Annotated in this window: 125 protein-coding genes and 1 tRNA gene (2 of these 126 running past the window's edge); 49 read left to right on the top strand and 77 right to left on the bottom strand. The window is 63.4% G+C overall.

Annotation, left to right across the window (positions count from 1 at the left end; genetic code table 11):
• The 3 genes in view from C442_RS17365 to C442_RS17355 are tightly spaced (at most 21 nt apart) and all read right to left on the bottom strand, a layout consistent with a single transcriptional unit that may run on beyond the window.
• A protein-coding gene (locus C442_RS17365) for a segregation and condensation protein A (protein WP_008312755.1) crosses the window boundary here: on the bottom strand, positions 1-224 show its beginning. Its footprint begins 781 nt before the window's first position; the window shows 224 of its 1,005 coding nt (coding positions 1-224); the start codon lies at positions 222-224; the stop codon falls past the left edge of the window.
• Positions 217-3,810, bottom strand: a complete 3,594-nt coding sequence (smc, locus tag C442_RS17360; RefSeq protein WP_008312753.1) for a chromosome segregation protein SMC — start codon at positions 3,808-3,810, stop codon at positions 217-219. The genes C442_RS17365 and smc overlap by 8 nt, the downstream gene beginning before the upstream one ends.
• A gap of 21 nt (positions 3,811-3,831) precedes the next feature.
• Positions 3,832-4,134 carry a DUF7518 family protein gene (locus C442_RS17355; protein WP_008312751.1) on the bottom strand — a complete coding sequence of 101 codons (303 nt, stop codon included), beginning with the start codon at positions 4,132-4,134 and terminating at the stop codon, positions 3,832-3,834.
• Between the two features lie 144 nt (positions 4,135-4,278).
• Here C442_RS17355 and gatB point away from each other — a divergent pair, with 144 nt between their 5' ends.
• Complete coding sequence (gene gatB, locus C442_RS17350; RefSeq protein WP_008312749.1) at positions 4,279-5,796, top strand: Asp-tRNA(Asn)/Glu-tRNA(Gln) amidotransferase subunit GatB; 1,518 nt, start codon at positions 4,279-4,281, stop codon at positions 5,794-5,796.
• A gap of 47 nt (positions 5,797-5,843) precedes the next feature.
• Here the strand turns inward: gatB and C442_RS17345 are convergent, their stop codons facing one another.
• Positions 5,844-6,140, bottom strand: coding sequence for a hypothetical protein (locus C442_RS17345; protein ID WP_008312747.1), 297 nt, complete (start codon positions 6,138-6,140; stop codon positions 5,844-5,846).
• A gap of 170 nt (positions 6,141-6,310) precedes the next feature.
• Positions 6,311-6,856: a hypothetical protein gene (locus C442_RS17340; protein ID WP_008312745.1), complete on the bottom strand. Its 546-nt coding sequence runs from the start codon at positions 6,854-6,856 to the stop codon at positions 6,311-6,313.
• 258 nt (positions 6,857-7,114) lie between these two features.
• Between C442_RS17340 and C442_RS17335 the strand changes: the two genes are divergently transcribed.
• On the top strand, positions 7,115-9,631 hold the full coding sequence (locus tag C442_RS17335) for a DNA topoisomerase I (RefSeq protein WP_008312743.1): 2,517 nt from the start codon (positions 7,115-7,117) through the stop codon (positions 9,629-9,631).
• A 12-nt stretch (positions 9,632-9,643) separates the two neighbouring features.
• On the opposite strand, the gene C442_RS17330 is transcribed toward C442_RS17335, so the two are convergent.
• The 3 genes from C442_RS17330 to C442_RS17320 form a co-directional block, all read right to left on the bottom strand.
• The gene (locus C442_RS17330) at positions 9,644-9,835 is read right to left on the bottom strand and encodes a hypothetical protein (RefSeq protein ID WP_008312741.1); all 192 of its coding nucleotides are present in this window, start codon (positions 9,833-9,835) and stop codon (positions 9,644-9,646) included.
• Complete coding sequence (locus tag C442_RS17325; protein ID WP_008312739.1) at positions 9,832-10,233, bottom strand: Rieske (2Fe-2S) protein; 402 nt, start codon at positions 10,231-10,233, stop codon at positions 9,832-9,834. The genes C442_RS17330 and C442_RS17325 overlap by 4 nt, the downstream gene beginning before the upstream one ends.
• A gap of 62 nt (positions 10,234-10,295) precedes the next feature.
• Positions 10,296-10,772, bottom strand: coding sequence for a hypothetical protein (locus C442_RS17320; protein ID WP_008312738.1), 477 nt, complete (start codon positions 10,770-10,772; stop codon positions 10,296-10,298).
• A 186-nt stretch (positions 10,773-10,958) separates the two neighbouring features.
• Between C442_RS17320 and C442_RS17315 the strand changes: the two genes are divergently transcribed.
• A complete protein-coding gene (locus tag C442_RS17315; RefSeq protein ID WP_008312737.1) occupies positions 10,959-11,672 on the top strand; it encodes a phosphoglycerol geranylgeranyltransferase in 714 nt (237 codons plus the stop codon).
• Here C442_RS17315 and C442_RS17310 read toward each other — a convergent pair whose 3' ends face one another.
• The 6 genes from C442_RS17310 to C442_RS17285 form a co-directional block, all read right to left on the bottom strand.
• Complete coding sequence (locus tag C442_RS17310) at positions 11,673-13,877, bottom strand: APC family permease (protein ID WP_008312736.1); 2,205 nt, start codon at positions 13,875-13,877, stop codon at positions 11,673-11,675. It lies immediately after the preceding gene.
• Between the two features lie 2 nt (positions 13,878-13,879).
• On the bottom strand, positions 13,880-14,344 hold the full coding sequence (locus tag C442_RS17305) for an NAD-binding protein (RefSeq protein ID WP_049943084.1): 465 nt from the start codon (positions 14,342-14,344) through the stop codon (positions 13,880-13,882).
• A gap of 126 nt (positions 14,345-14,470) precedes the next feature.
• Complete coding sequence (locus tag C442_RS17300; protein WP_008312734.1) at positions 14,471-14,962, bottom strand: Lrp/AsnC family transcriptional regulator; 492 nt, start codon at positions 14,960-14,962, stop codon at positions 14,471-14,473.
• Between the two features lie 148 nt (positions 14,963-15,110).
• Positions 15,111-15,683: a hypothetical protein gene (locus C442_RS17295; RefSeq protein ID WP_008312732.1), complete on the bottom strand. Its 573-nt coding sequence runs from the start codon at positions 15,681-15,683 to the stop codon at positions 15,111-15,113.
• The gene (locus C442_RS17290; protein WP_008312730.1) at positions 15,680-16,429 is read right to left on the bottom strand and encodes an ABC transporter ATP-binding protein; all 750 of its coding nucleotides are present in this window, start codon (positions 16,427-16,429) and stop codon (positions 15,680-15,682) included. Before C442_RS17290 ends, C442_RS17295 begins: the two co-directional genes overlap by 4 nt.
• Complete coding sequence (locus C442_RS17285; RefSeq protein ID WP_008312728.1) at positions 16,426-17,325, bottom strand: ABC transporter permease; 900 nt, start codon at positions 17,323-17,325, stop codon at positions 16,426-16,428. The genes C442_RS17290 and C442_RS17285 overlap by 4 nt, the downstream gene beginning before the upstream one ends.
• 192 nt (positions 17,326-17,517) lie before the next feature.
• On the opposite strand from C442_RS17285, the gene aspS reads away from it, so the two are divergent.
• Positions 17,518-18,822, top strand: coding sequence for an aspartate--tRNA(Asn) ligase (aspS, locus tag C442_RS17280; RefSeq protein WP_008312727.1), 1,305 nt, complete (start codon positions 17,518-17,520; stop codon positions 18,820-18,822).
• 329 nt (positions 18,823-19,151) lie between these two features.
• Here aspS and C442_RS17275 read toward each other — a convergent pair whose 3' ends face one another.
• The 7 genes from C442_RS17275 to C442_RS17245 form a co-directional block, all read right to left on the bottom strand.
• Complete coding sequence (locus C442_RS17275) at positions 19,152-19,334, bottom strand: hypothetical protein (protein WP_008312725.1); 183 nt, start codon at positions 19,332-19,334, stop codon at positions 19,152-19,154.
• A gap of 211 nt (positions 19,335-19,545) precedes the next feature.
• Positions 19,546-20,376: a halorhodopsin gene (gene hop, locus C442_RS17270; RefSeq protein WP_008312723.1), complete on the bottom strand. Its 831-nt coding sequence runs from the start codon at positions 20,374-20,376 to the stop codon at positions 19,546-19,548.
• A gap of 143 nt (positions 20,377-20,519) precedes the next feature.
• On the bottom strand, positions 20,520-21,281 hold the full coding sequence (locus C442_RS17265) for an aldo/keto reductase (protein WP_008312720.1): 762 nt from the start codon (positions 21,279-21,281) through the stop codon (positions 20,520-20,522).
• Between the two features lie 80 nt (positions 21,282-21,361).
• On the bottom strand, positions 21,362-21,721 hold the full coding sequence (locus tag C442_RS17260) for a DUF7344 domain-containing protein (RefSeq protein ID WP_008312718.1): 360 nt from the start codon (positions 21,719-21,721) through the stop codon (positions 21,362-21,364).
• 156 nt (positions 21,722-21,877) lie between these two features.
• A complete protein-coding gene (locus C442_RS17255) occupies positions 21,878-24,646 on the bottom strand; it encodes a PAS domain S-box protein (protein ID WP_008312717.1) in 2,769 nt (922 codons plus the stop codon).
• 235 nt (positions 24,647-24,881) lie between these two features.
• Positions 24,882-25,487 (bottom strand): hypothetical protein, encoded by a 606-nt coding sequence (locus C442_RS17250; RefSeq protein ID WP_008312715.1) that lies wholly within the window; start codon positions 25,485-25,487, stop codon positions 24,882-24,884.
• A 17-nt stretch (positions 25,488-25,504) separates the two neighbouring features.
• Positions 25,505-26,146 (bottom strand): hypothetical protein, encoded by a 642-nt coding sequence (locus tag C442_RS17245; protein ID WP_008312713.1) that lies wholly within the window; start codon positions 26,144-26,146, stop codon positions 25,505-25,507.
• Positions 26,147-26,221: 75 nt separating this feature from the next.
• On the opposite strand from C442_RS17245, the gene C442_RS17240 reads away from it, so the two are divergent.
• Positions 26,222-26,824, top strand: a complete 603-nt coding sequence (locus C442_RS17240; protein WP_008312711.1) for a metal-dependent hydrolase — start codon at positions 26,222-26,224, stop codon at positions 26,822-26,824.
• A 22-nt stretch (positions 26,825-26,846) separates the two neighbouring features.
• Here the strand turns inward: C442_RS17240 and C442_RS17235 are convergent, their stop codons facing one another.
• The 3 genes from C442_RS17235 to C442_RS17225 form a co-directional block, all read right to left on the bottom strand.
• Entirely contained in the window at positions 26,847-27,098 is a 252-nt protein-coding gene (locus C442_RS17235) for a KEOPS complex subunit Pcc1 (protein ID WP_008312710.1), read from the bottom strand.
• A gap of 107 nt (positions 27,099-27,205) precedes the next feature.
• Complete coding sequence (locus C442_RS17230) at positions 27,206-27,340, bottom strand: DNA-directed RNA polymerase subunit P (RefSeq protein WP_004517024.1); 135 nt, start codon at positions 27,338-27,340, stop codon at positions 27,206-27,208.
• A gap of 26 nt (positions 27,341-27,366) precedes the next feature.
• Positions 27,367-27,675, bottom strand: coding sequence for a 50S ribosomal protein L37ae (locus tag C442_RS17225; RefSeq protein WP_004591489.1), 309 nt, complete (start codon positions 27,673-27,675; stop codon positions 27,367-27,369).
• Positions 27,676-27,750: 75 nt separating this feature from the next.
• Between C442_RS17225 and C442_RS17220 the strand changes: the two genes are divergently transcribed.
• Positions 27,751-27,975, top strand: a complete 225-nt coding sequence (locus C442_RS17220) for a hypothetical protein (protein WP_008312705.1) — start codon at positions 27,751-27,753, stop codon at positions 27,973-27,975.
• Positions 27,976-28,010: 35 nt separating this feature from the next.
• The gene (locus tag C442_RS17215; protein ID WP_008312703.1) at positions 28,011-28,655 is read left to right on the top strand and encodes a hypothetical protein; all 645 of its coding nucleotides are present in this window, start codon (positions 28,011-28,013) and stop codon (positions 28,653-28,655) included.
• 17 nt (positions 28,656-28,672) lie between these two features.
• On the opposite strand, the gene C442_RS17210 is transcribed toward C442_RS17215, so the two are convergent.
• Both C442_RS17210 and C442_RS17205 read right to left on the bottom strand, forming a co-directional pair.
• Positions 28,673-29,401, bottom strand: coding sequence for a DUF2103 domain-containing protein (locus C442_RS17210; RefSeq protein ID WP_008312700.1), 729 nt, complete (start codon positions 29,399-29,401; stop codon positions 28,673-28,675).
• 60 nt (positions 29,402-29,461) lie between these two features.
• Entirely contained in the window at positions 29,462-30,298 is an 837-nt protein-coding gene (locus C442_RS17205) for a pantoate kinase (protein ID WP_008312698.1), read from the bottom strand.
• 158 nt (positions 30,299-30,456) lie between these two features.
• On the opposite strand from C442_RS17205, the gene C442_RS17200 reads away from it, so the two are divergent.
• From C442_RS17200 to C442_RS17185, 4 genes are all read left to right on the top strand, one after another.
• Entirely contained in the window at positions 30,457-30,759 is a 303-nt protein-coding gene (locus C442_RS17200) for a UPF0175 family protein (RefSeq protein ID WP_004517029.1), read from the top strand.
• Entirely contained in the window at positions 30,756-31,265 is a 510-nt protein-coding gene (locus C442_RS17195; protein ID WP_008312695.1) for a hypothetical protein, read from the top strand. Before C442_RS17200 ends, C442_RS17195 begins: the two co-directional genes overlap by 4 nt.
• A 137-nt stretch (positions 31,266-31,402) precedes the next feature.
• Positions 31,403-31,792, top strand: a complete 390-nt coding sequence (locus C442_RS17190; RefSeq protein ID WP_004591484.1) for a prefoldin subunit beta — start codon at positions 31,403-31,405, stop codon at positions 31,790-31,792.
• Positions 31,793-31,796: 4 nt separating this feature from the next.
• Positions 31,797-32,033, top strand: coding sequence for a hypothetical protein (locus tag C442_RS17185; RefSeq protein WP_005537965.1), 237 nt, complete (start codon positions 31,797-31,799; stop codon positions 32,031-32,033).
• Positions 32,034-32,067: 34 nt separating this feature from the next.
• On the opposite strand, the gene C442_RS17180 is transcribed toward C442_RS17185, so the two are convergent.
• Positions 32,068-32,403, bottom strand: a complete 336-nt coding sequence (locus C442_RS17180) for a hypothetical protein (protein WP_008312693.1) — start codon at positions 32,401-32,403, stop codon at positions 32,068-32,070.
• 79 nt (positions 32,404-32,482) lie between these two features.
• Positions 32,483-33,028 carry a hypothetical protein gene (locus tag C442_RS17175; RefSeq protein WP_008312692.1) on the bottom strand — a complete coding sequence of 182 codons (546 nt, stop codon included), beginning with the start codon at positions 33,026-33,028 and terminating at the stop codon, positions 32,483-32,485.
• A 317-nt stretch (positions 33,029-33,345) separates the two neighbouring features.
• On the opposite strand from C442_RS17175, the gene C442_RS17170 reads away from it, so the two are divergent.
• From C442_RS17170 to C442_RS17150, 5 genes are all read left to right on the top strand, one after another.
• Entirely contained in the window at positions 33,346-33,807 is a 462-nt protein-coding gene (locus tag C442_RS17170) for a bifunctional nuclease family protein (protein ID WP_008312691.1), read from the top strand.
• A gap of 42 nt (positions 33,808-33,849) precedes the next feature.
• Positions 33,850-34,524, top strand: a complete 675-nt coding sequence (locus C442_RS17165; RefSeq protein ID WP_008312690.1) for an HAD family hydrolase — start codon at positions 33,850-33,852, stop codon at positions 34,522-34,524.
• 90 nt (positions 34,525-34,614) lie between these two features.
• A complete protein-coding gene (locus C442_RS17160; RefSeq protein WP_008312689.1) occupies positions 34,615-37,068 on the top strand; it encodes a bacterio-opsin activator domain-containing protein in 2,454 nt (817 codons plus the stop codon).
• A 99-nt stretch (positions 37,069-37,167) separates the two neighbouring features.
• Positions 37,168-37,467: a HalOD1 output domain-containing protein gene (locus C442_RS17155; RefSeq protein ID WP_008312688.1), complete on the top strand. Its 300-nt coding sequence runs from the start codon at positions 37,168-37,170 to the stop codon at positions 37,465-37,467.
• 429 nt (positions 37,468-37,896) lie between these two features.
• Entirely contained in the window at positions 37,897-38,865 is a 969-nt protein-coding gene (locus C442_RS17150; protein WP_008312687.1) for a terpene synthase family protein, read from the top strand.
• Positions 38,866-38,939: 74 nt separating this feature from the next.
• Here the strand turns inward: C442_RS17150 and C442_RS17145 are convergent, their stop codons facing one another.
• Together C442_RS17145 and C442_RS17140 are read right to left on the bottom strand one after the other, a co-directional pair.
• Entirely contained in the window at positions 38,940-40,448 is a 1,509-nt protein-coding gene (locus C442_RS17145; RefSeq protein WP_008312686.1) for a (R)-citramalate synthase, read from the bottom strand.
• 196 nt (positions 40,449-40,644) lie between these two features.
• Complete coding sequence (locus C442_RS17140; protein WP_049943072.1) at positions 40,645-40,989, bottom strand: DUF192 domain-containing protein; 345 nt, start codon at positions 40,987-40,989, stop codon at positions 40,645-40,647.
• Between the two features lie 82 nt (positions 40,990-41,071).
• Here C442_RS17140 and C442_RS17135 point away from each other — a divergent pair, with 82 nt between their 5' ends.
• The 5 genes from C442_RS17135 to C442_RS21845 all read left to right on the top strand — a co-directional run bounded on the left by C442_RS17135 (position 41,072) and on the right by C442_RS21845 (position 45,585).
• Positions 41,072-41,620: a DUF7097 family protein gene (locus C442_RS17135; protein WP_008312684.1), complete on the top strand. Its 549-nt coding sequence runs from the start codon at positions 41,072-41,074 to the stop codon at positions 41,618-41,620.
• A 71-nt stretch (positions 41,621-41,691) separates the two neighbouring features.
• Positions 41,692-42,789 (top strand): ATP-binding protein, encoded by a 1,098-nt coding sequence (locus C442_RS17130; protein ID WP_008312682.1) that lies wholly within the window; start codon positions 41,692-41,694, stop codon positions 42,787-42,789.
• Positions 42,790-42,857: 68 nt separating this feature from the next.
• On the top strand, positions 42,858-43,427 hold the full coding sequence (locus C442_RS17125) for a GMP synthase subunit A (protein ID WP_004517046.1): 570 nt from the start codon (positions 42,858-42,860) through the stop codon (positions 43,425-43,427).
• 55 nt (positions 43,428-43,482) lie between these two features.
• Positions 43,483-45,339, top strand: coding sequence for a DUF2070 family protein (locus tag C442_RS17120; protein WP_008312679.1), 1,857 nt, complete (start codon positions 43,483-43,485; stop codon positions 45,337-45,339).
• 90 nt (positions 45,340-45,429) lie between these two features.
• Entirely contained in the window at positions 45,430-45,585 is a 156-nt protein-coding gene (locus C442_RS21845) for a hypothetical protein (protein ID WP_161606631.1), read from the top strand.
• On the opposite strand, the gene C442_RS17115 is transcribed toward C442_RS21845, so the two are convergent.
• A tRNA-Ser gene (locus C442_RS17115) sits at positions 45,567-45,651 on the bottom strand. The genes C442_RS21845 and C442_RS17115 overlap by 19 nt on opposite strands.
• 85 nt (positions 45,652-45,736) lie before the next feature.
• Here C442_RS17115 and C442_RS17110 point away from each other — a divergent pair.
• Positions 45,737-46,684: an AAA family ATPase gene (locus tag C442_RS17110; RefSeq protein WP_008312676.1), complete on the top strand. Its 948-nt coding sequence runs from the start codon at positions 45,737-45,739 to the stop codon at positions 46,682-46,684.
• On the opposite strand, the gene C442_RS17105 is transcribed toward C442_RS17110, so the two are convergent.
• Complete coding sequence (locus tag C442_RS17105) at positions 46,681-47,091, bottom strand: GtrA family protein (protein ID WP_008312675.1); 411 nt, start codon at positions 47,089-47,091, stop codon at positions 46,681-46,683. The two genes, C442_RS17110 and C442_RS17105, sit on opposite strands and share 4 nt — an antisense overlap.
• A gap of 6 nt (positions 47,092-47,097) precedes the next feature.
• Positions 47,098-48,513 (bottom strand): sulfatase-like hydrolase/transferase, encoded by a 1,416-nt coding sequence (locus C442_RS17100; protein ID WP_008312674.1) that lies wholly within the window; start codon positions 48,511-48,513, stop codon positions 47,098-47,100.
• Positions 48,514-48,731: 218 nt separating this feature from the next.
• Between C442_RS17100 and C442_RS17095 the strand changes: the two genes are divergently transcribed.
• On the top strand, positions 48,732-49,259 hold the full coding sequence (locus tag C442_RS17095) for a GNAT family N-acetyltransferase (protein WP_008312672.1): 528 nt from the start codon (positions 48,732-48,734) through the stop codon (positions 49,257-49,259).
• Positions 49,260-49,279: 20 nt separating this feature from the next.
• On the opposite strand, the gene C442_RS17090 is transcribed toward C442_RS17095, so the two are convergent.
• From C442_RS17090 to C442_RS17080, 3 genes are read right to left on the bottom strand one after another with little or no spacing between them, the layout of a single operon-like run.
• Complete coding sequence (locus tag C442_RS17090; protein WP_008312670.1) at positions 49,280-50,998, bottom strand: ABC1 kinase family protein; 1,719 nt, start codon at positions 50,996-50,998, stop codon at positions 49,280-49,282.
• A gap of 18 nt (positions 50,999-51,016) precedes the next feature.
• Positions 51,017-51,373, bottom strand: a complete 357-nt coding sequence (locus C442_RS17085) for an Hsp20/alpha crystallin family protein (RefSeq protein WP_008312668.1) — start codon at positions 51,371-51,373, stop codon at positions 51,017-51,019.
• A 49-nt stretch (positions 51,374-51,422) separates the two neighbouring features.
• On the bottom strand, positions 51,423-52,199 hold the full coding sequence (locus C442_RS17080) for a GIDE domain-containing protein (protein ID WP_008312667.1): 777 nt from the start codon (positions 52,197-52,199) through the stop codon (positions 51,423-51,425).
• Between the two features lie 111 nt (positions 52,200-52,310).
• Here C442_RS17080 and C442_RS17075 point away from each other — a divergent pair, with 111 nt between their 5' ends.
• Positions 52,311-53,237, top strand: a complete 927-nt coding sequence (locus tag C442_RS17075; protein WP_008312664.1) for a molybdopterin-binding protein — start codon at positions 52,311-52,313, stop codon at positions 53,235-53,237.
• Here the strand turns inward: C442_RS17075 and C442_RS17070 are convergent.
• From C442_RS17070 to ahbB, 6 genes are all read right to left on the bottom strand, one after another.
• On the bottom strand, positions 53,225-53,872 hold the full coding sequence (locus tag C442_RS17070) for an HAD family hydrolase (RefSeq protein WP_008312662.1): 648 nt from the start codon (positions 53,870-53,872) through the stop codon (positions 53,225-53,227). The genes C442_RS17075 and C442_RS17070 overlap by 13 nt on opposite strands.
• 108 nt (positions 53,873-53,980) lie before the next feature.
• On the bottom strand, positions 53,981-54,400 hold the full coding sequence (lwrS, locus tag C442_RS17065; protein WP_049943083.1) for an LWR-salt protein: 420 nt from the start codon (positions 54,398-54,400) through the stop codon (positions 53,981-53,983).
• Positions 54,401-54,410: 10 nt separating this feature from the next.
• The gene (locus C442_RS17060; protein ID WP_008312658.1) at positions 54,411-54,689 is read right to left on the bottom strand and encodes a 4a-hydroxytetrahydrobiopterin dehydratase; all 279 of its coding nucleotides are present in this window, start codon (positions 54,687-54,689) and stop codon (positions 54,411-54,413) included.
• Between the two features lie 41 nt (positions 54,690-54,730).
• Entirely contained in the window at positions 54,731-56,077 is a 1,347-nt protein-coding gene (hemA, locus tag C442_RS17055) for a glutamyl-tRNA reductase (RefSeq protein ID WP_008312656.1), read from the bottom strand.
• On the bottom strand, positions 56,074-56,721 hold the full coding sequence (locus C442_RS17050) for a precorrin-2 dehydrogenase/sirohydrochlorin ferrochelatase family protein (RefSeq protein WP_008312655.1): 648 nt from the start codon (positions 56,719-56,721) through the stop codon (positions 56,074-56,076). The genes hemA and C442_RS17050 overlap by 4 nt, the downstream gene beginning before the upstream one ends.
• A gap of 46 nt (positions 56,722-56,767) precedes the next feature.
• Positions 56,768-57,823, bottom strand: coding sequence for a siroheme decarboxylase subunit beta (gene ahbB, locus C442_RS17045; protein ID WP_008312653.1), 1,056 nt, complete (start codon positions 57,821-57,823; stop codon positions 56,768-56,770).
• A 100-nt stretch (positions 57,824-57,923) separates the two neighbouring features.
• Between ahbB and C442_RS17040 the strand changes: the two genes are divergently transcribed.
• Positions 57,924-58,214 (top strand): DUF7577 domain-containing protein, encoded by a 291-nt coding sequence (locus C442_RS17040; RefSeq protein WP_008312651.1) that lies wholly within the window; start codon positions 57,924-57,926, stop codon positions 58,212-58,214.
• 5 nt (positions 58,215-58,219) lie between these two features.
• Here C442_RS17040 and C442_RS17035 read toward each other — a convergent pair whose 3' ends face one another.
• From C442_RS17035 to C442_RS17025, 3 genes are all read right to left on the bottom strand, one after another.
• Positions 58,220-58,630: a DUF5778 family protein gene (locus tag C442_RS17035; RefSeq protein ID WP_008312649.1), complete on the bottom strand. Its 411-nt coding sequence runs from the start codon at positions 58,628-58,630 to the stop codon at positions 58,220-58,222.
• 175 nt (positions 58,631-58,805) lie between these two features.
• Positions 58,806-59,000, bottom strand: a complete 195-nt coding sequence (locus C442_RS17030; protein ID WP_004591449.1) for a cold-shock protein — start codon at positions 58,998-59,000, stop codon at positions 58,806-58,808.
• Between the two features lie 2 nt (positions 59,001-59,002).
• Positions 59,003-59,197, bottom strand: coding sequence for a cold-shock protein (locus C442_RS17025; RefSeq protein WP_008312646.1), 195 nt, complete (start codon positions 59,195-59,197; stop codon positions 59,003-59,005).
• A 115-nt stretch (positions 59,198-59,312) separates the two neighbouring features.
• Here C442_RS17025 and uppS point away from each other — a divergent pair, with 115 nt between their 5' ends.
• A complete protein-coding gene (uppS, locus tag C442_RS17020) occupies positions 59,313-60,239 on the top strand; it encodes a polyprenyl diphosphate synthase (protein WP_008312645.1) in 927 nt (308 codons plus the stop codon).
• Between the two features lie 4 nt (positions 60,240-60,243).
• Here uppS and C442_RS17015 read toward each other — a convergent pair whose 3' ends face one another.
• The gene (locus tag C442_RS17015) at positions 60,244-60,852 is read right to left on the bottom strand and encodes an undecaprenyl diphosphate synthase family protein (RefSeq protein ID WP_049943071.1); all 609 of its coding nucleotides are present in this window, start codon (positions 60,850-60,852) and stop codon (positions 60,244-60,246) included.
• Between the two features lie 95 nt (positions 60,853-60,947).
• Here C442_RS17015 and C442_RS17010 point away from each other — a divergent pair, with 95 nt between their 5' ends.
• Positions 60,948-62,306, top strand: a complete 1,359-nt coding sequence (locus C442_RS17010; protein ID WP_008312641.1) for a DUF92 domain-containing protein — start codon at positions 60,948-60,950, stop codon at positions 62,304-62,306.
• A complete protein-coding gene (locus C442_RS17005) occupies positions 62,303-62,719 on the top strand; it encodes a GNAT family N-acetyltransferase (RefSeq protein WP_008312639.1) in 417 nt (138 codons plus the stop codon). Before C442_RS17010 ends, C442_RS17005 begins: the two co-directional genes overlap by 4 nt.
• On the opposite strand, the gene dnaG is transcribed toward C442_RS17005, so the two are convergent.
• Together dnaG and C442_RS16995 are read right to left on the bottom strand one after the other, a co-directional pair.
• Complete coding sequence (gene dnaG, locus C442_RS17000; protein WP_008312637.1) at positions 62,716-64,053, bottom strand: DNA primase DnaG; 1,338 nt, start codon at positions 64,051-64,053, stop codon at positions 62,716-62,718. The two genes, C442_RS17005 and dnaG, sit on opposite strands and share 4 nt — an antisense overlap.
• A 208-nt stretch (positions 64,054-64,261) precedes the next feature.
• Positions 64,262-64,972, bottom strand: a complete 711-nt coding sequence (locus C442_RS16995; protein WP_008312636.1) for a sugar phosphate isomerase/epimerase family protein — start codon at positions 64,970-64,972, stop codon at positions 64,262-64,264.
• A gap of 51 nt (positions 64,973-65,023) precedes the next feature.
• Between C442_RS16995 and C442_RS16990 the strand changes: the two genes are divergently transcribed.
• The 9 genes from C442_RS16990 (at position 65,024) to C442_RS22300 (ending at position 72,711) form a co-directional block, all read left to right on the top strand.
• On the top strand, positions 65,024-65,368 hold the full coding sequence (locus C442_RS16990; RefSeq protein ID WP_008312635.1) for a tRNA-binding protein: 345 nt from the start codon (positions 65,024-65,026) through the stop codon (positions 65,366-65,368).
• A 104-nt stretch (positions 65,369-65,472) separates the two neighbouring features.
• The gene (locus C442_RS16985; protein WP_008312634.1) at positions 65,473-65,682 is read left to right on the top strand and encodes a DUF3311 domain-containing protein; all 210 of its coding nucleotides are present in this window, start codon (positions 65,473-65,475) and stop codon (positions 65,680-65,682) included.
• Position 65,683: 1 nt separating this feature from the next.
• Positions 65,684-67,210, top strand: coding sequence for a sodium:solute symporter family protein (locus C442_RS16980; RefSeq protein WP_008312633.1), 1,527 nt, complete (start codon positions 65,684-65,686; stop codon positions 67,208-67,210).
• Between the two features lie 102 nt (positions 67,211-67,312).
• Positions 67,313-67,738 carry a YgaP family membrane protein gene (locus tag C442_RS16975; protein ID WP_008312632.1) on the top strand — a complete coding sequence of 142 codons (426 nt, stop codon included), beginning with the start codon at positions 67,313-67,315 and terminating at the stop codon, positions 67,736-67,738.
• Between the two features lie 72 nt (positions 67,739-67,810).
• The gene (locus tag C442_RS16970; protein ID WP_008312631.1) at positions 67,811-68,728 is read left to right on the top strand and encodes an HFX_2341 family transcriptional regulator; all 918 of its coding nucleotides are present in this window, start codon (positions 67,811-67,813) and stop codon (positions 68,726-68,728) included.
• Between the two features lie 53 nt (positions 68,729-68,781).
• Positions 68,782-69,060 (top strand): toxin-antitoxin system TumE family protein, encoded by a 279-nt coding sequence (locus tag C442_RS16965; RefSeq protein ID WP_008312630.1) that lies wholly within the window; start codon positions 68,782-68,784, stop codon positions 69,058-69,060.
• A 6-nt stretch (positions 69,061-69,066) separates the two neighbouring features.
• Positions 69,067-69,486 carry an HVO_A0114 family putative DNA-binding protein gene (locus C442_RS16960; protein WP_008312629.1) on the top strand — a complete coding sequence of 140 codons (420 nt, stop codon included), beginning with the start codon at positions 69,067-69,069 and terminating at the stop codon, positions 69,484-69,486.
• 273 nt (positions 69,487-69,759) lie between these two features.
• Positions 69,760-72,438 carry a valine--tRNA ligase gene (locus C442_RS16955; protein WP_008312628.1) on the top strand — a complete coding sequence of 893 codons (2,679 nt, stop codon included), beginning with the start codon at positions 69,760-69,762 and terminating at the stop codon, positions 72,436-72,438.
• Positions 72,439-72,534: 96 nt separating this feature from the next.
• Positions 72,535-72,711, top strand: coding sequence for a hypothetical protein (locus C442_RS22300; RefSeq protein WP_008312626.1), 177 nt, complete (start codon positions 72,535-72,537; stop codon positions 72,709-72,711).
• Positions 72,712-72,747: 36 nt separating this feature from the next.
• Here C442_RS22300 and C442_RS16950 read toward each other — a convergent pair whose 3' ends face one another.
• Positions 72,748-73,518 (bottom strand): DUF1405 domain-containing protein, encoded by a 771-nt coding sequence (locus C442_RS16950; RefSeq protein WP_008312624.1) that lies wholly within the window; start codon positions 73,516-73,518, stop codon positions 72,748-72,750.
• Positions 73,519-73,684: 166 nt separating this feature from the next.
• On the opposite strand from C442_RS16950, the gene pdxS reads away from it, so the two are divergent.
• Both pdxS and C442_RS16940 read left to right on the top strand, forming a co-directional pair.
• On the top strand, positions 73,685-74,593 hold the full coding sequence (gene pdxS / locus C442_RS16945; protein WP_008312622.1) for a pyridoxal 5'-phosphate synthase lyase subunit PdxS: 909 nt from the start codon (positions 73,685-73,687) through the stop codon (positions 74,591-74,593).
• A gap of 89 nt (positions 74,594-74,682) precedes the next feature.
• Positions 74,683-75,906 (top strand): mechanosensitive ion channel family protein, encoded by a 1,224-nt coding sequence (locus tag C442_RS16940; RefSeq protein WP_008312620.1) that lies wholly within the window; start codon positions 74,683-74,685, stop codon positions 75,904-75,906.
• Position 75,907: 1 nt separating this feature from the next.
• Here the strand turns inward: C442_RS16940 and C442_RS16935 are convergent, their stop codons facing one another.
• Positions 75,908-76,216: a hypothetical protein gene (locus C442_RS16935; RefSeq protein ID WP_008312618.1), complete on the bottom strand. Its 309-nt coding sequence runs from the start codon at positions 76,214-76,216 to the stop codon at positions 75,908-75,910.
• Between the two features lie 213 nt (positions 76,217-76,429).
• Here C442_RS16935 and C442_RS16930 point away from each other — a divergent pair, with 213 nt between their 5' ends.
• Positions 76,430-77,011, top strand: a complete 582-nt coding sequence (locus tag C442_RS16930) for a DUF2150 family protein (protein WP_008312616.1) — start codon at positions 76,430-76,432, stop codon at positions 77,009-77,011.
• A gap of 46 nt (positions 77,012-77,057) precedes the next feature.
• The gene (locus C442_RS16925; protein ID WP_008312614.1) at positions 77,058-79,073 is read left to right on the top strand and encodes an Ig-like domain-containing protein; all 2,016 of its coding nucleotides are present in this window, start codon (positions 77,058-77,060) and stop codon (positions 79,071-79,073) included.
• 19 nt (positions 79,074-79,092) lie between these two features.
• On the opposite strand, the gene C442_RS16920 is transcribed toward C442_RS16925, so the two are convergent.
• Complete coding sequence (locus C442_RS16920) at positions 79,093-79,842, bottom strand: spore germination YkwD domain-containing protein (protein WP_008312612.1); 750 nt, start codon at positions 79,840-79,842, stop codon at positions 79,093-79,095.
• A gap of 181 nt (positions 79,843-80,023) precedes the next feature.
• Between C442_RS16920 and C442_RS16915 the strand changes: the two genes are divergently transcribed.
• A complete protein-coding gene (locus tag C442_RS16915) occupies positions 80,024-80,710 on the top strand; it encodes a hypothetical protein (RefSeq protein ID WP_008312610.1) in 687 nt (228 codons plus the stop codon).
• A gap of 98 nt (positions 80,711-80,808) precedes the next feature.
• Complete coding sequence (hmgB, locus tag C442_RS16910) at positions 80,809-82,146, top strand: hydroxymethylglutaryl-CoA synthase (RefSeq protein ID WP_008312608.1); 1,338 nt, start codon at positions 80,809-80,811, stop codon at positions 82,144-82,146.
• Positions 82,147-82,761: 615 nt separating this feature from the next.
• On the opposite strand, the gene C442_RS16905 is transcribed toward hmgB, so the two are convergent.
• From C442_RS16905 to C442_RS22295, 3 genes are all read right to left on the bottom strand, one after another.
• Positions 82,762-83,469, bottom strand: coding sequence for a helix-turn-helix domain-containing protein (locus C442_RS16905; protein WP_008312606.1), 708 nt, complete (start codon positions 83,467-83,469; stop codon positions 82,762-82,764).
• A 52-nt stretch (positions 83,470-83,521) separates the two neighbouring features.
• Positions 83,522-84,070, bottom strand: coding sequence for a type IV pilin (locus C442_RS16900; RefSeq protein WP_008312604.1), 549 nt, complete (start codon positions 84,068-84,070; stop codon positions 83,522-83,524).
• A 203-nt stretch (positions 84,071-84,273) separates the two neighbouring features.
• Positions 84,274-84,432 carry a hypothetical protein gene (locus C442_RS22295; protein ID WP_167320680.1) on the bottom strand — a complete coding sequence of 53 codons (159 nt, stop codon included), beginning with the start codon at positions 84,430-84,432 and terminating at the stop codon, positions 84,274-84,276.
• 105 nt (positions 84,433-84,537) lie between these two features.
• Between C442_RS22295 and C442_RS16895 the strand changes: the two genes are divergently transcribed.
• Positions 84,538-84,753 carry a hypothetical protein gene (locus tag C442_RS16895; protein ID WP_008312602.1) on the top strand — a complete coding sequence of 72 codons (216 nt, stop codon included), beginning with the start codon at positions 84,538-84,540 and terminating at the stop codon, positions 84,751-84,753.
• A 574-nt stretch (positions 84,754-85,327) separates the two neighbouring features.
• On the opposite strand, the gene C442_RS16890 is transcribed toward C442_RS16895, so the two are convergent.
• Positions 85,328-86,728 (bottom strand): hypothetical protein, encoded by a 1,401-nt coding sequence (locus C442_RS16890; protein ID WP_152418477.1) that lies wholly within the window; start codon positions 86,726-86,728, stop codon positions 85,328-85,330.
• A gap of 4 nt (positions 86,729-86,732) precedes the next feature.
• Entirely contained in the window at positions 86,733-87,110 is a 378-nt protein-coding gene (locus C442_RS16885) for a hypothetical protein (RefSeq protein ID WP_008312599.1), read from the bottom strand.
• A 161-nt stretch (positions 87,111-87,271) separates the two neighbouring features.
• On the opposite strand from C442_RS16885, the gene dcm reads away from it, so the two are divergent.
• Entirely contained in the window at positions 87,272-88,450 is a 1,179-nt protein-coding gene (dcm, locus tag C442_RS16880; protein ID WP_008312598.1) for a DNA (cytosine-5-)-methyltransferase, read from the top strand.
• A gap of 109 nt (positions 88,451-88,559) precedes the next feature.
• Here dcm and C442_RS16875 read toward each other — a convergent pair whose 3' ends face one another.
• From C442_RS16875 to C442_RS16830, 11 genes are all read right to left on the bottom strand, one after another.
• Positions 88,560-88,904, bottom strand: coding sequence for a DUF6176 family protein (locus C442_RS16875; protein WP_008312596.1), 345 nt, complete (start codon positions 88,902-88,904; stop codon positions 88,560-88,562).
• A 115-nt stretch (positions 88,905-89,019) separates the two neighbouring features.
• The gene (locus tag C442_RS16870) at positions 89,020-89,445 is read right to left on the bottom strand and encodes a hypothetical protein (RefSeq protein ID WP_008312594.1); all 426 of its coding nucleotides are present in this window, start codon (positions 89,443-89,445) and stop codon (positions 89,020-89,022) included.
• Between the two features lie 133 nt (positions 89,446-89,578).
• A complete protein-coding gene (locus C442_RS16865) occupies positions 89,579-89,926 on the bottom strand; it encodes a hypothetical protein (protein WP_008312592.1) in 348 nt (115 codons plus the stop codon).
• Positions 89,923-90,180, bottom strand: a complete 258-nt coding sequence (locus C442_RS16860) for a hypothetical protein (protein ID WP_008312590.1) — start codon at positions 90,178-90,180, stop codon at positions 89,923-89,925. The genes C442_RS16865 and C442_RS16860 overlap by 4 nt, the downstream gene beginning before the upstream one ends.
• Positions 90,177-90,434 carry a hypothetical protein gene (locus C442_RS16855; protein ID WP_008312588.1) on the bottom strand — a complete coding sequence of 86 codons (258 nt, stop codon included), beginning with the start codon at positions 90,432-90,434 and terminating at the stop codon, positions 90,177-90,179. The genes C442_RS16860 and C442_RS16855 overlap by 4 nt, the downstream gene beginning before the upstream one ends.
• A 2-nt stretch (positions 90,435-90,436) precedes the next feature.
• Positions 90,437-90,802 (bottom strand): hypothetical protein, encoded by a 366-nt coding sequence (locus C442_RS16850; RefSeq protein ID WP_008312587.1) that lies wholly within the window; start codon positions 90,800-90,802, stop codon positions 90,437-90,439.
• Positions 90,802-90,966, bottom strand: a complete 165-nt coding sequence (locus C442_RS21840) for a hypothetical protein (protein ID WP_161606630.1) — start codon at positions 90,964-90,966, stop codon at positions 90,802-90,804. The genes C442_RS16850 and C442_RS21840 overlap by 1 nt, the downstream gene beginning before the upstream one ends.
• A 203-nt stretch (positions 90,967-91,169) precedes the next feature.
• Positions 91,170-92,666 (bottom strand): carboxypeptidase M32, encoded by a 1,497-nt coding sequence (locus C442_RS16845; protein WP_008312586.1) that lies wholly within the window; start codon positions 92,664-92,666, stop codon positions 91,170-91,172.
• Between the two features lie 170 nt (positions 92,667-92,836).
• Positions 92,837-93,316, bottom strand: a complete 480-nt coding sequence (locus tag C442_RS21835; RefSeq protein ID WP_008312585.1) for a hypothetical protein — start codon at positions 93,314-93,316, stop codon at positions 92,837-92,839.
• Between the two features lie 388 nt (positions 93,317-93,704).
• Entirely contained in the window at positions 93,705-94,739 is a 1,035-nt protein-coding gene (locus C442_RS16835) for a tyrosine-type recombinase/integrase (protein WP_008312583.1), read from the bottom strand.
• On the bottom strand, positions 94,732-95,100 hold the full coding sequence (locus C442_RS16830) for a hypothetical protein (protein WP_008312581.1): 369 nt from the start codon (positions 95,098-95,100) through the stop codon (positions 94,732-94,734). Before C442_RS16830 ends, C442_RS16835 begins: the two co-directional genes overlap by 8 nt.
• 62 nt (positions 95,101-95,162) lie before the next feature.
• Here C442_RS16830 and C442_RS16825 point away from each other — a divergent pair, with 62 nt between their 5' ends.
• Positions 95,163-96,689, top strand: coding sequence for a replication factor C large subunit (locus C442_RS16825; RefSeq protein ID WP_008312580.1), 1,527 nt, complete (start codon positions 95,163-95,165; stop codon positions 96,687-96,689).
• Here C442_RS16825 and C442_RS16820 read toward each other — a convergent pair whose 3' ends face one another.
• The 5 genes from C442_RS16820 to C442_RS16800 form a co-directional block, all read right to left on the bottom strand.
• Positions 96,690-97,670 carry an amino acid ABC transporter permease gene (locus tag C442_RS16820; protein WP_008312578.1) on the bottom strand — a complete coding sequence of 327 codons (981 nt, stop codon included), beginning with the start codon at positions 97,668-97,670 and terminating at the stop codon, positions 96,690-96,692. It abuts the gene before it with no gap.
• A 3-nt stretch (positions 97,671-97,673) separates the two neighbouring features.
• Complete coding sequence (locus C442_RS16815; protein ID WP_008312576.1) at positions 97,674-98,426, bottom strand: amino acid ABC transporter ATP-binding protein; 753 nt, start codon at positions 98,424-98,426, stop codon at positions 97,674-97,676.
• Positions 98,423-99,103: an amino acid ABC transporter permease gene (locus C442_RS16810; protein ID WP_014040983.1), complete on the bottom strand. Its 681-nt coding sequence runs from the start codon at positions 99,101-99,103 to the stop codon at positions 98,423-98,425. The genes C442_RS16815 and C442_RS16810 overlap by 4 nt, the downstream gene beginning before the upstream one ends.
• 3 nt (positions 99,104-99,106) lie before the next feature.
• Positions 99,107-99,904 carry a basic amino acid ABC transporter substrate-binding protein gene (locus C442_RS16805; RefSeq protein ID WP_008312571.1) on the bottom strand — a complete coding sequence of 266 codons (798 nt, stop codon included), beginning with the start codon at positions 99,902-99,904 and terminating at the stop codon, positions 99,107-99,109.
• 64 nt (positions 99,905-99,968) lie between these two features.
• Positions 99,969-100,457 (bottom strand): COX15/CtaA family protein, encoded by a 489-nt coding sequence (locus C442_RS16800; protein WP_008312570.1) that lies wholly within the window; start codon positions 100,455-100,457, stop codon positions 99,969-99,971.
• A 128-nt stretch (positions 100,458-100,585) separates the two neighbouring features.
• Here C442_RS16800 and C442_RS16795 point away from each other — a divergent pair, with 128 nt between their 5' ends.
• Positions 100,586-102,499 (top strand): methyl-accepting chemotaxis protein, encoded by a 1,914-nt coding sequence (locus C442_RS16795; RefSeq protein WP_008312568.1) that lies wholly within the window; start codon positions 100,586-100,588, stop codon positions 102,497-102,499.
• A 171-nt stretch (positions 102,500-102,670) separates the two neighbouring features.
• Positions 102,671-104,923, top strand: a complete 2,253-nt coding sequence (locus tag C442_RS16790) for an NADP-dependent malic enzyme (RefSeq protein ID WP_008312566.1) — start codon at positions 102,671-102,673, stop codon at positions 104,921-104,923.
• Positions 104,924-105,206: 283 nt separating this feature from the next.
• On the opposite strand, the gene C442_RS16785 is transcribed toward C442_RS16790, so the two are convergent.
• From C442_RS16785 to truD, 4 genes are all read right to left on the bottom strand, one after another.
• Positions 105,207-105,467 carry a hypothetical protein gene (locus C442_RS16785; RefSeq protein WP_008312564.1) on the bottom strand — a complete coding sequence of 87 codons (261 nt, stop codon included), beginning with the start codon at positions 105,465-105,467 and terminating at the stop codon, positions 105,207-105,209.
• A gap of 333 nt (positions 105,468-105,800) precedes the next feature.
• Positions 105,801-106,463: a ribonuclease H family protein gene (locus tag C442_RS16780; protein ID WP_008312563.1), complete on the bottom strand. Its 663-nt coding sequence runs from the start codon at positions 106,461-106,463 to the stop codon at positions 105,801-105,803.
• 393 nt (positions 106,464-106,856) lie between these two features.
• Entirely contained in the window at positions 106,857-107,552 is a 696-nt protein-coding gene (locus C442_RS16775; protein ID WP_008312558.1) for a phosphoribosyltransferase, read from the bottom strand.
• Between the two features lie 71 nt (positions 107,553-107,623).
• Positions 107,624-109,006: a tRNA pseudouridine(13) synthase TruD gene (gene truD, locus C442_RS16770; RefSeq protein ID WP_008312555.1), complete on the bottom strand. Its 1,383-nt coding sequence runs from the start codon at positions 109,004-109,006 to the stop codon at positions 107,624-107,626.
• Between the two features lie 146 nt (positions 109,007-109,152).
• On the opposite strand from truD, the gene C442_RS22950 reads away from it, so the two are divergent.
• Complete coding sequence (locus C442_RS22950; protein ID WP_255410195.1) at positions 109,153-109,281, top strand: hypothetical protein; 129 nt, start codon at positions 109,153-109,155, stop codon at positions 109,279-109,281.
• 14 nt (positions 109,282-109,295) lie between these two features.
• On the opposite strand, the gene C442_RS16765 is transcribed toward C442_RS22950, so the two are convergent.
• Positions 109,296-110,068, bottom strand: partial view of an MFS transporter gene (locus C442_RS16765; protein WP_008312553.1) — the 3' portion only. Its footprint extends 577 nt past the window's final position; only the last 773 of its 1,350 coding nucleotides appear in the window; the start codon falls outside the window, past its right edge; it ends in the stop codon at positions 109,296-109,298.

Genomic DNA, 110,068 nt, shown 5'->3' with positions numbered 1-110,068 from the left:
TCGTCGTCGGCAGTCTGCTCGTCTGAATTTGCCTGCTCAGGTGTGTCAGCCGCAGTGTCAGTGGAATTGCCCAACAGCGCCGCCGCATCGCCTGAGTCTCCGGGCGGCTCGCGGTCCTCGTGGCCGGTGATATCGAGCGGAATATCCTCGTCATCGTCTTCTGGCTCACGGGTCGCTTCGCTCCCCGTTCGAGATTCCGAGCCGCGTGGCGGCTCGCTAGTCATCGGCTGGTACCTCCTCGTCACCGTCATCTGTGCCCTCACCGGAGAGGTCAATCCCAGTCACGGCGCTCACGTTGTCGCCCTGCATCATCACCCCGATAGCGCGCTCGGACCGCTCGAGCATGGCCGAGCGGTGTGAAACGACGACGAACTGGGCGTCGCCGGCGAGTTCGTCCACCAGCTCGCCGACGAGGTCGGCGTTGGCCGCGTCGAGGAAGGCGTCGACCTCGTCAAGCGCGTAGAACGGCGCGGGGTTGTGCCGCTGGATGGCGAAGATGAACGCCAGCGCCGTCAGCGACTTCTCGCCGCCGGACATCGCGTTCAGGCGCTGAATCGGCTTGTCGCCCGGCTGGGCCTTCATCGTCAGCCCGCCCTCGAAGGGGTCGTCCTCGTCTTCGAGGTGGAGGTGGCCGGTGCCGTTCGAGAGCCGCTCGAAGATGTTCTGGAACTGGTCGTTGATCTCCGTGAACGACTCCATGAACGTCTCCTTCTTGCGCGCCTCGTAGGTGTCGATGCGCTCGCGGATGCCGTCGGCCTCCTCGACCAGCGTCGCCTTCTTGTCTTCGAGTTCCTGCAGGTCGTCGTTCACCCGGTCGTACTCCTCGATGGCGCGCATGTTGACCGGCTCCAGCTTCTCCATCTCCGTCTCCAGCCGGTCGATCTCCTGCTCGACCGTGTCGTGGTCAGGCACGTCCTCGGGGTCGTAGTCGCCGACCTGCGCTTCGAGTTCGTCGATTTCCCACTCCAGGCGCTCCTGGGTTTCCTGCTCGGATTCGAGGTCCCGCTCGATTTCGGAGACTGCGGCCTGTTGCTCGTCGCGGGCCTCTTTGGCCTCCTGCAGGTCGTCTTTCAGCTCCTCGCGTTCGGCCTTGAGTTCGGCCAGCTCCTCCTCCAAATCGGCGACAGCCTGCTCCTTCTCTGTTTTCAGCTCCTGTTTCTCGGCGACCTTCGCTTCGAGGTCCTCGATGCGCTCCTCGTGTTCCGCCTTGCGGTTCTGGGCCGCCTCGATGTCGTCGTGGAGGTCCTCGATGGCATCCTCGGCGTACTGCTTTTCGAGTTCGTATTCGTTGAGTTCCGCGTCGAGTTCGCTCTGCCGGCCCTCCAGCGCGTCGATGTCGTCCTTGATGGACTCGCGCTGGTCCGTCAGGTCCGGCAGTTCCGAATCCTCGACCTCGGCTTCGAGGTCGTCGATATCGCTCTGGAGCGCGTCGATTTCCTCGGTCTTTTCCTCGATGTCGGCCTCCAGTTCGTCCATCTGGTCGGCCACGTCCTCGCGCTCGTCGGCGATCTCTTCGAGGTCGGCTTCCAGCTGTTCGATGCGGTCGCGGGTGTCTTCGAGGGCAGTCTGCTTGCGCTCGATGCTCGTCTCGATGTCCCGGACCTGCTCGGTCGCGTCGGATTCGCGGTCGCGGGCGTCGTCGAGGCGCTCCTCCACGTCCCGCAGGTCCTCGCGAACGTCCGCGCGCTCGTCTTCGAGTTCGTTGATGCGCGTGGCGACCCGTTCAAGCTTGCCCGCGCCACCCGAGAAGGAGTAGCGCGTGCCCGAGGAGGAGCCCCCGGTCATCGCGCCGGACTTCTCGACGAGGTCGCCGTCGAGCGTGACCATCCGGTAGTCGCCCATCAGGTCGCGAGCGGTGTCCATGCTGTCGACGACGACGGTGTCGCCGAGCACGTACGAGAAGATGCCCGCGTACTCGCGGTCGAAGTCGACGAGGTTGTACGCGAAGTCGATGACGCCGTCGGCGCTGGGCAGCGACCCCAGCGACCGGTTCTGCATCTGCGTGATCGGCAGGAACGTCGCCCGGCCGGCGCTGCGGGATTTGAGGTACTCGATACAGCGCTGGCCGACGCTGTCGTCGTCGACGACGACGTGGGCGAGCCGCCCGCCTGCGGCCGTCTCACAGGCCGTGGCATACTCTGGGTCGACCCCGCCGAGTTGGCCGACGGTCCCATGGACGCCGTCCTGGCCGGCGTTGAGAATCGCCGTCACCGCGCGGCCGTACGAGGAGTCGCCGTCTTCACCGGCTTTCGCCTCTAGCTGGGCGTACTCCTGCTGTTTCGCGCTGATTTCGTCTTCGAGTTCGTCGAGGTCCGACTGGAGTTCCCGCTTCTCGGCCCGGAGGTCGTCGACGACCTCGCCGATGGTGGCCTTGTTCTGCTTTGCTTTCTCCAGTTCCGTCTCTAAGTCCTCGATATCGGCTTCGAGGTCGGGAATCTCGGCTTCCGCGTCTTCGATGGCTTCACGCTTCTCGTCCTCGGCGTTCGAGCGCCGGCGGGCCTCGTCGAGCAGGCGGTCCTGCTCGCGCTGGAGGTCGTTCTTCTCGCTTTTGAGCGTCTCCAGCCGCGAACGCTTCTCCTCCAGTTCGTCCTTGACCTCCTGAAACTCCTCGCCGACCTCGTCGATGCGTTGCTGGACCTCCGCGAGTTCGGACTCCTTCTCGGCGATGTCGGCTTTGACGTTGGATTTGGCGACCTTCGTCTCGCGGATGTCGCTTTCGAGGTCGTCGATGGTCTCCTGCTTGCGGTCGATCTGGACGAACGCCTGCCGGCGCTCGTTCTCGGCGGCCTCGACGGTCTCCTCGGCGGACTCGATCTTGTCCTCCAGACGGGAGATGTCGCCTTTGATCTCCTCTATCTCGCGCTTGATGGCGAGCTGTTCGTCCTCGCCCTTGCGCTCGATCTCCTGATTGAGTTCGTGGAGCTCGTCTTCCAGCCGGATAACCGCGCCCTTGCGCTCGTCGAGTTCGGTCTGCAGTTCTTGGAGTTCCGCTTCCAGCTCGTCGATAGTTTCCTCGACGGCCGCCAGTTCCTCGCGTTTGTCTTCGAGTTCGGCGGCTTTGCGATAGCCTTCGTACTCCTCTTTCTCGTCGCGGAGGTCCTGGTATTTGAGCGCCGTCTCCCGCTCGTCTTCGAGCTGGTCGAGGCGCTCCTGTTTCTCCTCGATGCGGAGCTCGGCCTCGTCGATGCGCTCCTGAACGACCTCCAGTTCGTCGAACGCGTCGGCCTTCTTCGCGTCGAACTGGGCGACGCCGGCGATCTCGTCGATGATCTCCCGACGGGAGCCGGCGGTCATGTTAATGATCTCGGTCACGTCGCCCTGCATGACGACGTTGTATCCCTCCGGCGTCACGCCCGCCTGCGCGAGGAGGTCCTGAATGTCCGAGAGGTTGACCGAGCGGCCGTTGATGTAGTAATAGGAGTAGTAGTTGTCCTCGGTCTCCTTGACCCGGCGCTTGATGGCGATCTCGTCCACGTCGCCCACGTCCTCGGTGCCGGCGGCGTTGACGACCTGTGAACGTGACAGCGTCCGGTCGTCGTTTGCCAGAATGACCTCAACGCTGGCCTGGCGCTCGCCGTCGTACTCGGCGTCTTCGTCGGCGTGACCGGGGTTGTAGATGAGGTCAGTCAGCTTCTCGGCGCGGATACCCGAGGTGCGAGCAAGTCCGAGCGCGAACAGAATCGCGTCGATGATGTTGGACTTGCCCGAGCCGTTCGGGCCGCTAATAGTAGTGAAATCTTCGTAGAACGGGATTCGGGTCTTGCGTCCGAAGCTCTTGAAATTGTCGAGGACGAGCTCTTTGATATGCATGCGGTGGTATGGCCGACAGCCCTACGCGACGATGATGTCGGACTCCGAGTCCTCCTCGGTCTCGGTCTCCGACGCGGCCTCGGCTTCCTCCCTGTTATCAACCTCGTCGGTATCCTCGGTGTTAGGTGTGTCGGCCTCCGTCGGGGTAGCGGCCGATTCCTCCGAGTCGGACTCGTCAGCGCTGAATCCGTTGTCTTCGTCGACGCTGGCTTCGAGTTCACGGATGCGGACCTTGCATTCGACGAGTTCGTCGGTCAGTCCTTCGACCGACGCTTCCAGTTCTCTGACGCGCGTTTCGAGTTCCTCGACTCGGTTGCCGCACATATCCGTAACCCAGCCATTGTGGACACTTATACCTACGTCAGACATTGGCAGTCCGAGTGATACGTCCGGTCCGATGGATCGAGTCCCCTCCCGACACTGTACAGGGTCGTTAGCCTTTAGCCACGCGCCACCGAATCCCGGACAATGACTGCGCAAGCGTCCGAAGCCCGCGAGCTCGCGGCCGTCATCGGGCTGGAGGTCCACGTCCAGCTCGAGACGGAGACGAAGATCTTCTGTGGCTGTTCGACCGACGTGGCCGATGCCGAACCTAACACCCACACCTGCCCGGTGTGTCTTGGCCTTCCCGGCGCGCTCCCGGTCATCAACGAGGGGGCGGTCGAGGCCGCCGTGAAGGTCGGCAAGGCCATCGACGCCGACATCCCGGAGGAGACCACCTTCCACCGGAAGAACTACTACTACCCCGATCTCCCGAAGAACTTCCAGATCACGCAGTACGACTCGCCCATCTGCCAGGACGGCGAACTCGAATTTTCCGTCGAGAGCGAGCGCCGCAGCGTCGACATCCGCCGGGCGCACCTCGAAGAGGATCCGGGCTCCATCAAGCACGTCCGCGAGGGCACTGGGCCGCTTGAGTCCCGGACCTGTTCCATCGAACGCGCGGATTACACGCTCATCGACTACAACCGCGCCGGCACGCCGCTGATGGAAATCGTCACGGAGCCGGACTTTCGCGCGCCGGGCGAGGTCCGGTCGTTCCTCGAAAAGCTCGAAGAAGTGCTTGAGTACCTGGGCGTGTTCGACGCGACGCGGGACGGCAGCCTCCGCATCGACGCGAACCTCTCGATGGTCGACGCCAGCGAGGTGGACGACGACGGTGACATCGACGAATCCGTCCTCGAAGACGCCAACCGCACCGAGGTCAAGAACATCTCCAGTCACAAGGGCGCGGAGCAGGCGCTCTCCTTCGAGGCCTCCCGCCAGCGGAAGCTCATCCAGTCGGGCCGCGCCGTCGAGCAGGAGACCCGCCACTTCAACGAAACGCACGGCAACACGGTGTCGATGCGCTCGAAGGAAGAGGAGAAAGACTACCGCTACTTCCGGGAGGCCGACCTGCCGCCGCTTCGCGTGAGCCACTGGAAGGACGAGGTCCCGATTCCGGAACTCCCCGACGCCCGCCGCGAGCGGTTCGTCGCGGAGTACGGCCTCAGCGAGGAAGCCGCCTCGAAGCTCACGAGCACGAAGCAGGTGGCGGACTTCTTCGAGGACGTGGCCGAGCGCTTCGACGCCAACCTCGCTGCGACCTGGGTCGCCGACAATCTACTCGGCGAACTGAACTACCGCGACATGGCCATCACCGATATCGACGACCGCTTCGACGAGGTGACCCGGCTCGTCCAACTCGTCGCCGAGGACGATATCACGGCGAAAAACGCGCACGAGACCGTGCTTCGGGAGATGCTCGACACGGGCGACGGCCCCGACGCTGTCGTCGACCGCGAAGGGCTTGGCAAGACCTCCGGCGACGAGGTCCAGCAGGCTGTCGTGGACGCCATCGACGAAAACCCCGACGCCGTCGAGGACTACCATAACGGCGAGGACGGCGCAATCAACTTCCTCGTCGGGCAGGTCATGCAAAAGACCGGCGGGAGCGCCGACCCCGGCGACGTGAACGGGCTGCTTCGCGAGGAGTTAGAGAGCTAAGACAGCGTCCTACTCGGCCTGCGCGGCACAGTGGTGAGTTGTCACAGTCACCGCTGTGGCCAGTCGGCCGGCAGTTCATCAGCGTGGTTCTCGAGCAGGTCGAGCATCGGTTCGATTTCGTCGAATCGCTGGCCCCGCGATACTTCATCGGCCGCTCGGTCCCAGTCGATGTATGCCAGACTGGCCAGCCGCGGCAGGTCGTCGTGGCGGAGTTCGGTTTCGGTGTTTCTGGCCCCGGCACTTCTGGGGAGAAAGTCGACAATCGGCCGTGGACTACTCTGTTTTACCATAAACAGAATCATTCGTCGACGGCGGGTAAACAACGCCTCGAACACCCGGTCCATCCCTGGGTCCCATATCACATCCGGGATAGAGGTTTCCATCCTGTAACAAGAGACATACTATTGATGATAAATGTCACGATACCGCCGTTTCCTTGCCGAATCGATCCTGAATCGTACAGGTGAATTTGATTTGAGAGGCCGGCCCGATAGCCGCTACGCTGAGCTGCGTGCTACGATTCGCTCGACGCGTTCGACTCGACGCTCTCGCGCCGCTCGCCCGGGATGATCGCGGGGTCCTTCCACAGCAGCGTGACGAATATCGCAGCGGCGAGGGCTTCGAGGGTCTTGATAGCTGATTCGGTCGGTTCAGTGTTGAAATGGTCTAGTATCAGCAACGCGGTACTCCCGCCGTGGTGTCCGCCGCCACCGGACGACGGTGCAGAGAACCCCTCGACGAGGAAGGCACCGTGTCCAGTAGCGTGCCAGAACACCCAGCCGGCGATGGACGTGATCATGAGGAGCGTCCCGGCGATGTAGGCGTTCCGCAGGCCGATGACGCCCCGGGTGATGAGATACGGGCCGGCGAGCAACACCGCGGCGAAGGCGACAAACAGGAACGGGCGGGGGTCCGGCGGGAGCCCCTGTCCCAACAGTCCCTCGATCGCCTGCGCGTAGATGATGCTTCGCGGGAGACCCCACCAGAGGTGAAACGCCGCCGTCGAGAAGACGAGTGCGGCGGCGGTTCCGCGGAGGAGTTTGGTCGTCCGGCGATCCATACCGGCAGTCGGGGTGGCAGTGTCAAGAGTGCATCGAAGTGGTGAGTAGCGCCGTGGCCGCCAGTAGCGTGAAGTCGGGGCCGGAGTGGTAAAGGGAATAGCGTGGAGCCGGGGCCGGAGTGGTAAAGGGCTACCTCCGCGCGAGCGCGAGCGGCCCCGCAAGCGCCCGCACACCCGCGCTGTCGCCTGATTTTCCCGAAAGCCTTTAGAACAATTGACTCCGTAGCGACGGGTAATGACAGAGACAGGTGGTGTCTGATGCGGCTGATTATCACCGAGAAGGACAACGCCGCCCGCCGCATCGCGGAGATCCTCTCCGAGGGGAGCGCGTCCGCGAGCCGGCAAAACGGCGTCAACGTCTATCGGTGGGGGAACACCCGCGTCGTCGGCCTCTCCGGCCACGTTGTCGGCGTCGACTTCCCCGAGGAGTACAACGACTGGCGCGACGTGGAGCCGGTGGAACTCATCGACGCCGACGTGACGAAGGAGCCGACCCAAGAGAACATCGTCACGACGCTGAAGCAACTGGCCCGGGAGGCCGACGAGGCCACTATTGCGACAGACTACGACCGCGAGGGCGAACTCATCGGCAAGGAGGCCTACGAACTCATCCGCGAGGAGACCGACGCGCCCGTCGACCGCGTCCGTTTCTCCTCGATCACCGAGCGGGAGGTCCGGGACGCCTTCGCCAACCCCGACGACATCGACTTCGACCTGGCGGCCGCCGGCGAGGCCCGCCAGATTATCGACCTCGTGTGGGGCGCAGCACTCACTCGCTTCCTCTCGCTGTCGGCCCGGCAACTGGGCGACGACTTCATCTCCGTTGGTCGGGTCCAGTCGCCGACGCTGAAGCTCATCGTCGACCGCGAGCGCGAGATCCAGGCCTTCGACCCCGAGGACTACTGGGAGATCTTCGCCGACCTCCAGAAGAACGGCTCGGGCTTCGAGGCCCAGTACTTCTACGACGACGACGGGAAGGAGGCCGAGCGGGTCTGGGTCGAGGACGACGCCGACGACGCCTACGCCGACCTGACGGGCGTCGACGCGGCGACGGTGACGAGCGTCCGCCGCCGGACCCGCACCGACAGCCCGCCGACGCCGTTCAACACCACCGCCTTCATCTCCGCCGCCAGTTCGCTGGGCTACTCCGCCCAGCAGGCGATGTCTATCGCCGAGGAACTGTACACCACCGGCTACATCACCTACCCGCGAACGGACAACACGGTGTATCCCGACGACCTCGAAGAGGACGCCCTGCTCGACGAGTTCGTCGGTGCCGGCCACTTCGGCGAGGACGCCGAAAAGCTGCTGGAGCAAGACGACATCACCGCCACCGAGGGCGACGAGGAGACCACCGACCACCCGCCCATCCACCCGACGGGCGAGATTCCGCCGAAGGTCGACCTCTCGGACGACGAGTGGGAGATCTACGAACTGGTCGTCCGACGGTTCTTCGCGACGGTCGCCGAGGCCGCGACGTGGGAGCACCTCCGCGTCGTCGCCGACGCCGGCGGCCGCTCGCTGAAGGCCAACGGCAAGCGCCTGGTCGAACCGGGCTACCACGAGGTGTACCCCTACTCCAGCGCCAGCGAGAACCACGTCCCCGACGTTGAGGAAGGGGAAGAGCTGGCCATCTCCGAGGTGCGGATGGAAGCCAAACAGACCCAGCCGCCGCGTCGCTACGGCCAGTCGCGGCTCATTCAGACCATGGAGGATAAAGGGTTGGGGACGAAGTCGACCCGACACAACTCCATCGAGAAACTGTACGACCGCGGCTACATCGAGGGCGACCCGCCCCGCCCGACGACGCTGGCGATGGCCGTCGTCGAGGCCGCCGAGGAGTTCGCCGACCACGTCGTCAGCGACGAGATGACCGCCCGGCTAGAGGCTGACATGACCGCCATCGCCAACGGCGAGGAGTCGCTCGATACGGTGGCTGACGAGTCCCGCGAGATGCTCAAGCGGGTGTTCGACGAACTGCGCGATTCCCGCGAGGAGATCGGCGAGCACCTCCAGGAGTCGCTGAAAGCCGACAAGACGCTCGGCCCCTGTCCGAAATGCGGCGAGGACATGCTGGTCCGGCGCTCGCGCCAGGGGTCGTACTTCGTCGGCTGTGACGGCTTCCCCGAGTGTCGCAACACGCTGCCGCTGCCGTCGACGGGTGAGCCGCAGGTGCTCGAAGACCACTGCGAGGAACACGACATGCACCACGTCAAGATGCTCGCCGGCCGGGACACCTTCGTCCACGGCTGCCCCCGCTGTGAGGCCGAGAAGGCCGACGAGAGCGAGGACGAGGTCATCGGGCCGTGTCCGGAATGCGGCGTTGCTCCGGAGGAACAACGAGGCGACGGCGACGAAGCAGAGGGGGGCGAGCTGGCCATCAAACACCTCCGCTCAGGCTCCCGGCTCGTCGGCTGTACGCGCTACCCCGATTGTGACTACTCGCTGCCGCTGCCCCGCAACGGCGACATCTCGGTGACCGAGGCGTTCTGCGAGGAGCACGACCTCCCGGAGCTGGTCATCGACGCCGACAGCGACGACCCCTGGGAACTGGGCTGTCCCATCTGCAACTACGAGGAGTACCAGGCCCGCACCGCCGTCGAGGACCTCGAAGACCTGAGCGGCATCGGCTCGGCGACCGCGGAGAAGCTCGGCGATGCCGGCGTCGATTCGCTGGCGGCGCTCCGGGAGGCCGACCCCGACATCGTCGCTACCGAGGTGCAGGGTGTCAGCGCCACGCAGGTCCGGGAGTGGCAGGACGAACTGGAAGCCTAACATTCGGCCCGGTCAGTCGGCGACGAACGTCACGCCGTCACAGATCGGACACTCGACGGCCTCCGCGTTGTCGGCTGTGACTGGGTCGACGGCACCGTAGACGACCGCGTGTGCCACCGGCTCGGGAATCTGGCGCTCACAGAGCGGGCACTCGACGACGCCCGCCCGCAGTCGGTCCCGGTCGATGCTGTGGCCAGTGGTCACAGCTGGAGGTGAGACGTGGAACTCGGGCCGTCGTCGTCATCGATACCGCCCTCGTGGGCGAACGTGTAGTCGTCGTCCGTGAGGAACACGTCGCCGTGAGTCTCCGAGATTTCGACGCCAGGGAGCGTCGTCCCCGCGGCGTCGCCGTTGTCACAGCCGCCGTCACAGGCGTCGAACAGGGAGCCGTGTCGGGGACAGATGAGCTGGTCGTCCCGCATCGGGACGCCTCGCCCGGTGTCGAACCGCTGTGCCTCGTGCGTACATCGGTTCACCCATGCCTCGACGCCGTCCTCGCAGGGGACGAGAACGACCTCCTCCAGGTCGCCGTAGGCGTCTTCGGCGGTGAACAGCCACGACCCGTCCTCGTGGACCGTCTCGACTGTCGTAAGTCGCTGCACGGCTGGCGTGTTCGGTTGCCGCCGGTATCAGCGTTACCGTAGTACGGCGGGAACTGTGCGCGTCACTCGCCGGTCTCCGCGGCGATGAGGCGAACCAGTGCGGTAACGAACACCTCGAACAGTCGCCAGACCAAGACGCAACTGACGACGAGCACGGCAAGGACGATGGCGACGAGCCAGAGAAAGAGACCGAACTGCAACTCGGTGAGCAGTCCTGCCGTCAGTCCGACGACGAAACCTCCGACGAAGAGGCCGCCAGCGCCCTGGAGACAGCGGCGTTGCCAGCGGTCGAACGCCAGCGCGTCCTCAGCCCCCAGCAGCGATGGCAAGGCGATGCCGAGTCCGGCACCGCCCAGCGCCAGAATAAAGAAAACGCTACCGAACAGATACGAGAGCCCGCGGACGAAGCCGTTGCCGGACGGTGACGCTGTCGGCATCGTCGAAAACGAGTACAGCACTGCCACCGTTACGACAGCGCCTGTGAGAACGAGCGCGGCCCGGATAGCAGCGACGACGTACCGGCGCTTGTCCGCGGTCATTGTCTGACGATTGTAACATAGTCATCATAAATCTTCGGAGATATACGTATGGGGCCGACACCACTCGGTCGCTATCTGGCTGTTCGGGTGGGCTGTCAGCGTGGCTGTTTGGGCGGGCTGTCAGTGTGACCCACTGTGGTCGGTGTATCCGAAGCGGTTATACGGCCACGCGCAAGTCTGGCAGGTATGAGCGACTGGGCGGACTGGGACCACATCGTGAAGATAGACCCCGACAAGACGCTGGTCGACGGAGAGACGTTCGAAGACGTCGCGGCGACGGGGACCGACGCCATCGAGGTCGGCGGGACGACCGGGATGACGGAGGAGAAGATGAAGCGGGTCGTCGACGCCTGCGGGAAACACGACATCCCCGTGTACATCGAGCCGTCCAACCCCGCATCGGTCGTCCACAGCGACCGTCACGACGGCTATCTCATCCCGGTCGTGATGAACGCCGGCGACGTGGCCTGGATCACCGGCGCGCACAAGGAGTGGATACGCATGGACGACGATATCGACTGGTCGCGGACCTTCACCGAGGCCTACATCGTGATGAACCCGGAGGCGTCGGTGGCGTCCTACACGCAGGCCAACTGCGACCTCGACGCGGACGACGTGGCCGCCTACGCCGAAGCCGCCGAACACCTCCTCGGGCAGGAGATCGTCTACGTTGAGTACTCGGGGATGCTCGGCGACACCGACATCGTCGCCGCCGCCGCGGACATCCTCGACGACGCCACGCTGTTCTACGGCGGTGGCATCCACGATTACGAGTCCGCCCGCACGATGGCACAGCACGCGGACACCATCGTCGTCGGCGACCTCGTCCACGACGAGGGTGTCGACGCGGTTCGAGAGACGGTGAAAGGCGCGAAAGACGCGACGGCGACGGTCAAGTAGCTAGAACGCCAGCCGCTCGAGCAATCGACCGACGACGCCCCCCGGATGGCGTTTCGTGTCTACTTCCATCGACGCGTGGTCGCTGTCCTGAATTGCTGACTGCGTAGACCCGTCGTCGTTTGACGTACGAGCCGCGAGTCCACCGTTGTTCGCGTGTATCAGGAGCGTTCTGTCGCTGTCAGCCGCGTCTATCGCCGATGAGAGGTCCTGCCGGTCCACGAAGGTCCGCTCCGTCGGCACGTCACAGAGGTCCAGCAGGTCGTCGTGGTACGCTTCGAGTTGCTGGCGTTCCTCCGCGGACTGGCGCTCGTCGAGCGGGTAGAGGAACTGGAGGTCGGCTCCGGTCTCCGTCCCGACAGCGTTGCCGACGCGGACTTTCAGCGGGTCGTACGGGCCGCGGGTCGTGACCAGCGTGATTGTTTCCAACGATTCGAGGGACTGTGCGTCGACAGCGATGGTGTCACAGTCGGTCTGTTTCCGGATGCGGTCGATACTGTCGCCCAACAGCGAGTCCTCGAACGACGCGCCCCGTTCCACCAGGAGCACGTCGACGTCCCGCTCGTCGACCGCGTTGGCGACGGCCCGCTCGGGGTGGTGGCTTACGAGTTCACCGTACTCGACGGGAACATCGAACTCAGCCGCCAGCGTGTCGGTCCGGCACTCGAACTCGAGGTCGTCAGAGGACTGGACGCCGGAGGCGTAATCGAGGGGCTGTTGGTCGGGCACTTCGTCGAACTGGACGACCGAGAGACTGCTGCCGGCTGGCGAGAGCGCGGCCCCGATTTCCAGCAGTGTCGCTTCACTCTGTCGCGAGGAGCCTTCGGGGAGCGCGACAAGCACGGAGGTCTCTGTCGTCTCATCGAGCGTCTCCTCGGTCCGGTCGAGCGCGCGGTCGCCGATGCTCCGGCGGACGGACTCCTTGATCGCCCCTTCCCTCGTGACTCGCGGCCGGACGTAACCCAGATACCAGACGATGCTGCCGACGACGATACCGACGGCCCCGACGATCGCGATCAGGCCCATCTGCGTCAGCAGGGCAAAGCCGGTTATGGTGCCGAATATCGGCGTCCACGGGTACAGCGGCACTTCGAAGGAGGGGTCGTAGTCCGGGGCGTCGCTCTCCCGGAAGCCGATGAGCGCGACGTTGATGAGCGCGAAGACGAGGATCTTGAACGCGCTCGCGAGCTTCGCGATCTCCAGGATCGGGACGAAGAGAATGAGGAGCAACATTACGCCGCCGGTCAGCGTGATCGCGGTCACCGGCGTGCCGAACCGGTCGCTGACCGTGCTGAACAGGCCGGGCGCGAGGCCGTCACGGCTCATGGCGAACGGGTACCGCGACGAGGAGAGGATGCCGGCATTGGCCGTGCTGACCAGCGCCAGAATCGCCGCGAGAACGACGGCCGCGACGCCAGCAGTTCCCAGCGTCGCCTCGGCCGCGTCCGCGATGGGCGTCGTGCTCCCGGCGAGTTGGTCGAGCGGGATGACGCCGACGACAACGGCGACGACGAGCACGTACAACAGCGTCGTGAAGCCGAGCGAGCCCAGCATCCCGAGTGGGATGACGCGGTCCGGGTCTTCTACCTCCTCGGCGATGGAGGCGATCTTCGTCACGCCCGCGAAAGAGACGAACACCAGGCCGGTCGCGGCGAAGATACCCTCGACGCCGTAGTCCCACATCCCGCCGTAACTCGCGGTGTTGACTGCCGGACCGCCACCGGCGACGAACCAGCCGATAGCCACGAGCATCACGGCGACGATGCCAATCTGGAGTCGGCCGGTCTGTTCCGCGCCGAGGATGTTGACGAGGATGAGGACGGCGGCGAGCCCGATGGCAACCGGCTTGATTGGCAGATCGAAGAGGAGGACGAGGTACGGCACGCCGCCGACGAGCGCCAGCGCGCCCTTGAACGAGAGGGAGAACCACGTTCCGAGTCCCGAAACTGTGCCCAGTAGCGGCCCCATCGACCGCTCGATATAGACGTACGTGCCGCCGGCCTCCGGCATGGCTGTCGCCATTTCGGCCTTGCTGAGTGCGGCCGGGAGCACGAGCACGCCCGCGAGAAGGTAGGCGGCGATGATGCCGGCCCCCGCGTCTTTCACCGCCAGCGCCGGCAAGATGAAGATACCACTGCCGACCATCGCGCCGATGGATATCGCTACCACTGACAGCAGTCCGAGGTCGCGTTCCAGGTCCTTTGCCATTGTTAGGCGATTTCGGCCGTCTGGAGCGTTGTTTCCACAGCGCGTTCCAGTTCCGTCGCCAGGATGCGTGAGCCACAGATCACCGTCGAGCCAGCCGACTCGAACGCCGATCGATGCTGTGGGTCATTGAGCACGACGACCACGGTTTCGACATCGAACTGCGTCCGAAGCAGTTGTGTCACGAGGAACGCCCCGTGGTCCGTCTGCATCGAGATCAGGGCGACATCGGTCGTTTCGGCCCCGGCGTCCTGAAGCACAGCACGCTCCCGCCCGTCACCGACTACCACGCGGGTGTCGTCGGGCGTTTGCCCGGCAACGCCGTCGTGGTCGGTGACGAGACAGGCATCGGTACCTCGATCTAACGTCGTTACTACCTCAGACCCGACGTGACAGTCACTGATGACCAGCACCGACGGGGGGTCGATGTCGTCGTCCACTCGTTCGCGGAGTCCTGTAAGCGAGATCATGGGTTCGTAGAGGTCGGAGCTACCCGACCGATACGCACCCATTGGTTCCGACATCCGATAAATATCTAGGACCTGTTTCCGATTCCGGATCTATTTATGCATATAATCAATTTTCGGAAGTTTATATTACTTAGTGTCTGGACCGGGGTCGTCGTGCCCGAACTGGTGGAACGGCCGGGTGTACTCGTTCCGAATAAGGTCCTCGTCGACGACCTCCAGTCCGATGTCGTTGAGGTCCCTGCCGATGCGGCTCAGGTCGTTGCCGTCGGTGCCGACCACCTCGACGTGGACGTTGTCGGCTCCGGTCATGACTTCCCGGATGGCGACGACGCCGGACACCTCGAGCGCCCGCTGTGCGACCTCCTCGCGCTCGTGGATCGGTGCCGTACAGACGATGAGCGTATGGAGCTGATACCCCGCAGCCTCGTAATCGACATCGACATCGTAGCCGGCGATAACGCCGGCCTCTTCGAGCTTTGTGATTCGGTTCCGAACAGTTCGTGCGGAGACATCAAGCGATTCAGCGATCTCACTCGCCGACGTGTGTCTCGCATCCTGCTGGAGCGCGTAGATGATGTTCCGGTCCAGATCGTCGATAGGGTACTCCGCGTCGGCCATGTCGGCTGTTTTGACGGCTACCAGTACAAAGGTTCAGGATATTGTCCCGACGCCTTGGTATCGCCCGACTGTCCTCGACACTCCGCTGTGGTTCGCCAGCAACACGGCGACTCGCTATGGGGATTCGAGCCACAGACGCCGCTGTGTCTCAGGAAAGCACCGACTGTTCGGTGAGTGTTACGGTTACCGTCGGGTGATACGCGACCCAGTCGGTATTCTCGCCAGTGCGGTAGGAGAGGGGAACTTCGTCAAAGTAGCCCTGCAGCGTGTACGTGCCGGCACCTGAAACCCGCCGCCCGATGAGTTCGTACTGCCGCTCGATGGATTCACCAGCCTCCAGCGTTCCGGTGAGTGGGGCGTTGTCTTTGTTCGCCCCGTTTGGCCGTATCTCGACGGTATCTACCTCCGCATACTCGTCAGTCAGTAGTAAGACGTCGAGCGACCCCGAATCGCCTGCTGAAACCAGTCCTAACACCCCGAGTGGCCAGACGCCGGTGTTCTTGATTCTGAGGTCCTGTGTCCCGGTGTTTCGGAGCGTTATGTCCAGCCGACCGGGGCTTTCGATCTCGATAGCCCGGTCAGCCGGTGTTACATCGAGTGCCAGCGGGTGCGAACCATCCTCGGTCTCCACGCTGGAGATAGTGTACTCGGTATCGCCGAGACAGCCGGCGAGACCGGACAGCGCCGCCGTCGACACGGCCAGATACTGGCGGCGGTTCATGCGTCCACCGCCCCGGCGTGAGCGGAGCCGTCAGTCAGTGTCATGAAGATGTCTTCGACTGTCGCGTCAGACGAAAGGTCACAGGTGTCCCGGAGCGCCGGAAGGGTCCCTTCGACAATGAGGTCCCCCTCGTAGAGAATCCCGACGCGGTCACAGACCAGATCGACCTGCCCGAGGACGTGACTGGAGAAAAACACCGTCGAACCGCGTTCGGACTCGGCTTCGACAACATCTCGCACCAGCGCGACGCCGTGGGGGTCGAGCCCGGTGAACGGCTCGTCGAGAATCAGGAGGTCCGGCTCCCCGACGAGACTCATCGCGAGTGCCAACCGCTGTTCCATCCCCTGTGAGAACTCGCCAGCGGGTCTTTCGATAGCGTCGGCCAGTCCCACGCGCTCGAGCAGTGCTCGTGGGTCGTCGTCCGCACGCTTCGTATCGATCACCAGTTCGAGGTGCCGCCGCGCGGACAGCGACTCGTAGGTCTCGAAGCGGTCGGGACAGATACCGACGCGCTGGTGGCAGGCGACGACATCGTTCCACGGGTCGTGGCCGAGAACGCGGGCCGTTCCCGACGTTGGTTTGATGTAGTTCATCAGCAGATTGATAGTGGTCGACTTCCCGGCACCGTTCGGGCCGAGGAAGCCGTACACCTCGCCCTGTGCAACGGTCATGTTCAGCGCATCAAGCGCAACAGTCTCGCCGTACTGCTTCGAAAGCCCGTCGGTCTCGATTGCCGGCGGCGTCATGCGAGGTCACCTCGCTTGAACCGATAGCCGGCCAGTGCCAGCGGGACGACACCCCAGAAGAGCAGTACGACGAGGCCAAGCGATTCGTGCAGGTAGACCGGGACTAACTGTCCACTGAACGTTGCATCGACGACGTACTCATTGGTGGAGATGCCGCGATACAGCACGTCGATGACTGACGTGTACAGGCCACCGGAGTTCCCCGTTCCGAGTATCCAGTTCGTTACAGTTCGGTACGCTCGACCCGGCGAAAACCGAAGTATAGCGAACAATAGACCGTCAGCCGGTGGTTCGAACGGATTGACTGCGTTGCCCGTCACAGCGGAATAGATACTGACGCCGATGCGTTTCCACCCCAGCGTCAAGATCAGAAAGAAACCGCCAAACAGCGCGCCAGTCACACGGACCGTACTGGTCGTGACTGCCGATGCCGCTGTTGCGACTGACACGAGCACAACGATGTACAGCACTGTCACCAGAAACACGCCGATGAAACGTAACGGGGAGAACAGGCCGAACTTGACACCGCCAATCACGCCGAGAATAACTGTTGCGAGGGCAAACGGGAGCACAGCCCCGACGCTCCGACCGAAGACCTTGCCGATGAGAATATCAGTTCGCGTGAGGGGCAGTCCAAGCAGGAATTTCAAACTGCCCGACGTGCGCTCCTGAATAATCGACCGATACGTCAGCAACAGCACACCCAGCGGGAGGAGGATTGACCCGGCGACCTGAACGAAGCCGACCGTGACGTTCGGGCCGAGCACGTCCCAGCTCTCGTATGTGGGACCATACCCCCAGACGACGAGCAGGGGCGCAAGTATCCAGGTTCCTTTCGATTTGAGTAACGCGACTGCCTCTTTCCGTGCGACGGGAAACCATCGGGGGAGGGCCATGTAGTCGGATTTGAAAGTGTTTCATATAAAACACACTGTCAACGGCTACTCTGTTTACACGGCACCGAGCTATCGCTTCTGCCGGGCCTGCGCATCAATGGCGTCTTGTCCCGAGACCACCGCGTCCGAGAGGGACCTGCGCCCTCGCCTCGAAAGACTGTTCTTAAGTTAGGCCCACAAGAACCAACGTCCATGGAAAACCGAACCTACACGACGGACGCAGCGCCGGGTGACACGGTCACCGTCGCCGGCTGGGTCCACGAGATCCGAGACCTCGGTGGAATCGCCTTCCTTATCCTTCGGGACACCACCGGAAAGATTCAGGTCAAGTTCGAGAAAGACGAGATGGACGACGACCTCGTGGAGACGGGGCTGAACGTCCAGCGCGAGTCGGTCATCTCGGTCACCGGCGACGTCGAGGAGGAGCCGCGCGCCCCGACCGGCGTCGAAGTCACGCCGGAGTCCGTCGACGTGATTTCGGAAGCCGACCCCGAACTCCCGCTCGACCCCTCGGGCAAGGTCGACGCCGAACTGCCGACCCGCCTCGACAACCGCACGCTCGACCTCCGCAAGGACGAGGTTAAGGCCATCTTCGAGATCCGCGCAGAGGTCCTCCGGTCGGTCCGCGAGGCGTTCCGCGACCTCAACTGCACGGAGATCAACACGCCGAAGATCGTCGCTACGGGGACCGAAGGCGGGACCGAGCTGTTCCCGATCACCTACTTCGGGCAGGAAGCGTTCATGAACCAGAGCCCGCAGCTGTTCAAGCAGCTGATGGTCGGCTCCGGCCTCGAACGCGTCTTCGAGATCGGCCCGATCTTCCGCGCCGAGGAGCACAACACGCCGCGGCACCTCAACGAAGCGACCTCAATCGACTTCGAGTCGGCGTTCTACGACCACACCGAAGCGATGGACGCCTGCGAACACGTCGTCCAATCCGCCTACGAGGGCGTCGCCGAGAACTGTCAGGACGAACTGGAAGCGCTCGGCCTCGAAGACGAGTTCGCGGCCCCCGAGGGCGACTTCCCGCGACTCACCTACGAGGACGCCCTGGACCGCATCAACGCCACCGGCGAACTCGACGAGCCGCTGGTGTGGGGCGACGACCTCTCGACCGAGGCTGAGCACGTCCTCGGGCAGGAAGTCGGCGAGCACTACTTCATCACCGACTGGCCCAGCGAGATCAAGCCGTTCTACATCAAGGACCACGACGACGACGAGGAGGTCTCGACCGGCTTCGACATGATGCACCCGTCGATGGAACTGGTCTCTGGCGGCCAGCGTGAGCACCGCTTCGACCACCTCGTCGAAGGGTTCGAACAGCAGGGCCTGGACCCGGAAGCCTTCGAGTACTACACCAAGATGTTCAAGTACGGCATGCCGCCCCACGCCGGCTGGGGCCTCGGCGGCGAGCGCCTCATCATGACGATGCTCGGGTTAGAGAACATCCGAGAAGCGGTTCTGTTCCCGCGAGATCGGCAGCGTCTGAGCCCGTAGGAAGCGAGGTTCTGACCGCGGGGAAGAACCTCGGAATCGCGAGCAGAGCGGGACCGAAGGTCCCGCAGGCAGTCGGGCGGTACCACCGCCCGACGACGGGGAGGAACGACCCGTGAGCGGCGAAGACCTGAGAGCCAGCGGGACGAACGCAGTGAGTCCAGCAGGACCGACAGCGAATCTCTCCATAGGGACCTCGAAACAGCGAGCGCGAGCGTAGCGATACGCGAGCGCACTGCCTCGCAGCGGTTCGAGTTCGGCATGTCTTGAGGGACAGCCGCAGGGCTACACACTGTATCCGACACGAGGACGGGAGTACGACCCGTCCCCGACTATGCGTTCGACGCCGCCTGTTTCAGAATCTGTGGCGTGACCACAACTTCGAGCGCAGCGATACCGAGTGCGACGTACCGTATCGTTCCCTCAAGGAAGAGGAACGCGACAGCCGCAACTACCGCGGCGCTGACCAGTGGGATACCGTAGCGAACGACCGGGTTTTCGAAAGGGGAGGGCATACAGACTAGTCAATCGAACGCTGTCTCATATTCGTTTCTGACTTCGGTGGATTGTGAGCGACTCAGGTGCCGGCGAGTGCCAATTGCGACAGCTACAGCCGGCGATTGGGTGACCACCACGAAGGGTACTGAGTGGGCGCGGTTGGGAAGAACAGCGGCCGGGAGATGTATAGAACGGGCAAAATAAAGAGGAGCGTTCGCGACGCGTATCTCAGTCGTCTGCGGGCGCAGCGCCGCCGGAGCCGATACTCGCCCCGGACCCCGAGACGGTGCCTTCGTTGGCGGCGACCCAACGCAGGAGCAGGAACGCGAAGACGTACTTCGCGAGGATGTCGAGACCGGAGTAGCCCCACGAGGTGACGCCGACGCCCAGGAGGGCCACCCCTTCGGAACCCAGCGCCCAGAGAATCGGATAGCCGAGCCAGAGGACCACGGTCAGGAGCTTGAGCGTTCCGAATATCTCGCTCGTCCCGGCAGCTTCTGCGTCGGCCGGCCACTGGACGAGCAGGACGTACAGCACCGCGACGAAGAACGCACAGCTGATGCCGTAGAATACCCACCGCAGCAGGTGCGAGGAAGTAATTAGTGCGGCGGCGAGGCCGGTCACACACATCCCGATGTCCATCGTGATGGCGGTGAACAGCGACGCGATATCGGTGTCGGCCAACAGGCCCAGCGCCAGGAGAATCATCGGCGTCGAGAGCGTCCACGTCAGGTAGCGGCCCCACGGTGACAGGACTTCCTGCCCGGCGAGAGCGTGGCCCGGCGGCATCTGCAGGAAGCCGACCGTCAGGCCCGAGGCCAGACCGGCGTAGCTGGAAATCGAGACCAGCGGAACCAGCATCGTCGCAACCCAGATGAGTTTTGCACGGGGCGACTCGATGTCCCGACCCATCGCGACGAACAGGAGGATGACCACGCCCGCCAGCGCGATGTTCACCCAGAGCGATGAGTTCAGGAGGAAATTCGACTGTATCTCCTGGAGCACGTCTGACTGTGTCGCCTGGAGTACTGTCGTTGCAGTGGTACTGGCAGCTGTCATACATCCAATATAGGAAAGGACCACTTAAGACCGTATGGCCAAACGGTATCGGTATTCGGTTTATATTCAGACTTCGGAAAGCGACGCTCACCCCGTGAGAATGATATGAAAAACGGCCAACAGCTAACCGCTCCGGGCAAGCATCACTCCGGGAACAGCTCTTCTTCACGCTCGATGGCCTCGATGCGCGCAATTTCGGCGTCGGTCAGTTCCAGGTCGGCAGCGGCGAGGTTGGCCTCGAGATGGGGTCGGGAAGACGCCTTCGGGATTGTGACGACGTTCTCGTAGCTGGTCACCCACGCGATGCTGACGGCGGCCGGCGACGTGTCGTGCTGGTCGGCGATGTCGACGACGGTCGGGTCCTCGAACACGCGACCGCCGGCCAGCGGTGCGTACGCGACCAGCGGGTAGCCGTGTTTCTGGGCGTCAGCGAGCAGCGATTCGCGCCAGAATAGCGGATGGAACTCGACTTGGTGTGCAGCAATTCCGTCGAGGTGCTCGCGCGCGACAGTCAACTGGTCCGGCTCGAAGTTCGAGAGCCCGACGTGCTCGGTCAGTCCCGCCTCGCGCACGGCCTCGACGGCAGGCAGCGTCGTTTCGGGGTCGTAGTCGCCACGCGGGCGGTGGACGTACAGGAGGTCGACGGCGTCGAGACCGAGTCGGTCGAGGCTGGCTTCCGTGCTTGGACGGACAGCGGTCGCCTCAAGGGCGTCGATCCAGAGTTTCGTCGCGACAGTCAGGTCAGCCCGATCGGTGTCGGCGGCGGTGATGCCTGCACCCACAGTACTTTCGTTGTCGTAGATCTGAGCGGTGTCGAGGTGGCGGTAGCCACAGTCGATGGCCGTCCGAACGACGGACTCGTCCTCGATACCCATCGTGCCGAGTCCGACCGGTGGGAGATCCATGCTCCGGCGTTCGGACCCCTATTAAAAAGGAGTAGTGGCTCCGACAGGCCACATCCCCCCAGATGCGGCCCGCCGGTCGATTAGAAGTCGGTCCGCTGCGTGACAGCTTCCGCGTGGTCAGCCCACTTTTCTACGGTCGGGGACCCCCAGTACTTCACTGCGCCGCTTCGCTCGTCGTAGTCGATGAGCCCGATCCGGTGGAGGACTGGCAGGTGCTCCTCTTCGAGCTGTGTTCGGATCGTCGAGGGTGACGTATCTGTTGCATCGACCGTGCTCGTCTCTCCATGCTCCGATATTGCCGAGGCTAGCGCCGTGACGTCAGCGGCCGTCTGGTCACCGCTCGCGAAGTAGTGACAGACGGCCCGGCGCCGCCAATCAGCCAAAACCTCGAACACGTCGTCTACATCCGCCGTAGACAGCGTTCTGTCCGACGGCGTCATCCCACACCACTGGTCACTCTGAGACCCTCCATTCCTTTGGTTACTCATTTACGCGCATTAAATTAATAGCCTCCAATATTATTAACTCTGTACCTAGGCGGCTAGGTACCCGTCGAACGCGCTGGCTGTAATTGCCAACAGCGTCACCGTCGCGTATCACTGCATATCGAACACAGCGTCGATGAGATTCCGCTGCGCTCGCCGGAGATGCTGATGGAGCGTCGGTGACGCGATACCGAGCCTCTCTGCCAGTTGCTCGGCGTTCGTATCCCGGGGCCAGGCGTAGTAGCCCGTCAGGAAGGCCGTGCGGAGGACTTCCTTCTGGCGGTCAGTCAGGTGGTTGCGTGGGTCCGTTTCGACGTCAAGTATGTCGTCTGTCCGGTCGCACTCCTGCTTTGCCGTCAGCGTGCTCTCAGGCACCCGGTCGGAGACTGCGTCCCGTATCGCCCGGGAGTCGGCATCCGGCGAGGCCTCGACAGTAATGGAGAGCGCCCCATCGTCGGCAACCACCGTCCGACAGCGAGCACCGACATCGAGAAGCAGCGATTGGACGGTTTCTGTAACCTGCAGCTCGATGATACCATTGGCATCGTCTGCACGGACGACCCGCGAGCCGAGAATCTCCGCATGAGAACAGAGGTGCGCAGAGACTGCATCGGGCGGCCCGTGGTCGACGGAGACATAGAGGAGGTGCGTCGGCTCGGTATCGACAGATTCGACGACCTCGATTCGGCACCCGTACGCATTCGCCGCCGAGACAAGGGGTATGTCGGGGCATTCCGATTCGAATGTCAGTTCGAGCGTGGTATCGTCAGACAGGAGTTGCCTGTTCTGGACCGCGGCGAGCGTGTACCCGACCATTTTACCGAGGACAGCGAAACTGTCAGCTATTCGGCCGCCGAACGCCGCTGGCTGGTCGGCGTACACGCAGAGAACGCCGTGGACAGTGTTTCCCTGAACCAGTGGAATCGCTGCGGCGGACTTGAACCCCTCCTCGCGAGCAGCGGCCCCACACTGCTTGAATTCGGCCGGGTCGCCGCAGTCTTGTATCGTCTGGACCGCACCTGTCACGAGGGCTGTTTCACACAGCACTTGGTCGTTCCCGTCACTAACGATGAGTTCGTCGAGAACGTCACTATTGTCGCCGGCTACCGTTTTCGGCACGAGTCTATCGTCCGCGCCGGCTCGCTCACCGATCCACGCTAGCTCACAGAGGTCCGATTCGACAATGCGCTCACACACTGTCTCTGCAGTCTCGTGGCGAGTCGCGGCACCACCCAAAGCGTGAATGAGGTCCTGTATGAGCATGTTGACCCCGTTGAGTGTCGCCAGTTCGTCGCGCTGTCGTTCGATCGCATCCTGACGTTTCCGCTCTTCGGTGATGTCCTGATGGATCCCGACGGCCCTGATCGCCTCGCCGTCGTCGTTCCACTCGAACACCTTGCCAATGTCCCGGATCCATCGCCACTCCCCGTCTTTCGTCCGCATCCGGAACTCGCTCTGATACAGATCGGTCTCCCCGGACTTCAGTTCCGCGAGCGCCTGTTCCACTCGGTCGAGGTCGTCTGGATGGGCGAGGTCGGCCCACGTCTCGTAGTGTGGCTCCAGTTCGTCCGTGGTGTAGCCGAGCATCCCGGTCCAGCGCTCGTCGAAGGTGACATCGTTGGTTTTGGGGTTCCAGTCCCAGACGCCGAGTTCCGCGCCTTCGAGCGCGAGATTCAATCGCTCAGTCATCTCCTGATACTCCCGCTCGCGGTTACAGCGCTCCGTGATGTCCCGAGCGACGCCGATCAACCCGCTGTAGTTGCCGGCTTCGTCGTGAATCAGCGTATAGTTGATCGACACCTCCCGTTCGGTACCGTCTTTCCGACAGAACGTCAGATCGGCAGTCGTGCTCTCTTGCCCAGGCGTTTCGAGCAGCGTTTCCACAGTCGCCTGCCCCTTCGAGAGTTCACCGGAGGCCAGCACTGTCGAGGCGTGTTCGCCACACAGTTCGTCCGGCTCGTACCCGAGGTTCGCCGCGAACGACTCGTTACAGAAGTCGATGACACCACGTTCGTCGAGCGTGTAGAGGCCGTCCTGTGCCTGCTCGACGAGGAGATCCAGCAGCGCCATGCGGGCATCACGTCGTGCAGTCTCGGTGATGTCTCGCAGCAGGACGAGCGTGAGTCCCCCAGCGGCGTCCGGTAGCTCGTGCCCGTGTCGAAGGAGGTACTGGTCGCGGTCGCTACCCGGAACCCGGACCGCAACCGGTTCGGTCGGGGTGTCCCGGAGTCGCTGTAGCTGTCGACGGCCGCCAGGCGTGTCGGGAAGCGCTGTGGCCATGGCGTCGTAAAAGCCCTCGACCCGGCGGGTATCGTCGAGGCGGTCAACGAACGTCGACACCGAGTCGCTCGACCAGTGTACCGTCCCGTCATCCGCCAGCAGGACAGCGATTTCGTTCGCTTCAGCGCGCGATTCGATTCCGGACAGCGCATCTCGGAGCGCGGATTCGGTCCGATCGGCCGACGCCGACACGACGCTGACGATCTTCTCCGCCAGAAACGTCGGCTGTCCGTCCCCCTGTTTCCTGACGACCGTCTCTGCATCGTCGAAGACAGTCGCAGCGCTGTCCGGTGCAGTGGCGTCGGTGTAGAGGACGACCGGGTAGCGGTCGTTCGACACCAGTGGGGCCGGGATATCGCCCAGTCCAGTCGGGTCGAGGACGAGACAGGTGACCGCTGTCGACGCGGCAGCCTCCAACGCGGCATCCGTCGTTGCCACGCTCGTCACCGTCATCTCGGCGCTGTGATCCGCCAGAACCTCGTGTATCTGCTCTCGTGCCGTCGCGTCGGAATCGAGATACACGACTTCGATGTCTCGACTGGCAGCGCCGGTCCGTCTCGCTCCCGCAAACGCGACGTCGTCGAGGCCATTCCCAATCATCGCCCTGGTATGCTGTTCAACCACTTTACTGAGGCATAATAACTGTTCGGCGGCCACAGCAGCTCCAGACAACGAGCCGACACGTTTGCCGACACAGTGGCTACCCCATCGGGGATAACACGGTTCCTGTCGTAGCCCATCGGACAGAAAACGCTCGGACCGATGACGCACTGTGTTCAGTCACCACAGTCCCGCCAGCTATCATCCCGGCAACGGGTCCAGTGACACATCCGAGTCAGTCGACAACGGACAGCCGCTCTCGGAGGGTTTCTGCGACATCGGTGAGGTGGGCCTGTCCGAACGCCGCGACCAGGAGCGCCCCGAGCGAATTGAACATCGTGTCCCGGACCGTGTCGTCGAGGCCGTGTTGCGCCAGCGGCATCGTGACACCCGTTTCGGTGGCGATGATATCGAGCGCGAACTCGAACAGTTCCCAGATCACGCCGAAGGACAGCACGACGACGAAGATGTACACGAAGAAGACGCGCTTGGGGATGTGAATCGAATCGTTGTGGAGGTCGATGGTCCGGGCCGTCGTGTACCCGAACGCGGCGATGAGCGAAGCCGACATCGCGTGGGTGAGGTGGTCCCACCAACCGATCTGTCCGTAGAGCCCGGCCGACCCGAGGGTGTGCAGGAACACCGCGGTCGTGATCCAGAGGGCGAGCCACGGGTCCAGGGCCAGATTGTAGTTTCGCCGCATCACCGCGGGGAGAAACGTGACGAGCAGGCCGATACCGCCGTTCGTGATCGGCTTCGGTTGGCCGGCGACGATGCCGTAGCCGACCAGCCCGAGCAAGACGAGTTGCATCGCGCGGGTGATCCGCCGCTGGTTCCGCATCGACGGTCGGGGCAGCCTCATCGCCGCACCATCCGTCGGAGACCACGCCAGAGGCGGCGGTCCCGCCGTCTGAAGTAGCCATCGAACAACACACCCGCGGCGAGTCCGGCGAGGGTGACGTACAGCCACTCGGTCATCAGCGCCTCGTTGGTCGTGAGATACGACGTCCCGAGAAACCGGTCGGCGTTCCACCGGAACACCGTCCAGGCCGCCACGGCGGCGAGTGTCGTCAAGACGACGAGACAGACGGCGAACCAGTGTGTGACTTCCAGCTCGGTGAACATATGCAGTTCCACGATGACGAGTAGCGACAGCGCTGCCAGCGAGACATACGTGGCAAAGGTTCCGACCGTCCCCCCGACGAGGCCGCGGACCAAGATCGGCAGGCAGGCGAGAAAGAGCAGTTCCCAGGGCAGCATGACGCGCCACTCGCGGAACGCCACCGGCGGCACGAGGACGACGAAGCCGACGACACCGACGAGCAGTATCCACTGGTAGTCGATATCGAGGACGCTTTCGACGAACACAGCCGTGAGAATCGCGACGAGCATCCACGCGATGATCGCGTTTGTTCGCCCATCACGAAAGAGCTTCTCGAACGTGTCATCGAGGTCGATAGCCCCGAGACTGCTGTCGGGACGGCCGGCACCATCGCTCATTGCAGTGGACTGGGGTACGACGGAGAATAAACCCAGCGACGTGTTTATACCGGCTACGGCCCCTTGTACAGGTATATGATGCTGCCGACGCACGCGATAGCGGGGCTCGCAATCGCGACACCGCTGCTCGTCCTTGCGCCAGACCACGCCGCAGTAGCGCTCGCTGGCGGCCTCGTCGGTGGCGTTCTGCCCGACCTCGACCTCTACTCGGGTCATCGGCGTACCCTCCATTATCCAAGCGGGTACACGCTCGCGGCGCTCCCGACCGCCGGGTTCGCCGCTATCCTCCAGACACCGCTGCTCGTCGCGCTCACGTTCGTACTGCTGGGCGCTGCCCTCCACTGCCGGATGGACCGGTACGGCGGCGGCCTCGAACTCCGCCCGTGGGAAGGCACGTCCGAACGCGCCGTGTACGACCACGTCCGCGGGCGATGGCGGTCGCCGAAGCGATGGATACAGTACGACGGTGCACCGTCGGATGTGGGGCTGATGGTACTCGTGGGTTCGCCGCTGTTCGTCGTTCTAGACGGGCCGTTCCGGTGGGTCGTCGCCGCGGCCCTCGTCACCGGTGCGACGTACAGCCTCCTCCGGCGTCGACTGGCAACCCTGGCCCCGGTCGTGTTCGGCAACGTTCCCGAGTCGATTGCGACCTATGTTCCGGACCGATACCGGCAGTAACGCTCGACTGACGCCGCTTTCGTCACTTCCGTCCCGCCAGAGCGTCCTCGGCAACGCCACGCAGCGTCAGCCACGTATTGATGCCGGCCCGCAATGCGACGAGGTCGGCCGCCTCGACAGTGAGTTCGACCCGCTGTCCGTCCCGACTGAGGCGCGCCGTCGTCCGGTCGCCCTCGATGTCGTCGATTTCGGGACGGATGCTCCGCTCGATAGCGCGAGCCCGGTCGGCGCTGTCGTACTCGGCGGTGAGGTGGGTCTGGTGTTGTGCAGTCATACTGTTCGAAATGGGAGCGTCGTCGTATCAGTCGCGGGACTGTCCCAGAAAAGCCGTTTGCAACGTGGCGCAGTCGGCCGTCGACCGTCAACGGCGTACCGACAGCCTCAGTTGACGTTGATCTCTTTGACGTCGGGTGACCGCTCCTTCAGCAGGACGCGGTGTCCGCAGTACGGGCAGCGAACGCCGCCGTACTCGTCCAGCGTCACGTCGCGCTTACAGCGTGAACACTTGTAGCTCATAGTTGAGAGATAGGAACGGGGGTCCTTTACTCCTCGTCTTCGGACAGTGCGGCCCGAATGGAGCGTCGGACGGTCTTGCCGCCAGGCGTCTCCGGCTTGTAGCTGCCGCCGGTGAACTTGTAGTCACAGTAGCTGCACTGCCAGATGCCCGTCCCCTGGCGGTCGACTCGGTCTTCGCCGCAGTTCGGACAGGCGTGGTCCTCGTTCATCTCCGATTCGATCTCCGCGACGCGGCGTCGGGACACGCGACCGTAGCGAGCGCCGAAACGGCCCGAGCTGCCGGTCTTTCCGCTCTTGCTAGCCATAGTGGTCTGTTGTCCGCCGAGCGGCCACATAAGGCCTTCGAGATGCGGCCCGGTCGACCGACGGCCACAGGGATTAACAGGCCCGGCCGGCAACGACCGACTGACATGGACGAGCTACTCGACGTCGTCGACCTCGTCGCGGACTCCGGGTTCGAGGGTATCGTCACATGGCTCGTGCGAATCGTCGGTCTCGTCGCGCTGCTGGGCGGGCTCGGGCTGTGGCTGTTCACCGAGATGGGACTGCTCGTCGTGCCGGCAGTGCTGATACTCGCCGGTATGGTCCTGCTCGTCGCGCCCAGCATTCTCCTGCTGACCGCGGAGCTAGCCTAGAGAACTCAAGAGGGAGGCGGGCAAACCGTCGGTCGATGGCAGCGTTCGACGGGCTCCGAAGTCGCCTCCAGCGGGTCGCACCGGCCACGAGCGGGCGGCTTACGGCCTCGGAGTTCTTGCTCTCGGGCGCAGCAGCCGGACTGCTCGGCTGGGGCGGCACCCAGGCGCTCACCTGGCTCGACCACGCCAACGGCCAGCTGCTCGCAACGGTGCTGTGGGTCGTCTTGATCGGCGGCTTCGTCGGCCTGACGGTCCTGCACGCACCGGACTCGGTCCGCTTCTCCGACGCGATGCTCGCCTGGGGAACGGTCAACACCACTGCGATGGCGCTGACGGTCGGCGGCCTCCTCAGTGTCGTCCCCGAACAACTGGCATTCTGGCACGCGTGGGTCGGCGCGACGGCCATCGGCTACTGCTGGACCGGCGGCGTCCTCGAAGGAGCCGGTCAGCCCGTGCGCGGCCGCGGCTACCTCGGAGCGGGCGTCGTCGGCCTCTGTCTGCTGACTATCGGGGCCGTCGCGTTTCCGCTGGTCGCCCCGACCGGCTATCTGGCGCTCGCTGCGCTCCATGCAGGTCCGATGATACTCGACGTGCGGACGGCGTTACCGGCTGTTCACCGGACTGGTGTCGTTGGTGCCGCGGTAGCCGCTGTGCTCGTTGTCGGCGTTGTCGTGGCGTGAATAGAGTACCACAAGCACTACTCTTGCAGTTCAGCTTCTCGCAGCGCCTCGTTCAGGTCGGCCCGGACGTGCTCGCCGAGCTCGCGGTCGCCGGCCGTCGTGACGACGCGGTTCTCCTGCACGCTGGAGCCGTCGCGGATGAGCACCCGGACGTTGCCGTTAGCATCGGCGCGGGTCGCCTTCGCTCGGACGCCCGTCGGTGAGCTCGCGCCGCCGGCGTCGATAGGGCCGGGGATGACCTTCTTGACGTGGGGGTGGCCGGCGACGGTCTGGATGACTCGCTGGCCCGACCGGCCGCCGATGAGCGTCGAGTGGCTCCCGCCGAGTTTCTCCGAGGGCGCGGCGTCGACCACTTCCAGCGCGGGCTCGCCCTGGCGGTCGATGACCCGCTGAACCGGATCGTCGCCCTCGACGCGGAAGAACTCGTAGTGCAGTTGCGGGCGGACGGCGGCGATGACGTCACGGTCGCCCGTGACGTACACCTCCTCCGGTCGTTTCCGTCGCACCTCGTCCGCGACGAGGCCGGCGAAGTTGCGGAGCTCGACGACGACCGTTTCGTCGCTCCCCTCGCCCTCCGGCGTCGTCGTCACCGTTCGCTGGCCCACAATCGACCCGTCCAGCAGCGATGTCACCGTCGCCCGCTCGCGGTCGAGTTCGAGGACGACGGCGTCGGTGTTGGCAGTGTGACAGACCAGGCAGTAGTCGCCCGGTCGGTCGAGCGGCGTGGCACACTGCCGACAGTCCATAGCTGTGGCTACGGCTGCGCGCTGATAAGGAAGCCGGTTCGGTGGTTTTGCGACGTGTGGTCAGCCCTCGTCTTCGATGGTCGCACCGGGCGGATAGATAGCGGCGACGGTCGCATCGTAGCCCGCGTCGGTGAGGCCGGTCCCCAGCGCGAACACCGTCTCTCCGAGCATCGCCATCGCGGCGTCCCCGCCGGCTTCGGCCACGTCGTCGATGACGCTTTTCACCGCCGGCGTCAGCAGCTCCGCTTCACGGGAGAACTGCCGGGAGGCCTGGATAAACGTCGACAGTTTCGGCTCCTTGACGACGGTAGAGAGCGCGCGCTCGCCGGCAGCTGTCAGGATGTCCGTGTCACCGCCGACGACATCCGCCGTCGATAGCTCCCCGAGCGTGACGTACTCGACGCGGCTGCGGGCCGGAATGGCATCGAGGTAGTTGAACTGCGGCCCGCCGGGTTCGAGCCGGAGCGGGACGCCGCCGCGGGCCTGCGCGACAACGTCGCCGAGCCCGGAGCCGGCCTGGACCTCCGCACCGTGGGCGATTGTCACCAGTTCGTTGTACGAGAGCCCGTGGCCGAAGACGGCATTGGCCGCCAGTGCGGTGCCAAGCGCCAGCGCGCCGGAGACGCCGAAGCCCGAGCCGAGCGGGAGCGGTGTTTCGGCGGTGACAGTCGCCGTGGTTCGCAGCGCGTCCAGCACTCGCTCGACGGCTTCCACCTCGATTTCCTCGCCGTTCAACGTTATTTCGGTTTCAGCTCCGCGGCTGACGGTAACAGAAACGCCGTCAGACAGGGCCAGCCCGCCGCCGCGAGAGCCGGTCTCGATGGGGTCATCGCCCCGGTCGACCGTAAAAAAGCCCGTGATGTGACCGGGAACGAACGCGTGTGCTTCGTCGCTCATTGCCTCCCCGTGGGACCCGGTGGCGTTAAGGATTGGTGGTCGCCCGCTCCGTCCTCACAGGCTGGTGGGCGTTCTCTCCGCCCAGAGTTTCAGGAGACCGACAGGCGGTTCTCCGACCCGTAGTTTGATGTATGTTTACACGAGATGACTGTGAAAACATGCCGACAATCAGCGCGCGGCTCCCGAGTGAAGAGAAAGACGAACTGGACGACGTCGCCGAGTTGCTCTCCGAGGACCGGTCGACCACGATTCGGAAGGCCCTGCGGGAGGGACTGGAGACGCTCCGGCTCCGCGTCGCCGTCGAGCAGTACCAGTCCGGCGACGTGTCGGCGGCCGAAGCCGCACAGCTTGCGGACCTCTCCATCGCCGAGTGGCTCGACGTGGCCCGCGAGCGAAACCTGACGACGCAGCTCGAGCTGTCCGATCTGGAGCTCGACGCCGACACGGCCGCGGAGCTATGACCCGCATCTACGTCGGGCCGACGTCGCTGTACTCGCTGGGGCAGGTGGGGGAGCTGTCGCTGCTGGACGCGTTCGACGGCGACATCGTCATTCCGGAGCCCGTCATCGACGAGGTCCAGGTCGAACCGACCGCGACGAACCTGACCGAGTACCGCGAGAACGGCATCGACACCGGCGTCGACGAGGCCCACGTCGACCAGGCCGAGTCCCTGCTGGGCGAGAAAGACCTCGGTGCCGCTGTGACGGTACTCGCCGGCGTGTTGGCCCACCGCGACAGCGACGACCGCTCCGCCGTGGCCGTCGTCTCCGAAGATCGCACGGTCCGCCGGATGGCGCAGGGCTTGGGGGCAGAAGTGACGAGCAGTTTCGGCGTCGTGGTCCGGGCCGCTATCGAGGACAAGTACCTCAAACCGACCCAGGCGAAGCGGATCGTCAGACGGATCGACCAACACGGGATGCACCTGACCGGAGAGTTGCGGGAGCGGGCAGTCGGAGAAGTCGCCTGAGTTCACTGCCGCGAATAGTGGGTTCGTGTGTTTTAACGCCGGGTTTTCGACAGAACGACTGTGCTCTCAGCCCCTTGCCGTCCCGCTGCTGGACTTGAAAGCGTGGGTTTAACAGTGCGGCCCCCAACTCTGGAGGTATGCAGGGTAATCTTCCGCCTGAAGCACAGGAGAAGCTCGAGGAACTGCAGGACCTTCAGCAGACAGCACAGCAGGTCGCCGCACAGAAACAGCAGGCCGAGACAGAGCTCCAGGAGTCCCAGACGGCTCTGGACGAGCTCGACGACATCGACGAGGACTCGACCATGTACCGCGAGGTCGGCGAACTCCTCGTGAAGACTGAGTTCGACGAGGCGCAGGACGACCTCGAAGAGAAGGTCAACAGCCTCGAAGTCCGCGTCGAGACGCTCGAAAAGCAGGAAGAGCGCGTGCAGGAGCAGTTCGAAGAGCTCCAGAGCGAGCTCCAGCAGATGCTCGGCGGCGCAGGTGGCGCGGGTCCGGCCGGCGGCCCCGGCGCTGGCGGCGCATAAGGCGATGCCGACAGACGATGAGGTCGTCGAGACAGCCTCGACCGCAGCCGAAGACGTTGTCTTCTCGCGATACGATGTCAGCGCGGTCGAGGACCTCGACGTGACTGTCACCTTCGAAGACGGCGTCTTAGATGTCGACGTGTACGTCAACGCGCCCGACAGTCGGCAGGACGAGGCACAGGTCGCGGACGACGCTGCCCTTGCCGCTCGGGCCGCCGTCGACGACCTGTTCGAAGAATAGGGACCCGCAACGGAGCGGGCAGTCACTCGGTGTTCTACCGACGCCGCGACCCGTCAGTCGTGGCTGGGTCCCCGGTCCGGTCGCTCGCGAACCCGGTTCGGAACGCAATCCAGCCGAGCACTGAGACGAACAGTATCGGCGGGAGAATCATGAACCCCCATAGCGGGTCTAAGCCCCAGCCGAGTAGCAGGGCCAGGTCGAACAGCCCGATAGCGAGAAACGGCGAGACGAACAGGAGGGCTCGCTTCCGGTTCACCCCATCTGACGGTTCCGACGCCGACGAGTCCTCGTCACCCGCAAGGAGGTCTGCAGTCGTACGGTCACGGGGTCCGTCGTCGGCGTGGACGCTGGACTCGGCGGTGTCATCCATACCTCTTACTCGGAGTTCAGCAAGCAAAAAAACCGCGCTTGGTCGATCGTCGATGGAAGAGCCGTCAGGTCAGAGGGGATTACGCGTCGCTGTCGTCGCTTTCGTTCTCAGTGGACTGTTCGTCGTCCGCGTCCGTCTCGTCGGTGTCCTCGTCTGCATCCGCGTCGTCAGTGGACTCCTCGCCAGCATCGTCCGCATCAGCGTCCTCGGACGCGGATTCGGTTTCGTTCTCGGCCCCGTCGCTCTCGTCACCGGGGGTCAGGTCGCTGATCTGTGCGCCCAGGTCGCCCGCGAGTTCGCCGGCCTGCTTCTGCCCGATGAGCGTGTGAATCTCGCTGACGAAGTCAGGGACCTGTCCGGGGAGGTCCGACGGCGGGCCGCGCTGATCGCCTGCCTGGCCGGCGTCAGCGGGCGGGCCGCGGCGGTCAGCTGCCTCGGCAGCGCCGCCCGATTCGTTCTCGTCTGCGGTCGTTGTTTCGTTCGCTGCCTGCTCGGCGGCGTTGTCCGCCTGTGCGTTGTCCGCGTGGTCATCGGCCTGTGCGCCTGCTGCGCCGGGGAGTGCCGCCGCCGAGCCCGTGATGACGAGCACGGCAAGCAGGCCGCCGGCAATCGTAGTGAGTTTCATTGTGATCGTTGCCTCCGCTCGTCTCTCTGTCCCAGTGGCATATGAAGGGGGCAAGCCGAAAAGGCGAATTAAGTCGAATTTATCCGAATTGGATGCTCTATCTCCCGTTTTAATTCGGTTTAATCCCGATTCAGGGTGGAATCGACGCCCCACAGCGTCGAGTCTGGTCTGCTGGGCGGGATGGCTGGCGTGCGCGTCGCGCAGTCGGTTAGATCGACGAGGACGGAGCCGGAGTCGGCCAGATGATAGCGGACAGGATAGACCCCTGAAACCGCCGCCGGGGTAGCTTTTCATACCCGCAAACCCAACACTGGTTCATGGAACACGATGCCACGGTCGAAGGGGTCGGCGTCGGCGTCAGCGAAGAAGGGAGTGGCACGCCGGTCGTCCTGCTCCGTGCGCGCGAAGAGATTGTCCCCATCTTCGTCAGCAAGGACCAGGCCCAGTCGATGCAACTGGCGATGGCCGGCGAGCCCTTCGAGCGCCCGCTCACCCACGATCTGCTGGTCGAGATGGTGACGGAGTTCGGGGGCGCCATCGACCGGGTCCGTATCGACGATCTGGCCGACGGGACTTTTTACGGGAAAATTGACGCCGAGCAGTACACCGACGACCGGCGCAAGGACATGGTGTTCGACGCCCGCCCCTCTGATGCCGTCGCGATTGCCCTCCGGGTGGATTGTCCGGTCGTCGTAACGGACGATGTTATCGACGAGGCCGGGCGACCGCCGGAACAGTTCGACCAAGGCGGGAGCGGCAGCGAGGACCTCGGGCTGTGAGAACGCGAAACATTTCTGCGTCTGCCGCCCTTGATACCGTTGATGGGGTACGAATCGGTCATTTTCGACAACGACGGCGTGTTGCTGACGCTGACTGACATGGACGCACACTACGTCGGCGCGCGCCGGGCCTTCGAGGAACTCGGCGTGCTGTCGCCGTCGACAGCCCACGTCGAGGCCATGAGCATCGGCGTGACGGTGCCCGAACTCACCGACATCTGTACCCAGTACGATATCGACCCCGAGCGGTTCTTCCAGGCTCGTGACGAGGCACTGACTACAGTGCAGCGGGCGCTTATCCGGGCCGGCGAGAAACAGCCCTACGGCGACGTGTCCATGCTCGACCGACTGGACTGTCCGCTGGGCGTGGTCTCGTCGAATCAACGGGACACCGTGGCGTTCGCGTTCGAGCATTTCGATATCGGTCACTACTTCGACACCGTCTGGGCGCGCGAGCCGACAGTCGAGAGCCTCCGCCGGAAGAAACCCCGGCCGTACTACATCGAGCGGGCGATGGCGGACCTCGGTGTCAGTGACGCCCTGTTCGTCGGGGACAACGAATCCGACATCGAGGCGGCACACCGGGCCGGAATCGACTCGGCGTTCATCCGTCGTCCGCATCGGACCGACACCCGACTCGACGTGACGCCGGACCACGACGTGTCCGGCCTCGAAGACGTGGTTCGGATCGCTGGCCGACACAGCGGGAGCGACTGAATCGTATCCGGACCTAACAGATGCATAGTCAGCATATTCTGGTACGTATACTGAAAGCAACCTTTCCCATGGCAAGTGCCGTGAAACGGTATGGAGAAGCCGGTCGGTGGAACGGACGAGAACGAACAAGCGGCACGCGACACACCGGCACAGCAGTCTCCCCCTGTGCTGTTGGAGACTCTCGCCGCGCGAATGCCCGAGCCAGTGGTCGTCACCGCCGCGGACGGGGAGATACGGACCGGGAACGATCACCTCTGTGACCTCCTCGACTCCGACCCGTCGGACGTGTTCGGGCGTCCGATAGCCGAGTTCTTCCCGGATCTGCGTGACGTTGACCTCGGAACCCACTGCAGTCCGTCGCCAGGAACACCGCTGACGTCGTCGTGTTCCGCCAGCGACACGGAACGGTGGGTCGAAATCGCCTTCGAACCCCAGCAGTGGGACGGCGAGGAACTGTACCTGGGTATCGTCCACGACATCACCGAGCGCCACGAGCGGACGGAGATGCTCGAACAGTACGAGCGCATCGTCGAGACCATCGAGGACGGCATCTACACGCTCGACGAGGGGTTCACGATGCAGACGGTCAACAGCGCCGTCGAGTCGATGACCGGCTACGACAAGGACACGTTGGTCGGGTCGAACGCGACGCTACTGGCGGACGAATCCGTTATCGAGGAGGCCGCGGAGATGTCCCGGCAGTTCATCGAGGGCGAGCGCGACGTCGGGACGCTGACGACGGACCTCAGAACCGCTGACGGGGACACGCTCCCGATAGAGACCAAGTTCACGACGTACGACCGCGAAGACGGAAGCTATCGGCAGGTCGGCGTCGTTCGGGACATCTCGGACCGGAAGCGGTTCGAGGAGACGCTCGCGGCGCTGCACGAGTCGACCAGAAAACTGCTGCACACGGAAACCAAGACAGCCGTGGCCGAACAGATACTCGACACGGCCGTCGACGTGCTGGAACTCCCCGACGTGGAGATCTATCTGTTCGACCGAAGCGACAACACCCTTCGCAGTGTCGGCGGCGCCGAAGCGGACCGAAGCGCGTCGGTCGGGCCGGGGCAGAGCACAGTGTGGGACGTGTTCGTGCAGGACAGCGCCGTCGAGGTCGCCCCCGGCGAACGCATCGATCTCGGTGCGGGACCGGTCACGGCGGACGCGAAGCGGCTCTGCCTCCCGCTCGAAGACCACGGCGTGTTCTACATCGAACTGGGCGAGCAACACAGCGACGCCAGGACCCGAGAGATGGTGGATCTGCTCGCCGCCAGCGCGGAAGCCGCGCTCGCGCGCGTCGACCGCGAGACGACGCTCCGCGAACGCGAGGCCGAGCGCCGCGAACAGAACCGCGAGCTGCGACGGCTCAAGCAGGTCAACGCGATCATCCGACGGATCGATCAGGTGCTCGTCGAAGCGGAGACCACCGAGGAGATCGAGCAGGCAGTGTGTGACCAGTTGGCCGAATCCCAGTGGTTCTCTTTCGCCTGGATCGGCCGACAGGACGCGACGGAACTCGTCCCCAGAGCGTGGGCGGGCGACACCGCCAGCTATCTGGACGCCATCTCGCTGTCGCTGGAGCGCGAGGGCGGGCCGCCGGCCGTCCAGACTGCACAGTCCGAAGCGATGACTATCGTCCCGTCGGTGGCTGACAACCTCCGGGGCGACCACTGGCGGACGGAGGCGCTCTCTCGCGAGTTCCAATCGGCGCTCAGCATCCCGCTCGAATACGACGACTTCGTCTACGGTGTCCTGACGGTGTACGCCGAGCAAGAAGACGGGTTCGACGAGATGCTGCAGGAGGTGTTTGCCGAACTCGGTGAGACCATCGCGAACGCGATACGGGAGGTCGAGTCCCGGCAGCGCCGGGCCGGTGACGGCACCGTCGAACTCGAACTCTCACTGTCAGCCCCGCAGTCGTTCCTGACCCACCTCTCGGATCGAGTCGGTGTCCCGGTCATCTGTGAGGGGGCCGTCCAGCGGAGCGACGGCGCGATCCGTCTCTTCCTCGCTATCTCGGACTGCGACCCGGCTGTCGTCGAGGAGGAGATGCTGTCGATGGCTCGTGTCGACACCGCACGAGCGATTTCGACCGACCAACTGGACGGGCTCTATGAGGTTGTCGTGACCGGCCAGACTGTCGCGGAGACGCTACTGGAGCAGGGCGGGCGGTTGAAAACGATCCGAACGTCGACGGGCGGACTCACGGTGACGGTTGTCGTCTCGGGCGAAACTGATGTCCGCCAGTTCGTCGAACAACTCGGCGAGCGCTACGCGGACGTCAAACTGATCGCGCGCCGTGACGGCACACAGTCCAATGGCCAGCGAGACAGTACAGTCCGGTCGGCGCTGGAGGAGCAACTCACCGACAGACAGCTCGAAGTACTCCAGACGGCGTATCTGAGTGGCTTCTTCGACTGGCCTCGAGAGACGACCGGCCAGGAAATCGCGGTCAGCCTGGACGTGTCACAGCCGACGGTCAACCGCCATCTCCGCGTCAGCGAGCGAAAACTGCTCGAACTCGTGTTCGGCGATAGCTGAGACCGTCGCTATAGTAGTAGTGACCAGTCCGGCGGGCTGTATCTGTATAGCCACAATCACCTTTTCAATCACTCATCAAGGGACAAACAGCGACAAACTATGTCCCAGGCAAAACTGGTCTACAGACCGACACCCAACGAACCGCTGAGCGAAACCATCGTCCACGCCGTGGCCGACACGCTGGGTATCGACCCCGTCGACCTCGATGACCGAATCAGTGACTGTATCGACCCTGATGCGCTGGACCGACTGTTCCGTCCCGATACGGACGGCACCACGAGCCCTGACGGGCTGGTCGTGTTCAGTATGGCTGGCTGTCGTATCGAAGTCGAAGGAAACCGTTCGGTGCTGGTGACACCGTCCCGCGACGTCTCGGCGGCAACTGGGCTCGAAGCGTAACTCGGCTCCGTGTGCGACTGTTCTGCTGGCGCTGTGTACCCTTACCCGTGACTCCCGTCAAGAGGTGCATTATTGTCGCCTTATTTCCTCACTCATTTGAATATCATTGAGACAGTTCAGTAAGCAGATATTTCCTTTGTAGTAGCAATTGAAAAACTGGTACGTAACTTAGAGTAAAATTGTTTAAGTATACTGTTAATAGCACATTACCAGCACCCTACAGGTCAGTACCACTATAAGCGCAACTTCGCCTCTCGAATGTATGGACCTCGGACACCAACTGATTGAAACCGGCTCGCGGTCGGGCAAAAGCATCGAGGCAGTGACCGACCAATCTGAAGAAGTAGAAACACCCAAAAGTCGGTTAATCGAACATTATTCAACTGGCTGTGCCGAGATGCAGGGTGCAAGCGTTGGGGGGCAGTCACAATGAGCGTTGAGTCACCCTCGGTCGATACGCAGGACCTTCTCGAAGAGGTTCGGACGACCAGCCTCCCCGACCGGGTTGCAGAACTGGCAGACGAGTACGAGCGGGTCTGTGGCGAGCGTGACCGGTTCCTCTGGCAGTGGATCTACTCGCTGTTCCCCGAGTTCACGCTCTCCTCCGTCCACCCGGACCACGCAGACCACGTCCGGACGCAGAAGACGGTACTCACGATGTACGTCACGATTCTGGACGACATCGTCGAGAACGACGGGGACCGAGACACCTTCGAAGAGGCCCGACGACTCGTGCAGGACCCGTCGTCCGTTGACCCGAGCCGTGCGGCGGTAAGCGAGGAATATTTCTCCTTTATCGAGCGTGTGTGGCGCGAGTTCGAGGGTGGACTAGCTGACGCGCCCCGGGTCGACGAGTTCTACGACGTGTTCACCTACGATATGCGACAGACGCTGAACGCGATGGATTACAGCGCCGTCGTCAACGAGAACCCACGGATTGCGAACCTCAGCGGGGCCGAAACATACGGGGCACATAACATGGTAATGTTCCCCTACGCGGCCGTTGACCTCATGTATTCGCCGGAATTCGAACTCGCCGATTACGGCACGGTCCGGGACCTGATCTGGGACCTGCAAGAAATGGCCCGCATCGGCAACTGGCTCACGACCTGGGAACGAGAAGTCAGGGAGGGAGACTACACCGCGGGAATCGTCGTGCTGGCCCTTCAAGAAGGGTTCGTCACTCCCGAAGAACTGGAAAACCCTGACGGAAAGGCCGAACTCATCGACAAAATCAAAGCCGAACAGTTCGAGGCCCGGTTCCGGGACCGGTGGGCCGACATCTACCAGTCCGTCCGTGACCGCGAGTTCGACACGGACAGCGTCGACCTCGACGCACTGGTGCAGGGCATGGAGACAGTGTTCCAGTACCACGAAGCCAGCCGCGGATATAAGTAACAAAACGACATGTGGTGGTCCGCGGTGAGGGCCAGACTGATTCTACGCGTTTGAACCAGAGAGCTGTCGTGCCGTCAGTCGTCGGCGACGAGCGGGTCCTCGTCGTCGGCGACGAGGCGGTCCATCGCGTCGACCATCGCGCGCACGGACGCCCGTGTGATGTCAGAGTCGCTGGCGGAGACGACGACGTGGTCGTCGCCGCGTGACATCTCGATTTCGACCGTGACGAGCGCGTCCGTTCCGCCGGTGATGGCGTCGACGTGGTAGTCTTCGAGCGTCGCGTCGGCGGTGTGGGACAGCGCCACCTCGGCGGCGTTCATCGCGGCGTCGACCGGCCCGGAGCCGACCGCTGCCTCCTTGCGTTCCTCGCCGTCGACCGCGAGCCGGACGCTCGCTGTCGGTGTATCGGAGCCGGAAACAGCGGTCAGGCCGAGCAGTTCGACCCGGCGGTCGCGCGCGTCGCCGGTCACCTCGTCGGCGATAGTCAGCAGGTCGGCGTCGGTGACGCGCTTGCCGCGGTCACCGATCTCCTTGACTCGGCTGACGATCTCCGAGAGCTGGTCATCTGTGACCTCGACGTCGTGCTCGTCGAGTGCAGCCTCGACACCGGCCCGGCCCGCGTGCTTCCCGAGCGCGAGGCGGCGCTCGCGGCCCACTTTCTCCGGCGGGTACGGCTCGTACATCGAGTCGTCCTTGAGCGTGCCGTCGGTGTGGATACCGGACTCGTGGGTGAAGGCGTTCTCGCCGACGACCGCCTTGTTGGGAGCCAGCGGGATGCCGGTCCGGTTGGCGATGAGCTGGGCGAGGTCGTACACCTCGGTCAGGGCCATCGACTCGACGCCGTAGCCGTGGTCGAGCGCGATAGCGATCTCTTCGAGGGCGACGTTGCCGGCGCGCTCGCCGATGCCGTTTATCGTCCCGTGGACGAGGTCTGCACCTGCCGCGATGGAGACCAGGGCGTTCGTCACTGCGAGCCCCAGGTCGTCGTGGGTGTGGGTACTGACTGGGCCCAGGTCGGAGAGCCGGGAGACGCATTCGAGTGCGCGGTCCGGCGTCGCGTGACCGACGGTGTCGGCCCAGCAGATGCGGTCCGCGCCGGCCTCGACGGCGGCGCCGAGCAGCTCTTCGAGGTAGTCCAGATCGGCTCGCGAGCCGTCCTCGCCGATGACCTCGACCCAGAGCCCGTGGTCGGCGGCGTACTCCACCAGTTCGACGGTGTTCTCGACGTTCTCAGACTTGGACGTGCCGACCTTCTGCTCCACATGCTTGTCGCTGGCCGGAACGACGAGATTGATGCCGTCGACACCACAGTCGAGCGCGAGGTCGATATCGTTCCGGATACCTCGACAGAAGCTAGTGACGGTACCGTCGAGGTCGAGCCCCGCGACGCGAGAGATCGTCTCGCGCTCGCCGGGGCCGGTACAGGCGCTCCCGGCTTCGATGACGTCGATACGGGCCGCATCGAGCGAGCGGGCGATATCGGCCTTGTCGTCCGGCGTCAGCGACACGCCGGGGGCTTGCTCACCGTCGCGAAGTGTCGTGTCGAGAAACTGTACCTCACCGACATCTGAGAGCGCACGCATCGCTGGGTGCCCCTCGAACAATGTGTTCTGACTCACAGAAGATGCTCCATCACGCGCCACGAATTTCGCGGCCAGCCGCCTCGCGGCGACTTCCTCTATCCTCCGTCGGGTATTCCGACATAGTGGTGTCTACTCTACTCTTCACCGTCTAAAAGGTGACGGAACTGATTACCACGACCCATGCTATTGATACTCGTTATTCAAGACGGACCGTATCGCCCTCGGAAACGTCCGACGCCGCGCCACCGGGCAGTTCGATGACAGTGTCCGCGTTCGCATAGCCGACCGAGCGCCAGGGCTGTAGGGTTTCGACGGCCTGGACCTCCTCGTCGACGAGCCAGAGCACGTCGAGTGGGAACCGGACGAACAGCATATGGATGAACTGTCGGCTCGCGCGGTCGAAGGGGAAGACCAGCGCGTAGTCGTCGGGAATCGACGACCGGAACATCAACCCCCGGCCCTGTTCGAGCATCGACTCGGCGTACTCCACCTCCGTCGCGAGGGGGCGAGCCGTGCCGTCGGGGTCGTGGACGAGACGCATACCACCGCGGAAGTCGTAGGCAGGCAAAAAGTCTTCTGTCGGAACGGAGGGTTTGAGGGGGCACGGCCACTCACTATGTCACATGGAGAAGGCTCCCGGGGGGACGTCCGTCGGCGTCGACGACCCATACGACCACGTCCAGCGGTGTGACTTCGTCACCGGCGAGGGGAAGTGTCGCTGGGCGCGCGAACACGGCCACCACGACCCCGAGTTCGCCAACACCCGTAGTGCCGACGACTTTCGCTGTCCGGCAGCGATTGCACCCGATGACGCGGACGCAGACGCGGAGCCGGAATGGGATTGGGTCGACTGCCCGCATTTCCGCTCTCGGAACCACGACCGGGAGTGTGTTCGTTGCGGACTTGAAGAGCGACGGATGGCCCACTCTGCGGACCGACCGCTGCTAGAGGAACACCACCTCTCGTACCGCGAAGGCGGCAACGAGCTATCACACGAAATAACGGTCTTTCTCTGCCGGTGGTGTCACGCGAAGATCCACCAGTCGTGGGCGCGGCTCGACGACGACGCAAACCCGGACCCTGAAGCCATTGCACAGCGGGAACAGCGCCGCTCTAAGGAGCAATCCGAACTGGGGTTTGAATCGGCTGCCGACCGCTACGACGACTCGTAGCCCCACTCGATTATCAAACCCGATAATCAGTGGCAGACGGATAAGTAGGAACACAGTAACTGATTAGTATAGTGACCTCTCCGGCGCTCACGAAGCAGTCGCTGGGGACGGGATATGTCGTCGCAACGGGTTTCGTGATTTCCGGCGCGTTACTCGCCCACGGCATGTCTATCGTCCGGCCGTCCCCGATAGACGTGGTCATCCTCAGCGTGGGGTTGACACCGGCGCTAGCCCTGGTAGCCGCGAACTACTGGCTCCCGGTGAGCGGACTGTCCGGAGATCAGATATGGACTGCCGCGGAGTGGTGCGGACTGGGCATCGCGCTGTTTACGCTCATCAAAATCGTCGTGCTGCTCGCCCCAGTACCGCAGTCCTCGATGATCCCGTCGATACTCGCAAGCGGGGTCGCAGTCGGCGGGTTTGGCGGGGTTCTGTTCGGGTGGCTGCTGGAGCTCCGGCGGTCCCGGCGCAGACTCACCCAGAGCAACGAGGTGTTGTTTCGAGTGCTCAGGCACGACCTCCGGAACGACCTCAACGTCGCACTCGGGCACCTCGGCGAACTGCAGCGGGAGACAGCAGAGCGTGGCGACTCCAAGTCGCGTGCGCACGTCGAGCAGTTGAACGGTACTATCGACGATATCATCGCCACTACGGAGAAGGCGAGGCAGATAGAGTTCGCGTTCGACGCGGACCGTCGCGCACAGCAACCGATCGACCTCGTGCCGTGTGTCAGAGAACAGGCGAAAAAAATCACGCAATCGCACCCGGAGACAACTGTTGAACTCGACCTCCCGGAGCAGTCGAAGGTGTACGCCGACTGGATGCTCGACACTGTGCTTCGGAACGTCATCGAAAATGCGGTCGTTCACTGCGAAAATACCCCGACGCTGTATATCTCAGTCGAAGAGCACGGCCGAACCGTGTTCGTTCACGTCGGCGATAACTGTCCGTCGATTCCACAGCACGAACGAGATGTCCTCAATAGCGGCGTGGAAACGCAACTGTGCCATTCAAAGGGGATCGGGCTCTGGCTGACGACGTGGATCGTCGAGAGTTACGGCGGGGCAGTACACCTCACGACCTCGGACGGCGGCAACACCGTGACGCTGGAACTGCGTGGCCCGACAGTTCTTGACGGGGTTCGCCAAACCCTTCGAGAGTGGCCCTGAAGCCGGACGCGGGGGAACCGTCGACCGCATCAGGAGATATATACGCCTTCGTAGCCTTCGCGTCAGTAATGACCCGAATCGACGTTATCGACAATCACGGACAGTTCACACATCTGGAGCAGCGCGCGCTCCGGGACATGGGCGTCGACGTCTCGCTCAGGGACAACACGACACCCCCGGAGGAGATCGATGCCGACGGCATCGTCCTTTCGGGCGGCCCGGACATGGACGATATCGGGAACTGTCCCGAGTACCTCGACCTCGACGTTCCCGTGCTCGGCATCTGTCTGGGAATGCAACTCATCGCCGACGAACTCGGCGGTCGGGTCGGCGGCGGCGAGTACGGCGGCTACGCGGACGTGACGGTCGACATCCTCGACGAGGACGACCCGCTTCTGGGCTCGCTGTACCCCGAAACGCGCGTGTGGGCCAGCCACGCTGACGAAGTGAAAGAAGTCCCGCCCGGATTCGAGCGGACCGCGACCTCCGACGTCTGTGGCGTCGAAGCGATGAGCAACACGGACGAGGCGATATACGGTGTCCAGTGGCACCCGGAGGTCGCCCATACTGAGGAAGGCGAGGAAGTGTTCGAGAACTTCCTGTCGGTCTGTGACCAGCAGTCTGTCGCCCGCCAGTAACCGTCGGAGGGCAATGTAACTGGTTTTATATTCGCTCGTAGGCTGTGATACATAAATGACGGCGACACAGGGCAATCTCGCTAGCCTTTCGCGGTTTATTTTCAGGGCTCCGACCTGGTATACGAGCCTTGCCTTTGCGCTGGTCATCGCCGCGATGACGGGCATCGTTGCCTTCGATTCACGGTTCATCCTCGACGACGCCTGGCAGGGCGTGTTTCTCATCGGCCTGCCGACCTCAATCGCCAGTGCCGTGACACCGTGGGTCGACCGGCAACTGGGCGGGCAGTTGACCCCGAACCGGGCCACGCTGCTTGCGGTCATCTGTGAGCTGATCACTATCGCGATGCTGACTGTCGCCGGCGTTATCGCCATCTTCAGTGTCCGCCTCGGGCAGAACTTCGTCTTCGACGTGCTGTTAGTCGCGCTGGCGTCGATATTCGCCTTCCGGCTGCTGATACTGATGGCCGTCTCGCGGCACTCACTGCTGAAGGCGGCGATTCCGGCGAGCGTCCAGACGGTCACTGCCGCCGTGTTGCTGGCGATATACAGCGGGGCGACCGCGTTCATCCTCGAAGACCCGATGCTCCGGGAGTACCTCTCCCGCCCGGAAGAGGTCCCGCCGCAGGTACAGGGGTTCATCCCGCAGGACTTCATCATTCTCGCGGTTATCTGTGTCATCTACGCGCTGGCAGTCTGGCTGTTCCTGGTCGTCATCGACCAACCGTGGCGCTCCTCGCTCGGCGTTTCCGCGCTGGATTTCCTCCGGGGCTTCATCGGGCACATCGCCGAGGGTACGCGCGAACTGGAGGAGTTCTTCGAGGAAATCGGCGAAGAAGCCGTCGTCCCGGTCACCTTGCTGTCGGTCCGTCGGCCGGGCGGCGAGGAGAAAGCCCGGTTCGTCCTGCCGATGATTCACCCCGGCCCGATGGGTGAAATCGGCGGCGGCAACCTCCCCAGACGCGTCGCCGAATCGGCCGACGGCCTGGCCTTTCCGCCACACGCGACCGCCGGCCACGACTTCAACCTCGTCACCGAGCGGGAGGTCGACACGATCTTGTCGACCGCAGAGACGGCGTACCAGAACCTCGAATACGACGACCAGGCGACGGCGGGCCTCCGTGTCACAGAGGGCGAGGCCACGCTGACCGGTCAGGCCTTCGGCGACGACGCGCTCGTCGTGAACACGTACGCGCCGGGCTGTGCCGACGACGTGGAGTACGCCGTGGGTCTCTCAGCGATGTCGGAAGCGCGGGCCGACGGCCTCGACGACGTGCTGCTGGTCGACGCACACAACTGCAACGACGGGCTCGAGGGCGACGACCTCGGCCACGTCGTTCCCGGCAGTCAGCGGTCATTCGACATGCTCCACGGGGCCGGGCAGCTTGGGAGCCTGCTCACAGACGCCGAAACTGGCCAACTCCGCTGTGGTGTCGCCTGGGACAGGACCCCCTGGGAGCCCGAGGAGGGTATCGGCCCGCTCGGGATACGGGTCTGTGTCTTCGAAGTCAACGGCCAGCGAACGGCGTACGTGCTCATCGACGGCAACAACATGGAACCGGGCCTCCGCCAGCGCATCATCGACGCCGCCGACGGCGTGGATCTGATGGAGGTGATGACCAGCGACACCCACATCGTCAACACCGTCGAGGCCGAGAACCAGGTCGGACAGGTCATCCCCGAGAAGGAAATCGTTGCGCTCATCGGGGACCTCGTCGACAGAGCCGTCGCCGACCTCGAACCCGTCGAGGCCGGGATGGCGAGCGAACAGGCGACCGTGACGGTGTTCGGCAACGACCGGACCGAGACGCTGGCCTCGACTGCCAACGCGATGGTCTCGATGGGTGGCGCGCTGGCCGGGGCGTTCATTCTCGTCGTAATGACGATCAGCGTGTTGATTTTCCTGCTGACCTGACGGCAGTCGGCCGGATACGATCCGATTCCTGCAGCACTACCGACTCGCTACGCTCGCCGACTCTGGTACAGAGAACGCCGAGGAGGAGATTTGAACCACGCCCAGACGGTCCGGGCGTGCGGCGCGGTGCGCCGTTCCGGACTGCGACTGGTCTACTCCAACTCTCCACGCATCACGGTCCTGCAGCACTGCCGACTCGCTGCGCTCGTCGGAATGGCTGCAGAGAACGCCGAGGAGGAGATTTGAACTCCTGAGTCCGTGAGGACAGTTGCTCTCGAAGCAACCGCCTTGGCCAGGCTAGGCTACCTCGGCTCACCCATCAGTACCGCCGTTTGCTCTTTAGGGGTTTCGATTTCAGACTCGACACCCCTTTACCGGACCCGTAACATGACAGGCTATGGACGCTACCGAGGCAAGCGAGGTGTCGAGTCAGATCCTCGACGAGATCGGGAGTGCCGTCATCGCCGACCGCGGTTTCTTCGAGACGGTGCTGCTGGGAGTCGTCGCGAAGGGCCACGTCCTGCTCGAGGACGTTCCCGGCACGGGAAAGACGCTGACCGCCCGCAGCGTCGCGACCGCGCTGGGACTGTCCTTCTCCCGCATCCAGTTCACGCCGGACCTCCTGCCCGCCGACATCACAGGAACACACATCTTCAACGAGGAGTCCCGGAGCTTCGAATTCACCGAGGGGCCGGTGTTCGCCAACGTCCTGTTGGCCGACGAGATCAACCGCGCACCGCCAAAGACCCAGTCCGCCCTGCTCGAAGCGATGGAAGAGGGACAGGTCACCGTCGACGGGGACACCTACGACCTGCCCGAACCGTTCTTCGTCATCGCCACGCAGAACCCCGTCGACATGGAGGGGACTTTCGAACTCCCCGAAGCGCAGGTCGACCGGTTCCTGGCAAAGACCTCGCTTGGCTACCCTGACGACGAGGGCGAGGTCGAACTCCTCCGGCGGCGTGCCGGCCGGACGACACAGAGTCCGACCGTGGAGCCGATACTCGACGCGGAGTCGGTCACGGAACTCCGGAGCGTCCCGGAGACGGTCACCGTCGACGACGACCTGCTGCAGTACATGGCTGCCCTCGCCCGGGCGACCAGAGACGACTACCGCGTGGACGTCGGGGTCTCACCGCGCGGGACCCAGCGGCTGTTCGAGGCAGCGCGGGCGATGGCGACCATCGCGGGCCGGGAGTACGTTGCGCCGGACGACATCAAGCGGGTCGCGCAGCCGGTACTGGCTCACAGGCTTGTGCTGACGCCTGATGCGCGCGTCGAGCAGGTCGACAAAGGAACAGTCATTCAGAGCGTGCTCGACGAAGTCCCCGTCCCGACCGTCTAACCCCACGTCCAGTGGGCGTCGAGGGCGTACCGGTACAGGCCCGTGATGACGATAGCCGCGCCATTGCCGACCAGCGGCACGACACCGCCCCAGGTGACAAACGCGTAGAGGAGGCCCAACTGGAGCGGGATCGCCGTTCCACGAACGAGGTTCGTCTTCCCTAACCCGACTACGTACTCCCGCAGATCCGAATGCTGTGACCGGTGGAACGTCCAAGCGTTGTTGAGGACGTACTGAAGCAGAATCGTACACTCGATTGCGATAGCGGCCGCGAGAATGTAATTCAGGCCACCGACATCGTTGAACAACCACAACAGCGCCTGCTGAATCGACGCGGCAAACACACCGACGAGAAAAAACCGGACGAGTTGCTGTCGTCGGGCCGGTGTGACGACAGCGGACGCCATACAGCCTTACTGATAACCGAGCGCCTTTAACCGTGCTGTTATCTCGTCGGATGCCTCGGTGTTTTCAGTACCGGTCCCGTCGCTATCGAGTTCTGCGAGGTGTTCGGCAACTGCATCCGAGAGCCGGTCGAGGACGGTCGCAGGCGGGGCGTCCGCCGAGTCCGAACACAGATCGACCTGCTCTTCGGGATCGTTCGTCCGGTCGTACAGTTCCTGACGCCCCGATTCCGTGAACTCGATGTACGTGTATCGCTCGTCGCGGGCGCTGAGGAGGAGTTCCCCGTCCGCGCGGCTCCGCGGGATCGGCTGGCTGGTCACACTCTCGCCCCGGACCGCTGCGGAGACGATGGGGCCGCGGTCCTCGATACCCGCGCCGTGGATCGCCGGGGCGACGGAGGCCCCGTCCCACTCCGCCGCCGGCGTGAGCGACAGCAGATCGCACACCGTCGGCGCGATCGTGTCGAGGCCGACCGGGGTCTCGACCGACTGGCCCTCGCTGTCCGGCGTCGAGACGATGTAGGGAACGTCGATGAGTTCCCGATAGAGCTTGGGGTAGTGGGCGAGATGGCCGTGTTCGAGGAACTCCTCGCCGTGGTCGCCGGCGACGACGACGGCCGTATCGTCGCGATGGCCCTCTGTTTCGAGGGTGTCGAGTAACCGACCGACGCTGGCGTCGACCTGCCGAACCGTCGCCTCGTACAGCGTCCGGAGCGTCTCCAGCGTCCGGTCGTCGACTTCCCAGCCCAGCCCGGTTCGGAGGTGGGAGGTGAGCATTCGGAGGACACCGAAGTGGTTGTCCGACACCTCGCGGATGTGCCGCGGGGCCGGCACGTATGGCGTGTGTGTGTCCATGTAGTGGACCCACAGGAAGAACGGTCCGTCGGTCGCCTTCAGGAACTCGGTGGCGTGGTCTTCGAGGTCGCCCATCCGAGACACGTCGGCGAAGGGCCGTTCGTCGGACCCGCCGCTGAGGACGGTCGCGGCACGACGGAACGGCGAGGTCCCCAGTTGGACCCATGCCTGAATCGTCGGGTGAGCCGCCAGATACTTGCTGTAGCCGCCGCTGTCGACGAACGGCTCGAACTCGTCGAACCCGCGGTCGTACCCCCAGTGGTCGGTGAGGAAACCGTTGGCGGCGTTGAACCCTGCCGTCTCGATACCGGCATCGGACACCTGCTCGGCCAGCGTCGGCGTCGACGCCAGACCGATGTCCTCGCTTTCCGCGAACACCGGCCGTGAGCCGTGGATGGACGGGAACGAGAACGGCGTCCAGTTCCCCTGTGCCACGGCGTTTTCGAAGACGACGCCCGACTCAGCGAGCGAGTCCAGGACTGGGGAGACGCTGTCAGTACCACCCAGTGCGTCCGCCCGCAGCGAGTCAACCGTGACCAGCACCACGTTGTTCGTTGCCGGCGCCGTCATTGTCGGCCCACACTCCCCCACAACGGTAATAGTACCGACGTATCGCGTCCACAAACTGGGGTTTGCGCCCAGTGCGTACCACCGAATTCTCTCATACCCCCTATACCAGACACTGAATACTGAACGTTCCGGATAAATTCAGACGGCTATAATAGAACCATACTCTGATAAGGTAGAACTAAACCCTTCTCCGACAATGACTATTTCGGACGTGTTCGATGACCGACCAGATTCAGTTTCGGTCCTACGACCACCGAGACGCCGACGCTGTCTGGCGTCTCCACGAGCGCGCGATACGAGCGACCGGAAACGACCCCAGTGACATCCCCGGCACGTCGGACCTGCAAAACATCGAGACGCGGTATTTCGACACCGGCGGTGCGTTTCTCGTCGGCGTCGTGCCCGCCGTCGACGACGAACTCCCACAGACGTTCGACGGCGGCCTGGCCGCGATGGGCGGGTTCCTCCCGAACGAGGTCGGCCACGCGGACGAGCGCACCGTTCCCGGCGCGGCCGAACTCCACCGGATGCGGGTCGCCCCGTCCCGGCAGCGGCGCGGTTACGGTCGCAGCCTGCTCGGCCAACTCGAACAGCAAGTGGCCGAGCGAGGCTACGAGGTCCTGCTTGCGACGACGTCACAGAGCCAGCCCGCCGCGGTCGCGTTCTACCGCGACGAGGGGTATCAGGAGGTCGGCCGGTCGACGCAGGGCGAGTACGAACTCGTCCACTTCGAAAAACGGCTCTGACCCAACAGTCGGATGGGCGTTCAGTCGCCGCTGTAGGCGTCGTCGGTGTCCTCGCCGAAGGAGGTGTTGAGCCCGCCCGGGCTCTCCCGGTCCTGCTCGCGCATGCTCTGTCGCGTGAACTGCGGCTTGGCCCGGACGGCCTTCTTCGAACGGAACGACCACCACAGCGCCAGGGACAGGCCGACAGTTCCGGCGATACCGACACCGGTGGCCGGCAGCGACGCCTGCGTGTAGAGGAACGCCGTCGAGAACAGCGTGCTCGCAAGCAACATCCCGAGGATGAGCCGCTTGGTCATCGTCGCGAGCAGGCCGTCGGAGTCCTCGATGTCGGCCTGCACGCGGAAGTCCTCCCGCTCGACTCTGTCGAGGGCGGACTCCAGTTTCGGCGGGATTCGGACGGCCGACCGGGCGGCGTCGGACACTTCGGTCGCCCGGTCCTCGACGAAGTTCCGGACGCCCTCGGCGAGATACCCCTCCTCGCGGAGATAGTCGGTTGCGACACCGATGAAGTCGAAATCCTCGTCGAGGGTGACACAGACACCTTCGACGACTGTGGCGACGCGCAACACGAGCGCCAGGTTCGCCGGGAGCCGAAGCGGGAACTCGTAGATGGTGTCCTCGACCTGCTGAATGATCTGCTGGACGCGGTACTGCTCGATGTCCTCGCCGCGAGCGTCGGCGATGGCCAGTTCCATCACGTCGCCCATCACCTGCCGGTCGGCCTCCGGTGAGAGCGTCCCCATCTCGATGAGGGCATCGAGGATGGCGTCGATGTCTTGGTCGGCGACGGCGGCGTAGAAGTCGATGATCTTGTCCTGCACGAACGGGTCGACCCGGCCGGACATCCCGAAGTCGTAGAAGACGAGCGTCCCGTCGTCCTGTACGGCGAGGTTGCCCGGATGGGGGTCCGCGTGGAACACGCCGTCGTCGATTATCATCTGGAGGTACGCCCGCTGGAGCGTCTCAGCCAGTTCCGTCCGGTTGATACCGCCCGCGTCGAGGCTGTCGATGTCGTTGATCTTCGTACCGGGGACGTACTCCATCGTCAGGACGCGCCGCGTGGAGTGGGACTCCTTGACCTTGGGGATACAGATGCGGTCGTTGTCCCTGAAGTTCTCCCGGATTTCGGTGAGCATGCGGGCCTCGCGCTGGTAGTCCATCTCTTCGCGGATGGTCTTCGAGAACTCGTCGGCCAGCGTCTCCAGCGAGAACGACCGGGAGTCGTCGATGAAGTACATCAACAGCGGGAGCGACCAGCGGACGACCCGCAGGTCGGCCTCGACGAGCGATTCGATGCCGGGGCGGCGAATCTTGACAGCGACTTTCTCGCCGTCGACCTCCGCCAGATACACCTGACCGAGCGACGCGCCGCTTATCGCCTCTGTCTCGAACTCGTCGAAGCGGTCGTCGACAGAGCCCAGTTCGTCCTCGATGACGACCTGTGCCTCGTCCCAGTCCGCCGGTGGCACGCGGTCCTGCAACTTGGAGAACTCCTCGATGTACTCCGGTGGCAGGACGTCCGGGCGGGTCGAGAGTATCTGTCCGAGTTTGATGAACGTCGGGCCGAGCGTCAGCAGCGAGTCGAGCAGCTGCTGTGCACGTTTGCGACGCTGTTCAGGCGTGACACGGCGAGACGAGCCGACCACGAAGAACCGCTTTCGGTCTCGTGCGTACGCGACCAACAGGGGCAGGAAGTGGCGAGCGACGACGAGGAACCGCCAGTACGCGCGAAGGTTCACCGGCTTGCCACCTCTGGGTCAGTCCCCGTCGATCGGGATTGTAGTACTCGGTGCGGCTGTCGCCTTCGGCAGGCGGAGTTCGAGGACGCCGTTTTCCACGGTCCCCTCCCCGCCCTGCCCGGTCGTGTCCGGCGGGAGCGGGAGCTCGGCGTCGAGGAACACGGAGCGGTCCTCGCGGACGAACGTGAACTCCCCGGGCACGTCCTTGGTCCGTTGCCCGTCGATACGAAGGCGGCCCCCCTCAACGGTCACGTCGATTGTCTCCGCGGTCACGCCCGGCAGGTCGAGCACGAGCAGGTATTCGTCCTCGGATTCGAGCACGTCCGCGAACACGGCGTCGGGAAGGTCCCGAAGCGCTTCACGCAGGGCTGGCATACGCCTGTCTAAGTGGTACGCAGTGGTAAACCCGACGGTCTCTGCTACTCTACAGGGGTACGGAGAGGAGGACGGCAGCACCGATGAGGACAGCCGCTAGTCCGAACACAGTTTCAGCGATAGCGCCCCGAACAATCCGTCGGGCCGTGCCACGCTCGCTGGTGTCGGAGATGACGAACACCGGCGTCCCGTTGCCGTCCCCGACGACGGCGTCGACCAGATTGCTTCCCCACTCCGATGCGGGGCCGCGCATCGCCTGGCCGTAGACGTACACGTCCTCGCCAACGTCCAGCCGGCGCTCGGTAAAGCGCTGCTTGTTCCCCAGGCTGATCTCCGTCACGAGCAGGTTCACGGACCCGTCCTGTGCCTCGACGCCCTCCGTCCGCTCGACGTAGTCGGCCAGGCGCTCGGGGAGTTCAGTCCCGGGGGACACCGTCACTGACTGGGATTCGAACCGCACGTCCGCTCCGTCGGGATTCACGCGGACGCGAGCGCCCCCGTCGTCGACTACGAAGTCGACGCCGGCCTGCCCCTCGTCCAGCGTCTCCCAACTGGAGTGTTTCCCCGACGACCGATACTCCTCGACCTCGTAGGTGTAGGCCAGACACTTGCTGCCGGTGAAGGGAGCCGTGACGGTTCCGGCGTCCTCGTCGGCAACAGCTGTGCCGGTGATTTCGACGGGACCGGAGTGCCCGTCGAGCGAGCGCACCGGGACTGGATCGTTACGGAGGATGTGAAACACCGTTCGGAGTTCCCGGCCACCGCGGAGGAGGACGAAGCCGCCGATGACCAGGAACACGATGGCGACCAGTTGCGGGAGGACCATACGGCCACTCCGAGTCGGACCGAACAAAAGCGTTCCCAGTCCATGTGGACCGGTGACTGATGGGCCGTGGCCACTCGGGGCGTTTTTGCCACAGTACCCACTAGCAAGGGTATGGCTGGCTCCCCGCCGTCGGAGGCCGAGTCGCTCGCGCTGGAGACTGCCCGCAGACAGCTCGGTAGCTTCGCTGTCCCCGTCGACCGGACAGACAGGATTCCGCTGTCCGTCGCTGTCGGACGAGTGCTGGCGACAGATGCGACGGCGAACGAACCCGTGGAAGAGGCGGATATCTCGGTCGACGACACCGTCTTCCAGCAGGGGCATCAGGTACGGCCCGGCGATGTGGGACTGTTGCGGGCAAGCGGCGTCTCCGAACTGCTCGCCCGCCAGCGACCACAGGTCGGAATCGTACCGACGGGCGACGAACTCCGAGCGGCTGCCAGCGCGGCCCGCGAGGTCGAGACAGCGGGGTTCACGCTGGCGCAGTACGCCGACCGGTGGGGCGGGAAAGTGACCTACCGGGACCCCGTCGCCGACGACGCACCGGCGCTCCGGATGGCCGTCCAGCGCGACCTCACCCGTGATGCGCTCGTCATCACCGGGACCGAGCCGGGGGACACGCTTCGAGAGGTCGTTGCGGACCTCGGGGAGGTGTTCACCGACTACGTCGATATCGACCCGGGCCAGCGGACGGGAGTCGCCGTCGTCGAGGACCGCCCAGTCCTGCTGTTGCCGGAGTCGCCGAGTGCAGCCCGCGTCGGCGCGGTACAACTCTTTCGTCCGCTATTGAAGGCGTTTGCCGATGCACCGCTGTCTGCGCATCCGGAGACACGAGCGACGCTGGCGGAGCAGGTCGACAGTCAGGACGCGGTCCGGACGTTTACTCCGGTCGCCGTGAGCGACGGGACGGCAACGCCGCTACCCGGCGTTGACCTCGCCACGGCGACCCGAGCCGACGGCTGGGTATCCGTGCCTGCAGACGAAACTGGTATCGATGCCGGGACGACCGTCAGGGTGGAAAACTGGGACTACCTCCCTTGAGACGAGGTCAGGTCAAGCAGCGATGCGACGCGCCGGTCGCCACGCACGCACCGACCCGTCTCTGCGGGGGACCGGCGACCGACGTGGACGCCGTCGAGACCGGCGTTCCACGCCGCGCCGATGTCTGACGGGTTGTCGCCGGCGAGCACGCCGCGGTGGCCGTTGTACCAGACGTCCATCTCCCGCATCGCCAGTTCCACCGGCTTCGGGTCGGGCTTCCAGCCGATGTCGTCGTCACAGCAGACGACCGTCTCGAACCAGTCGGCGATGTCGAGGTGATCGAGCACCGGTTCGGTGAGGTACTGCTGGCAGTGCGTGACCAGCCCGACCGGTGTATCGAGGGTGGCGAGGAACTGCTCGGCGTCGTCGTAGAGATACGTCGCCTCGGCCCGGGCAATGGGGTCTTCCTCCTCGTGGAACAGCCGCCAGAACTCCTGCTGGTCGACATCGCGCTCTGCGAGTGTCTGTGACCGTGTTCCACCGAAACCGTACCAGAGCGCATCCCGCTCCCGGTCCGTGAACTCGACGCCGAGGCGGTCGCCGACGGCACCCATCACTTTCCGGGGGTACGCTGGCTCGATATCGACGAGCGTTCCGTCGAGGTCGAACAGCCAGAAGTCGTAGTCGGTGGTCATGAGGGGTACAATTATTGGGGATTCGCTAATAAAGTCTTTCGGGCCCTACGACTAGTTTTGCTGCGTATAACGCCGCTATAGACACTGACTACGAAGCGACAGTTCGTTTCACGCCACACGAACTGAACTGCCGAGGTACTTGGTGAGCACCTCGCTGACCGAGTCGGCGTTGAACAGGGCCAGGTCGTCGGCGATTTCGGCTTTCAGCGCGTCGAAATACGCCTCGTCAGTCCGGAGTTCGCTGAACGACGCCGAGACGACCGGACAGCCGAGTTCGTCCGCGACGAGCCGACGGAAGTGCGGTTCGTCAGCGAGTTCGCCACGCCAGAGCGTGTCACGGAAGAACAGCCACCCGCTGGTCCCCGGATCGTCAGCCGCCCGGTACAGCGTCGTCTCGAACCGGTCGGGGTCGGTCCACAGCCCGTCCGCGTCCGGCTCCAGTCGGATTTCGACCCGGAAGACGTATCGTGCGGTCGCGCTGTCGGGCTCGGTCGGCCGGAGCGAAGCGAGTCCGTCGGTCGTGTCCACGGTCACGCCGTCAGTCGTGGATGCCGTTCAGCCGTTCGGCGAGGTCGATGTCGTTCTCGGTGATGCCACCGGCGTCGTGGGTCGTGAGTCGGACTTCGACCTCGCCCCAGCGGATGGTCATCTCCGGGTGGTGCCACGCGTCCTCAGCGAGGCCGGCCGCGGCGCTCAGAAAGCCCGACGCGTCCAGATAGCCGTCGAACTCGAAGACGCGAACGATTTCGTCGCCGTCGCGGGTCCACTCCTCGGGTAGCCGGTCGCTAATCTCTGCATCAGAGAGCAGGTCTGCCATATCGGCTACGTCGGGCGGCGTGGGCAAAAAGGTGGGCGTGGTCAGTCGTCGGAGAGCCGGTCGAGCATCGCGTTCGGGATCTCGTCGCGCATGCCGTCGGGGATGTCGTCGACCGACATGCCCTGGGTGAACTCGGGCGGGGTGGCCTGGTCCGGGCCGCCGAAGTCCGGGTCGAACAACTGGAGCGCCGTATGAATCGTTGACCAGTCGTCCTCCTCCGCGGCGTCGCGGAGGCTCTTGGTCGGCGCGGCGAGGATCTGCGAGACGATGGCGTCGGCCATCGCTTCGACGACTTCCGCCTGGTCATCGTCGAAGTCAGCCGCCGAGAGCGCGCTGTTTATCTCGGCTGCCTTGACCTGTTCGGCGCTCTCATACATCGTCGAGATGACCCTGTCAGCGCGCTTGCGCTTGTACTGCGTGAGCAGGCGGTCGAACTCCTCGTCGACGATGCGCTCGACCGCTTCCGCGGCTCGCTGTCGCTTGTTGCGCGTTTCGGCGGTCACCGACTCCAGCGCGTCGAGGTCGTACACCGTCACCGACGGGAGTCGGTCCGCCCCGGCCGGGACGTCACGCGGCTGTGCGATGTCGACGATAGAAACCTCGCCAACGTCGCTGAACGTCCCGATATCGAACACCTGGTCGCCGCTTCCCGTCGCCGAAATGACGGCACTGGCCTCGGAGACGGCCGCTTCGATGCCGTCGAGCGCAACCGCGCTGGCGTCGATGTCGACCGATTCGGCGACGTGCTCGGCGTGTGGCACTGTCCGATTGGCCACGAGCAGCCGGTCTACCTCCTCGCTGAGCGCATCCGCAGCGAGTTGGCCCATCTCGCCAGCCCCGACGACGAGCGCGGTCCCGTCCGCCAGCGAACTCTCCTGTTTGAGAAGGCGCACCGCGGCGGAGGCAATCGAGACGACACCCTCGTTGATCTTCGTCTCCGTGCGGGCGCGCTCGCCGACGTGAATCGCTTTCGTGACACCGTCTTCCAGCATCGGCCCGATGCCGCCAACGCCGCGGGCGGTCTCGTAGGCGGTCCGGAGCTGGCCGAGGATCTGGTCCTCGCCCAGCACAATCGATTCGAGCCCGGCGGCTACCCGGAGCAAGTGGCGGAGACTCTCCTCGTGACCCATCTCGACGACGACATCTTCGGGCACGGCGCGGGTGAACAGTTCGAGTGCGTCGAGCCCGTCCTCGTGATCAGAGACGACAACGTACCCCTCGGTACGGTTACACGTCTGCAGCGCAATCGCCTCTTCGACCGCGGGGTTGGCGAGCAGGGATTCGACGGCGTGGCGCTCGCTGTCCGCCGCAGCGGTCTCTAATTGGTCGACGCTCGCGCGCTCATGGGAGATACAGACCCCAACGATTGCACCAGTGTCCCCTCTCACGTTTGATCACCAGGTAACTCTCCGATCACGTCTCTAGCTACTTGCTCTCCCTTGTACCTGCCACTATCTAAAGCCTTCCAAACTTCCCGTGACCTGACAACGAACCTGACGGCGTCACGCCGTTCGGTCGGCGGGACCCCCCGATCGCGCAGGTCCTCACGGAGGTCGCCGGCGAGTTCCGCCATCAGACCGGCGTTTCCGAACTCGTCTTCGAAACGCTCGCGGAGGTGTTTCGACAGCGCCGGCGCGCGCCCACCGGTCGCAATCGCCAGCGTCACCGGGTCGTCCCGCACCGTCGCCGGAACGACGACGTTGCCGAACGACTGGTCGCCGTGGTCGTCGGCCCGGTTGACGAACGCGCCGTGGTCCTTGGCAGCCGCGGTGAAGGCGTCGTTCAGGTCCGAGTCGTCCGTCGCGGCGACGACCAGCGCCGGGTCGGTCCGCTCGACCCACTCTGTGGCGTCCTCAGGAGTCGGGGCAGCCCGGACCTTTTCCGCGTCCGCGAACGCCCGGTCGGCGAACTCGGGGCTGAGGACGACGACGCTCGCCTCCGCGGCGAACGTTCGGGCCTTGCGCGCGCCGACCGGACCGCCGCCGACGACGAGTACCGTCTCGCCTTCGAAGTCGTGCATCAGCGGAATCATCGGTGCTCCCCTCCTGATCTGGCGCTGCTACACCAAGCGGACACGGTCACGCCGTCTCTGTGTTCTGCCGCGCTCGTTCGTCCAGCCTGATACCCGTCTTCTTCAGGATGCGCGTCGAGAACAGCGTGTCCCAGTCGTCCTCGGACACGTCCCAGTGGTCGGCCATCCGGTCGCGGACCTGCTGGATGCGCTCCTGACTCTCCGCCTCGCTTCGCCCGTGGGTCATCGCGAAGAAGTTGTACGGCCAGACGCCGTCGTGGCGCGGCCGCTCGTAGCAGTGGGTCACGAAGTCGAACTCGGCGATGGCCGGACCGACCTCGTCGATGACCTCGTCGGGGACGTCCCAGACGGTCATCCCGTTCTCGCTGTAGCCAAGCGCGTAGTGGTTCGGGATGACCCCGACGCGTCGGACTTTCCCCTCCACGTTGAACCGCTGTATCGTTTCCAGTACCCAGTCGACGTCGGCGTCGATTTCGTCGGCCACGTCGGCGTACGGCGTGGCAGTGACCGGGAGGCCGTCCTGAATCGCCAGTACCAGGTCCAGTTCGTCGGCGGTGAGCGACCGCTGCTCGGTCGGTGTCACGTCCGGCCCCAGGTCCGAACAGTCGATGGCCTGGGTCTGTGGCCCCTCGACGGGGAACTTCGCGCCGACGTGGAACTCCTGCTGTTTCGGGAGGTTGTACGTCTCCTCGCCGGTTTCGGCCTCGATCTCGGCCAGGACCTCCTCGACCCGTCCTTCCTCGGCCACCGAGAGAACGAACCACATATTCAGATGCGGGTGCTCGCGCTCGTAGTTGTGCGCGACCTCCGGGTGTGCGTTTATCATCTCGGCGTGGTCGTCGTAGCTGTCCTCGGGGGCGTGGGTTGCGACAAGCGTCGCGGTGCCGCCGATAGCTTCGGCGTTGATGAGTGCTCCGAACCGCGTGAGCACGCCCGCGTCGTCGAGATCCTGTACGCGTGCTAACAGCTCGTCCGCGTCGATGTCGACGCCGTGGTCGGCGAGGGCCGCCGCGGCCGGTTCGAACGGCCGTTCGACGACCGGGAAGCCGCCCTGGAAGGCGTTCAACACCGCCCGGTCTACCGTCCCGAGGTCTTCGCTCATGCCCGAATCTGGGGGGCCTGCGAATAAAAACAGTCCGGGACAGCCGGTACCATGTCCGGGTCGTCGGAGCGTTTTACCCCCTTCCGCCCCTAGCTCACATGTGGCAATCTCGACAGCCGAACTGGCGGTCCGGCTGCTGGTCTACCTGTTCGTCCTGATAGGGGTGCCGCTGTGGTTCGTGCTGATGTTTCGGCTCATGGACTACGCCGCACACGACACGCTGGTCGAGCAGTTCAGCGGCCGACGCAACGGTCGCGACACCGGCCAGCTCAACGCCTACTTCGAACAGGCCGCCGTCGAGGCCACGACCTGTCGCATCTGTGGCGCAGCGAACGGCCCCGACTACACCTACTGTCACAACTGCCAGGAACGGCTGGCGACTGGCGACTGACGCGGTTACTCGCCTTCGACACCGGTTACCGCGTAGCCAGCGTCCTCGATAGCTTCGAGAATGCCGTCGTGGTCGGCGCTGGCCTCGTAGTAGAACACCAGGTCAAAGGAACTGTTACGCAGGAGCTGCTGGCACTCCCAGACGAACTCTTCGTCGTCCAGCGTGAGGCCCTGATGCTGGTTCGACGCGAACTCCGGATCGTCGCTACCGGAGTAGACGTACGTGTCCTTCGGGTCCAAGCCCGCGCCCTCGGCGATGAGTTCGCCGACCTCGATGGTGGCCTGCATCATCTCGATCTCGTCGCTGCCGTCGTACTCCGTGTGGACGACAGCGCCGTTGAGTTGGATCTCGCCGGGCTCAAGCAGTTGTTTGGTCCGGCGGTAAAGGTCGTCGTCGAGTGCGTCGGCCTCGCTCATACCATGCGGTCGGTGTTGCTGTCCCTAAGACACTTCGGATTCCAAGCGCTGGTCGGGCTCTACCCGAAGATATTCGGTCCGAGAGGTGGCACAGCGACAGCGGTGGGAACCCACGCGCTGCCGAGTAGCGCCGCTCGGTCAGTCGCGAACCCGTTGAAAAGCGAGCCGTTCTCGCTTACAGTCGCGTGAGGTTCTTCGCCCGCGGGCCTTTGTCTGCCTGTTCGATGTCGAATTCGACTTCTTGCCCTTCTTCTAGGTCCGGGCCGCCGACGTCTTCCATGTGGAAGAACACGTCTTCGTCGGCATCGTCGGTTTCGATGAAACCGTAGCCACCCGTATCGTTGAAGAAGTCTACAGTGCCTGTCGCCATGGTTACAGCCGCGTGAGGTTTTTCGCGCGCGGGCCTTTGTCGGCCTGCTCGATCTCGAATTCCACTTCTTGCCCCTCCTCGAGGTCAGGACCTTCGATGTCCTCCATGTGGAAGAAGACGTCCTCGTCGGAGTCTTCGGTATCGATGAACCCGTAACCGCCTGTGTCGTTGAAGAAGTCTACCGTACCGGTCGCCATTGCAATTTGAACGTTAAGCCGGGGTATATTAAAACTATGCGCATATATTTCGCCAGATTAGGAGGGAAATAACTGTACCCGGTCCCTTCCACAAAGCCCTTATTGAGTGGTTGAAATGTATACAACGATGCTATCGAGGGGGAAGCGACTGGGATATGCGGCCTACGAGCGATTACTCCAGTGGGAACTGTCGGGAACGCCGGACCACGTCGCCGTCATTATGGACGGGAACCGACGCTACGCCCGCAAACAGGGCGTCGAGACGACGCAGGGCCACAGCGAGGGCGTCGAGACGGCCGAGGCTCTGCTAAACTGGTGTGACGAACTCGACATTCGAGAGGTGACGCTGTACACCTTCTCGACGGAGAACTTCGACAGGCCGAAAGAGCAACGAGAGTATCTCTTCGACCTCGTCGAGCAGAAACTCCGGGGCTTCGCCGACGCCGACCGGGTCCACGATGCCGGCGTCTGCATCCGCGCCATCGGCGAGACCGAGATGCTACCCGAGCGGGTCCGAGACGCTATCGACTACGCTGAAGGGCGAACCGCCCAGTACGACCAGCTCAACCTCAACATCGCGCTGGCCTACGGCGGCCGGGCCGAACTGCTCGGCGCGGCCCGCAACGTCGCCACCGCCGTCGAAGACGGCACTCTCGACCCGACGGATGTCTCCGCGGAGACTATCGAAGCGCGGCTCTACGAGGGGCCGACCCGCGACGTCGACCTCATCGTCCGGACCGGCGGCGACGAACGCACTTCGAACTTCCTGCCGTGGCACGCCAACGGCAACGAGGCCGCCACGTTCTTCTGTACCCCCTACTGGCCCGAGTTCCGGAAAGTCGACTTCCTGCGGGCGATCCGGACGTACCAGAACCGCGAGCAGTCCTGGCGGACGACCCGTGCCGAGCGGTCGCTCGCGCTGGTCCGTGCCATCGAGCAGTCGGAACTGCCGACGGCCAAACGGATGCTCGGACGGTTCCGGGACGCGCTCCCGAGTACCGAGCGCGAGCAACTCGACGAAGAGTACGACCTCGCGGACTGACCTCTTACCGCCCGAACCGGCGCTGCCGCTCCTGATAATCCCGCAGCGCCCGCAAGTAGTCCCGCAGTCTGAAGTTCTGCCAGTTCACGTCGGTGAAGTACAGTTCCGAGTACACGGACTGCCAGATCATGAAATCCGAGAGCCGTTCGGCCCCGGTCTTGATAACCAGATCCGGGTCGGTCGGGAAGACGAGATGCTCCTCGACCGCGGCCTCGTCGATGTCGGCCGGGTCGAGTGACCCCTCGTCGACGTCTTCCGCGAGCTTCTGGACGGCCGTCGCGAACTCCGACTGTCCGCCGAGGCCGATGGAAATCTGGATCGGGGCGTCGGCCGTCGTCTCGTCGTCCGGTACTCTGACCGCTATCTCCCGTGGCGCGGTGACGCTTTCGAGTTCGCGCTGGAGCGTCGGAATCGCTTCCTCGTCGAGGACGCTCACGTAGACGACGACTGTGTCGGTCCCGTACTGGACGGCCCAGTCGAAGAACCGCTCTAACGTCCGGTATGCACCGTCTCCCAGGAGGTCCCGCTCGGTGATCACCAGCGCGACCGTCTCGGGCAGGTCGGCGTCGCTGCGCCGAACGCGCATCGCGAGATATCGGTCGTATAGTCCCACGCCCGCCGGTATGCTGACAGCCCCAGTAAATCTCACGGTACCGTCGCCTCCGCAGTTCGGAAAGGGTAAGTGCCTCTCGGGGATACCGGTGGGACGTGACTGGCACAGTCCGTCGGGCAGGCGCGTTCGCCGCCGTGGGGACCCTCGCGGTCGCCGTCCCGGCCGCAACGGGCTTTCGCTCGCTCGAACTCGCGACTGTCGCCGCTATCGCACCCTTCGTCCTCGTCGCCGCGCTCGGTGTGACGGTCATCGGGCAGGACTCGCGGCTGTTCGACCTGTTCGCGCGCCCCGGCGACTACGAGGACGGGAAACTGTACGGCCTGGCGGCCTTCTCGCTTGCCGCCGCCGGGCTCGCGCTGCTTGCCGTCCGATTCAGTCTACCGGTGCCGGTGTTCGTCGGCGTCGTCGTCGTCGTCGCCTACGGGAACCTCGGCCAGCGACTCGCCTACACCGTCCGCTCCGACGAGGTGGTCGCAACCGCAGGCTTTGTCCTCGTCGGCTTCGTCGCCGGCGTCGCGGGACAGGTGCTCGGAACGCGGATTCAGGCCGCCGTCGGCGAGGGAGCGGCCGCCGTCGACATGCCACTCGTGCTGTTTCTCGCCGCCAGCGGCGCGTTCGTCGCCGCCCTGCTTCGCTCGGTCCTGTTCGAACGGGACGACCCGCTCGTGATGCTCACGGTGGGACTGCTGCTGTGGCTGTTTTTCGAACTCGACCCGTCGGTGACGGCACAACGCGTCGTCATCGCGCTCGCCGTGACAGTGCTGCTCGGCTATCTCTCCTACGCGCTCGACACGGCGTCCCTCCCGGGGATGCTCACCGGCGTTCTCCTCTCCTTTTTGACCATCGTGCTCGGCGGTTTCGGCTGGTTCGCCATGCTGATTTCCTTTTTCGCGCTCGGTGGCCTCTCGACGAAGTTCCGCTACGAGGAGAAACTGGACCGCGGCATCGCCGAGGAGAACGAGGGCGCACGCGGGAGCGGGAACGTGCTCGCGAACTCCATCGTCGCGCTGTTCGCCGTCGTCGCCGCGGCGGCGAGTCCGAGCCACATCGCCGTCGACCCGCTGCTGTTCTTCTATGCCTTCGCCGGGGCCGTCGCCGCCGCGATGACTGACACGTTCTCCAGTGAGTTCGGTGGGCTCTACGACAACCCGCGACTCATTACGACGCTCAAACCCGTCGAGCCGGGCACTGACGGCGGCGTCACCTGGCAGGGCGTGGCCGCCGGGGCCGTCGGCGCGGGCATCATCGCCGGCATCGCCGCGCTCACGCAGGACATCAGCACAGTCGGCAGCGGCGTCATCCTCCTCTGTGGGCTGGTCGGCATGACCGTCGACAGTCTGCTGGGTGCGACCGTCGAGGGCTCGGTTGTCGGCAATCAGGGCGTCAATATGCTCGCCACCCTGGCGGCCGCGCTGACCGGTGCCGGCGTTGTGCTGGCCGTTGGCCTCCTATGATCCGCGAGGCCCGCCCCGAAGACGAGGTCCGTCTCCGGGCGATCCAGACGAACGCGCTCGACGAGCCGTGGCCGGGGCTCCTCGGCGTCGGAATCGACGGCCCGCCGCTCGTGCTGGTCCTCGACATCGGCGAACCGCTCGGCTACGCGCTCGTCGTGCCGGACCATCCGGTCGCGTACCTGGCGGAGTTCGCTATCGCGCCCGGCAAACAGGGGCAGGGCCTCGGGACGACACTGATGGACGGGCTGCTGGACAGGCTCCGCGCTGGCGAGTTCGAGACGATCAGACTCACCGCCCGCGCGGACGACGAGCGGGCACGCTCGTTCTACGACGGCTTCGGGTTCTCTGTCGCCGACGAACTACCCGACCACTACGACGACGGCGACGGTGTGTTGCTCGTTCGCGAACTCTAGTCCTCGATGCGAACCTGTACGGCCGTCGGCTGTTTGACGTACTCGCCGTGGCCGGCGGCGACGACAACATCGACGCCGCGCTGGGCGGCGACATCGAGGAGCTTCTGCGTGCAGTCGGCATCGATGACGACGGTCTTGGGAACGGCCTCAGCGGCTGCAAGCAGCGAGACGACGGTATCAGCGTCGCCTTCAGCGAGCAGCGTCGCGTCCTCGTCGACCAGCCTGGCCGTCCCGCTGTGGTTCTGAATGACGGCTTCGATGTGGTCCGAAAGCGAGGGGATGGTCGGTCCGTCGCCGCTTTCGGTCGACTCCTCGTCGGCTGCGGCATCCGCCACAGCGGTTGCGTTCGAGTTGTCCGCGACACTCGTCGCCCCCTCGGTCGTTTCGGCCTGGGCCGACCCGGCCTGCGGACCGGGCGCAGGCTGGCTGTCTGTGGTGTCCTCCGACGTCGCGGCCGCCACGGCACCGCCGTCAGCGGTCGTCGACTCCCCGGGATGGGACATCTCCTCGCGGATGCTGTCGAGGCTCTTGGCGCTTGCGACTGTCTCGTACGGCACCTTGTCCCGGAGCGCCGACATCACCTCGCTGCGGGAGAGGTCCTCGACGGACTTGTCGGTGGGTGCGACGGCGACGTAGTCCACGTCGCCGACCTGCGCGAGTTCCTTCAGGATGAGGTCCCCGCCGCGGTCACCGTCGAGGAACGAGGTCACCGTCCGGCCGGCCGTCAGGTCCGCAATGGCGTCGGGGACGTCCGTTCCCTCGACTGCGACGGCGTTCTTGATCCCGTACTTGAGCAGTTGCATCACGTCCGAGCGGCCCTCGACGACGACAATCGCGTCGGAGTCGGCCACCCGCGGGCCGGCCGGGAGTCCCTCGTAGTCGGTCACGTCGGCGACCCGGACCTGCTGTCTGACCGTCTCGACGATGTCCGCGGTCTGGATCGACTTCTCCTCGAAGTCGTTCAGGAGTTCTGTCGCGCGCTCGACGACTTCGCGCCGCTTGGCGCTGCGTACGTCCTCTATCTCGGAGACCTCGATCTCGGCGCGACACGGCCCCACCTGTTCGATGGTCTCTAACGCCGCTGCGAGAATCGCTGTCTCGACTCTGTCGAGGCCGCTTGCGACGGTTATCTCGCCGAAGGACTGTCCTCCCTCAGAGCGTATCTCTACGTCGATGCGGCCGACCTTCTTCGAGTCCTGCAGGTCCCGCAGGTCCAGTTCGTCGCCGAGTAGCCCTTCCGTCTGGCCGAACACCGCGCCGACGACGTCGCTCCGCTCGACGACTCCCGCCGCCGTGATGTCGGCATGTATCAGATATTTCGCCGTATCTTGCATGATTGTCCTGTTTTCCAGCCCCTCGAACGCTGTTCCGACGGACTGCTGTCACTATACTGATGTTGGGAAGTACAGCGGAATAACCTTGCGCACGCGAGTCGGTGGAGGACAAACCATCGCTCGGTGGAACTGCGAGCCGACATTGCCTCAGTTGAGCAGCGAGCCGACACTGCCCGTGTGGAAATCTCTCCTCCGACAGGTCGGCCACTCACTCCAGTAACGGGCGCATACCGTCGATACCCGCCTGGATGGCGTCGACCGGGTCCTCGGGGTCGTCGTGTTCGAAAACGAGCCATTCAGTCCCGGCCTCGCGGGCCGCATCCACCACCGCCTGAAGCGGGACGACGCCGTCACCGAGGGCGGTCGGCTCCCCGTCCTCGGTCATGTCCTTGAGGTGGACGACTGGGACGCGCCCGTCGAGCCGCCGAATCAGTGCGGCGGGGTCCTGGCCCGCCGCGTGCGCCCAGCCAGCGTCGAACTCGAAGCCGATCGTCGTCCCGTCGGCGAGCGCGTCGAAGGCGGTACCGTCCCCGAGCGGGACGAACTCGTGGTCGTGGTTGTGATACAGCAGGGGTCGGTCGAACTCCGCGTCGAGCATCCCGAGCAGCGTCGCGGTCGACTCGACGGCGCGCCCGCTCGCGAAGTGGTCGTCGTCGAGATACGGGAGGACGACGTACGGCGCGTCGAGCGTCCGGGCCTGATTCTCAACGGTGCGAGAATCGGACTGCAGGTCCTCCAGTTGGACGTGGACGCCGGCGATACCGAGTCCCGCCTCGTCGAGCGCGCGTCGGGATGCGCCCGGGTCGCCGATGCCGGCGAACTCCACGCCGTCGTAGCCGGCGGCCGCGATACGGTCGAGTACGTCCGATAGCGGCTCCTGGAGCTTTCGGAGCGTCCAGAGCTGGATCGCTGTCTGCATACCGTTGCTGCGAACGCTGTCGTGAAATAACTGGACATACTACCGGCGGGCATGGGATTCACTGAAACAGAGATCGACCCCGCGCGGTTCCTCGAAGACGTAGAGATGCGTATCGGCGAAATCGTCGACGTCGAACCGTTCCCCGAAGCCCGCAAGGACGTGTACAAACTCGACGTGGATTTCGGCGACGAGACGCGCCAGTCCGCCGCGGGACTGACCGACGTGTACGATCCGGAGGACCTGCTCGGCTCGCAGGTCGTCGCTGTCGTCAACCTCGGGACAGTCTCTATCGCCGGCTTCGAGAGCGAGTGCCTGGTCACCGGCGTCGACAGCGAGGACGGTGTCGTCCACCTGACGCCCGAGCGGGAGGTCGAACCCGGGACGCGCGTGTATTGAAAGCGATCTCTGTGACGCGGACGTATTGAAGACGATTGTTCTTCAACGAGGCTGGGTGAAGGTTCGTTACCCATTAGTATCGCTAGCGGCTAGTTTGTCGTAATATGAGTTCGGTCAGGGTCGCTGGGTGGACAGTCGTCGCGTTCGTGCTGATGGCGCTGGCAGTGCCGTGGTTCCTCTGGGACACCAGCGCGATTGCCGCAGGGCTGCCGGTGTGGCTGTGGTGGCACATCGGGTGGATGGCGCTCGCGAGCGTCGTCTTCGCCGTCTTCGCGCGCACCGACTGGGGCCTCGGCGTCGAGGAGGTGAACTGACGTGGCCGATACCGCGCTCCAGTTGGGTATCGTCGGCGCGTACATGGTGGTCGCGCTCGCAGTGGGGGCCGTCGCTTATCGACTCACCGAGCGCACCGCCGAGGACTACTACCTCGCGAGCCGGACGCTCGGCACGGTCGTTCTGCTGTTCACGACGTTCGCGACGCTGCTGTCGGCGTTTACGTTCTTCGGCGGCCCGAACCTCGCGTTCAGCGCCGGCCCCGAGTGGATTCTCGTGATGGGGCTGATGGACGGCGTTATTTTTGCTGTTCTCTGGTACGTGCTGGGGTACAAGCAGTGGCTGGTCGGCAAGCGCCACGGCTACGTGACGCTCGGCGAGATGCTGGGCGACCGGTTCGGGTCAACGGCGCTGCGGGTCCTTGTCGCCACCGTGAGCCTGGTCTGGCTGTTCCCGTACGTGATGCTCCAGCAGAAGGGGGCCGGCCAGGCCATCGTCGGCCTCACGAACGGTGCGGTCCCGTTCTGGGTCGGAGCCGGCGGCATCACGCTGTTCATGATCCTCTACGTTGCGCTCTCGGGCATGCGCGGCGTCGCCTGGACGGACACGCTCCAAGGGCTGTTCATGCTCTCGCTGATCTGGGTCGCCGTCGCCTGGGTCCTGTCGGCCGTCGGCGGCGCGGGCGAGGCGACGGCCCTGCTGGCCTCTGAAGAGCCGGCCTTAGTCGGCCTTGGCGGCGGCCTCTACACGCCGCAGTACATCATCTCGACCGCGGTCAGCATCGCCTTCGGCGTGACGATGTTCCCGCAGATCAACCAGCGCTTCTTCGCCGCCGGCTCGAAGACGGTGCTCAAGCGCACGTTCGCGCTCTGGCCGGTGCTGGTCCTGCTCCTGTTCGTCCCGGCGTTCATGCTGGGGGCGTGGGCGGCCGGCCTCGGCATCACGGTTCCGGAGGGCGGCAACGTCATCCCGGCGCTGCTGGGCGAGTACACGCCGACGTGGTTCACCGCGCTGGTCATCGCCGGCGCGATGGCCGCGATGATGTCCTCCAGCGACTCGATGTTGCTTTCGGGGTCGTCGTACCTCACCCGTGACCTCTACCGGCCGCTGACCGGCCGCGACGACGCCAGCGACCAGGAGACCGACCGCCGCGAAGCGCTCGTCGCCCGCATCGGCGTCGTCGCCTTCGCCACACTGTCCTTCGTTGCGAGTCTCTACACGCCGGGGACGCTGGTCCAGATCGGCGACACCGCCTTCAGCGGCTTCGCCCAGCTAACTGTCCCAGTCGCGCTGGCGCTGTACTGGCAGGGAACCACGCGCACCGGGATGTACGCTGGCGTGGTGGGTAGTCAGGTGTTCTACGGCCTGCACGTCTTCCCGGTGCTTGCGACGATTGGGGGACTGGCCGGCCTCGACGTCGCCCTGCCGACAGCGTACCTGGGCTGGACGCCCGGCATCGTCGGCATCCTAGTCGGTCTCGTGTTGACAGTCGCCGTCTCGCTGGTGACTGCCCCCGCCGCGACCGAGAACCGTACCGCCTACGCCGTCACCGGTATCGAAAGCGACTGAGACGCGGTCGGTCTGCGTGCCGCCCTCCGGCACGGCAACCACTGGACGGCGGGCGTCGGCAGACATGTAAACCTACAAAAGCGTCCAGACCAATGTGTCGGTATGGACTCCGATCAAAACGTCGGCGGTCGCGACCGCCTGATCCGAGCGGTGCTGGCAGTCGTGCTGACAATCGTCTCCCTGCGCTGGCTTCGCAGCGGGAAGCGCAAGCGCGGCCTGCTCGCCGGGATCGGCGCGCTCGGCCTGGGATTCAACGCCTCGACGGGCTACTGTGGCTTCAACGATACGCTCGACATCGACACGTCGGCCGATGACGACGACGTGTTTGCCCCGGATGCTGACGACGAGCCGGCAGCCGACGAGTCGACGGACGTGAGCGTGGACTTCACCTCCTCCGGCGATACCGAGGCCTCGAACGGCCACGCCAGCGGTAAGCTGACCTGCGCCGTCTGCGAGGACCCCATCGTTCCCGGGGAGCGCCGCGGACCGAACGATGACGGCGCTATCGTGCACGAAAGCTGCGAGTAACGCGCCGCCCCGATACGCGCTCGGCAGCCCGAGTCTGGTTCTTTTTATAATCACCGTCCCAGTCTTTCACGTATGCAGACCCACATCGTCCCGGTCGGGTTCGACTACGACCGGCTCATCGCGCCGCTCGTGCGCGAGCAACTCGACGTTGACCGCGTCATCCTGCTCGAGGGCGCGGTCGGCAGCGAGGCCAACGTCGAGTACTCGCGAAACCTCGCCGAGAAGCTCGAAAAGGACTACCAGAACCTGCTCGGGGCCGAAACCGAGCGGTTCGTCGTCGCCGACGTGTACGACTACGACGAGGCCTTCGAGCAGGCCTTCGAACTCATCAACGCCGAACTCGACGCGGGCAGCGAGGTGTGGGTCAACGTCTCCGCGATGCCCCGAACCGTCTCCTTTGCCTTTGCGACCGCGGCCCACTCGATCATGGTCGAACGCGAGGGCGACCGGGACCGCATCCACACCTACTACACGGTCCCCGAGAAGTATCTGGAGACCGAGCTTGCGGAGGAACTGCGCAAGCAAATCGACATGCTGGAAGATATGCGCACAGGCGAAGAAGTCGACGAGCGCGTCGACGAGCGGCTCGAAACCGCACGGGACCTGCTGTCTGAGTTCGACGAGCGCGGGACGACCATCGGCGCGAAGGAGATCGACGGCTCCCACATCGTCGAACTGCCGGTCGCCTCCTTCTCGAACGTCAAGCCCTTCGAGGAGGTCATCCTCTTCACGCTCGGCGAACACGGCGAGTTCGAGTCCGTCTCCGAACTGGCCCAGCAACTGGCCCGGGACATGGGCGAGGAGTACACCGACTCGTTCCGCTCGAAGGTCATCTACAACGTCGACCGGCTCGGCCCCGGCGGGAAGGGGTACATCGAGCAGGAGGACCACGGGAAATCCTACCGGACGACGCTCTCCCGCATCGGACAGCTCTGGGTCCGTGCCCACTCCGCCGAGGACCGCGAGCACCGCGAGCCTGACTTGCCGTAAGACCGTTGTGATCCATACCAACACTTTTGCTGTTGGATGGAGTACCAACACCCATGCCCGGGGACGACGGGGCACAGCGTGTCCTCGAAGTCACGAAAGACTTCGGTGATCGCTACGCCGAAATCAGCGCCTACCGCGTCCCCGAGTCAGACCGCTATCCGGAGGGAATCAAGTACTCGATGCAGTACGGGAACGCCGCGGGCGAGACCATCGTTCGCTACGACAATTTCCCCGACCATCCCGACGCGGCGCACCACCACAAACACCATGCTGACGGGACGGTGACGGACGTCGACTTCGACCTCTCTTCCAGCGGTTCAAATCCGAGGTGATAGACTATGGCCACGACTGGTAACTCCGATACGACAGACAGGACACTGCACATCCGGTTCCGCGAGGGAGATGACGACCGCATCGAAGACGCCCTCGCGGCGCTCGACCGGAACGAAGCGCCAGAGCCGTACTTCGAAGTCGTGTACAACGATCCGGCCGACGTTCACCGGGTGACGCGGCCAAAGTCACTCGAACTCCTGCGAGCAATCGTCCAGCACGACCCCGGGAGTATTCGTGAGACAGCGCGACTCGTGGACCGGGACGTCAGCCAGGTTCACCGAAATCTGAAGGAACTCGAAGAACTGCACCTCGTAGAACTCGTCGACGACGGGCAGTCGAAACGGCCGTCGGTCTGGTACGAGGCTATCGATATCGACCTCCCGCTCGTGTCGCCGGACATCGGATCCGACGAGGCGACGGCGTGAGCGAGGTATCGGAAGCGCCACCGAGGCACGGCCGCGTTCTCAACGTATAACCCGGGACGACTACTTGCGGGCCGCCGGCGAAAACCGAAGTCGTTAATCCTGCCGTTGGCAGACTACTAGACAGATGGTGCGTCGACTCTCCCAAACGCTGGTTCTCGCGCCCGTCGGTGTAGGGGCCCCCACGCCCCACACCACCGCCCCAAATCGACGCACGCACCGCTGATAACCGCGCCGCAGTCCGCTGCTATCCGGGTATTACACCCGAGTTCGAACATGAGTGATACACAGGACCCACCGCAGGACGAATCGACCGCAGACAAATCAGACGACGCGCTCGACGGGGAGTACGACCCCCGCGAGGTAGAGCCGGAGTGGCAGGACCAGTGGGTCGCCGACAAGACCTACGCCTACGACGAGGACGCCGATACCCGCTTTACTATCGACACGCCGCCGCCGACGGTGTCGGGGAACCTCCACATGGGCCACCTCTACCAGTTCACGCTCCAGGACTTCGTCGCCCGCTTCCACCGGATGCGCGACGACACGGTGTATTTCCCCTTCGGCTACGACGACAACGGCATCGCCTCGGAGCGGCTCACCGAGCGCGAACTCGACATTCGACACCAGGATTACCCGCGACGGGAGTTCCAGGAGAAATGCCGCGACGTGTGTACGGCGTTCGAGGACGAGTTCACCGAGGACGTGCAGTCGCTGGCCATCTCCATCGACTGGGACAACACCTACAAGACCATCGCGCCGGACGTCCAGCGCGTCTCCCAGCTTTCCTTCCTCGACCTCTACGAGCAGGGTCGGGAGTACCGCCAGCGCGCGCCGACTATCTGGTGTCCGGACTGCGAGACGGCTATTTCGCAGGTCGAGCAGGAGGACAAGGACAAGCACACGAAGTTCAACGATATCGCCTTCGACCTCGTCGAAACGGGCGAGGGGCCGGCCGACGACGACGCGACGTTCACAATCTCGACGACACGACCGGAACTGCTGCCGGCGTGTGTCGCCGTCTTCGTCCACCCCGATGACGACGACAATCAGCACCTTGTCGGCGGCAGTGCGCGGGTCCCCATCTTCGAGCAGGAGGTGCCCATCATCGCCGACGAGCGCGTCGACATGGAGACCGGCAGCGGCATCGTGATGTGCTGTACGTTCGGCGACCAGAACGACATCGAGTGGTATCAGGCCCACGACCTGCCGCTGCGGCTGGCCATCGACGAGTCCGCGACGATGACCGACCTCGCCGGTGAGTACGAGGGGATGCACACCACCGAGGCCCGCGAGGCCATCATCGAGGACCTCGGCGAAGAGGGCTCGCTGCTCGAGAGCCGCGACCACGACCACACCGTGCAGGTCCACGAGCGCTGTGAAGAGGAAGTCGAGTACCTCGTCACCGAGCAGTGGTACATCGAACTGCTCGACAAGAAAGAGGAGTACATCGAGGCCGGCCGCCAGATGGAGTGGTTCCCCGAGAAGATGGCGACCCGCTACGAGCACTGGATCGAAGGGCTCGAATGGGACTGGTGTATCTCCCGACAGCGCGATTCGGGTATCCCGATTCCGGTGTGGTACTGCGACGACTGCGGCGAGCCCGTGATGGCCGAGCGCGACCAGCTCCCGGTCGACCCGCTGTCTGACGACCCGCCGGTCGAGGCCTGTCCCCACTGCGGCCACGACTCGCTGACGCCCGAGGAGGACGTGTTCGACACATGGGCGACGTCGTCGCTGACCCCGCTCGTGAACGCTGGCTGGGACTGGGACGCCGACAGCGAGGAGTTCACCTGGGACAACCCCGAGCTGTACCCATTCGACCTGCGCCCGCAGGGCCACGACATCATCTCGTTCTGGCTGTTCCACACCGTCGTCAAGTGCTACGAGCACACCGGCGAGGTGCCCTTCGAGAACGTGATGATAAACGGGATGGTGTTAGACGAGAACCGCGAGGCGATGTCCAAGTCCAAGGGCAACGTCATCCCGCCGAGCGAAGTCCTAGAGGAGTTCCCGGTCGACGCCACGCGCTACTGGGCCGCTGGCACTTCCATCGGCGACGACTTCCCGTACAAGGAAGGCGACCTAGAGGCCGGCGAGCGCCTCCTCCAGAAGCTCTGGAACGCCTCGCGGCTGGTCGACCAGCTCACGCCCGCGAGTCAGCCCGACGAGCCCGACGAGCTGGCGGCGGTCGACGAGTGGTTGCTGGCCGAACTGGACGCAACCGTCAAGTCGGTCACGACGAAGTTCGAGGACTACGAGTTCTCGAAGGCCCGGAACGAGCTCCGCTCCTTTTTCTGGAACACGTTCTGTGACGACTACCTCGAAATCGCCAAGCAGCGGTTGTCTGATGGTGAGGACACCTCGACCGAGTTCACGCTACTGCAGGCCCACCGGACCTTCCTGCAACTGTTCGCACCGTTCCTCCCGCACATCACAGAGGAGCTGTGGGAGCGGTGCTATTCGGAAGAAGACTCGATTCACACGACGGACTGGCCGACCGCAGGCGGCTACGACGCCGACCTCGAAGCGGGCGAGACGGCGATGGAAGTCGTCTCCGCGCTCCGGCGGTACAAGACCGAGAACGGCCTACCGCTGAACGCCGACCTCAACCACGTCGAGGTGTTCGGCCACATCGCCGGCTTCGAGGACGCCGTCGCCGAGGCGATGCACGTCGCCCAACTGGAGACCTACGACGAGGCCCCGGACATCACGACCGAGGTCAGCGGTATCGACCTCGACTACTCCATCGTCGGCCCCGAGTTCGGCAGCGAAGTCGGCTCGATTGACGACGCTATCGAGAGCGGCGACTACGAGATCGACGGCGACACGCTGGTCGTTGCTGGCGGCGACTACGAACTCGCCGACGAGATGTTCACCGTCGAGGAGTCCCGGACCTACTCCGGCGAGGGCGAGATGACCGAAACCGAGAGCGCCGTCGTCGTCGTTCGGTAAGCTCGACGCGTTTTTTTCGTATTCGGAATGGCCGCTGGTCCGCACCCATCGCCGCGACCAGTAGCATCAAGACCTGCGGGTCCGGTCATTGGAACCATGCGAACAGAGGAGACGATCCGGGACCGCATCGAGGCGCTGCAGGACGAGTACGACAGGCACGACCCGCCGTCGACCGAGCTAGAAGACGAGGCCGAGGTCGCCATCCTGCGCGCTATCGAGGAACTGGAGTGGGTCCTCGACGAGCGCGAGGCCGAGGACGGGTTCACGACCTGAGACGCCGAAGGAACCGCGAGCGCGAGACACCGGCGGTCATGCCTGCCGTTTTACTTTCTCTACGCGCGTCGCCAGTGCGAGAAACGTCGCCATGAGCGTCAACACAACCGCCCAGCCCGCCGCGAGGTCGTGGGCGAGCACCGTATGGTCGAACCCGCCGGCTGCGGCCAGCGGCTCGGCCCGCAGCCAGGTGTGGTGTGGTCCGTCGAGAATCGGGACGAAGTAGTCTACCACGTCGTTGAAGCCGTACCAGAACACCGCAACGGCGACGGACACGACGGAAAAGCTCGCGTAGCGGTGGATGAGAAACGCCTCCAGCGCCATCGCCAGGTGGCTCAGAATCAGGAACCAGTAGAGCCACAGCGGAATCCCGCCGGGGCCGTTGAGGACGAGCTGGACGTACGGCGTCCACAGACCGAGCTTGATACAGCCGAAGAAGCCGAGCATGTGGAGCCACTCCGCGTTCCAGTCGAGCCGCCAGGCCACCAGCGAGAGCCCGATGAACATCGTCGCGACGGGCGAGTCCGGAATCAAGGGGTAGGCGGCCAGCGGAGCCGCGCCCAGTTGCCCCTCCACGAGCGGCGGCGCTGTGTTCAGCGGGCGGCCGGCGTAGTACCAGAAGCCGAAGAGCGTCCCGACCAGATTGACGAGGGCGATTGGCCAGGCGAGCCGAAGCCCGACGTTCTCTAACCACGCCGGTAGCGGCGCGACGTACCGCGGGAGCCCTTCGGCATCGGGGAGCCGGCGGCTGAACACCCGCGCGACAGCCGCGTCGATGCGCCCGCCGACACCCTCGTCCGTAGCCATGTCGATGCAGTGGGGAGACGCGATGAAAACGGTAGTGGTCTCAGCCCCGTCCCCTGGAGAATATTGTGGTCGCTGGCGCGATATCGGGGCCTCTGCGCGTGGGTCAAACGCCGTTCTGTCCCTCGAAAGGACACGCGTTAAGTAAATCCAGTCCTAAGTCTGGGTAATGACTGAAGAGACCGACCTCGAGGACCTCCGTCGCGGGACTGACCTCGTCAAGCGCGGCTTCGCGAAGATGCAGAAGGGCGGCGTCATCATGGACGTCGTCAACCGCGAGCAAGCCCGAATCGCCGAAGACGCTGGCGCAGTCGCCGTGATGCACCTGGAGTCGGTGCCGGCCGACATCCGCAAGCGGGGCGGTGTCGCCCGGATGGCGGACCCCGGCAAGCTCGAAGAGATCATCGAGGAAGTGTCGATTCCGGTGATGGGCAAGGCCCGTATCGGCCACACCGCCGAGGCCCAGATTCTGGAAGCGGCTGGCGCGGACATGGTCGACGAGTCGGAAGTGCTGACACAGGCCGACGACCGCTACCACATCGACAAGCGGGAGTTCACCGCGCCGTTCGTCTGCGGGGCGCGGAACCTCGCCGAGGCGCTGCGCCGCATCGACGAGGGCGCGGCGATGATTCGTACGAAGGGCGAGGCGGGCACCGGCGACGTGAACCAGGCCGTCACCCACCAGCGTAACATCCAGCGCTCCATCGGGATGCTCGAAGGGATGGCCTACGAAGAGCGCGACGAGTGGGCCCGCGAACACGGTGCTCCCCGGCAGCTCGTCCACGAGACGGCGGACCGCGGCCGACTTCCGGTCGTCAACTTCGCGGCCGGCGGTATCGCGACGCCTGCCGACGCCGCACTGATGATGCAACACGGCTGTGACGGCATCTTCGTCGGCTCGGGCATCTTCGGCGCGGAGAACCCACAGGCGATGGGCGAGTCCATCGTCGCGGCGGTCAACAACTACGACGACCCCGAACAGCTCAAGGAGATCGCGAAGAACCCCGGCAAGGGGATGAAGGGACAGGCGAACGCGGACCTAGACGAGGAAGAGCAGTTGCAGGGCCGCGGCGTCTAACGGCGCGACCAGTCGGTTTCCCTCCGGTGTCAGACAGCTTACAGACGGCCGCACAAAGACGAAGACACAAGTTCCTACGGCGGCGATAGGTGGCTGTGCAGGGGACGGCCACGCCGACGCCAGCGGCCAACGACACCGGTGAAGGCCTTTTGGAACTCTTTACCGTGTTACAGCGGTCGCTGGACCAGTTGGTCGCGACGCAGGGGCGACTCGTCGCGACGCTCATCCTCCTGGTCGTCCTGCTTTTCAGCGTCGTCGTCGTTCCCGCAGCCCTCTCCCGGCTTCGGTCTGTCACGTCGGACCGAACCGGCGACTGGCTGCAGGTCATGGCCGACTATACGCCGACGACCATCCGGGGCGTGTTTCTCCGGATCGCTCAGTTCTCGATGGTCGTCCTCGTCGTCGTCTCGTTTCTCATCGTCTGGGGAGTCCTCGATGTAGTCCAGACAGTGGGTCCGTACCTCGACGGGAGCGATCAGTCAGTACTGGCGACGATACAGACGGTCGTCCTCGTCATGCTGGCCTTTGTCCTGTCCGATCAGATGCAGCGGTGGATCGGCCGGTTCAGCCAGGCCGTTACCGGCTTCACCGAACACCAGGAAGAGATCCTGCTCCGACTGGGGCAGGTCACTGTGTTCGTCACCATCGGTGCGACGATCTTCGCCGTCTGGGGCATCGACCTCAGCGGCCTGCTCGTCGGGGCCGGCTTCCTCGGTATCGTGGTCGGTCTGGCCGCCAGACAGACGCTCGGGTCGCTCATCGCCGGCTTCGTCCTGATGTTCTCTCGCCCGTTCACCATCGGCGACTGGGTGCTCGTCGGTGACCAGGAAGGGATCGTGACCGATATCACCATCTTCAACACGCGGCTAGAGAACTTCGACGGCGAGTTCGTCATCATTCCGAACGACCGCGTGAGCGACCGCGCAGTGACGAATCGTAGCCGCAAGGGGCTGTTGCGGCTCACGGTCGACATCGGTGTGGACTACGACACCGACGTTGACCGGGCGATGGACCTCGCTCGCGAGGCGATGGCCGACATCGAACACGTCGTCGATTCGCCGACGCCGGATGTTGTCCCGAAAGATTTCGGGGACTCCGCTGTGGTGATGGAACTCCGGTTCTGGATCGATCATCCGACGCCACCGCGAAAGTGGCGCGCCATCTCGGCGGTCGTCCGAGGTGTGAAAGCCACCTTCGACGACGAGGACATCACGATCCCGTTCCCCCAGCGGACCCTCTCGAACCGCGTGGACGCGGCGGACGAGGAGTCGCTGGAAGGCGGCGTGGAGATGCGTCCGGACGGCGACGGCTGACCTACAGGTCGAGACCGTCGAGAAGGAGCCCCAGTCCGAGAACCCAGCATCCCAGTGCGGTCCCGAGCGTGCTGACGTAGAACAGCCAGGACAGCCCCTGCTCTGTTGTCAGCGGCCCGCTCATCGCGGCAGTCGCGGCATCGCTCGCAGCCGAGAGCGACCCAGAGGTCAGAACCATACCGGCGAATGTGCCGACGGCGACCGGTAGCGCCACGGCGATCAGCACCAGACCGACACGTTCGGCTCGCGCGGCGACTGCAGCCGGGTCGAGGGGTCCGCTGTAGGTCGCGGCCGGCTGTCCCTGTGCCATGCTATTTCATAACATGTTCGAATGATATAAAAGTGCGCTCCTCGACGGAGACCGTGACACATATTCGGAGTGCGCAGCCGATCCGGTAATCACACAGAACAGTCGTCTCAGGCGCTAAAACCAGTACTTGCCGTTCGCCCTGGGTGGTAGACACGCCGCGGCGGAGCGGCCGCCGGTCGAAACTACTATCCCCAACGGGACGAACGGAGTGATATGAGCACTCCGCCGGGGGAGTATTACACCGAAGAACGCTGGCAGAACTGGCTAGACCGTATCGAGGAAGAAGAAGTCGACCCTGAAGACGAGGATTCAGCACGGCTCCTGTTGAACCTCCAGGACGACGCCGCGATCGCGGTCGCGAAGATCCTCACCGATTACGAGGACGGGCCGCTCGACGAAGAGGCGACCATCGACGAGCTTACCGGCGTCCGAGAGATCGTTCTCGACGACATCGACATCGACGACGAGGAGACCGTGATGCTGATCGACGGCGTCCAGACCTCGCTTTTGTGCGTGTTCTACGCGGCCGAGGAGTTCGTTGCTGAAGGGGCCGCGGACGACGCGACCATCACCGACTACATCGAGGCCGCCGCAGACGCGGAAGCGGAGGAGGACCTCGATGCGGCGCTCGGGTACTGTGTACAGGCCGGCACGCAGATCATCGGCGGGTCGGAGCTCCCGATGGAGGTCGCCGAGGACCTCGAATACGGGCTCGTCTCCGAGTGGGTCAACGGACTCGACAGTCTCCAGACCGCGATGAGCGACCCGGAAGTCGTCGAAGAAGACGAGAGTTGATAATTCGGCAGTCAGGTTTTTACCGCCGTCTCCGCAACTCATCGGCATGACTTTCACGGGCGATGAGCGCGCGCAGTCAGTACAGGTCGGGGCTGTACTGCTGTTCGGCGTGCTGATCATCGCCTTCTCCTCGTACCAGGCGTTTGCCGTACCGGAGCAAAACCGGGAGGTGGAGTTCAACCACAATCAGCAGGTCCAGACACAGCTACAGGACCTGCGAAACGCCATCGTCTCCGTTCCGGGACAGCCGAGCCAGCAAGCCGTCTCAGTCCAGTTGGGAACCCGATACCCGAGTCGGCTGGTGGCGACGAATCCCGGGCCGCCGTCGGGGTTGCTATACACGGACGGAACGACCAACGAGTCGCAGAACCTCACGGTTCGTAACGCCGAGGCGATTAACCCCGAGACGGCAGATTACTGGGACGGAACCGCACCGCGGCACTACAACACGGGGGCCATCGCCTACAAGCCGGAGTACAACGTCTACGGGGAGGCCCCGGAGACCGTGTACGAGCACTCGGTCGTCTACAACCAGTTCCGCGAGGGGAACATCACGCTCTCGGAACAGGCGATGGTCGATGGGCGCGACATCACGCTCGTCGCACTCAACGGGTCGATGAGCCGCTCGGCGAGCGATTCGGTTACGGTCGACGTGCGGCCGACATCGCAGTCGTCCCGAACGGTTCGCGTCACGAACGCGACAGAGACGTCGAACGTGTCGGTCTCGTTTCTCTCCCGGCTCCCGGCGGAGGAGTGGAGAGTGCTTCTCGAAGACGAAATCGACCCGAATCCGGGTAACAAAAGCAACGACCGGTACATCGCAAACGTCATCGAAGCCGAGGGGCCAGGCTCGCTCTACAACGTCACAGTCGTCTTCGAGCGGGGAGCCACATATCGCCTGAAGATGGCGAAAGCGGGCGTCGGCACTCGTGTTGCCTCTGAAAGTGACGCGTACCTCACCACTGTCGGCAGTGAGAACGTTACTGTCGCAAAGGGCGACGACGAAGAGATTGTGCTGGAGGTTCGGGACGCGTACAACAACCCCGTAAGCGATGTCGAAGTGAACGGCTCAGTCGATGGGAGTAACACGGGGTCGCTTACCACGGACACAGAGTCATCCGACAGCGACGGTCGCGTCAGGTTCGTCTACGAGACCAGCCAGTCGACGGCAACTGGAACAGCCACCGTCCAGTTCAGCCTCGACGAGATCAATGGTTCGTTCGACGGCGAATCTCCTGAAGACGTCTCAGTGCCGGTGACAGTGACGGAAGCGAATCCCGGATCTGGGGGCGGGTCCGGCAACACAGGTCTCATCTACAACGAGGACGCTATTGCCCTCAACAGCAATGGGAACACTGATGGGGGCGTTGATGGGGGCGTCCAGTTTAGTGTCACCAATGAATTAGGCGAGGAGATCACAATAACGACGGTGGCAATCGACCCGGTTAACGACGATATAATCCGACTCAGTGATACCTTTAGCAACGACCGTGACCCAGCACCACAAGAGAACGAAGTATATATTCAGGCAGACACTAACGGATATACCGACTTCGGTGGCGGAACAGATGTCCCACGGACTGTTGATGTCGACAGTGATGGCAGCCTGAACGGTCCAAACCCAGTGCTGTCCGATACGTCAACGGCGACATTCCACCTGTTCGAGTTTATTCAGGATACCTTGTTTGGCTCTTCCGAGATAGATATGACTGGAGAGAGCGTCACGATAACCGTCACCTACGAGCTATCGAGTGGTGGTACCGATTCGAAGATGTTCACCGTCACTCCCGGCGGCGCGAACACGAACGCGCAACCGAACGCAGACTTCATGATAACCTCTAACGGGGGAGAATCGAACGGGAAATGGGATTTCGATGCCAGCCAGTCCAGTCCGCAGGGAGACATCGTGGCCTACGAGTGGGACCTCGACGGCGACGGTATCTTCGACGATGCGAACGGCCAGACATTAGAGAAGAGAAGGGTGTCGTCTGGCACGAAAGTAGCGCTCCGCGTCGTTGACTCGGAAGGGAATGCCGACACTGTCCGCAAAGAGGTTCCGTAACGGCCGTTCTCACCGCCCCTCAGCAGAGATTCACGGTAATGTAGACGACGCCGTCAGCGGTGGCCGCACCGACGCCGATGTGGTTCGCGTTCGCCACGTACAACGTGTCACGGGGGCCAGAGAGGTCGAACCAATGGTCGGCGACGGCGTTCGCCGTCCGGGTCGCGTTCGCCCCGTTCGGGTCGATGCTCGTGACCAGTTCGAGGTCGGTCACCGGGCGGATGTACGCGTTTCCTTCGTGGCGGAGGCGACACTGCTCGGACAGTCCGGCGGCCGCGTACCGGTCCGTCGTGTCTGACCCGTTCGCGATCGGCGAGGCCGACCCCTGCGCGGCCATTCGTCCGCTGTGGTTACCGGCCATGGCTGACAGCTTCTGTCCGGTTTTGGTCTCATCCGAGAGGGAGCCGTCGAAGGCGTCGTTGGCAACCGGGTTGCCGCGTCGGTCGTTGATCGCCGCCACAAGCCGGTCTTCGAGACGGGCCGTATCGATAGCCGTCCCCGAATCAGCTGGCGTGGTCTGTGCCGCGTCCGTGGTCGCGGTCGGTTCTGCGGACTGCGTCACTCCGGCCGCAGTCGCCTCGGTACTCGGCGTCACCGGTGACGCACTTTCTGCACTGGGCGTCGCTGCCGGCGACGCATCCGTGGATTCCGCCGGCGCTGACTCGGTCGCGTCTGCACCAAGCGTCCCTTCGACTGCTACTCCTGCGAGTCCCGAGACACTGAGTGCCGCCAGAACAATTAATCCGAATGTGATGACCGATCTGTTCATGTGAAACGTTCCTGTCCTGTTCCGAGAGATGATAGCTGTGATACAGTTCTCCCGGGACTGGTTCGAACGGCGTAGATTCGGCTCTCTCTCCACAAATATGTTTGGACAGAATCGGCGTTCCGATTACCAGCGACGAAAACCCGCCCGTAAACATCTTTACTGTGGCTGCGTGTGCTGAGGTATGGGTGACCTGTCGCGGCGCGGCTTCGGGGCCTCGGTGCTCGCCGCGCTCTCCGCCGGCTGTCTCGGGAATCGACCGACACAGGAGTCCGAGACGACACCAGTCCCGGAACCGACAGCGTCACAGCGTGCTGCTACAACTGACCACGCCGGGGCTGCCTCGACGCCAGCGGCAGAGGGTGCTGCGGCTTCAGCGGACACCCCGACAGCACAGCGCGCTGATGCGGCGCAAGCGAACAACTCTACGGAGACGTCGGCACGTCTCCAGGTCGAGACCGAGACACCGACGCCGACACCCGAGCCGGACCACCGGTCGGTCGATACGACGTTCCGACTGGAGGAAAACGAGTACGAGGATTTCACAGTTGACGCGACTGGCCAGACAACGCTCACCTACGATCTCATTGTTCGACGGGGGCCGGCCGTAGATGTCCTCCTGTTCACCGAAGAGGAGTATCGAGCGTTCCAGAGCCGCTACCGGGCCCGATACGCCGGTGAGGTGTCGCGGTTCCACGAGACGAACATCCGCGACAAGCGGATTACCATCTCGCCGGGGACGTATCGGCTCGTAGTCAACAACACCGACTGGTCGCGTGCCGTTCCGTCACCGGATGAGCCGTACGACGTTCTCGAAGGCGAATGCATGGTCGATTTCTCTTTTAGTACGGAACCGGCGACCAGCGAGTAACTGTCCCACAGAGAGTTCGCGGCCCATCGGCGCAATACTAGTCAACCGTCGAAAAGACAGTCGACAAGCCCATATACATCCACGCTGACGCTATACTCATGACTGCAGTCGGTATCGACGCCATGGAGATCTGGACCGGGAAGCTCAAACTCGACCTCGCAGAGACGTTCGCGCCGGCTCAAGGAGACGACCCGGGGAAGTACACGAAGGGGCTCGGCCTGCGCGCGTCGTCGTTCCCGGACGTGTACGAGGATATCGTCACGATGGGGGCGAACGCGGCCCATCGCCTGATGGAGCGCAAGGGGCTGACGCCCGAGGATATCGGCCGCATCGATGTGGCGACCGAGAGCGCCTTCGACAACTCGAAGCCCGTCTCGACGTACATCGCGGGCTGTCTCGAACAGGTGTACGACGAGAACTTCCACCACGCCAACAAGGGCGAGCGGAAGTTCGCCTGTATCTCCGGGACACAGAGCCTCGACGACGCCTACAACTGGATCCGCGCCGGCCGCAACCGCGGTCGGGCGGCGCTCGTCATCGCAACTGACACCGCCCTGTACGCCCGCGACGACCCCGGCGAGGCCACGCAGGGGGCCGGCGCGGTGGCGATGCTCGTCGACGAAGACCCGAATCTGGTCGAGCTCTCGACCGAACAGGGCTACGGCAGCGCCGACGAAACTGACTTCCTCAAGCCCAACCAGCAGTTCCCGTCCGTCGACGGCAAGCGCTCGGTGAACGTCTACCTCGCCCGTATGCGCGAGGCGCTGGAGGACTTCGCGGAGGTGGCCGGCGACATCCACCCGGGCGACTACGAGATGATTCCGTTCCACACGCCGTTCCCGGGGATGGTCCGGAAGGCCGCGGCACTCGGCTACCGGCACATCATCCGCGGCACCGACGTGGGTGACCTGATGGCCGAGGAAATCGGTCACCAGCCCATGCGCGCGGACTTCGAGACCGACGACGAGTTCCACGCCGCTATCAAGGAGTACACCGACGCACTCACGGAAACCGAGCGCTATCAAGACTGGTACGCTAACACCATCGAGCCGACGCTTGCGATCTCCCGCGAGGTCGGGAACTGGTACACTGGCTCCGTCCACATCGCCCGCGCCGCCGGCCTGAAACACGCCCGCGAGAGCGGACTGGATCTGGACGAGGCCCGTTTGTTAGTTGCCTCCTACGGGTCCGGCGCACAGGCGGAAGTCCACGCTGAGACCATCGTCCCCGGGTGGGAGGAGGAAATCGGCGCGCTCAACATCGACGAGCAGATACGGAACCGCTACGACCTCTCCTTCGCCGAGTACGAACAGGTCCACGACGTCCACAACCACGAGACCGAGACCGATGTCGAGGAGTTCACCGCGCCCGAAGATGAGTTCGCCTTCGACGGCTGGGGCCGGATGGGTGAGCGGAAATATCGGTACGTGGAGTAGCGAGAGGCACGACCGGAGGGAGTGGCTCTCGTACACGACGAGCGGCGTAGCCGCGAGAGTAGGCGAGGTTCGGAGCGAGCAGCGCGAGCGAGAACCTCGAAATGCGAACGGGGAACGGAGTGACCCGTGAGCAGCGAGGGGCACGACCGAAGGGAGTGGCCCTCGAATCGGAACGGCGACCGCAGGGAGCCGTGGAGAATAGCGAGGGGTATCCCATCTATTGTCGTGGATACGTGGAATTCTATTTGTACTGCACTGGACAGTATACACTACCCGACTACGGCTTATCGTTGTTGAGGCGGCTAATACTGTCATCGAGAGATACAGAGAGGGTTCCCCCACTGTTGTAGTATTGAAGCGCAAGCATCGTCCCGACGAATAAGGCAGCAACAAGAAGTCCAAAGCCGGCGAACGCCCAGAGGATAAGATAGCCCAATTGCACCATGCGTGGACATGACACCTCGGTATCAAAGTAGTTCTCCCTAGAAACTCTGCAGTCCGACGGAGCAGTTGTGTCACGCTGTCCGGTGAACAAAGAGATCGCAGTCACGACAACAGTCGTTTTCCAGAGAGTACGTCGACGGGCGCGAAACAGCACGGCCGGAACCGGCGCGCTCAGGGAAGACTCCGCAGCCCGCCAAGCAGGTCCTCCAGATCGATATCGGTGATCGCAAGGGAGAAGTCGTCGATGCGGGCGAGGTCCTGTGCGTGCTCCCAGACCGCCTCGTCGTCAAGCCCATGGAGGATAACCGCGTTCGGCGTCGGTGAGACGACACGGAGCGCGACCAGCGGGGATTCGCCGCGGGTCACGTTCGTGAACACGAGGGCGCGGTTCGTCGACTGCCCGTATAGCTGGTAAAACTCGTCCGAGGAGAGGCGCGTGATGGCGGCGATGGAGTTGATGACGGTGTGGCCCGCGACGGTGTCCTGACTGCCCCGGAACAGTTCTTCGGCGTCGATAGCGTCGTAGACGCGCTCGACGCCGACGTTGGCGGAGTACTCGCGGAGGTCGTGTACCACGTCGCTGTCGAACCCGGCCGAGAGCACGCGGGCGTGCTGGCGGATGTGGTCGCCGCCGCGATTCTCGTCGATATCGAGCAGTGCGACGACGAGTCGCCTGACCACGCCGATACCGGGGTTGTCACGCCGCCCGCTCTCGTAGTCCGAGACCACGGACGGAGAGACGTCGAGTTCGTCGGCGAGTTCGGTCTGTGCAACGTCGAAGTCAGTGCGCCACTTCCGCAGGGTCGCCCCTGGGTCGTCGCTCAGTGCCACCTCACCCGCCATTTTCTCCGCGAGGTCGTCGCGTGCGCCCCCTGCCATTAGTTCACACGCTGGAGGGTCGCGAATAAAAGGGTATCGGAACCACGGGCGATTACCGGCGGGCGGTCAGTTCGACCGCAGCGAGGACGCCGTTCGTGGGAGCGTGAACGACGCGCACGTCGATGCTGTCGCCCGGGTCGACAGTGCCGCCGCCGGCGTTCAACTGAAAGGTGATTGCCCGGCCCGCTGACCACCGCTTGCCGCCATTGGCGATGACACCGCCGACACAGTAGTCGTAGACGATGTTGTCGGGGTCGTCGGTGTTGCTCGCTGACAGCGCCGTTCCGGAAACTGGCAGGTCGACGATGCGGGCGTCGGTGTCAGAGAGTTCGACAGCGATTGCCAGTTCATCGGCCGGGACCGGATCGCCGCCGGCGTGTCGAATCGCTACTGTGTTCCCGCCGCATCCCCCCGACGGGCCAGGCACGAAGTTTCCGGTCGAGCGGGCGACGGTGGGCGTCCGCTGGTCCAGGTCGGCAGTCGCAGTGAGTGCGAACCCACCGACTGTCGCGGCTAAGAGGACGGTGACCGAGAGCACGAGAACGACGCCGATGACGGGACTGACACCGCGACAGTCACGATAGAAGGTCTGTACTGCCACTGGTGTCACGCTCTATGTGCTGCCTTCCGACAAAAACCTCAGCAGTGGACCGACACCGCTCCGCAATCCCTAAACGCCGGTCGCGCCAATCACGACCCAATGGATTGGACGGAGAATACAACCGAATCGTGTGAATATCATGTGCGAATGCGCCGATTTACTGTTCACGCGACTTGTTCAGCGAGCAGTTCGTCGATGTTCACTCAACGCCACTCGCACCGCTCGGCGTGCCGGGCGAGGTCAGTCTTGTTCACGCCGCTTCCGGCATACACTTTGCTCCAACAGTACCTACATCGCACCCACCCCGGGTCGTCCGCGCACTCCTCGTAATCGAGGGCCGCGAGGTCAAGCGTCGTATCCATACCCGAGAAACGCCGACCGACCCCAACCGTACCAGTTTGGTGCAAAGACGTTTCGGGTGGAAGAAGATGCGCGCTTGATAACGAGTCGCGGCGTCGAAGTGAACGATGACCGAGGAACGCTACACAGTCGGCGCGATGACCGTAACGCTGACCATCGAGAACGGGGTGCCGGTTGAGGCCGAATGCGAGTGTGAGAGATTTAGCCAGAACCAGCGTGACGTGACGAAGCAGACGATGGCCGAGGAGAAGTGTCGCCATATCCGCGAGGCCGAGATGTTCGCCCACTTCGGACGGAGGGTGACGCCAGTTAGGAACGAGTAGCGGGAATCCGACAACACAGATTCGGGGAGAGTGATTCGCCGGTACACTCCCACCACGACTGTCGAGGGAGCGAAGCGACCGAACGAGGAGAGCGGTCAACAGGGGTGAGGGATGGGTTGCTTCCCGCCCAAGACAGGTGAGAGTAGGGATAGGAAGCGGGACAGGACGATTCCCGTGAAACGGCTGATTTCAAACGAATCGGTTTTCAGCCGTTCCCGAGCGATGTCGTTTTGAGGTCTGTTGCGCCGTGGTCACGGCTCACACACTACACTACTACTAACACTAATACTATTGTAACTACTACTACAACTACTACATACAACCTACCCACCACACCCAGCTACCCACTATAGCAGCCCATCACTAAAACCAATATTGTCTGAAACGGCTGTTTCCGGCACTTTAGCTTTCATCGCTGTTCTTGCTCACCCAGAATTGCTTGGGCGGGAAGCAACCCCACCCACCCCAGCATTCTAATCGCCTCATCGTTGAGGTATTGCCACCAATCATCTGAGAACAGCCGTCTAACGGCTCTTCGTCGTATCGACGCCAGCCAAAGGGGATTGTTGCTGGCTTACATCACAAGGGTCGTTCCCTGCTTCATCCGACCTTTGGTGTTAAACTCAAGCGACGTGGGAGTCTCTCCCCGCGCCTTGAAGTCGTCGTAGGCTTCGTTGATGTGGATACTCCCTGTCCCAATAGTGTAGTTGTTCACTTCGTCCAGAGCGTCCTCCAGACTGTCGATGATGATGTCGGCCCGACTGATGAGGGCGTGAAGCTCTTCGTCGTCCTGCTCGCGTTCTGCGACCTGCTTCATCGCCTTGATGAAGGGGAGGAAGCGGCGGAGGGCATCTTGGTAGTGTTTTCCCTTGTAGACCGCTGTCACGTCATCACCTTTGTTCCACTCAACTTCGCTGAGTTGGTAGCCGATGTCGCACACTGCCCCGGCGAAGTCCTCCCATATGTCCACGGCTGTGGCCTTGTTACGGTTGAAGAGGGTGACGGTCATCTCGATGAAATCATCGCCGTCTTCGTCGAACGTGAGGGGCTGTCGGCGGTGGGTGAGTCCGGCGGTCTGCTGGAGGTTGTGCGTACCCATCTCATCCATCACCAATTTCGCAGGGGCGATGCAGATGGGTTCCTCGTCCTTCTCAGCCTGCTCAAGGATGGCGTTGTAGTCCTTCCTCTTGCTTCGGCTCTTCTTCACACCGAAGTCATCATCGAGGGCGTAGAGGAGCTTCTTAGGCGTGACAGCCCTTCCCCGGACGACGGCGGCAAGGAGACCCCGACGGGTCATCCAGTCCACGTCGTTGTTCTCACCGAACTGGTAGGCCTCTGCCATCGTGATAGCGTCGTCATCTTCGAGCGTAATGGTGGAGAGGTCTGCCCGACTCCCCTGCTCGTCAACCTCGACCTTCTGTGCGCCCGCCTGAGCGGTGGCTTCTTCACCCGTGCGCTCTGCACCTCCTTCGGTGATGAGGTGCTTCATACGGCGAATTTGCGCCAATTTGAGCATCTCCGCTTCGACTGCGTTCGCCAGTTCGCTCCCGTATTCGTTCTTGGTGAGTTCGTCGGTGAACGCTTCGATGACGCTCACAGGTGCGCTGAAGCCAAGGGCGGTCTTCTCCTCTTTGTCCATCTCCGTGTAGTCACGGTAGTTGCGGTAGTTCCAGCCCGACACGTCCACGCCATCGTAGTCGTAGTCGTTCTTGAGGTGCGCCCACGTTGTGTGAGCGTCGTCGGACGGGTTAGCTTGCATCCAGTTCCGCATCGCACGGGTACAGAACGCTCCGATGTGCTTGGGCGTGCCGTATTGTCCGACGATGTAGGAGCGGAGGTGCTCTACCGTTCGGGTGGGGAGATACCACGACTTGGTGGTGACTTCTTGCTCGCTCTCGAACATAGAACTCTCCGTTACGAAGTTGTGAATCTGTACAGGCGTCGTCTCGGTGTTATCGTCGGGTATCTCGCTCATGGTTTCACCGGCCACCGTTCGCGATACTGAGGAGCCGGTCGATGCCCTCTTCGAGTGAGATTGGCGGAACGAAGTGGGTCACTACGCCTCCCGGGGGGTCGAAAAAGACCGTCACACGACTGCGCGTGCTGGGGCCGAACGGGTCGATGTCGCAGTAGAGCGTGAACACCCGGTCACCAACGCACACCTGTTCGACGCCTTCGAAGATAGCACGAATCGCGTCGTCATCTGCGTCCAACGCGGGGTGAAGCGAGAGCATCAACTGGTCAGTCGGGAGGATGTCTTCGACGGCAGTTATCGTGACCACGCCACTCTCGATGAGGTCACCGGCGAGGTCGTACAACGGTTCCGGGGACGGTTCAGGGCAGTTTTCAGTTGCCATCACCCAGTACTTCGAACCATCTGTATGTAAGTACTCTGATATGATGCCAATATAGTATTCAGTTATATAGAAGAAGGCTCTGCCGTCAAGTCATCTGATAGATTACTAATCCCCGGAATCGCACCCGGAGTATCTAAGAACCCCCCATCCAGACGGGGTGTATGGCTCTCAAGGTTCTCGACCTCTTCTGTGGGGCTGGTGGCTTCTCGCTCGGATTCCAGCAAGCTGGCTTTGAGATGCTGGCAGGGCTTGATGCTGACGAGGATGCTCTAGACACATACCGTCGAAACCATTCCGCGCCCGGTTACTGTCTCGACCTCGGCGCGCACGAACCCGAAGAGGTGCTTGACCTCCTCGACATTCACCCCGACGACGTAGATGTCGTCATCGGCGGACCCCCGTGTCAGGGCCTCTCATCTGCTGGTCATCGCGACCCAGACGACCCCCGTAACACTCTCCTCCTATGGTTTCTGGATTACGTGGACGCGACTTCCCCGGATGCGTTCGTAATTGAGAACGTTCGAGAGTTGACGTGGGACCGCAACGCCGACCTCTTTGACGCTCTGCTTTCTCGCGCTGACGAACTTGGCTTCGAGACCGAGTACCAGATTCTCACCGCGTCTGATTTTGGCGTTCCACAGAAGCGCAAGCGGGTGTTCGTCGTGGGCGTACGCGACGGAACCCCGACGTGGCCGGAACCGACGACAACAGACGACCCGCCATCGGTCTGGTCGGTGCTCCATGATTTGTCGTCGAGGCGTCTGCTCAACAATACGGAGTCTGACCACCGGGAAGGCACGCGAAACCAGTGGCGAGATACAGAGTATAACCGGGACCCGAACGGAAGCAATCATCAAGTCCGTCTCGACCCGAATTCGCCCTCGCGAACAATCACGAATTCGAACGCTCACTGGCATTCCGGCAAGCCACGTGCGTTGACAGTCCGAGAAGAAGCGGCTATCCAGTCGTTCCCGCTCGGATACGAGTTCCGGGGGAAACCGACGAGCCAATCTGAGCAAGTTGGGAACGCAGTACCTCCGCGTCTCGCGAAACACGTCGCTTTCGCCCTACTGGATTCGCTCGGGAAATCCCCGAAAACGAATCCGACAGAATCTGTCGGAATGACGATGAAGCAAGTGGCGGCGTTGAGTGGTCGGCTCACACCACGGGAGGTAGAAGCCCTGCTCTTCCGAGCCAACGGATGGGAATGGAGCGACATCGCGGAGGAGATGGGAGTAGCCGTCTCGACCGCCCACGAGTATCATTCGCGTGCCGAAGAGAAGTACCAAGAAGCGTTGGACACAGCGGTGGCCTTTGAGCGCCTTACGAGGAAGGAATAGACCTCAATCCTTTCTTCAGAGGGTGTCATACAACGGTCCCCACCAAGGATATTTCAAGGAAATCACGGTGAATCATCCGGTAGGTAGATATGCGGAACTGTTCGAGACGCTATGGACGTTCTGGATTATCTATGTGATAGAGCAATTCGTAATCACCGATGTTCTCACCACTCTCAAGCACCTCGTGCATCACCTGTTTATGCTCCTCGTCTATATCGTGCGTTGACTCTTCGAACGATTCAAACACCTGCTCCATGTCGTCCGCCCGCATATAGTAGACCAAGAAATCGCCCTTCGCGGTATGTTCGATGAAAGCCGTTTCCGAGTGCATACCTTCGCTCTTCAGCGTTTCAATCGCCTCATCTTCACGCTCACAGACTTCATCCATCCATTCCTTCAGTTGTGCTGTTTTCCCACCCTCTATTTTCTGCTTTGTCAGCACTACATCGGTCATGTTGGACAAGTTGGGGGTTTGGTGTGTTAACTGTATTCACTGTATCTACCGCTCCGGTAATTCGTCGCCCAACCGAAAACGACTGGTGCGTGGACTTTTCTATGACAGCCTGCCTTCAATTAACTGTCTCAGTCCACGACGGAGCGTCATCGAACGGTTCTTCGACTGAGTTCACGGGATGTTCACGAATCCACTCGTAACAGTCGGGACAGATGGGGGCAGGACCGTCGGCGGCAGGATGGTGGAGAGCCCGGGCGATACTCGCGGGAACGAGTCGAGCACACTTCCAGATAGTCCCGGCCTCAACGCGGTCGCACACGCACCGCACCGTGGACTCGCGTTCGGTCTCGTCTGCGACACGCGCCCACTCGTCGGCGCAGTCGGAACAGAGGTAAACGGAAGCAACGGCCACGGGGTCTTGGTCGTCGGGGACGACCCGGGCGCTCCCGCCAGTACAGTCGGCTCCACACAGTGAACGTTCGTCGTCGTAGAACCGGATGTGTTCGGGCACGCCACGAACAAGTTCGAGAGATGTGCTCACAGGAACACCCGACGGGGACCCAACCTCTCTGATTCCCCAGCGGCGTGTCTCTCACGACGCACGAACCCCCGGAGTTTCTGAGTCAGCACGAGAAAAACGGGTCTGTGTAGGACTGCTTTCATCGAGAATCGGGTCATTCGTCGTCTTCCCACGGAATCGGGATGCGGTCGACTCCGAGTTCGTCGGCCTCGCTCACAGGCACCCACGAGTAGATGCGCCGGAGGAGCGGAAGCCCCTCATCGCGAGCGGTCTCGATAGCGGACTCCAGAGCATCCCCGAACTCGTCGAACGGGCCACCGCCGTGGTCGAGAAAGAGGGTCTGATGGTGGCGAGACATCACTCGATATTCGTCGTCCGACCGAACGAAGAGTATCTCCACGATAGCGTCGCGCTCCTCGTTGGTAACCTCGATGTCTCCGGGCACGTCCTCGGGGACACTCCCGTGGACTGCGACCCGAGTCATATACTCGTCGTCGCTCATTCGTCCTCCTCTCGCGAGCGCGGCGTGAACGACACGTCGAACACGGTTTTGCAATCCGTGCAGTAGACCGCTGTTTCCGTGGCGTATTTCCGCCTATGCAATTCGGCGTCGTACTCGCCCTCCCAGACCTCCCGAGATTCAATCGACACGTCGCGCGAATCGACCAGTTGCAGGCGCGAGGGGAAGTCTTCGTCTCCACAGTGCGGGCAAATCCAGACGACGTGCTCCCATCGGGTGGTTTCGATGTCGCTCATTCCTTCTCCTTACGCTTCTCGAACCGAACGTCGAAATCACGCCCGCAGTCAGGGCAGATAACGACTGGCGTAGTCAGACGGTTCGCGGCGTCGTAGGCGACCTCATCGAACCCCTTGTCGTCGGGCCAAATGTCGTCTTGCGAGACCGAATGGTCACGGTCGTCGAGCGGTCCCAGTTCGCCCCCGCATTCTGGGCAGTCCCACTTAACGAGTTCCCAGCGCGCCGTGCGGCCCCGGGGAGAATCATCAGTCATAATTAGAGAATCACCCTGAAGACGAAAAGCTCCGGCCACGTTAACAATCCGAGAATAATGCCGAACAGGTAGGGGATGAGCAGGACGACTGCCCAGAGGAGGACGGCCAGTCCGCCAACGAGTCCCGCATCTGCGCTCATCGAATTCCACGCCAGCCCGATGGCTTTCGGAAATACGAAGAACAGGTCGAGGATGTGCGGGCCAATCGTGGCGAGTACTTCGTCCGGCGAGAAGGCGGGGATGAGATGCGCCATCATCCACATCATCGCGGTTCCGAGGCTCCCCCAGATAGCGACCTTGGGCGTGGCGTAGCCCACGACGAATACACCGATGATGCCGACGACGAGCACGTAGACAAGCTCCAGCATCACAGCACCTCCGAGTAGAGGCAGTCGTCGCAGTGCGCGCCCAGCCGGAAACCACCATCATCGTCCCGAACGAGAGCCGGAAACCAATCTATGCTACCGCACTCAGGGCACGTCCTGTCGAGCGCGGTCTCGCGGCTGATACACTCGACATCCTGAACGTCCATACGTCACTCCACGTTGAACGCGGATAACAGAGCACTATCTTTACACTGACATAACCTTCGCGTGATTAAGGCACTTCCAGCTATCCGTTGATACACTTCGTGCGAAGCGGTAATTTACATTTGAGAACAGTGGTTAGTAGCGCTGTTTCCCTATTCAGACCCTACTACGAAACGCAGTCAGCTATACCGTTGAATGGGTGTACCTATAAATCGTAGAGGTCAGTGTACTTATCTGAGACATACTTGATGAAGTAGTCCGCTGAGAGGTCTTCCCCGGTCACTTTTCGAATCAGTTCTGGCGTGGTGTAGCGCTGGCCATGCTGGTGGACGTGCTCACGTTGCCACTCCAGAAGTGCGGCAAAGTCTCCCTCCCGAATTAACTCACCGATGTCACCAATATCGCGTTCTAATGCGGCGGCAACCTGTGCTGAAAGCACATGCCCGAGGGTGTACGTCGGGAAGTACCCGATATTACCTATCGACCAGTGAATATCCTGCAGACAGCCCTCCTCGACAGTTTCCGGTCTCATGCCGAAGTATTCCTCAGTCCTGTCGTTCCACACGTTTGGAACCTCGTCAACCGTAATTTCTCCGTTAATCAGGTCACGTTCGATTTCGAAGCGCAATAGAATGTGTATCTGCCCTGTGAGTTCGTCAGCCTCTACCCACAGCGGGTTCCGTTCTCGAACGGAGTTAACGCTCTCGTAGGCCTCCTCTGGAGTTGCATCGATGTCCGGGAATCTCTCCGTAACAGACGGAAGGAACGCCTCCCAGAACGCACGGTTTCCGAATACATGACACTCCCAGAAACTGGACTGCGATTCGTGCACGAAGGTTCCCCGGGCTTCCCCGAGTGGTGTCCCGAACTCGTCCTCTGGGAGGCCCTGAGCGTAGAATGCGTGACCGCCCTCGTGGGCTGTCGTCCATAGCGTTTGATACAGACTCCTATCCGTCCATGTACAGATTCGTGCATCGGACGGAAGTCCGAACGTGAACGGCATATCGAATGTGTCGAGCCGCCCTCGGCTCCAGTCGTAGCCGAGTAGCTCAAGTAGGTCACGAGCCACCGCTAACTGCTCGTCATCGTCGTAGTCTCCGTGTAAGGCGTCTGTGTTGAGTTCGACCTCGCTTTCCTGAATCTGTTTGAGCAGTGGGACAAGTTCGTTTTCGATTTTTAGCAAGGTTCGCTCAACTGTGTCGTACTCGACTTGAGGGAAGAAATCAGCCACGAGCGTTTCGTATGGGTCAGCGTCAGGATTAATCGCATTCGCATACTCTCTCTTTTTCTCGACAATCGATTTGAGGTGTGGGGCGAATACACTGAAGTCATCACTGTCCTTGGCCTCATTCCACGCAGATTGCGCCTTAGATGTGAGTTCCGATAATTCCTCCTCAATTTTGGCTGGAACGCGGGTCGCTTTATCGTATTCGCGCCGAATCTCACGAGTTACTGCCTGCTCTTCCTCTGAGAGTTCGTCTCCGTCAAGTTCGTCCAGCAGTTCACCGAATTCTGAATCGGTAATTCGATTCTGTGCGAGTGAGGAGAGGGTGGACATTTGTTTGCTCCGGGTAGACGTACTACCCTCGGGCATCATCACGTACTGGTCCCATTCGAGAACGCCTTTCGCACTCTGAAGATGGTTGAACTCTGTGTATTTTTCAAGAAGTCTATCATACGACTCCTGCGTCGTGTTTGTCATATATCATCATACTTCCCAAGGGCCGTTAATAAGTCTGCTACTTTGACCGAGAATTGACGGTCAGGAAACATGGAATAGTCGTGATTAGTGGTTATACTTCATTAACAGCGGTCGCAGGCCTATGTCTGGATAAAGATACCGTCCTACCAACTCTGAACAGCACTCACCTTTCACTGAGCGTCGCGGAGGTACGCGCCCACGTCGATGCCCCGGTCCTCTAGCGCCGCCCGAAGTGCCCTCAGATACATTTCGGCGGTCTCGTCCCACTCGTACGCATATGCTTCGAGGTCGTCCAGATGTTCCTCTGCGGCTTCGAGTCGCTCTTCGAGGTCGTCAACACCCGGTTGCGACGCCGACAGCGCGTCAAGCCGACGCTTGTGCCGGTCTATCTCCTTCCGCATGGCGCGTATCTCCGCCTCCAAGTCCACCGTATCCGCGTCGCCCCGGGCGTCGTCACGAAGGGGCCTGAACAGTCCTCGCTCGACTTCTCGACGTGCAGTCCCGGTAAGGTGGGCGACCTTTGGCGGGCTTCTCTGGCCGAATCCCTCGTCCGCATAGGTCACTTCGATGAGATTCAGTTCTTCCAACCGCCTGAAGCGGTGGTTGGCCGCATCCCGAGAAAGTCCTGTTCGTTGTCGAATATCGGTCATGGATGCCTCTCCGCCGTAGTATTCGACTGCGCGAAGAAACCGGAGTCCTTTGTTATCGACGTGACGAGCTACATTTGAGGTCATAGTGCAGACTCGTCCTGTGAGCCCAAAGGAGCACCCCCATCCCGGAATATCCGTGCAGAGTCGGTGTACGGGCTACAACGTGTAGAAACCGTGATTTACCCGTTCCAGTGCGACCAACGACCCCTTATAGAAGACCTCCCCCATGAACTACTTCAGGTTTCGAGTGGTAAGGGGACAGGCGCTACATGACGTACTGTTCAACGAGGAGGTCAATCAACTGCTCCTCGCTGGCGTCGATGAACTCCTCCGCTGTACTGAGGCCATGAGGGACATCCGGTATGGGCCTTCTCGTTAAACCATCGCGTTACACCGTCGGAGCGTAATTCCGGTCAGCTTCTTCCACGTCGTCATCACGGAATTCAAGGTAGATACGGGTCTGGTCGATGTCGGAGTGCCCAAGGAGGCGTTGCAGGTAGACGATTGGCATCCCATTTTTCGTCCGGTGAACTGCATAGGAGTGACGCAAGCTGTGAGTCGAAAATTCGTACCGAGGACGACCATCTGCTGTCGTTAATTCGACCTCCTTCATCTCATCTTCGTCGAAGAACGTGACCTTCTCGTTGAGGCCAGCACGCACCGCGACATCGTGGACGACTTCCCCGATACGCTGGGCCGACATCATCGGTGATTCCTTCGTCACGAGCAGGAATGGTGAGTTCTCTGCCCCCAAGTAGCGGTTCCTTCCTCCCCGGTCAATCCACTCCTTGAGAAGCCGTTCGAGCTTCCGCCGGTAGTACACGTCCCGTTCCTCGTAGTTCCCCTCTCCCTGCTTCGCTGTGCGAAGCGTCACTGTCTGGTCATCTCGGGCGAAGTCCGTGATACGCGTCCGAGAAGCCTCAACCGCTCTAGCCCCGGTCTCCCATAGGAACCGGATAAGGACCTTTTCACGAAGCGTATTGCATCCTTCGAGCAACTGTTCGAACTCGTTGAACTCCAGATACCGCGCGTCAAGATGCTCGTTGATTTCTGGGTCGGTATTGAGCCATGAGAGGTTGGTTTTCTTCATCTTATCTATGAAGTCCTCGTCGATGTACGCTACCCCATCGTCATCTGTCCTCCTGTGAAGGAACTTGTACAGCGCGGAGAGGTCGTAGAACTTGTTCAGAATCGACTTTCCGGCATACCCCTCGTTGTTGAGATGGTCGAGCCAGTCATCGAGATTCTGAGCCGAGGCGTCCAAGATAGTGGTGCCCTCTGACTCGCAGTAGTCGCGCCACTGGCCCATCGCGACTCGCCGGTTCTTCAACGTGTTGGAGGATTTCCGGCTCTCAACTTTTTCGAGATGCTTCTTCAACGGGCCGTCCCATTCAGGGAACGCGTCTTCGTCGTCATCACTCATCCGAACCGTCCTCCGTAGCACCCTGCTCGTATCGTTCGATTTCGTCCTTCAACATCTGTGTGTGATATTCAACGATGTCCTCCACTTCGTCGGCGTCCAACTGATGTTCGAGCAGGGTTTCAAATGACTCGTTCGCGAACGAGACGCGAGATTCCAGACGTTCAAAATGAACAAGGAGGTCATCGAACTTGTCCTCGATTTCTTCCGGCAAATCGGACTCGGTGTCGGCAGAGGCGATGTACGTCTCAACCGCTGTGCGGATGAGGTCTGAGCGGTCGTCAATATCGTTGTGGCCGTCTGCAAACGCATCCCAACGTTCTTTTTGCGCCTCAGAGACTACGAGATGTATGCGCTCACCCATCGTTGAACCGTCTATGTTGAACCAGTACGATAAAACTATGCACATGGGATGTGCGTGATTTGATGGACTGGACGGAGAAGTACCGCCCGACGACACTGTCGGAGGTGCGGGGCAACGATAAGGCCCGCGACGCACTCAAGAAGTGGGCGGACACGTGGGACGACCACCGCGAGGCGGTCATCATCCACGGGTCCCCGGGCATCGGGAAGACCTCGGCCGCCCACGCGCTGGCAAACGACATGGGGTGGCCGACCATCGAACTCAACGCCAGCGACTCCCGAACCAAGGACGTTATCAATCGGGTGGCCGGCGAAGCCGCCAAATCCGGCACGCTGACCGCCGGCGGTGGCGGCCGGCGACTCGTCATCATGGACGAGGCGGACAACATCCACGGCAACGCCGACCGCGGCGGCGCGCGGGCCATCACCGCGCTGGTGAAGGAGGCCAGCCAGCCGATGATCCTCATCGCCAACGAGTACTACGAGATGTCGAACGGCCTGCGGAACAACTGCCAGGACATCGAGTTCCGGGACGTCTCGCCCCGCTCTATCGTCCCCGTCCTCCGTGACCTCTGTCGCCAAGAGGGCGTCGAGTACGAGAGTGAGGCGCTGCAGGAACTCGCCGAGCAGAACAGCGGCGACCTACGGGGCGCGGTCAAGGACCTCCAGGCCATCGCCGAGACGACGGAGCGCCTGACCGCCGACGACGTGGTGACCGGCGAGCGCGACACGACCGAGGGCATCTTCGAGTACCTCGACGTGGTGCTCAAGGAGGCCGGCGCGCAGGAGGCTCTGGAGGCCAGTTACGACGTGGACGAGACGCCGGACGACCTCATCAACTGGATCGAGGACAACATGCCCAAGGACTACGAGGGGGCCGAACTGACCCGGGCCTACGAGTTCCTCTCGAACGCCGACCAGTGGCTCGGCCGCGTCCGCGAGACACAGAACTACTCCTTCTGGCGCTACGCGGGCGACAACATGACCGCCGGCGTCGCCGCGGCCCGGGACGGAACGAAGGGCGGCTGGACCCGCTACGGCCCGCCGAGCTACTGGTCGAAACTGGGCCGGTCGAAAGGGACCCGAAACACGCGAGACTACGTCGCCCAGCAGATAGCCGCTATCGACGGCGTCTCGATGCGGACCGCCCGTCGGGAGGTCATGCCGTTCCTCTCGACGATGACCCACCACTGTCGGAACCGCGAGCTAACGGTGGCGATGGCGGCGACCTACGATATGGAGGCCGAGCACGTCTCCTTCGTCACCGGATCGGGCAAGGACACGAACAAGGTGCAAGACATCGTCGCCGACGCCGAGGCGCTCAAGGAGGAAGCCGCCGTCGAACACTCCGGCGGGGTTTTCGAGGGGGCGAGTGCGGACGGCGGTGACGGAGCGGGTGAGGCGGATGGCGACGAAACCGCCGACGCCGACGAGGAGAACGGCGACCAGCAAGTAACGCTTGCGGCCGACGACGAAGCAGGGTCCGATGACACCGGAGCAAGCGATGCGGCTGACAGCGACGATACCGAATCCGCGAGCGAGGCGGCCGAAGACGACGACCAGCAGTCCGGCCTCTCTGACTTTATGTAGTCACCGCCCGGTCGTGCCGAGACCGGGAATCGCGACACGGTCTTCGACGTACTCCATCAGGAGCGACGCCGAGATGACCAGCGCCAGGTACAGCAGGCCGGCGAGGACGAACAGCTCCGTGTACCGGTAGGTCTCGCTCGCGATAGAGTCGGTTCGCTGGAACAGTTCGCGGACGGTGATGAAACTCGCCAGCGAGGAGTACTTGATTAGGTACACCAGTTCGTTCGACCAGCCCGGAATCGCGTAGCGAAGGCCCTGGGGCAGGACGACGTGCCGGATTCCATCGACCTTCGAGAGGCCGATCGAACGAGCGGCGGTGAGCTGACCCTCCGGGACGGAGTTCAGCGCCGAGCGGATGTACTCAGACTGGTAGGCCGCGCTGTTGAGGGTGAACGCGATGACGGCCACCCAGAACGCCTGGGCGGGGATGAATCCGGTCCCAACGGTAGGCAGTTCACGGATGATCGTCGTCAGCGGCGTCGCGAAGTAGAGGACGAACAGCTGAGCGAGCAACGGCGTCCCGCGGAACAGTTCGGTGTACCCCAGCGCGACCGAGCGGGTGGCGCCCCCACCGTACACCCGGGCGACGCTGAGCGGGACGGCGATGACGAACCCGAGGGCGATACCCAGCAGCGTCAGCAGTATCGTCGCCCACACGCCGGTCGCCAGCGGTGGCAGGTAGGGAATCGACGCCGCCAGGAACTCGAAGAAGCCGGCGACCCAGCCGACGGGGAACCCGACCGGACCGAGACTCGCCGCGAGACCGCCGAGCGTCGACGCGGCCGACTCGAACGGTGCAGTCGGGAAAAACGACGTGTTGCGCTCGATGAGCGCGCCGTCCAGCAGGAAGTCGTTCGTCCAGCGCACGACGAGCCACGTCCAGAAAGCCCCGACAGTCAGCAGCGTCAGCGGCTGGTCGGTCAGTCCGGCGGCACGGGCGCGGATCGTTCGGCCGGTCGTCGTGGACTCCGGCGTCCCCATCGGTCACTCCCCCTCGTGGGTCGTCTCCAGGCGACTGAGGAACTCGCCGGTTCGGGCCGCCTGCGGGTTCTCGAACAGCTGTTCCGGCGGGCCGTGTTCGACGATTTCACCGTCGTCGAGGAAGATGATGTCCGACGCGGCCGACCGCGCGAACCCCATCTCGTGGCTGACGACGAGCATCGTGATGCCCTCGGCGGCGAGGTCGCGCATCACCTCGACCACTTCCCCGACGAGTTCCGGGTCGAGCGCGCTGGTCGGCTCGTCGAACAGCAGGAGCTTCGGGTCCATGGCGAGCGCGCGAGCGATGCCGACCCGCTGTTTCTGGCCGCCTGAGAGTTCGGCGGGGTAGGAGTCGGCCTGGTCAAGCAGCCCGACCTGTTCGAGGTGTTCGTAGCCTTGCTCCTGAGCCGCCGCCTTGTCAATGCCGCGGACCTTCCGGAGGCCGAGCGTGACGTTCCCCAGCGCGGTGAGATGGGCGAAGAGGTTGAAGTCCTGGAACACCATGCCGACCTGTTTCCGGAGTTCGTTCACGTCGGTGTCGGCATCGGTGACGCACTCACCATTGAGGTAGATGGCACCGCCGTTAATCTCGGTGAGGCGGTTCACACAGCGAAGCATCGTCGACTTGCCGCTCCCGCTTGGGCCGATGACCACGTCGACGTCGCCGGCGTCCATCTCGAAGCTGACGCCGGAGAGCACCTGTTCCTCACCGTAGGACTTGTACACGTCGTCGAGTTCCAACAGCGGATCGCTCATGCACGCTCACCTCCGGGGATGCTGAAGTGGTCGTCGACGTAGTCGAGCGAACGGTTCGTCACGAACGTGAGAACGAAGTAGATGAGACTCACAGTCAAGAAGATTTCAAGCGCGGCCGTGCTCTGACCGCCCTGGTAGAGGTTCTGGCCGACGGTCAGCAGTTCGCCGAGGCCGATGACGATGGCGATACTCGTGTCTTTCAGGACGATCGTGAACTCGTTTTGGAAGCCGGGCACGCTCCGGCGCAGCGCCTGCGGGACGACTACGCTACGGATCGCCTGTAGTCGGCCCATGCCGACGGCGCGAGCGGCTTCCAGTTGCCCCTCGTCGACGCTCTGGAGCGCGCCACGGAAGATCTGTGATTGATACGCGGCGCTCCGGAGTCCGAGCGCGATAGTCGCCGTCACGAAGGCGCTGCTCGACACCGAGAGGCCGAAGAACAGCAGGATAATGATGACGAGCAGCGGCGTCCCGCGGAGCACGACGCCGGCTGTCTCGACGGCGCGTTTGAGCGGGCCGCGGCCGTACACCTCGACGGCTCCCGCCGGGAACCCGAGCAGAAAGCCAAGCAAGATGCTCGCCGCTGTCAGGGCGACCGTGACACCCGTACCGACGAGTAGCAGGTCGAGGTTCCCGACAACGAACGCCCAGTCACTCTGCAACGGGAGGGGGGGCATCGGTTACTGCTGACCGAACCACTTGTTCGTCAGGTCCTGATACGTGCTCCCGTCCCTGACAGTGGACAGACCGTCGTTGAGGGCCTGCGTGAACTCGTCGTCGCCCTCGCGGACGCCGAAGCCGAAGTTCTCGCCCGTCTCGTACGTGAAGGCGATGACGACCGGGCGCTGGGCGGCGAAGGTCTGAGCGACCGGCTCGTCAATGACGACCGCGTCGATGTTGCCGTTCTGGAGGTCTTCGACAGCCAGCACGTAGTTGCCGTAGGAGTTGTAGTTCGACTCATCGAGGTTCCCCGGTTCGATGAGCTCCGACTGAACCGTACTCTCGCCGGTAGTACCCTTCTGTGCGCCGATGGGGCGTCCGGAGAGGTCCGACAGCGAGGACGGGGAAAAGTCACCGTCTTCGCGGACGACGATTGCCTGATTGGAACTGTAGTACGGGTCGGTGAAGTCGATGGTCTCGTCGCGCTCGTCGTTGATAGTCATCCCTGCGGCAACCACGTCGATGTTCTCGTTCGTCAGCGCCGGAATCAGGGACTTGAACTCGAACTCTTCCCAGCCGGCCAGGGTGTAGTCGGTCTCGTCGACGACCGCTTCCAGCAGGTCGATGTCGAACCCGACGAGTTCGCCGTCCTCCTTCATCTCGAACGGGGGGAAGCCCGGTGCAGTTCCGGCAGTGATTTCAGTAGTGCCGTCATCACCGCCACCGCCGCCGCCGAAACAGCCGGCAAGTGAGACGGTTACTGCGGTTCCACCGACCGTGGAGAGATACTGGCGTCGTGAAAGGCCGTCGTCTGACATAATCCCCACCACACGACAGACCGGAATATATCTTACGTGTTAACCACGGGGGTGGTACTCGTGTTCAATCGTCTGCGCGTGCCGTGTGCTGGGTATCGGCCGATTGTACCGACGGTGACTCCGCCGTGTCGGTGTAGGCCCACGCCGTCGCCGCGACCATCGCGCCGAAGATGAGCTGTGCGGCCCCGTGGTGGAGGACCTGCGCCGTGGCACCGAAGTTGAAGATGGTGTTCGCGCCGAGGAGGACCTGCACCGGGAGCACGACCGTGGCGACGGCAGTTGCGAGCTTGATCCGCCGGCTGTACTCACCGCGCCACGCGGCGATTGTCGAACCGAGGATGCCGAAGCCGGTGATCATCGCGACTAAACGGTGGAACCACTCGACGAAACTCGCCCAGTTTGCGGGGAACAGACCCATCCAGCCGTCACAGAACGGCCAGCGTGCCTCACAGGTCAGCCCGGCGCCGATGGCACCGGTGTACACGCCAAGCAGGATGAGTGCGAACGTCAGCACCGTCGTCGTCGCCACCAGTCGGCGGAAACGGGTGGTCATACCTATATCTTCGGTTGCACGTACTTATGCTCTCTTTTCGTGCCTTGCCAGCGAGCACCATTATCTTTACTGATATTCTCGGAGTCATCTTTATCTACAGGTGTTCTGGAATGTAACATAGCTACCTTATGTTCGAACAGATCCGCACCTACATCTACGGCCAGGGGTCCCGTTCTTCGGACGCTGCGGCCCGACGGGCGGACGGAGGCCTCGTCGCGAGTGACGGGCAGACCCGCTTTCTGGCCGACGCCATCGACCCGGACTCGCCACGCCTCAACGACCGCTTCGACGACTCCGAGAAGGCCGCTATCGGGACCCAACACGTCGAGCGGCAGTTCGAACTCGAACCCGACGAACTCCGAGCGCTGATCGACGAATACGAAACCGCCGGAATCAGCCAGAGTGAGTTTATTGCGGCCCAGGGCTTCGTCACCGAATCGCTCGTCGAAGGCGCGTTCGAGCAGCTTCGGGACGAACTCGGCCCGGATGCACAGGCCGCTATCGACTCCGTCGAGGTGGAACTCCAAGAAGGGCTGGAAACGACACAGTCAGTCTCCCGGGCCGGTGTCGATGCGTTCACCGACTCTGCGGCGGACAGTGGCTCCGGCACGGGACTCGACTACCACAGCGTGTTGCATCACATCGGGACACCGCTCTTTATTCTGGATACGAACGGCGATATCCTCAGCTGGAACCGTTCGATCGAAAACCTCACCGGCGTCTCCGAGGCCGAAGCAAAGGAGATGGAGATGGCGAGCATGGCGTTCTATCCAGACGGTCGGCGCGGGAAGACCCTCGCCGACAAGGTTCTCGACGCCCCGGAGACCACCCATACGGAGTACGACGTGCCGAAGGTCGAGGACGAGGACTTCACGCTGTACCGCGACACGAGCGTGATGGCCGACCAGCACGGGAACGAACGCCACATCTCCTTTAGCGCCGCCCCGATTTACGACGACGACGGCGAACTCATCGCGGTCGTCGAAATGGTCCAGGACCGGACTGACGAGGCCAACCGCCACGAGGCCGTGACGAGTCTGGTCGATGAGATCAAATCGACCATGGCCGCGCTCAAGAACGGCCGCCTCGACGCCCGGGCGTCGTTCGACCGGACCGACGGCGGCGAGTACGTCGACGACCAGCTGTACGAGGTCGTCGGCTCGCTCAACGACATGGCCGAACAGGTCGAGCAGTTGGCGGACCAGGTGGACGCACAGGCGCAGCAACTTGCGACCACTATCGAGCAGGCGAATTCGTCCGCAGAGGACGTCGAGAGCCGGGTTGCCGAACAGACCGACTCCCTCACCCAGGCGGCCGACAACATCCAGGATATCGGGGCCGGGATGGAGGAGGTCGCCGCGACATCTAGCGAAGTGGCGTCGGCAGCACAGCGCGCGAAGGCGGCCGCAGAAGACGGGTCAGACGCCGGTGAAGCAGTCATGGACGTTACCGACGGGCTCGCCGAGACGAGCGAAGACCTCGTGGACACCGTCACAGACCTCGACGACCAGATGGACGAAGTGAGTGAGATCGTCGAGATAATCGCCGACGTGGCGGAGCAGACGAATATGCTCGCGCTAAACGCCAACATCGAGGCGGCCAGAGCCGGCGAAAGCGGGAGCGGGTTCGCTGTCGTGGCTGACGAGGTGAAGACGCTCGCTAACGAGACGAGCGAGTACGCGTCCGAGATATCGACGAGTATCACCACGATTCAGGACCAGGCGTCCGAGACAGCCGAAATGGTCGAGACGTCCCACGAGCAGGTCGAGCACGCGGAATCCGAGATCGCGGACGCCCTGGATGCGCTGGACGAGATATCCGACGCTGTGGAGGAAGCGACGAGGGGCATCCAGGAAGTCGCCGACGCCAACGACGACCAAGCGAGCGCTATCGAGAACGTGACTTCGATGGTCGAAGACGCACAGAACCACGCCCAAGAGGCCGAAACGGCGACGAAAGAGATTGTCAAAGCGACCGACCGACAGGAAGAGGCGGTCACCGAACTGACCGACCGGGTCGGCGAACTCACCAACACGAACTGAGGTCCGCGGCCGGTCCATCGGGCGGGTCCCCGGCGGCGGGTGTTTTCCAATTGGTGGGACACGACCGGGGCAAAAACCGCTGCAACAAGGCGACATTCGACAACCGTCGTTGTACCGCTCGTCCGTTGACGGTAAACTTGTCTTTTTTACAGTAGGGTTCGACATCCGGATATGGGACTTGACGAGGACGCACTGGAGTACCACCGGAGCAAGCCGCCGGGGAAGATAGAGATTGCGACGACGAAGCCGACGAACACACAGCGAGACCTCTCGCTGGCGTACTCGCCCGGCGTGGCCGCACCGTGTGAGGAGATCGACAAAGATCCCGAGAAGGCCTTCGAGTACACCGCGAAGGGGAACCTCGTGGGCGTCGTCTCCGACGGGTCCGCCGTGCTCGGCCTCGGCGACATCGGCCCGGAAGCCGGGAAGCCGGTCATGGAGGGGAAGGGCGTGCTGTTCAAGCGCTTCGCCGACATCGACGTGTTCGACGTGGAGCTGGACACGGACAACGCCGAGGCGATGATACAGACGGTGGAGGCGATGGAGCCGACCTTCGGCGGTATCAACCTCGAAGACATCGCCGCCCCGGAGTGTTTCGAGGTCGAGCGCCGACTCAGCGAGAAACTCGACATCCCGGTGTTCCACGATGACCAACACGGGACCGCGATCATCTCCGGCGCGGCGCTGGTCAACGCGGCCGACATCGCCGACAAGGATCTGGAGGAGCTGGAGGTCGTCTTCTCCGGGGCCGGAGCGTCCGCTATCGCCTCGGCGAAGTTCTACGTCTCCCTGGGCGTCTCGAAGGACAACATAACGATGTGTGACTCCTCGGGCATCATCACCGAGGAACGAGCGACCCACGAGGAACTCAACCGATTCAAACAGGAGTTCGCCCGCGACATCCCCGAGGGCGACCTCGCCGACGCGATGGACGGGGCCGACGTGTTCGTCGGGCTCTCCGTCGGCGGCATCGTCGACCAGGAGATGGTACGGTCGATGGCCAGCGACCCCATCATCTTCGCGATGGCGAACCCGGATCCGGAGATCGGCTACGAGTCGGCCAAGGCCGCCCGCGACGACACGGTCATCATGGCGACCGGCCGTTCGGACTACCCGAATCAGGTCAACAACGTCCTCGGGTTCCCGTTCATCTTCCGCGGCGCACTCGACGTGCGGGCGACCGAAATCAACGAGGAGATGAAAGTCGCAGCGGCCCGCGCGCTGGCCGACCTCGCAAAGCAGGACGTGCCCGACGAGGTCGTCAAGGCCTACGGCGACCAGCCCCTGCAGTTCGGCCCGGACTACATCATCCCGAAACCGCTGGACCCGCGGGTCCTGTTCGAGGTGACCCCCGCCGTCGCCGAGGCCGCCATCGAGAGTGGCGCAGCACGGACGAATATCGATACGGAGGCCTACGTCGAAGAGCTCGAAGCGCGGCTGGGCAAGTCCCGCGAGATGATGCGCGTCGTGCTCAACAAGGCCAAGAGCGACCCCCAGCGGGTCGTGCTCGCCGAGGGTCACGACGAGAAGATGATCCGCGCGGCCTACCAGCTGGTCGAACAGGGAATCGCCGAACCGGTCCTCATCGGTGACGCCGACCGCATCGAGTCCACGCGCCGGAAGTTCGGCCTGGAGTTCGACCCAGTCGTCGTCGACCCCGAGACAGCCGACGTGGCAGACTACGCCGACCGACTGTACGAACTCCGCCGGCGGAAAGGCATCACCCGCCGCGAAGCCGACGAACTCATTCGGGACGGGAACTACCTCGGCAGCGTGATGGTCGAGATGGGCGACGCCGACGCGATGCTGACCGGGCTCACCCACCACTACCCCTCGGCCCTGCGCCCGCCGCTGCAGGTCATCGGCACGGCCGACGACGCCGACTACGCGGCCGGTGTGTACATGCTGACGTTCAAGAACCGCGTCATCTTCTGTGCTGACACCACAGTCAATCAGGACCCCGACACGGACGTACTGGAGGAGGTCACCCGCCACACCGGGGAACTGGCCCGTCGGTTCAACGTCGAACCGCGAGCGGCGATGCTGTCGTACTCGAACTTCGGGAGCGTCGACAACCCCGGGACGAAGAAGATCCGCCGGGCGGTCTCGCGCCTGCAGGACGACGACCGCGTCGACTTCCCGGTCGACGGAGAGATGCAGGCCGACACCGCCGTCGTCGAGGACATCCTGCAAGACACCTACGAGTTCTCCGAACTCGACGACCCCGCGAACGTCCTCGTGTTCCCCAACCTCGAAGCCGGGAACATCGGCTACAAGCTCCTCCAGCGACTGGGCGGCGCTGAGGCCATCGGACCGATGCTCGTGGGCATGGACAAGCCGGTCCACGTCCTCCAGCGCGGCGACGAGGTCAAGGATATCGTGAACCTCGCGGGCGTCGCCGTCGTCGACGCTCAACAGGAGTAATCGACGCGAGCGTAGCGAGCGTTTTTCGCCGCCGAAAGACTCGCTGCCCTCGTCTTTCGAGCCCTCGTTCGCTCCGCTCACGAGAACCACGTTTTTCGAGGAGTGGTGTGCGAGTGCTGCGAGCACACCCGACGCTGAAAAAGGTGGTAGCGACATCGTGAACCTTGCGGGCGTCGCTGTCGTCGACGCACAGCAGGAGTAACGACTAGCGACTGCTTTTTTCGAGCTAGGTCGGAATCATCCGTCAGAACATAGCGTTCAGGCCCGTCGCCGGAACGCGATGTCACGTATCGTCTCGCCGTCGACCGCGTGTCGGTGGGTGGAGGAAGAGTGCATCGACGACCGCCACAGCGCCAACAAGTGAACCGCCAGCGATTGCCGCCTGAAGCGAGAGATCCAGAACAACCGCAGCGACGAGTGTAAGCACGAACACCGCGGGGATGACGGCGAGAACGAGGTCGTGCCGCGTCGGCGACTGACGCGGCAACTGCTGCTCGACGTACTGTCCGCTGAAACCGTCCGGTCCGTCAGTTCTGGTACTCACCGTTGCTCACCTCCCACTGTATACTATCCCATTTCTAATACATAAAATTTGGTCTGTGTGACGTTCCCCAAACGTACGCTGGAATGGCTTCAACTATCTGCATAACTTATAGAGATTATCTACTGTGAAACGTGACTGACAGAGATCCTCGGAACCACCAGTTACGATGATTTCTGGCTGTGGTCAGATTTCTCCACAGAATCGCGGTCGTATGTGATATTTCAGGGACGACAGCTGCGTGCCGGTCGAGGGGCTGCTACGGCTACGTGCTACTGTCGGCAGCGGTGTGAAAGAATGGGATACTGTGGCCGGCAGGGGTGCCGGTGCGCTCCGTCAGTCAGATGCGCCGCCACGCTCCGCGCGTGACGGCGGCGGGACGCGTTCGTTTACCGTCGGCGCGTCGGGGAGGACACACCGGTCCGGCTCGCCGTTGACGTGCGCGTACTGGTCGGGTGCGTTCGCCAGCGGATGGGCGGGGTTTCGGTCGCCGGAGATCCGCGCGGCACGGACCTCGCCGAACCCGTTGATACGTGCCTGAATTCCGCGCCAGTGCAGCCCTGTCGCCGATGGGACCGACACGGAGTGTGGCGGGTCGTAGGCGGAGCCATGGGAGGCCAGTACCTCCGCGTTCACGTTCTCGGCGAGCTGGTCGTGGTCGATGAGCAGGCCGACGCAGGCGTTGGGCGGGGCCCGTCTCGCAAGCACGTCGAGCCCCAGATGGAGCGCCCGGTACTCCGCGACGTTGTTGTCGGGGCAGGTATCTGGGACAGACAGCCTGACGACGCGCTCACCGTCGAGCGTTTCGACGACGACACCCAGCCCGCCTGTCGGGCCGCCTGACTCGCTGTCGGGTGATGTCGTACCGCCGTGGGGTCTGAACGACCCGTCTGTGGCGATGTAGAAGTCTCGATGGTGACTCCGCGGCGGATGCGCGATGTGCGGCGTCGGTGATTCATCGAACAGGTCTCGAAGTGACGGCCGGCCGTAAGCGGCCATAGTTTCTATTGGGTAAGCGGGGTATTAAATATATTCCCTCGACGGGGGTGTCGTCCCGGTACGGCGGTTTGGCGGTCTACTGTCCGGCTCACCGGCCAGTTCAGACCCGTGCTCACATCGAATCTGTTGGCGGGTGAGAAAGAGTTATATCGACGCAGTCCCATGTTACCAATACACATGACTCCGACGAAAATTCGTGAACGACTCGAAGAGGCGGAAGGCCGGGTCGACAAAGAGCAGTTCGTCAGCGCGTTAGAGTACGTCCGGGACGACGGCCGCACCCGTCGCTGACCGTATTTTTATCGTGACTAGCAGGCGCGAGTGACTAGCGATAGTGAGCGGCGAGACTAGCGGATTCGAGTGACTCCTGTCGTCCCTTCCCGTCGAACATCCTCAGTCGTCGGTGAGTTGCCAGCCGTCGCCGACCGATTCGACGACGCCGCGCCGCTCCATCTCGGTCGTGACCTCGCCAAGTCGGTTCGGCTGTGCGATCTCTAGATTCGTGCGGCTGACGCCGTGGTACTCCCGCAGTAACTGGCGAATATCGTCCTCGGTGTGGGTTTCCTGACCACTCTTCGCCATCACGCCCGCGACGAGTTCGACCATGTCTTCCACGAAGTTCCAGGGGTAGACGACCCAGGTCCACTCGTCGAGGCGCTCGCCGACGAACTCCGGCTCGTGGTCGCTGGTCTGGAGCAACTGGAGCGTCGCCGTCCGGACGCTGCTTGGGTTTCGGTCACGGACGCACTCGGCGGCCGTCTCGATAGACTGGCCGGTGTCGGCGATGTCGTCGACGACCAGCACGTCCTTCCCCTCGACTGCGCCGTCGGCCAGCGGGTACTTGATCTGTGCCTCCTCGCCTTTCGCGGCGGTCCCGACGTAGTGTTCGACCTTCAGGCTTGCCAAGTCGTCCAGCCCGAGGAAGTCACAGAGACAGCGCCCGCCGAACCAGCCGCCCCGCGCCAGCGCGACGACCACGTCGGGCTCGAACTCGGCGGCTTTCACGTCGTCGGCCACGTCCCGGCAGAGGCCGTAGATGTACTCCCAGTCGGTGATGGTACACGAGAACTCGTCCGGTAGCTCGCCCATACGAGATGGCGTGTGTGGCCGGACTTAACCGTTGCATATTCCGCGTCATTTACCGAGCCTTGAGTGGCCCGCTACGTGTCGGGGTCTCCCTTCCGGAACTCCCGGAGAAGCACCGTCGCGTAGCTTCCCTTCGGAAGCGAGAACGAGAACGTCAGGTCGGCGTCGTCGCGCTCGACACCGAGGTCCGTTCGGAGCAGGATGGCCCGCCGCGTCCCGTCGCTGTCGAACGCCCCCGGGAGGTCGAAATCGCTCTGTTCGAGGCCGACATCGTCGAGCACCTTACGGGCGATAGCACCCGGCTCACCGCTGCCGAGTTCGGTGTCGGTCCCGACCAGCGGCGCGGTGACAAACGCTCGGCCGCGCTCGCAGTGGCGCTCGACGGTCGAGAGCCGCTTTGCCGTGACCTGTTGGGTCCGGTTGGCGTCTGGAATCGGGAAGTCCTCGGGCGCGTCGCTGTCCCGGAAACAGACCACGTCGCCCTCGACCGGGCGGTCGAAGGGGAGCCCCCGCTCTAACCGCTCCGAGAGGATGCGGTTGAACACGTAGGACTGGGCGGCGTTGACGAACAGCGACTGGAGGTTCGACGGCAGCGCCTCTAGCGCATCGCGGAAGTCGTCCGGCTCGTCGGCCCCGTTCTCGACCAGCCGGTGGCAGATAGAGCGTTCGTAGCCCAGCGCACCGGGCAGTTCGTCCAGCGCGCCGGCCCAGTCGTGGGTTTCGTCGACGTACGCTCGCGCCGCCTGCGTCGACTCCGGTTCGCGCTCGTTCGGGTTCCCGACGTAGGCGAGGACCGCGTCCCGCCACTCGCCGCGGGCGATTGCCAGCCCGACCTCGTGGGTGACCGGCCGGCGCGACCCGAACCGCTGCTGGCCGAAGTAGTTGGGTACGCCGACCGTCGTGTCGCCGTCCGGCAGTGCGGGATCGCTAGAGCGGTCCTCGCTCGCCGTTGGGTCGTCCCCGCTGGCGAACGCGCGGAGGTCCGCCACCACGCTGGCGGCGTTGTCGGTGTTCTCGGTGTCCCGGACGACAATCTCGAAGGCGTTGCCCGCCAGGTCGCCGAAGAGAATCGGGCGGCCGGCGCGGCCGATGACCTCGATGTCCGTGCCGCCGATTTCCGGCAGGTCCCCGGCTGCGACCCCTTTCACCGAGAATAGCTGGGTCGTGACCGCGCGCTTGTCCTTCGTCCCCGCCCACGACACTCGCTCGCGGGAGATGCCCAGCCGGTCGGAGAGCTTGCTGGCGAAGTCGTTGGTCTCCCAGTTACGGAGCTCCGCCCGGAAGACGAGATGCGGGTACGCCCCGGTGTCGGCGTCGACCGGTTCGGTGTCGAACGCCTCCAGTTCCCGGACGCGGAAATCCGCGGGCGAGGCGCGGAGGCGACCGCCCACCCCGTCGGCGTCGCTGACGTAGTACTCCATACCGACGGCCTGCTCGATTGGGTGGGCCTCTCGCATTGACTGGATATTCGTGGGTCGGCGCTTAGGGTTGGCGTTTGCGGACTCGCCGCCGTCCCGAATCACGGCCGGCACCTAGTGTTATCACGACACACAATCTAGCTGTTTACAGGTCGTGGCTATGCGGGCGACCGGAGAGCACCACGATGCCAAAGCTAGCATGCGAGAGTTGCGGACGAGAGATAACGTTCGACAGGGACGGGCAGGAGTCCCGGGCACCGATGCGGTACTGTCCACGCTGTGGCGAGGAGTTCCCGCCGCGCGAGGAGTGGTAGGCCGGCACGGCGGTTTATCTGTAGGCCTCGAACTCTCGGCCGAAGGCGATGAAGTAGGCCACACCGACGAGGCCGACGACCGTAGCGACGCCGAAGGCCAGTTCCGGGCCGGCCTGTAGCGCCACGCCACCGACGGAGACGGCCCACTCGCTGCCGTAGAGCCAGCCGCCGAGCGCGGCGCTGGGGATGACCAGCGTGTTCCGAAGCAGGTAGTACGTCCCGGTGACGCGGCCGCCAGCGTCCTGTTCTGCCGGGCCGACGATGAGCGCCTTGTGGGCGGGCAGGCCGGCAAAGCGCAGGCCGGAGAACGCGAACAGCAACACCAGCACCCACTGGTCGTCCGGGGCGAAAATGAGCAGGAGCGGGAAGACGGCGTAGACGAGAAAGCCGAGCGCGACAGCAGGCTTGAGGCCGGCCCACTCGGTGAGCTTTGCGACGGGAGCCATCGAGAGGATGGCGACGACCATCTCGACGCCCAGTAGGACGCCGAAGAAGGCGTCGGGCCGAAGCTGGACGCCGAAGCCGGTGAACCCCACCGACAGGAACTCGGTGACGACGATGACGAAGAAGACGTACACCATGCCGTTAGCGAAACGAACGAGCGTATCGGCGACCAGAAGCGGTCGGAGCGTCGCCGGCATCGTTCGCAGGTCGGCGAGTATCTGGTCGATACCCTCGAAGGATTTCCCGAGCGTATCCTCGCTGGCGTCGTAGAGGACGTGCTGGGCGACGGTGGCGACGAGGCCACAGGCCAGCGCGACCAGCAGCACGCGCTGGAAGCCGTCGA

The organism is Haloarcula amylolytica JCM 13557 (genome assembly GCF_000336615.1).
Lineage (GTDB): Archaea > Halobacteriota > Halobacteria > Halobacteriales > Haloarculaceae > Haloarcula > Haloarcula amylolytica.
Note: the sequence above shows the minus strand (reverse complement) of the source record. Positions and strands in the feature narration are given on the sequence as shown.

Bases quoted from the DNA above. Each gene is read 5' to 3' on its own strand.
- smc (WP_008312753.1), bottom strand. From the start codon at position 3,810: ATGCATATCAAAGAGCTCGTCCTCGACAATTTCAAGAGCTTCGGACGC.
- C442_RS17355 (WP_008312751.1), bottom strand. From the start codon at position 4,134: ATGTGCGGCAACCGAGTCGAGGAACTCGAAACGCGCGTCAGAGAACTG.
- gatB (WP_008312749.1), top strand. From the start codon at position 4,279: ATGACTGCGCAAGCGTCCGAAGCCCGCGAGCTCGCGGCCGTCATCGGG.
- C442_RS17345 (WP_008312747.1), bottom strand. From the start codon at position 6,140: ATGGACCGGGTGTTCGAGGCGTTGTTTACCCGCCGTCGACGAATGATT.
- C442_RS17340 (WP_008312745.1), bottom strand. From the start codon at position 6,856: ATGGATCGCCGGACGACCAAACTCCTCCGCGGAACCGCCGCCGCACTC.
- C442_RS17335 (WP_008312743.1), top strand. From the start codon at position 7,115: ATGCGGCTGATTATCACCGAGAAGGACAACGCCGCCCGCCGCATCGCG.
- C442_RS17320 (WP_008312738.1), bottom strand. From the start codon at position 10,772: ATGACCGCGGACAAGCGCCGGTACGTCGTCGCTGCTATCCGGGCCGCG.
- C442_RS17315 (WP_008312737.1), top strand. From the start codon at position 10,959: ATGAGCGACTGGGCGGACTGGGACCACATCGTGAAGATAGACCCCGAC.
- C442_RS17310 (WP_008312736.1), bottom strand. From the start codon at position 13,877: ATGGCAAAGGACCTGGAACGCGACCTCGGACTGCTGTCAGTGGTAGCG.
- C442_RS17305 (WP_049943084.1), bottom strand. From the start codon at position 14,344: ATGATCTCGCTTACAGGACTCCGCGAACGAGTGGACGACGACATCGAC.
- C442_RS17300 (WP_008312734.1), bottom strand. From the start codon at position 14,962: ATGGCCGACGCGGAGTACCCTATCGACGATCTGGACCGGAACATCATC.
- C442_RS17295 (WP_008312732.1), bottom strand. From the start codon at position 15,683: ATGAACCGCCGCCAGTATCTGGCCGTGTCGACGGCGGCGCTGTCCGGT.
- C442_RS17290 (WP_008312730.1), bottom strand. From the start codon at position 16,429: ATGACGCCGCCGGCAATCGAGACCGACGGGCTTTCGAAGCAGTACGGC.
- C442_RS17285 (WP_008312728.1), bottom strand. From the start codon at position 17,325: ATGGCCCTCCCCCGATGGTTTCCCGTCGCACGGAAAGAGGCAGTCGCG.
- aspS (WP_008312727.1), top strand. From the start codon at position 17,518: ATGGAAAACCGAACCTACACGACGGACGCAGCGCCGGGTGACACGGTC.
- C442_RS17275 (WP_008312725.1), bottom strand. From the start codon at position 19,334: ATGCCCTCCCCTTTCGAAAACCCGGTCGTTCGCTACGGTATCCCACTG.
- hop (WP_008312723.1), bottom strand. From the start codon at position 20,376: ATGACAGCTGCCAGTACCACTGCAACGACAGTACTCCAGGCGACACAG.
- C442_RS17265 (WP_008312720.1), bottom strand. From the start codon at position 21,281: ATGGATCTCCCACCGGTCGGACTCGGCACGATGGGTATCGAGGACGAG.
- C442_RS17260 (WP_008312718.1), bottom strand. From the start codon at position 21,721: ATGACGCCGTCGGACAGAACGCTGTCTACGGCGGATGTAGACGACGTG.
- C442_RS17255 (WP_008312717.1), bottom strand. From the start codon at position 24,646: ATGATTGGGAATGGCCTCGACGACGTCGCGTTTGCGGGAGCGAGACGG.
- C442_RS17250 (WP_008312715.1), bottom strand. From the start codon at position 25,487: ATGCGGAACCAGCGGCGGATCACCCGCGCGATGCAACTCGTCTTGCTC.
- C442_RS17245 (WP_008312713.1), bottom strand. From the start codon at position 26,146: ATGAGCGATGGTGCCGGCCGTCCCGACAGCAGTCTCGGGGCTATCGAC.
- C442_RS17240 (WP_008312711.1), top strand. From the start codon at position 26,222: ATGATGCTGCCGACGCACGCGATAGCGGGGCTCGCAATCGCGACACCG.
- C442_RS17235 (WP_008312710.1), bottom strand. From the start codon at position 27,098: ATGACTGCACAACACCAGACCCACCTCACCGCCGAGTACGACAGCGCC.
- C442_RS17230 (WP_004517024.1), bottom strand. From the start codon at position 27,340: ATGAGCTACAAGTGTTCACGCTGTAAGCGCGACGTGACGCTGGACGAG.
- C442_RS17225 (WP_004591489.1), bottom strand. From the start codon at position 27,675: ATGTGGCCGCTCGGCGGACAACAGACCACTATGGCTAGCAAGAGCGGA.
- C442_RS17220 (WP_008312705.1), top strand. From the start codon at position 27,751: ATGGACGAGCTACTCGACGTCGTCGACCTCGTCGCGGACTCCGGGTTC.
- C442_RS17215 (WP_008312703.1), top strand. From the start codon at position 28,011: ATGGCAGCGTTCGACGGGCTCCGAAGTCGCCTCCAGCGGGTCGCACCG.
- C442_RS17210 (WP_008312700.1), bottom strand. From the start codon at position 29,401: ATGGACTGTCGGCAGTGTGCCACGCCGCTCGACCGACCGGGCGACTAC.
- C442_RS17205 (WP_008312698.1), bottom strand. From the start codon at position 30,298: ATGAGCGACGAAGCACACGCGTTCGTTCCCGGTCACATCACGGGCTTT.
- C442_RS17200 (WP_004517029.1), top strand. From the start codon at position 30,457: ATGCCGACAATCAGCGCGCGGCTCCCGAGTGAAGAGAAAGACGAACTG.
- C442_RS17195 (WP_008312695.1), top strand. From the start codon at position 30,756: ATGACCCGCATCTACGTCGGGCCGACGTCGCTGTACTCGCTGGGGCAG.
- C442_RS17190 (WP_004591484.1), top strand. From the start codon at position 31,403: ATGCAGGGTAATCTTCCGCCTGAAGCACAGGAGAAGCTCGAGGAACTG.
- C442_RS17185 (WP_005537965.1), top strand. From the start codon at position 31,797: ATGCCGACAGACGATGAGGTCGTCGAGACAGCCTCGACCGCAGCCGAA.
- C442_RS17180 (WP_008312693.1), bottom strand. From the start codon at position 32,403: ATGGATGACACCGCCGAGTCCAGCGTCCACGCCGACGACGGACCCCGT.
- C442_RS17175 (WP_008312692.1), bottom strand. From the start codon at position 33,028: ATGAAACTCACTACGATTGCCGGCGGCCTGCTTGCCGTGCTCGTCATC.
- C442_RS17170 (WP_008312691.1), top strand. From the start codon at position 33,346: ATGGAACACGATGCCACGGTCGAAGGGGTCGGCGTCGGCGTCAGCGAA.
- C442_RS17165 (WP_008312690.1), top strand. From the start codon at position 33,850: ATGGGGTACGAATCGGTCATTTTCGACAACGACGGCGTGTTGCTGACG.
- C442_RS17160 (WP_008312689.1), top strand. From the start codon at position 34,615: ATGGAGAAGCCGGTCGGTGGAACGGACGAGAACGAACAAGCGGCACGC.
- C442_RS17155 (WP_008312688.1), top strand. From the start codon at position 37,168: ATGTCCCAGGCAAAACTGGTCTACAGACCGACACCCAACGAACCGCTG.
- C442_RS17150 (WP_008312687.1), top strand. From the start codon at position 37,897: ATGAGCGTTGAGTCACCCTCGGTCGATACGCAGGACCTTCTCGAAGAG.
- C442_RS17145 (WP_008312686.1), bottom strand. From the start codon at position 40,448: ATGCGTGCGCTCTCAGATGTCGGTGAGGTACAGTTTCTCGACACGACA.
- C442_RS17140 (WP_049943072.1), bottom strand. From the start codon at position 40,989: ATGCGTCTCGTCCACGACCCCGACGGCACGGCTCGCCCCCTCGCGACG.
- C442_RS17135 (WP_008312684.1), top strand. From the start codon at position 41,072: ATGGAGAAGGCTCCCGGGGGGACGTCCGTCGGCGTCGACGACCCATAC.
- C442_RS17125 (WP_004517046.1), top strand. From the start codon at position 42,858: ATGACCCGAATCGACGTTATCGACAATCACGGACAGTTCACACATCTG.
- C442_RS17120 (WP_008312679.1), top strand. From the start codon at position 43,483: ATGACGGCGACACAGGGCAATCTCGCTAGCCTTTCGCGGTTTATTTTC.
- C442_RS17110 (WP_008312676.1), top strand. From the start codon at position 45,737: ATGGACGCTACCGAGGCAAGCGAGGTGTCGAGTCAGATCCTCGACGAG.
- C442_RS17105 (WP_008312675.1), bottom strand. From the start codon at position 47,091: ATGGCGTCCGCTGTCGTCACACCGGCCCGACGACAGCAACTCGTCCGG.
- C442_RS17100 (WP_008312674.1), bottom strand. From the start codon at position 48,513: ATGACGGCGCCGGCAACGAACAACGTGGTGCTGGTCACGGTTGACTCG.
- C442_RS17095 (WP_008312672.1), top strand. From the start codon at position 48,732: ATGACCGACCAGATTCAGTTTCGGTCCTACGACCACCGAGACGCCGAC.
- C442_RS17085 (WP_008312668.1), bottom strand. From the start codon at position 51,373: ATGCCAGCCCTGCGTGAAGCGCTTCGGGACCTTCCCGACGCCGTGTTC.
- C442_RS17080 (WP_008312667.1), bottom strand. From the start codon at position 52,199: ATGGTCCTCCCGCAACTGGTCGCCATCGTGTTCCTGGTCATCGGCGGC.
- C442_RS17075 (WP_008312664.1), top strand. From the start codon at position 52,311: ATGGCTGGCTCCCCGCCGTCGGAGGCCGAGTCGCTCGCGCTGGAGACT.
- C442_RS17070 (WP_008312662.1), bottom strand. From the start codon at position 53,872: ATGACCACCGACTACGACTTCTGGCTGTTCGACCTCGACGGAACGCTC.
- C442_RS17060 (WP_008312658.1), bottom strand. From the start codon at position 54,689: ATGGCAGACCTGCTCTCTGATGCAGAGATTAGCGACCGGCTACCCGAG.
- C442_RS17050 (WP_008312655.1), bottom strand. From the start codon at position 56,721: ATGATTCCGCTGATGCACGACTTCGAAGGCGAGACGGTACTCGTCGTC.
- ahbB (WP_008312653.1), bottom strand. From the start codon at position 57,823: ATGAGCGAAGACCTCGGGACGGTAGACCGGGCGGTGTTGAACGCCTTC.
- C442_RS17035 (WP_008312649.1), bottom strand. From the start codon at position 58,630: ATGAGCGAGGCCGACGCACTCGACGACGACCTTTACCGCCGGACCAAA.
- C442_RS17030 (WP_004591449.1), bottom strand. From the start codon at position 59,000: ATGGCGACAGGCACTGTAGACTTCTTCAACGATACGGGTGGCTACGGT.
- C442_RS17025 (WP_008312646.1), bottom strand. From the start codon at position 59,197: ATGGCGACCGGTACGGTAGACTTCTTCAACGACACAGGCGGTTACGGG.
- uppS (WP_008312645.1), top strand. From the start codon at position 59,313: ATGTATACAACGATGCTATCGAGGGGGAAGCGACTGGGATATGCGGCC.
- C442_RS17005 (WP_008312639.1), top strand. From the start codon at position 62,303: ATGATCCGCGAGGCCCGCCCCGAAGACGAGGTCCGTCTCCGGGCGATC.
- dnaG (WP_008312637.1), bottom strand. From the start codon at position 64,053: ATGCAAGATACGGCGAAATATCTGATACATGCCGACATCACGGCGGCG.
- C442_RS16995 (WP_008312636.1), bottom strand. From the start codon at position 64,972: ATGCAGACAGCGATCCAGCTCTGGACGCTCCGAAAGCTCCAGGAGCCG.
- C442_RS16990 (WP_008312635.1), top strand. From the start codon at position 65,024: ATGGGATTCACTGAAACAGAGATCGACCCCGCGCGGTTCCTCGAAGAC.
- C442_RS16985 (WP_008312634.1), top strand. From the start codon at position 65,473: ATGAGTTCGGTCAGGGTCGCTGGGTGGACAGTCGTCGCGTTCGTGCTG.
- C442_RS16975 (WP_008312632.1), top strand. From the start codon at position 67,313: ATGGACTCCGATCAAAACGTCGGCGGTCGCGACCGCCTGATCCGAGCG.
- C442_RS16970 (WP_008312631.1), top strand. From the start codon at position 67,811: ATGCAGACCCACATCGTCCCGGTCGGGTTCGACTACGACCGGCTCATC.
- C442_RS16965 (WP_008312630.1), top strand. From the start codon at position 68,782: ATGCCCGGGGACGACGGGGCACAGCGTGTCCTCGAAGTCACGAAAGAC.
- C442_RS16960 (WP_008312629.1), top strand. From the start codon at position 69,067: ATGGCCACGACTGGTAACTCCGATACGACAGACAGGACACTGCACATC.
- C442_RS16955 (WP_008312628.1), top strand. From the start codon at position 69,760: ATGAGTGATACACAGGACCCACCGCAGGACGAATCGACCGCAGACAAA.
- C442_RS22300 (WP_008312626.1), top strand. From the start codon at position 72,535: ATGCGAACAGAGGAGACGATCCGGGACCGCATCGAGGCGCTGCAGGAC.
- C442_RS16950 (WP_008312624.1), bottom strand. From the start codon at position 73,518: ATGGCTACGGACGAGGGTGTCGGCGGGCGCATCGACGCGGCTGTCGCG.
- pdxS (WP_008312622.1), top strand. From the start codon at position 73,685: ATGACTGAAGAGACCGACCTCGAGGACCTCCGTCGCGGGACTGACCTC.
- C442_RS16935 (WP_008312618.1), bottom strand. From the start codon at position 76,216: ATGGCACAGGGACAGCCGGCCGCGACCTACAGCGGACCCCTCGACCCG.
- C442_RS16930 (WP_008312616.1), top strand. From the start codon at position 76,430: ATGAGCACTCCGCCGGGGGAGTATTACACCGAAGAACGCTGGCAGAAC.
- C442_RS16925 (WP_008312614.1), top strand. From the start codon at position 77,058: ATGACTTTCACGGGCGATGAGCGCGCGCAGTCAGTACAGGTCGGGGCT.
- C442_RS16920 (WP_008312612.1), bottom strand. From the start codon at position 79,842: ATGAACAGATCGGTCATCACATTCGGATTAATTGTTCTGGCGGCACTC.
- C442_RS16915 (WP_008312610.1), top strand. From the start codon at position 80,024: ATGGGTGACCTGTCGCGGCGCGGCTTCGGGGCCTCGGTGCTCGCCGCG.
- hmgB (WP_008312608.1), top strand. From the start codon at position 80,809: ATGACTGCAGTCGGTATCGACGCCATGGAGATCTGGACCGGGAAGCTC.
- C442_RS16905 (WP_008312606.1), bottom strand. From the start codon at position 83,469: ATGGCAGGGGGCGCACGCGACGACCTCGCGGAGAAAATGGCGGGTGAG.
- C442_RS22295 (WP_167320680.1), bottom strand. From the start codon at position 84,432: ATGGATACGACGCTTGACCTCGCGGCCCTCGATTACGAGGAGTGCGCG.
- C442_RS16895 (WP_008312602.1), top strand. From the start codon at position 84,538: ATGACCGAGGAACGCTACACAGTCGGCGCGATGACCGTAACGCTGACC.
- C442_RS16890 (WP_152418477.1), bottom strand. From the start codon at position 86,728: ATGAGCGAGATACCCGACGATAACACCGAGACGACGCCTGTACAGATT.
- C442_RS16885 (WP_008312599.1), bottom strand. From the start codon at position 87,110: ATGGCAACTGAAAACTGCCCTGAACCGTCCCCGGAACCGTTGTACGAC.
- dcm (WP_008312598.1), top strand. From the start codon at position 87,272: ATGGCTCTCAAGGTTCTCGACCTCTTCTGTGGGGCTGGTGGCTTCTCG.
- C442_RS16875 (WP_008312596.1), bottom strand. From the start codon at position 88,904: ATGACCGATGTAGTGCTGACAAAGCAGAAAATAGAGGGTGGGAAAACA.
- C442_RS16865 (WP_008312592.1), bottom strand. From the start codon at position 89,926: ATGAGCGACGACGAGTATATGACTCGGGTCGCAGTCCACGGGAGTGTC.
- C442_RS16860 (WP_008312590.1), bottom strand. From the start codon at position 90,180: ATGAGCGACATCGAAACCACCCGATGGGAGCACGTCGTCTGGATTTGC.
- C442_RS16855 (WP_008312588.1), bottom strand. From the start codon at position 90,434: ATGACTGATGATTCTCCCCGGGGCCGCACGGCGCGCTGGGAACTCGTT.
- C442_RS16850 (WP_008312587.1), bottom strand. From the start codon at position 90,802: ATGCTGGAGCTTGTCTACGTGCTCGTCGTCGGCATCATCGGTGTATTC.
- C442_RS21840 (WP_161606630.1), bottom strand. From the start codon at position 90,966: ATGGACGTTCAGGATGTCGAGTGTATCAGCCGCGAGACCGCGCTCGAC.
- C442_RS16845 (WP_008312586.1), bottom strand. From the start codon at position 92,666: ATGACAAACACGACGCAGGAGTCGTATGATAGACTTCTTGAAAAATAC.
- C442_RS21835 (WP_008312585.1), bottom strand. From the start codon at position 93,316: ATGACCGATATTCGACAACGAACAGGACTTTCTCGGGATGCGGCCAAC.
- C442_RS16835 (WP_008312583.1), bottom strand. From the start codon at position 94,739: ATGAGTGATGACGACGAAGACGCGTTCCCTGAATGGGACGGCCCGTTG.
- C442_RS16830 (WP_008312581.1), bottom strand. From the start codon at position 95,100: ATGGGTGAGCGCATACATCTCGTAGTCTCTGAGGCGCAAAAAGAACGT.
- C442_RS16825 (WP_008312580.1), top strand. From the start codon at position 95,163: ATGGACTGGACGGAGAAGTACCGCCCGACGACACTGTCGGAGGTGCGG.
- C442_RS16820 (WP_008312578.1), bottom strand. From the start codon at position 97,670: ATGGGGACGCCGGAGTCCACGACGACCGGCCGAACGATCCGCGCCCGT.
- C442_RS16815 (WP_008312576.1), bottom strand. From the start codon at position 98,426: ATGAGCGATCCGCTGTTGGAACTCGACGACGTGTACAAGTCCTACGGT.
- C442_RS16810 (WP_014040983.1), bottom strand. From the start codon at position 99,103: ATGCCCCCCCTCCCGTTGCAGAGTGACTGGGCGTTCGTTGTCGGGAAC.
- C442_RS16805 (WP_008312571.1), bottom strand. From the start codon at position 99,904: ATGTCAGACGACGGCCTTTCACGACGCCAGTATCTCTCCACGGTCGGT.
- C442_RS16800 (WP_008312570.1), bottom strand. From the start codon at position 100,457: ATGACCACCCGTTTCCGCCGACTGGTGGCGACGACGACGGTGCTGACG.
- C442_RS16795 (WP_008312568.1), top strand. From the start codon at position 100,586: ATGTTCGAACAGATCCGCACCTACATCTACGGCCAGGGGTCCCGTTCT.
- C442_RS16790 (WP_008312566.1), top strand. From the start codon at position 102,671: ATGGGACTTGACGAGGACGCACTGGAGTACCACCGGAGCAAGCCGCCG.
- C442_RS16780 (WP_008312563.1), bottom strand. From the start codon at position 106,463: ATGGCCGCTTACGGCCGGCCGTCACTTCGAGACCTGTTCGATGAATCA.
- C442_RS16775 (WP_008312558.1), bottom strand. From the start codon at position 107,552: ATGGGCGAGCTACCGGACGAGTTCTCGTGTACCATCACCGACTGGGAG.
- truD (WP_008312555.1), bottom strand. From the start codon at position 109,006: ATGCGAGAGGCCCACCCAATCGAGCAGGCCGTCGGTATGGAGTACTAC.
- C442_RS22950 (WP_255410195.1), top strand. From the start codon at position 109,153: ATGCCAAAGCTAGCATGCGAGAGTTGCGGACGAGAGATAACGTTCGAC.